This window comes from Sphingomonas crusticola (genome assembly GCF_003391115.1).
Classification (GTDB): domain Bacteria; phylum Pseudomonadota; class Alphaproteobacteria; order Sphingomonadales; family Sphingomonadaceae; genus Sphingomonas_I; species Sphingomonas_I crusticola.
This window is the reverse complement of the sequence record NZ_QTJP01000001.1, coordinates 1,304,115-1,419,457: the sequence shown is the minus strand read 5'-3', so window position 1 is coordinate 1,419,457 and position 115,343 is coordinate 1,304,115. Positions and strand designations below refer to the sequence as shown.

The 115,343-nt window shown below is 64.5% G+C and carries 89 protein-coding genes and 2 tRNA genes (1 of these 91 only partly in view); 49 read left to right on the top strand and 42 right to left on the bottom strand.

Annotation, left to right across the window (positions count from 1 at the left end):
* Positions 1-216: 216 nt before the first annotated feature.
* From ubiG to DX905_RS06550, 3 genes are all read left to right on the top strand, one after another.
* The gene (gene ubiG / locus DX905_RS06560; RefSeq protein ID WP_116090634.1) at positions 217-942 is read left to right on the top strand and encodes a bifunctional 2-polyprenyl-6-hydroxyphenol methylase/3-demethylubiquinol 3-O-methyltransferase UbiG; all 726 of its coding nucleotides are present in this window, start codon (positions 217-219) and stop codon (positions 940-942) included.
* 72 nt (positions 943-1,014) lie between these two features.
* Positions 1,015-1,218, top strand: coding sequence for a hypothetical protein (locus DX905_RS06555; protein WP_116090633.1), 204 nt, complete (start codon positions 1,015-1,017; stop codon positions 1,216-1,218).
* Between the two features lie 342 nt (positions 1,219-1,560).
* Complete coding sequence (locus DX905_RS06550) at positions 1,561-2,352, top strand: hypothetical protein (protein ID WP_116090632.1); 792 nt, start codon at positions 1,561-1,563, stop codon at positions 2,350-2,352.
* A gap of 46 nt (positions 2,353-2,398) precedes the next feature.
* On the opposite strand, the gene DX905_RS06545 is transcribed toward DX905_RS06550, so the two are convergent.
* Positions 2,399-3,652 carry an FkbM family methyltransferase gene (locus tag DX905_RS06545; protein WP_162875497.1) on the bottom strand — a complete coding sequence of 418 codons (1,254 nt, stop codon included), beginning with the start codon at positions 3,650-3,652 and terminating at the stop codon, positions 2,399-2,401.
* 194 nt (positions 3,653-3,846) lie between these two features.
* On the opposite strand from DX905_RS06545, the gene DX905_RS06540 reads away from it, so the two are divergent.
* Positions 3,847-4,995 (top strand): acyltransferase family protein, encoded by a 1,149-nt coding sequence (locus tag DX905_RS06540; protein ID WP_240320751.1) that lies wholly within the window; start codon positions 3,847-3,849, stop codon positions 4,993-4,995.
* Between the two features lie 76 nt (positions 4,996-5,071).
* Here the strand turns inward: DX905_RS06540 and DX905_RS06535 are convergent.
* Positions 5,072-5,148, bottom strand: a tRNA-Pro gene (locus DX905_RS06535).
* A gap of 145 nt (positions 5,149-5,293) precedes the next feature.
* On the opposite strand from DX905_RS06535, the gene yajC reads away from it, so the two are divergent.
* The 6 genes from yajC to recN all read left to right on the top strand — a co-directional run bounded on the left by yajC (position 5,294) and on the right by recN (position 12,075).
* On the top strand, positions 5,294-5,632 hold the full coding sequence (gene yajC / locus DX905_RS06530) for a preprotein translocase subunit YajC (protein WP_116090630.1): 339 nt from the start codon (positions 5,294-5,296) through the stop codon (positions 5,630-5,632).
* Between the two features lie 13 nt (positions 5,633-5,645).
* Complete coding sequence (secD, locus tag DX905_RS06525; protein ID WP_116090629.1) at positions 5,646-7,259, top strand: protein translocase subunit SecD; 1,614 nt, start codon at positions 5,646-5,648, stop codon at positions 7,257-7,259.
* A complete protein-coding gene (gene secF, locus DX905_RS06520) occupies positions 7,259-8,224 on the top strand; it encodes a protein translocase subunit SecF (RefSeq protein WP_116090628.1) in 966 nt (321 codons plus the stop codon). Before secD ends, secF begins: the two co-directional genes overlap by 1 nt.
* A 101-nt stretch (positions 8,225-8,325) precedes the next feature.
* Positions 8,326-9,147: an outer membrane protein assembly factor BamD gene (locus DX905_RS06515; RefSeq protein WP_116090627.1), complete on the top strand. Its 822-nt coding sequence runs from the start codon at positions 8,326-8,328 to the stop codon at positions 9,145-9,147.
* A 30-nt stretch (positions 9,148-9,177) separates the two neighbouring features.
* Positions 9,178-10,395 carry a M48 family metallopeptidase gene (locus DX905_RS06510; protein ID WP_240320750.1) on the top strand — a complete coding sequence of 406 codons (1,218 nt, stop codon included), beginning with the start codon at positions 9,178-9,180 and terminating at the stop codon, positions 10,393-10,395.
* Positions 10,396-10,413: 18 nt separating this feature from the next.
* Entirely contained in the window at positions 10,414-12,075 is a 1,662-nt protein-coding gene (gene recN / locus DX905_RS06505; protein WP_116090625.1) for a DNA repair protein RecN, read from the top strand.
* A gap of 71 nt (positions 12,076-12,146) precedes the next feature.
* Here recN and rpmG read toward each other — a convergent pair whose 3' ends face one another.
* Positions 12,147-12,314 (bottom strand): 50S ribosomal protein L33, encoded by a 168-nt coding sequence (rpmG, locus tag DX905_RS06500; RefSeq protein WP_116090624.1) that lies wholly within the window; start codon positions 12,312-12,314, stop codon positions 12,147-12,149.
* 247 nt (positions 12,315-12,561) lie between these two features.
* Here rpmG and DX905_RS06495 point away from each other — a divergent pair, with 247 nt between their 5' ends.
* The 15 genes from DX905_RS06495 (at position 12,562) to DX905_RS06425 (ending at position 31,385) form a co-directional block, all read left to right on the top strand.
* Positions 12,562-13,062, top strand: coding sequence for a Dps family protein (locus DX905_RS06495; protein WP_116090623.1), 501 nt, complete (start codon positions 12,562-12,564; stop codon positions 13,060-13,062).
* Positions 13,063-13,123: 61 nt separating this feature from the next.
* Positions 13,124-13,297 (top strand): DUF1328 domain-containing protein, encoded by a 174-nt coding sequence (locus DX905_RS06490; protein WP_116090622.1) that lies wholly within the window; start codon positions 13,124-13,126, stop codon positions 13,295-13,297.
* A 65-nt stretch (positions 13,298-13,362) separates the two neighbouring features.
* Entirely contained in the window at positions 13,363-14,973 is a 1,611-nt protein-coding gene (locus DX905_RS06485; protein WP_116092381.1) for a cisplatin damage response ATP-dependent DNA ligase, read from the top strand.
* A 160-nt stretch (positions 14,974-15,133) separates the two neighbouring features.
* Positions 15,134-16,159: a KpsF/GutQ family sugar-phosphate isomerase gene (locus tag DX905_RS06480; RefSeq protein WP_240320749.1), complete on the top strand. Its 1,026-nt coding sequence runs from the start codon at positions 15,134-15,136 to the stop codon at positions 16,157-16,159.
* A gap of 10 nt (positions 16,160-16,169) precedes the next feature.
* Positions 16,170-16,967: a 3-deoxy-manno-octulosonate cytidylyltransferase gene (locus DX905_RS06475; RefSeq protein WP_116090620.1), complete on the top strand. Its 798-nt coding sequence runs from the start codon at positions 16,170-16,172 to the stop codon at positions 16,965-16,967.
* The gene (kdsA, locus tag DX905_RS06470) at positions 16,964-17,815 is read left to right on the top strand and encodes a 3-deoxy-8-phosphooctulonate synthase (protein ID WP_116090619.1); all 852 of its coding nucleotides are present in this window, start codon (positions 16,964-16,966) and stop codon (positions 17,813-17,815) included. The genes DX905_RS06475 and kdsA overlap by 4 nt, the downstream gene beginning before the upstream one ends.
* Positions 17,812-18,933, top strand: a complete 1,122-nt coding sequence (locus tag DX905_RS06465) for an alpha/beta hydrolase (protein WP_116090618.1) — start codon at positions 17,812-17,814, stop codon at positions 18,931-18,933. The genes kdsA and DX905_RS06465 overlap by 4 nt, the downstream gene beginning before the upstream one ends.
* Positions 18,934-18,998: 65 nt before the next feature.
* Positions 18,999-21,179, top strand: coding sequence for a hypothetical protein (locus DX905_RS06460; protein WP_116090617.1), 2,181 nt, complete (start codon positions 18,999-19,001; stop codon positions 21,177-21,179).
* Between the two features lie 47 nt (positions 21,180-21,226).
* A complete protein-coding gene (locus tag DX905_RS06455) occupies positions 21,227-22,300 on the top strand; it encodes a GSCFA domain-containing protein (RefSeq protein ID WP_116092380.1) in 1,074 nt (357 codons plus the stop codon).
* The gene (locus DX905_RS06450; protein ID WP_116090616.1) at positions 22,293-23,066 is read left to right on the top strand and encodes a hypothetical protein; all 774 of its coding nucleotides are present in this window, start codon (positions 22,293-22,295) and stop codon (positions 23,064-23,066) included. The genes DX905_RS06455 and DX905_RS06450 overlap by 8 nt, the downstream gene beginning before the upstream one ends.
* 61 nt (positions 23,067-23,127) lie before the next feature.
* The gene (locus DX905_RS06445; RefSeq protein WP_116090615.1) at positions 23,128-24,108 is read left to right on the top strand and encodes a GSCFA domain-containing protein; all 981 of its coding nucleotides are present in this window, start codon (positions 23,128-23,130) and stop codon (positions 24,106-24,108) included.
* Positions 24,105-25,292, top strand: a complete 1,188-nt coding sequence (locus DX905_RS06440; RefSeq protein WP_116090614.1) for a sulfotransferase family protein — start codon at positions 24,105-24,107, stop codon at positions 25,290-25,292. Before DX905_RS06445 ends, DX905_RS06440 begins: the two co-directional genes overlap by 4 nt.
* A complete protein-coding gene (locus DX905_RS06435) occupies positions 25,292-29,194 on the top strand; it encodes a glycosyltransferase (protein WP_116090613.1) in 3,903 nt (1,300 codons plus the stop codon). The genes DX905_RS06440 and DX905_RS06435 overlap by 1 nt, the downstream gene beginning before the upstream one ends.
* A complete protein-coding gene (locus DX905_RS06430; RefSeq protein ID WP_116090612.1) occupies positions 29,191-30,162 on the top strand; it encodes a M23 family metallopeptidase in 972 nt (323 codons plus the stop codon). Before DX905_RS06435 ends, DX905_RS06430 begins: the two co-directional genes overlap by 4 nt.
* The gene (locus DX905_RS06425; protein ID WP_116090611.1) at positions 30,162-31,385 is read left to right on the top strand and encodes a glycosyltransferase; all 1,224 of its coding nucleotides are present in this window, start codon (positions 30,162-30,164) and stop codon (positions 31,383-31,385) included. Before DX905_RS06430 ends, DX905_RS06425 begins: the two co-directional genes overlap by 1 nt.
* Before the next feature lie 103 nt (positions 31,386-31,488).
* Here the strand turns inward: DX905_RS06425 and DX905_RS16380 are convergent, their stop codons facing one another.
* The 7 genes from DX905_RS16380 to DX905_RS06390 form a co-directional block, all read right to left on the bottom strand.
* Entirely contained in the window at positions 31,489-32,754 is a 1,266-nt protein-coding gene (locus DX905_RS16380; protein ID WP_116090610.1) for a calcium-binding protein, read from the bottom strand.
* A 305-nt stretch (positions 32,755-33,059) separates the two neighbouring features.
* The gene (locus DX905_RS06415; protein WP_116090609.1) at positions 33,060-33,839 is read right to left on the bottom strand and encodes a sulfotransferase family protein; all 780 of its coding nucleotides are present in this window, start codon (positions 33,837-33,839) and stop codon (positions 33,060-33,062) included.
* Positions 33,836-35,236, bottom strand: a complete 1,401-nt coding sequence (locus DX905_RS06410) for an HlyD family type I secretion periplasmic adaptor subunit (protein ID WP_240320748.1) — start codon at positions 35,234-35,236, stop codon at positions 33,836-33,838. The genes DX905_RS06415 and DX905_RS06410 overlap by 4 nt, the downstream gene beginning before the upstream one ends.
* Complete coding sequence (locus tag DX905_RS06405; protein ID WP_116090608.1) at positions 35,233-36,987, bottom strand: type I secretion system permease/ATPase; 1,755 nt, start codon at positions 36,985-36,987, stop codon at positions 35,233-35,235. Before DX905_RS06405 ends, DX905_RS06410 begins: the two co-directional genes overlap by 4 nt.
* A 72-nt stretch (positions 36,988-37,059) precedes the next feature.
* Positions 37,060-38,583 carry a TolC family outer membrane protein gene (locus tag DX905_RS06400; RefSeq protein WP_162875496.1) on the bottom strand — a complete coding sequence of 508 codons (1,524 nt, stop codon included), beginning with the start codon at positions 38,581-38,583 and terminating at the stop codon, positions 37,060-37,062.
* A 192-nt stretch (positions 38,584-38,775) separates the two neighbouring features.
* Entirely contained in the window at positions 38,776-40,092 is a 1,317-nt protein-coding gene (locus tag DX905_RS06395; RefSeq protein WP_116090606.1) for a glycosyltransferase family 4 protein, read from the bottom strand.
* Positions 40,089-41,222 (bottom strand): glycosyltransferase family 4 protein, encoded by a 1,134-nt coding sequence (locus DX905_RS06390; RefSeq protein ID WP_162875495.1) that lies wholly within the window; start codon positions 41,220-41,222, stop codon positions 40,089-40,091. The genes DX905_RS06395 and DX905_RS06390 overlap by 4 nt, the downstream gene beginning before the upstream one ends.
* A 159-nt stretch (positions 41,223-41,381) precedes the next feature.
* Here DX905_RS06390 and DX905_RS06385 point away from each other — a divergent pair, with 159 nt between their 5' ends.
* The 5 genes from DX905_RS06385 (at position 41,382) to DX905_RS06365 (ending at position 45,792) form a co-directional block, all read left to right on the top strand.
* Positions 41,382-42,044 (top strand): ABC transporter ATP-binding protein, encoded by a 663-nt coding sequence (locus DX905_RS06385; protein WP_116092378.1) that lies wholly within the window; start codon positions 41,382-41,384, stop codon positions 42,042-42,044.
* Positions 42,045-42,144: 100 nt separating this feature from the next.
* Positions 42,145-43,305, top strand: a complete 1,161-nt coding sequence (locus tag DX905_RS06380) for a polysaccharide biosynthesis/export family protein (RefSeq protein ID WP_240320747.1) — start codon at positions 42,145-42,147, stop codon at positions 43,303-43,305.
* Between the two features lie 105 nt (positions 43,306-43,410).
* Positions 43,411-44,856, top strand: coding sequence for a glycosyltransferase family 9 protein (locus tag DX905_RS06375; protein WP_116090603.1), 1,446 nt, complete (start codon positions 43,411-43,413; stop codon positions 44,854-44,856).
* Entirely contained in the window at positions 44,853-45,383 is a 531-nt protein-coding gene (locus tag DX905_RS06370) for a glycosyltransferase family 9 protein (RefSeq protein WP_116090602.1), read from the top strand. Before DX905_RS06375 ends, DX905_RS06370 begins: the two co-directional genes overlap by 4 nt.
* A complete protein-coding gene (locus DX905_RS06365; protein WP_116090601.1) occupies positions 45,373-45,792 on the top strand; it encodes a hypothetical protein in 420 nt (139 codons plus the stop codon). Before DX905_RS06370 ends, DX905_RS06365 begins: the two co-directional genes overlap by 11 nt.
* 5 nt (positions 45,793-45,797) lie before the next feature.
* Here DX905_RS06365 and DX905_RS06360 read toward each other — a convergent pair whose 3' ends face one another.
* From DX905_RS06360 to DX905_RS06340, 5 genes are all read right to left on the bottom strand, one after another.
* Positions 45,798-49,715: a rhamnan synthesis F family protein gene (locus tag DX905_RS06360; protein ID WP_162875494.1), complete on the bottom strand. Its 3,918-nt coding sequence runs from the start codon at positions 49,713-49,715 to the stop codon at positions 45,798-45,800.
* Complete coding sequence (locus DX905_RS06355) at positions 49,712-51,076, bottom strand: SirB1 family protein (RefSeq protein WP_162875493.1); 1,365 nt, start codon at positions 51,074-51,076, stop codon at positions 49,712-49,714. The genes DX905_RS06360 and DX905_RS06355 overlap by 4 nt, the downstream gene beginning before the upstream one ends.
* Before the next feature lie 28 nt (positions 51,077-51,104).
* On the bottom strand, positions 51,105-53,099 hold the full coding sequence (locus tag DX905_RS06350) for a glycosyltransferase family 9 protein (RefSeq protein WP_116090598.1): 1,995 nt from the start codon (positions 53,097-53,099) through the stop codon (positions 51,105-51,107).
* A gap of 97 nt (positions 53,100-53,196) precedes the next feature.
* A complete protein-coding gene (locus DX905_RS06345; RefSeq protein ID WP_162875491.1) occupies positions 53,197-55,182 on the bottom strand; it encodes a glycosyltransferase family 9 protein in 1,986 nt (661 codons plus the stop codon).
* Between the two features lie 66 nt (positions 55,183-55,248).
* Entirely contained in the window at positions 55,249-57,405 is a 2,157-nt protein-coding gene (locus DX905_RS06340) for a glycosyltransferase family 9 protein (RefSeq protein ID WP_116090596.1), read from the bottom strand.
* Between the two features lie 476 nt (positions 57,406-57,881).
* Here DX905_RS06340 and DX905_RS06335 point away from each other — a divergent pair, with 476 nt between their 5' ends.
* Positions 57,882-59,066, top strand: coding sequence for an FkbM family methyltransferase (locus DX905_RS06335; protein ID WP_116090595.1), 1,185 nt, complete (start codon positions 57,882-57,884; stop codon positions 59,064-59,066).
* A gap of 71 nt (positions 59,067-59,137) precedes the next feature.
* On the opposite strand, the gene rfaE1 is transcribed toward DX905_RS06335, so the two are convergent.
* The 8 genes from rfaE1 to DX905_RS06295 are packed head-to-tail and all read right to left on the bottom strand — an operon-like array spanning position 59,138 to position 74,264.
* Positions 59,138-60,595: a D-glycero-beta-D-manno-heptose-7-phosphate kinase gene (rfaE1, locus tag DX905_RS06330; RefSeq protein ID WP_116090594.1), complete on the bottom strand. Its 1,458-nt coding sequence runs from the start codon at positions 60,593-60,595 to the stop codon at positions 59,138-59,140.
* Positions 60,592-61,731 carry an AGE family epimerase/isomerase gene (locus tag DX905_RS06325; RefSeq protein WP_116090593.1) on the bottom strand — a complete coding sequence of 380 codons (1,140 nt, stop codon included), beginning with the start codon at positions 61,729-61,731 and terminating at the stop codon, positions 60,592-60,594. Before DX905_RS06325 ends, rfaE1 begins: the two co-directional genes overlap by 4 nt.
* A complete protein-coding gene (locus DX905_RS06320) occupies positions 61,731-62,315 on the bottom strand; it encodes a D-glycero-alpha-D-manno-heptose-1,7-bisphosphate 7-phosphatase (RefSeq protein ID WP_116090592.1) in 585 nt (194 codons plus the stop codon). Before DX905_RS06320 ends, DX905_RS06325 begins: the two co-directional genes overlap by 1 nt.
* Positions 62,316-62,352: 37 nt before the next feature.
* Positions 62,353-63,522 (bottom strand): KpsE/RkpR family capsule polysaccharide export protein, encoded by a 1,170-nt coding sequence (locus tag DX905_RS06315; protein WP_240320746.1) that lies wholly within the window; start codon positions 63,520-63,522, stop codon positions 62,353-62,355.
* A gap of 55 nt (positions 63,523-63,577) precedes the next feature.
* The gene (locus tag DX905_RS06310; RefSeq protein ID WP_116090591.1) at positions 63,578-64,396 is read right to left on the bottom strand and encodes an ABC transporter permease; all 819 of its coding nucleotides are present in this window, start codon (positions 64,394-64,396) and stop codon (positions 63,578-63,580) included.
* Positions 64,393-65,577 (bottom strand): glycosyltransferase family 4 protein, encoded by a 1,185-nt coding sequence (locus DX905_RS06305; protein WP_240320745.1) that lies wholly within the window; start codon positions 65,575-65,577, stop codon positions 64,393-64,395. Before DX905_RS06305 ends, DX905_RS06310 begins: the two co-directional genes overlap by 4 nt.
* A complete protein-coding gene (locus DX905_RS06300) occupies positions 65,574-66,920 on the bottom strand; it encodes an aminotransferase class I/II-fold pyridoxal phosphate-dependent enzyme (RefSeq protein ID WP_116090590.1) in 1,347 nt (448 codons plus the stop codon). Before DX905_RS06300 ends, DX905_RS06305 begins: the two co-directional genes overlap by 4 nt.
* Positions 66,921-66,953: 33 nt before the next feature.
* On the bottom strand, positions 66,954-74,264 hold the full coding sequence (locus tag DX905_RS06295) for a type I polyketide synthase (protein ID WP_162875490.1): 7,311 nt from the start codon (positions 74,262-74,264) through the stop codon (positions 66,954-66,956).
* A gap of 284 nt (positions 74,265-74,548) precedes the next feature.
* Here DX905_RS06295 and DX905_RS06290 point away from each other — a divergent pair, with 284 nt between their 5' ends.
* Genes DX905_RS06290 through DX905_RS06280 form a run of 3 tightly spaced genes read left to right on the top strand, consistent with a single transcriptional unit; the run spans position 74,549 to position 78,138 of the window.
* On the top strand, positions 74,549-75,826 hold the full coding sequence (locus tag DX905_RS06290; protein ID WP_240320744.1) for a capsule biosynthesis protein: 1,278 nt from the start codon (positions 74,549-74,551) through the stop codon (positions 75,824-75,826).
* Entirely contained in the window at positions 75,823-76,602 is a 780-nt protein-coding gene (locus DX905_RS06285; RefSeq protein ID WP_116090587.1) for an SDR family NAD(P)-dependent oxidoreductase, read from the top strand. The genes DX905_RS06290 and DX905_RS06285 overlap by 4 nt, the downstream gene beginning before the upstream one ends.
* A gap of 9 nt (positions 76,603-76,611) precedes the next feature.
* Entirely contained in the window at positions 76,612-78,138 is a 1,527-nt protein-coding gene (locus DX905_RS06280; RefSeq protein ID WP_116090586.1) for an LTA synthase family protein, read from the top strand.
* Here DX905_RS06280 and DX905_RS06275 read toward each other — a convergent pair.
* The 8 genes from DX905_RS06275 to DX905_RS06240 form a co-directional block, all read right to left on the bottom strand.
* On the bottom strand, positions 78,135-79,343 hold the full coding sequence (locus tag DX905_RS06275; RefSeq protein ID WP_116090585.1) for a capsular polysaccharide export protein, LipB/KpsS family: 1,209 nt from the start codon (positions 79,341-79,343) through the stop codon (positions 78,135-78,137). The two genes, DX905_RS06280 and DX905_RS06275, sit on opposite strands and share 4 nt — an antisense overlap.
* Complete coding sequence (locus tag DX905_RS06270; protein ID WP_116090584.1) at positions 79,340-80,386, bottom strand: phytanoyl-CoA dioxygenase family protein; 1,047 nt, start codon at positions 80,384-80,386, stop codon at positions 79,340-79,342. Before DX905_RS06270 ends, DX905_RS06275 begins: the two co-directional genes overlap by 4 nt.
* Before the next feature lie 25 nt (positions 80,387-80,411).
* Positions 80,412-80,487, bottom strand: a tRNA-Ala gene (locus tag DX905_RS06265).
* Positions 80,488-80,635: 148 nt separating this feature from the next.
* The gene (locus tag DX905_RS06260; RefSeq protein ID WP_240320743.1) at positions 80,636-81,886 is read right to left on the bottom strand and encodes a DUF445 domain-containing protein; all 1,251 of its coding nucleotides are present in this window, start codon (positions 81,884-81,886) and stop codon (positions 80,636-80,638) included.
* A gap of 56 nt (positions 81,887-81,942) precedes the next feature.
* Positions 81,943-85,089 (bottom strand): efflux RND transporter permease subunit, encoded by a 3,147-nt coding sequence (locus DX905_RS06255; RefSeq protein ID WP_116090583.1) that lies wholly within the window; start codon positions 85,087-85,089, stop codon positions 81,943-81,945.
* Positions 85,090-85,100: 11 nt separating this feature from the next.
* Entirely contained in the window at positions 85,101-86,267 is a 1,167-nt protein-coding gene (locus DX905_RS06250) for an efflux RND transporter periplasmic adaptor subunit (protein WP_116092374.1), read from the bottom strand.
* A 94-nt stretch (positions 86,268-86,361) separates the two neighbouring features.
* A complete protein-coding gene (locus tag DX905_RS06245) occupies positions 86,362-87,279 on the bottom strand; it encodes a 50S ribosomal protein L11 methyltransferase (RefSeq protein ID WP_116090582.1) in 918 nt (305 codons plus the stop codon).
* On the bottom strand, positions 87,269-87,979 hold the full coding sequence (locus DX905_RS06240; protein WP_116090581.1) for an SDR family NAD(P)-dependent oxidoreductase: 711 nt from the start codon (positions 87,977-87,979) through the stop codon (positions 87,269-87,271). The genes DX905_RS06245 and DX905_RS06240 overlap by 11 nt, the downstream gene beginning before the upstream one ends.
* 209 nt (positions 87,980-88,188) lie before the next feature.
* On the opposite strand from DX905_RS06240, the gene sdhC reads away from it, so the two are divergent.
* From sdhC to sdhA, 3 genes are read left to right on the top strand one after another with little or no spacing between them, the layout of a single operon-like run.
* Positions 88,189-88,608 (top strand): succinate dehydrogenase, cytochrome b556 subunit, encoded by a 420-nt coding sequence (gene sdhC, locus DX905_RS06235; RefSeq protein ID WP_116090580.1) that lies wholly within the window; start codon positions 88,189-88,191, stop codon positions 88,606-88,608.
* Positions 88,608-88,994 carry a succinate dehydrogenase, hydrophobic membrane anchor protein gene (gene sdhD / locus DX905_RS06230; protein ID WP_116090579.1) on the top strand — a complete coding sequence of 129 codons (387 nt, stop codon included), beginning with the start codon at positions 88,608-88,610 and terminating at the stop codon, positions 88,992-88,994. The genes sdhC and sdhD overlap by 1 nt, the downstream gene beginning before the upstream one ends.
* Positions 88,994-90,781 carry a succinate dehydrogenase flavoprotein subunit gene (gene sdhA, locus DX905_RS06225; RefSeq protein ID WP_116090578.1) on the top strand — a complete coding sequence of 596 codons (1,788 nt, stop codon included), beginning with the start codon at positions 88,994-88,996 and terminating at the stop codon, positions 90,779-90,781. Before sdhD ends, sdhA begins: the two co-directional genes overlap by 1 nt.
* On the opposite strand, the gene DX905_RS06220 is transcribed toward sdhA, so the two are convergent.
* Positions 90,756-92,141, bottom strand: coding sequence for a lipopolysaccharide biosynthesis protein (locus DX905_RS06220; RefSeq protein WP_116090577.1), 1,386 nt, complete (start codon positions 92,139-92,141; stop codon positions 90,756-90,758). The genes sdhA and DX905_RS06220 overlap by 26 nt on opposite strands.
* Before the next feature lie 77 nt (positions 92,142-92,218).
* Here DX905_RS06220 and DX905_RS06215 point away from each other — a divergent pair, with 77 nt between their 5' ends.
* Positions 92,219-92,962, top strand: a complete 744-nt coding sequence (locus tag DX905_RS06215; RefSeq protein WP_116090576.1) for a phosphocholine cytidylyltransferase family protein — start codon at positions 92,219-92,221, stop codon at positions 92,960-92,962.
* Here the strand turns inward: DX905_RS06215 and DX905_RS06210 are convergent.
* Entirely contained in the window at positions 92,948-93,388 is a 441-nt protein-coding gene (locus tag DX905_RS06210) for an HIT family protein (RefSeq protein ID WP_116090575.1), read from the bottom strand. The genes DX905_RS06215 and DX905_RS06210 overlap by 15 nt on opposite strands.
* The gene (locus tag DX905_RS06205) at positions 93,385-94,491 is read right to left on the bottom strand and encodes a CDP-alcohol phosphatidyltransferase family protein (protein WP_116090574.1); all 1,107 of its coding nucleotides are present in this window, start codon (positions 94,489-94,491) and stop codon (positions 93,385-93,387) included. Before DX905_RS06205 ends, DX905_RS06210 begins: the two co-directional genes overlap by 4 nt.
* 115 nt (positions 94,492-94,606) lie before the next feature.
* On the opposite strand from DX905_RS06205, the gene DX905_RS06200 reads away from it, so the two are divergent.
* The 8 genes from DX905_RS06200 to lpdA all read left to right on the top strand — a co-directional run bounded on the left by DX905_RS06200 (position 94,607) and on the right by lpdA (position 105,078).
* Entirely contained in the window at positions 94,607-94,990 is a 384-nt protein-coding gene (locus DX905_RS06200) for a hypothetical protein (protein WP_116090573.1), read from the top strand.
* 91 nt (positions 94,991-95,081) lie between these two features.
* Positions 95,082-95,867, top strand: a complete 786-nt coding sequence (locus DX905_RS06195; RefSeq protein WP_116090572.1) for a succinate dehydrogenase iron-sulfur subunit — start codon at positions 95,082-95,084, stop codon at positions 95,865-95,867.
* A 131-nt stretch (positions 95,868-95,998) separates the two neighbouring features.
* Positions 95,999-97,117, top strand: a complete 1,119-nt coding sequence (gene zapE, locus DX905_RS06190) for a cell division protein ZapE (RefSeq protein ID WP_116090571.1) — start codon at positions 95,999-96,001, stop codon at positions 97,115-97,117.
* Positions 97,118-97,280: 163 nt separating this feature from the next.
* Positions 97,281-98,243, top strand: a complete 963-nt coding sequence (mdh, locus tag DX905_RS06185; protein WP_116090570.1) for a malate dehydrogenase — start codon at positions 97,281-97,283, stop codon at positions 98,241-98,243.
* Between the two features lie 87 nt (positions 98,244-98,330).
* Positions 98,331-99,221 (top strand): succinate--CoA ligase subunit alpha, encoded by an 891-nt coding sequence (gene sucD, locus DX905_RS06180; protein WP_116090569.1) that lies wholly within the window; start codon positions 98,331-98,333, stop codon positions 99,219-99,221.
* 86 nt (positions 99,222-99,307) lie between these two features.
* Positions 99,308-102,232: a 2-oxoglutarate dehydrogenase E1 component gene (locus DX905_RS06175; protein WP_116090568.1), complete on the top strand. Its 2,925-nt coding sequence runs from the start codon at positions 99,308-99,310 to the stop codon at positions 102,230-102,232.
* Between the two features lie 9 nt (positions 102,233-102,241).
* On the top strand, positions 102,242-103,564 hold the full coding sequence (gene odhB / locus DX905_RS06170) for a 2-oxoglutarate dehydrogenase complex dihydrolipoyllysine-residue succinyltransferase (RefSeq protein WP_116090567.1): 1,323 nt from the start codon (positions 102,242-102,244) through the stop codon (positions 103,562-103,564).
* Positions 103,565-103,683: 119 nt separating this feature from the next.
* Positions 103,684-105,078, top strand: a complete 1,395-nt coding sequence (gene lpdA, locus DX905_RS06165) for a dihydrolipoyl dehydrogenase (RefSeq protein ID WP_116090566.1) — start codon at positions 103,684-103,686, stop codon at positions 105,076-105,078.
* A gap of 67 nt (positions 105,079-105,145) precedes the next feature.
* Here the strand turns inward: lpdA and DX905_RS06160 are convergent, their stop codons facing one another.
* Positions 105,146-105,787, bottom strand: coding sequence for a YoaK family protein (locus DX905_RS06160; RefSeq protein ID WP_116090565.1), 642 nt, complete (start codon positions 105,785-105,787; stop codon positions 105,146-105,148).
* A 99-nt stretch (positions 105,788-105,886) separates the two neighbouring features.
* Here DX905_RS06160 and DX905_RS06155 point away from each other — a divergent pair, with 99 nt between their 5' ends.
* A complete protein-coding gene (locus tag DX905_RS06155; protein WP_162875489.1) occupies positions 105,887-106,528 on the top strand; it encodes a hypothetical protein in 642 nt (213 codons plus the stop codon).
* 39 nt (positions 106,529-106,567) lie between these two features.
* On the opposite strand, the gene DX905_RS06150 is transcribed toward DX905_RS06155, so the two are convergent.
* From DX905_RS06150 to secB, 7 genes are all read right to left on the bottom strand, one after another.
* Positions 106,568-107,398, bottom strand: a complete 831-nt coding sequence (locus tag DX905_RS06150; protein ID WP_116090563.1) for a TrmH family RNA methyltransferase — start codon at positions 107,396-107,398, stop codon at positions 106,568-106,570.
* Between the two features lie 107 nt (positions 107,399-107,505).
* The gene (locus DX905_RS06145) at positions 107,506-108,225 is read right to left on the bottom strand and encodes a DUF4136 domain-containing protein (protein ID WP_116090562.1); all 720 of its coding nucleotides are present in this window, start codon (positions 108,223-108,225) and stop codon (positions 107,506-107,508) included.
* 109 nt (positions 108,226-108,334) lie between these two features.
* Entirely contained in the window at positions 108,335-109,336 is a 1,002-nt protein-coding gene (trpS, locus tag DX905_RS06140; protein ID WP_116090561.1) for a tryptophan--tRNA ligase, read from the bottom strand.
* 42 nt (positions 109,337-109,378) lie between these two features.
* Positions 109,379-111,289 carry a DUF5060 domain-containing protein gene (locus DX905_RS06135; protein WP_116090560.1) on the bottom strand — a complete coding sequence of 637 codons (1,911 nt, stop codon included), beginning with the start codon at positions 111,287-111,289 and terminating at the stop codon, positions 109,379-109,381.
* Positions 111,290-111,368: 79 nt separating this feature from the next.
* Positions 111,369-111,698, bottom strand: coding sequence for a hypothetical protein (locus DX905_RS06130; RefSeq protein WP_162875488.1), 330 nt, complete (start codon positions 111,696-111,698; stop codon positions 111,369-111,371).
* Positions 111,699-111,808: 110 nt separating this feature from the next.
* Entirely contained in the window at positions 111,809-113,371 is a 1,563-nt protein-coding gene (gene murJ / locus DX905_RS06125; RefSeq protein ID WP_116090558.1) for a murein biosynthesis integral membrane protein MurJ, read from the bottom strand.
* 22 nt (positions 113,372-113,393) lie between these two features.
* Positions 113,394-113,906 (bottom strand): protein-export chaperone SecB, encoded by a 513-nt coding sequence (gene secB / locus DX905_RS06120; RefSeq protein ID WP_116090557.1) that lies wholly within the window; start codon positions 113,904-113,906, stop codon positions 113,394-113,396.
* Between the two features lie 187 nt (positions 113,907-114,093).
* Between secB and DX905_RS06115 the strand changes: the two genes are divergently transcribed.
* Both DX905_RS06115 and mltA read left to right on the top strand, forming a co-directional pair.
* Positions 114,094-114,741, top strand: a complete 648-nt coding sequence (locus DX905_RS06115) for a Tim44/TimA family putative adaptor protein (protein ID WP_116090556.1) — start codon at positions 114,094-114,096, stop codon at positions 114,739-114,741.
* A 7-nt stretch (positions 114,742-114,748) separates the two neighbouring features.
* Positions 114,749-115,343 carry the 5' end (the start) of a murein transglycosylase A gene (gene mltA, locus DX905_RS06110; RefSeq protein WP_116090555.1) on the top strand. 680 nt of this gene lie beyond the right edge of the window, so only the first 595 of its 1,275 coding nucleotides appear in the window; its start codon is at positions 114,749-114,751; its stop codon lies beyond the right edge, outside the window.

Below are 115,343 nucleotides of genomic sequence, written 5' to 3'. Positions count from 1 at the left end.
GGAGCGACGCGCCAATTAGGCCCGGAACTGGTTTGCTTGCCTGCGGCGACTTTCGGTTCGCTTCGCTCGCGATGACGGGCGGACGGTGACCCGACGACGCCGCCCGTTATAATCCGCGTCATTTCCTGGAGGGCGGAAATTCAATCTCCGCCTGGCCCGTGCCTCCCGGGGAATTCCAGCCTTCGCGGGAATGACGTTCTTCTGTAGACACGGCCTATGACAAGCATTGCCACGATCGATCCGGCCGAGGCCGCCCATTTCGGCAAGCTCGCCGCCGAATGGTGGGACCCGAAGGGTTCGTCCGCGATGCTCCACCGCCTCAACCCGGTGCGTCTGTCCTATCTGCGGGCGCAACTGGACGAAGCGTGGCACCTCGATCCGCGCGAACGCCGCCCCCTTGCCGGCAGGCGCGCGCTCGATGTCGGCTGCGGCGCCGGCCTGCTGTCGGAGCCGCTCGCCAGGCTCGGCGCGGCGGTGACGGGGCTCGACGCCGCGCCTGAGAATATCGCCGTCGCGCGCACCCATGCCGCCGGTCAGGGGCTCGCGATCGACTATCGCAGCGGCGAGGTCGAGCAACTTGCCGGCGAGCGTTTCGACCTGGTCGCGTCGATGGAAGTGATCGAGCATGTCGACAATCCGGCCGGCTTCATTGCCGCTCTCGCCGCCGTGCTCGCGGACGGCGGCTTGCTCGTCCTCTCCACCCCCAATCGCACGCCGCTGTCGAAGCTTGCCCTGATCACAATCGGCGAGGGCTTCGGCATGGTGCCGCGCGGCACGCACGATCATGACAAGTTCCTCACGCCGAACGAATTGACGGCGTTGGTGGAGCGGGCAGGGCTGATAGTGACCGACGCCGCCGGACTGTCCTTCGATCCCCGCATCGGCTTCACCCTCTCGTCGAACCTTGCCCTCGATTATCTGCTGACCGCGCGCCGAGTGTGACATCAATCCCCATGCGGCGGGCACCCGCCGCCGCTCCGCGCGTTGGGGCGGGACTGAGATGAGGATGAAGCGATGAACGCCGAAGACAAGCAGCGCGACGATGACCGGCCCTTCACGACGCTCGGCGGCGCAAACCAGGGCAGGAGCGGCGGCGGAGAATCCGGCGGCGGCGCTTACCCTAATCCCCACACCGGCAAAAAGCCGAAGGACGGTTTCATGGGCCATGGCGGCCAGACCGAGATCGATGAGAAGCCGGACCCGGGCGAGGTGAAGTAAGTCCCTTCGGCAAGATCGCAGCCGAAGTCACAAGCTGCCGCGTTTGGTAACTGCCCCGCGCGCTTTGGGGCTGTCTAGCCCCGGTATCCGTATCGGCCCTGGATGGCGCCAATCGAACGCTCAGTTGCGCCTAGCGGCGTCGGGAAGCTGCTCTACGCGATCGTACACCGCGGACGCGGGCTCAGCCATAGAGATGGCCACCCGTTCTATTTTTGCGCATGCCCGGCCTGGATCGCTAAAAGTGACCCCGCACCAAGCGTTTCGCCCAGAGCGGCCGATGGGCTATTGCTCAGGATCGAACGAGGCAATCCTGTTGCGAGCGATCCAGCGAGAGAGTGAATCATGTACATGCTCGGGCCAAATTATCAGCAACTTAACGCGATGGAGGCGACCACCGACGCGGAGCAGGGCGAGATGATTCGGCACATTCTCCGCCTGCTGCGGCCACAGCAGGTGAAGGGCTTCGAGAAGGTGCGTGTCGGTGCCGGGCATGATGGCGCCTACGTCATGCTCAACGATTTTACCGGGATCGACGTCGCCCTGTCCTTTGGCATCAACGACAACATCGAATGGGACAAGGTGATGGCTGACAAGGGCATCCTGATCCACCAGTTCGATCATACTGTCGATGATCCGGCACCGCGCGATCCGCGGATGTTTTTCAACCGCACGATGATCGGGCCCGAAAAGGGGGCAGGGGTCGAATCGATCTCATCTTTGGTCGCGCAGCATGACCGGGGCGATGCCAGGCCGAACATGATCCTCAAGATGGACATCGAATGCTGGGAATGGCCGACGCTCGAGGCGACCCTGCCCGAGACGCTTGGCCGGTTCAGCCAGATCGTTTGTGAACTGCATGGCTTCACTTTGATGTACGAACTGGGTTGGCGGCAGCAGATTTTCCGCGGCTTGCGGAAACTGGCCAAGACGCACGCGCCCATTCACATCCATGCCAATAATTATGGCGGCGGCGGTTTCGTCAGCGGGGTCGCCATGCCCAGCGTGGTTGAGGTCTGCTACGTCAATCGTGCGCTTTACGAGGTCGCGGAAAGCACCGAATTGTTTCCGACGGAGCTCGACCTGCCATGCAACCCAGACCAGGCGGATATCTGGCTCGGCCGCTTCGAATATTGAGGCATCGCCGCGGCGTCGTCAGGTGGCCGGGATCAAACCGGTCGGATTATCCGTCCTTTTCTATTCCATGAACTTCCATCGGGTCGAAAATTATCGGCAGGGTGTAACCGGGTTCGTTCAGCGGTTCGCCCGGCTTAACCTTCTTCCAGACCACGTCCCAATTGGTCCCGCTATGGCCCGGGCCCATGCCGAAATCCCGTCTTCCGATTTGCGCGAAGCCGGCTGCGCGCAGCAGCTCGTCCAGCTGGCGGAGCGATGGATTACCGGAGCGTGCCTGAAAGTCCGAAGCCTCGCATTTCACATAGTCGAAATGCTCCAGGACCCCCGAGGCGCCCTTGAGCACCATCAGCTCCGCCCCCTCCGTATCGATCGTCAACGCCTGATATTGGGAAATATCGATCGCGCCGCTGCGGACGAGCCCGGCAAGCGTGGTGCTGACCAGCTTTCGGCTCTCGACATATTCTATCCCGGGAAACAGCTCGGCATGGCCTTCGAGCGGCAGGATTGAAGACGACGCCCCGCCATTATTCGCGATCCGGAACTCTATTTCTTGGCCCTCTTGGTCGGTGAGAAGCGCGTTCAGCGCTCGCTGACGCGGGTAGCGCGCAATGTTGTCGACCAATTCTTGATAGATTTCGCTTATGGGTTCGATCCACAGGACCTCGAGGCCGAGGAGCCAGTAATAGCGGCGCTCCTGGCCGTAATTGGCTCCGATGTGGACCACTCCGGAAACGTTGCGAAGGTAGCCGTCGAGAAACTCGCGCTCATACTCCCATGCACGGTGCTGGCTCCCCTTCGGGGAAACGGTGGTGCGGGCCTCCGGCAGCGCTGTGACCTCGACGTCCTGCGCCACGAGCAACGGCACTTGTCCGTTAGCCTGGACACGATATTCCAGCCGCCGGGCTTCAGTCAGGCCGAACTTCAGTACGAACGGCGCGTTTCCCTGCGTCAGCTCCGAAAACAGAATTCGCCGCTCGGTAATCAGGTGCCGCCCGTCGTTGGTCATCACCTCGATATGAACGCAGATTGGATCCTCTAGCGGCGCGGTCGCATCGGCAAGCCCAATCCCAAACTCGACCTGATATGCGCCGGCATCGCGCTCCTCGTAGGGGCCGTACATCACGACCCCCCGATCGCTGGCGTCGGTCTGGACGCAAGTCCGTCCTTCGACCGAAACGTCCACGCCAAAGCTGCCGCGAATCAAGCGCGTTGTCGTCATAGAAACCTCATCTCTTCCTGGCTCCCATAGCCGGGCATCTAGCGGTGTCGCTATAAGCCCTTCGCGAAAGATCGCGCGCAAGGGAAGATGGTCGGCTCAGATTCGAGGCCGAAAGCCATCAAGCACAAGCCGGGACCTGGTCTAGTAGAAGCAATCCCCGTATGGTCGGCGATGGCCGCTATCCGCCAACCATGCGGGCTGTCCCTCAATAGCTGACCTGGGTTGAGAGAATAGCCGGTGCGTTGTACTTGCTGCGCTGCAGCAAGGGGCGCGCGATGGCGAGAATCGAATGCCTGGACGGCTTGCGGGGCATCGCCGCGCTATGGGTGTTGGTCGGCCATTGCATGATTTTGACCGGATTTTTCCTGCCGATCCTCGGTCAGCCGGATTTGGGCGTCGATCTATTCATCTATCTGTCGGGCTTCCTGATGGTGTTCCAATACGACCTGCGGAAAAGCAGGGAGGATTGGCGTAAGCCTGATGTGTGGATGGGCTTCTGGGTCAGGCGTTTCTTTCGCCTTTCGCCGGTCTATTTCTTGCTGCTGACCGTCGCATTGCTCGCTGGCAGGGCGATGTACGCGGATCGGGTGCTAATCGATACCTTCGTCGGGGCCCCTTTGCAGATGCCAGAGCGCTACATTGACGCCAGCGCGGCAAACTTCCTCATGCACCTTACTTATGCTTTTGGGCTGGTGCCCGGCTATTCCTATAGGACGCCGCTGCCGGACTGGAGCCTGGGGCTCGAGATGCAATTCTATGCGGCGTTCCCGTTCGTCGTGCTGTTCGCACGCAGGATCGGATGGCTCGCCGCCGCTTCTTGCGTAGCAATGCTCGCGGTCGGCGCCGTGGTTGCGCTGAAGGCAATGCAAATAGCGTTTCCGATGCCATCCTTTCTTGCGCTCAAGATGCACATGTTCCTCGCCGGCATGCTGATCGCCGCGGCTGGGAAGCAGAAGGTCCCTTACCTCCTCTTGGCCATGGGCCTGGCTGCTATTCCCATCGGGGGGCAACGGGACGTTCTCCACCTCGTGGTGCGCGAACTGCTGCTGATCATCGTGTTCGGATTGATCCACTGGCGCAGCACCAGCCTGTTCGATCGTGCGTCGGCTGTGCTCGGTTCGCCGCCATTTCATTGGCTGGGCGAGCTCTCCTATGGGGTCTATCTGATACACTTGCTGATCCTCCATGCGGTCGCAGCATGGGCGATTGCGCGATGGGGCCACGGAATTTCCAGTGCCGTTCGTTTTTTGCCTTGCTTTCGGGATCGCGGCGCCTGCCGCTTATGTCGCTGCGTTCGTAACGTATTCGCTGCTCGAACGGCCGGGCCAGAAGCTCGGAAAGAGGCTGCTCGCCATGTTTTCCCAGCGCCGGCTTGCGGGGCAAACGCCGGCGGAGGAGATCGCTGCCCCCTGATCTCGCGCTAACGTTGATAGAACTGCATCGCCTGCCGGCGCGACGAGTGCTCGCTGCGAAGCCAGGGGCGCCTCTCAAGCTAAATACTGGTCGGGGCGACAGGATTCGAACCTGCGACCCTCAGACCCCCAGTCTGATGCGCTACCAGGCTGCGCCACGCCCCGACCTAAGCGCCGGCCAACTAGAGAGAAGGGCCGCGCTTGGCAAGCACGGCATTGCTCGCCGCAACGCGCCGTGATAGGCGCGCCGCTTCCTGCAGCCGACACGCGATTTCCGCGCGGCGCACCAGCATTTTCGGGGCCGTCACACATGTTCGCATCGCCCGCTTACGCCCAGGCAGCCGGCGCAGCGCCGCCCAGCACGTTGCAGGCGCTCATGGCCTCACCGCTGCCCATCATGGTGGTCATCCTCGCCATCTGGTGGGTGCTGTTCATCAATCCGCAGCGCAAGGCACAGAAGGCGCAGCGCGCGAAGATCGAGGCCGCCAAGAAGGGCGACACGGTCATCACCGCGGGCGGCCTGATCGGCAAGGTTATCAAGGTCGACGGCGACGAGGTTGAGCTGGAGCTCGGCCCCAATGTCCGCGTGCGTGCGCTGCGCTCGACGCTCAGCGAGATCCGCCCGCTCGGCGCCCCCGCGAACGACTGACGCGGGAAAGACGATGCTCGATTTTCCGCGCTGGAAGGTGATTTGGATCTGGCTGCTCTTGCTGGCCGGAGTCGCCCTCGCAGTCCCCAGCCTGATGCCCGAAAGCGTCGCCGGCCGGCTCGGCCTGGCGGGCATGCCGCGCATCAATCTCGGCCTCGATCTGTCGGGCGGCAGCCACTTGCTGCTCGAGGCGGACACCGCCGATCTCGCCAAGCAGAACCTGCAGCGGATGGAAGACACGATCCGCACTGAGATGCGCCGCGGCGATACCCGTATCGATATCGGTGACATTTCGACTGCAGGCGGCCGGCTGTCTTTCTTCGTACGCGACATCGGCCAGCTCGACGCAGCGGTCGAGCGCGCTCGCACCCAAACCCAGGCGGTTGGCGTGACCGGTCAGCGCGATTGGAACGTCAACGTCGTCGATTCGACCCGGATCGTCATGACGCCGACCCAGGCCGGCACCGCCGATAGCGCCGACAAGGCGATGAAGACCGCGACCGAGGTCGTGCGCAAACGCATCGACGCGCTCGGTACCCGCGAGCCAACCATCGTCCGCGAAGGCGCGACCCGCATATTGGTGCAGGTCCCCGGCCTGCAGGATCCCGCCGGCCTCAAGGCCTTGATCGGCAAGACCGCCAAGCTTGAATTCAAGATGGTCGACATGAATGCCGATCCTGCACAGGTCCAGGCGGGCCACGCGCCGCCCGGCAGCGAGATACTGCAATTCGCCAAGGATCCGGGCGAGCCTGCCAACGCGCCGCCGCGCTATCTCGCCGTGCAGCGCCGTGCGATCCTGTCCGGCGACGATCTGATCAATGCCGATCTCAGCCGCGACGACAATCAGCAGCCGGCCGTCAGCCTCAAGTTCAACCCGTCGGGCGGGCGCAAGTTCGCCCGCGCGACGCAGGAGAATTCGGGCAAGCTGTTCGCGATGATCCTCGACAATCAGGTCTTGTCGGCGCCGCGCATCGACGAGCCGATCCTCGGTGGCAATGCCATCATCCACGGCAGCTTCACCGTCGACAGCGCCAACCAGCTCGCCATCGCGCTGCGTTCGGGCAAGCTGCCGGTCGCCTTGAAGGTGATCGAGGAGCGCACCGTCGGGCCGCAGCTCGGCGCCGATTCGATCCACGCCGGCGTGATCGCATCGATCATCGCCAGCGTCGCCGTGATCGTGTTCATGCTCGTCACCTATGGCCGGTTCGGCGTCTACGCCAACCTGGCGGTGATCTTTAACATCTTCGTCATCCTCGCCGTCATGGCGTTGCTCAACGCGACGCTGACGCTGCCCGGCATCGCCGGCTTCGTCCTGACGATCGGTACCGCCGTCGACGCCAACGTGCTCATCAACGAGCGCATCCGCGAAGAGCGGCATCGCGGCCGCGGCGTCGTCCAGTCGGTCGAGCTCGGCTACAAGGAAGCCAGCCGCACGATCTTCGAAGCGAACACCGTCCACTTCATCTCGGGCATCATCATGCTGTTGCTCGGCTCGGGCCCGGTCAAGGGCTTCGCGGTGGTGCTCCTGATAGGTATCTTCATCTCCTATTTCACCGCGGTCGTCTTCACCCGCATGCTCACTGCCGGTTGGATCAGGCGTAATCGCCCGACGGAGATCCACATCTGATGCGCCTCCTCAAGCTTGTCCCCGATCACACCAATATCGGGTTCGTCCGCCTGCGTTACTGGGCCTTCGCGCTGACCGCAGCGCTGACGCTGGCCGCTGCGGCATTGGTCGGCGTGCGCGGGCTCAATCTCGGCGTTGATTTTGTCGGCGGCGTGCTGATCGAGGCGCGCTTCCCGACCTCGCCCAGCGCGGATCAGGTGCGGACGGATATCGATCGGCTCCATGTTGGTGAAGCCGCGCTGTCCACCTTCGGCGCGCCCAACGTCTTTTCGATCCGCCTGCCCCTGCCGGCCGCCAGGGACGAAGGCGCGACCAATCGCCTGATCAACGGCGTCGAATCAGCGCTCAAGGCGAAATATGCCGGCGTCACCTTCAACCGTGCCGAGACGGTCTCCGGCAAGGTGTCGAACGAGCTGATCCGCAACGGCCTGCTCGCGGTGTTTCTGGCGGTGCTGGCGATCGCGATCTTTTCCTGGCTGCGCTACGAATGGCAGTTCGGCGTCTCGACCTTCGTCGCGATCATGCACGACGTGCTGGTGACCCTGGGCTTCTTTGCGCTCACTCGGCTGGAGTTCGATCTCAACATCGTCGCCGCCGTGCTCACGATCATCGGCTATTCGATCAACGACAAGATCGTGATCGACGATCGCATCCGCGAGAATATGCGCAAATACCGCCAGATGGACATGCGCGCTCTGGTCGATCTGTCGGTCAACGAGACGTTGCCGCGAACGGTAATGACCTCGCTGACCGTATTGCTCGCGCTGGGTTCGCTGCTGATCTTCGGTGGACCGGTGCTGCGCGGCTTTACCGCGGCGATGATGCTGGGCGTGATCGTCGGCACCTACAGCTCGATCTACGTGTCGAGCTCGCTGCTGATCTCCCTCGGACTAACCCCGCAAATCTCCTCATCGGGCAAGAAGAGCCCCAGCGGCCCCTCGTCCGGCGCGGAGCGGGTCCGCTGAGAAAGCGCGTTCCGCTTCATGTGACGGCAATCTCGACGCCCCTATCGTCGCGCCTCATAACACTTCCCGCGCTTCGGGTGCTGGTCTAAAGGGTCGCCTCTATGCGTCTTTCCCGTCTTCGCTCCGCGCTCGCCGCGAGCCTCGTCTCCGCCCTTCTCCTGACCGGCAGCGCCGGTCACGCCGCCGACAAGAAGGCGAGCAAGGAGAATAACCGCTACGTCGCTCGCGACGTTGAGACGCTGTACAATGCTGCCAAGAACCAGCTCGACCGCAAGCGCTACAAGATCGCAGCCGTCCTGTTCGACGAGGTCGAGCGCCAGCATCCTTATTCGGTATGGGCGCGTCGGGCCGAGCTGATGAGCGCGTTCAGCCATTATCTTGCGCAAGATTATCCGCAGTCGATCGAGAGCGCGCAGCGCTTCCTGTCGATCCATCCGGGCAACAAGGACGCGCCCTACGCGATGTATCTGATCGCGGTCGCTTATTACGAGCAGATCGGCGATGTGAACCGCGATCAGAAGATCAGCGCGCAGGCGCTCGACGCCATGGGCGACCTCATTCGCCGCTATCCGGATTCGCCCTATGCGTCCGACGCGCGGCTCAAGGTCGATCTGATCAACGACCATCTGGCCGGGCGCGAGATGGATATCGGCCGCTTCTACCAGCGCCGCCACGAATGGCTCGCCTCGGTCTACCGTTTCCGCAAGGTGGTCGATACCTACCAGACCACCAGCCATGTGCCGGAGGCGCTGCTGCGCCTGACCGAAAGCTACCTGGAATTGGGCGTGCCGGAGCAGGCGCATCGTACGGCCGCGGTGCTCGGCGCCAATTTCCCTGGCAGCGACTGGTATCAACGCGCCTACACACTTATCCAGAAGAACGAAGGCACGCCGTCGAAGGGTAAGGATAAGGCTAAGGCCTGATCGGGCCTGCCCGACGCGAGGGGAGGCATGATGAGCGCATTCGATCCGGCCGCGGCGACCGCCGCTTACATGGCCACCCTCTCTCCGGCAGCGCACGCCAAGGCGACTGCCTATACCCATGGCGGCGAATGGCTTTTGTTATGGTCGTGCCTCGTGACGATCGCTGCAGCCTGGCTGATCCTGAAGAGCGGCATCCTGCTGCGGCTGCGCGAGCGTCTCAACCCGAATGGCGACCGGCCGAAGCGCACGATACTTGCCGTCGCCGCGACGTTCGTGCTGCTCGATTTCCTGATCCAGCTGCCCTGGACGATCTATACCTCCTGGTGGCGCGAGCGCAGCTATCAGCTCAGCTCCCAGTCGCTGGCCAGCTGGTTCGGCGACACCGCCAAGGCGCTTCCGATCTCGCTGATCATCACCACTCTGTTCCTGCTCGCGCTCTACACTTTGGTCCGCCGGGCACCGCGCAGCTGGTGGCTGTGGGCTTCGGGCGTGGCGGTCGCCGGCGTGATCCTGATGGTGGTGATCGCCCCGATCTTCATCGAGCCCTTGTTCAACCGATATACGCCCGCTCCCGATGGCCCGGTACGCACCGAGGTGGTCAAGCTCGCCGAGGCAACCGGCGTGCCGCACGACAAAATCCTGATCTACAACGGCTCCAAGCAGTCAGATCGCTACACCGCCAACGTCTCCGGCCTGTTCGGCACGGCGCGCGTCGCGATGAGCGACACGATGTTCAAGCAGCATGCCGACATGTCCGAGGTGATCGGCGTCGTCGGCCACGAGATGGGCCATTACGTCCACAAGCACATCCTTTGGTTTGCCGGCTTCATGTGCGTGATGGCGGTCGCCGCCTTCTGGTTGATTGATCGCCTTTATCCCGCCGTGCGCGCGCGGATCGCCGGCACAAGCGGGATTGGCGGCCTGGCCGATCCAGCCGGGCTACCGGTGTTGATGATCATCGCGGCTATACTCGGCCTGCTTTCCACGCCGCTCAGCACGAGCATGACGCGGTTCGCGGAAAGCGATGCCGACCGCTTTTCGCTCGCCAACGCCCATCAGCCGGATGGTCTGGCCAAGGCTTTGGTCAAGACGATCGCCTATCGCGCATCCTCGCCGGGCTGGCTGGAGGAGATGCTGTTCTATGACCATCCCTCGGTGGAGCGCCGCGTGCGACGAGCAATGGAGTGGAAGGCGGCACATCCGAATCATGTCGGCGCGCCATACGGGCCGCTACCGCCCGGCGCCTAGCAACGCTATCTAGGCGCGATGCTGACCGCTCTCGCCATTCGCGACGTCGTCCTGATCGAGGCGCTTGCGCTTGAATTCGGTCCCGGCCTTGGCGTGCTGACTGGCGAGACCGGTGCCGGCAAATCGATCCTGCTCGATGCGCTTGGCCTCGCGCTCGGCGTCCGTGCCGACACCGGGTTGGTACGGCAGGGTGCGGACCAGGCGAGTGTGACCGCGACCTTCGAATTACCCGCAGGCCATCCCGCGCTGCTGCTGCTGGCCGAGGGGGATCTGTCGATCGAGCCGGGCGAGCCACTGGTTATCCGTCGTTCCGTACGCGCGGACGGCGGCAGCCGCGCCTTCGTCAACGATCAGCCCGCGTCCGCCGGGCTGCTTCGCGCACTGGGGAGCAGCCTGGTCGAGATCCATGGCCAGCATGACGATCGCGGCCTGCTCAATGCGCGCGGCCACCGCGCGCTGCTCGACAGCTTCGGGCGGATCGACGGCGCCGCCGCCGCTTCCGCGCACGCGCGCTGGCGCGCCGCCGAGGACGCCCTCGCCACCGCCGCCGCCGATCTCGAAAATGCTGCTCGCGATCGGGAATGGCTGGAACACGCCGTCGCCGAACTCGCCGCCGCCGGGCCTGAACCGGGCGAGGAGGCGATGCTGGCTGAGGCGCGGGCGACCATGCAGAAGGGCGCTCGCCTCGCCGACGAGCTGGAAACGGCGGCGGCATTGCTCGAAGGTTCCGATGGCGGACTGGCGCAGCTTCGCCAGGCGGCGCGGCGTCTCGACCGACTCGCGTCCGAGCATGAGACGCTTGCGCAGGCGCTTGCCGCGGTCGATCGAGCGGTGATCGAGGCGGCGGAAGCCGAGGATCGCCTTGGCGACGCCCGGGCCGCTTTCTCGTTCGATCCCGCGCGGCTGGAAGCGATGGAAACACGCCTGTTCGATCTGCGCGCGCTGGCCCGCAAGCATCGCGTCGAGCCCGACGATCTGGCAGCGCTCGCCGAGGAGCTGGGCGGGCGGCTGGCCCGGATCGAGGCCGGCGGCGAGGGGCTGGCAGCATTGGAGCGCGAACTGGCGTCCGCCCGTGATGCATATCTTGCGGAGGCGACGGCGCTCTCGTCGTCGCGCCAAGCCGCGGCTGTTCGCCTTGATACGGCGGTCGCCGCCGAACTCGGCCCGCTCAAGCTGGATGCGGCACGCTTCCACACCACGATCGAGGCGCTGCCCGAAACCGGCTGGGGTGCAGCCGGTCAGGATCGGGTCGAGTTCGCAATCTCGACCAATCCCGGCGCCCCCTTCGCGCCACTGGTGAAGATCGCGAGCGGCGGCGAATTGTCGCGCTTCATCCTGGCGCTCAAGGTCGCGCTGGCGGAAGAGGGCGGGGCGGGCACGATGATCTTCGACGAGGTCGATCGTGGCGTCGGCGGCGCGGTCGCGGCGGCGATCGGCGAACGCCTCGCGCGGCTTGCCGATCAGGCCCAGATACTGGTGGTGACGCACAGCCCGCAGGTCGCGGCACGCGCCGACCGGCACTGGTTGATCCGCAAGCGCTCCGATGGTCTGGTCGCGCGGACCGGTATCCACCGTCTGGACGAGGGGGAAAGGCGCGAGGAAATCGCGCGGATGCTGTCGGGCGCCGAAGTTACTGACGAGGCACGCGCGCAGGCGGAGCGGTTGCTCGCCGCAGCCTGAACGCGAAAAGGGCGGCGCAGGCTGAACCTGGCCGCCCGGAAAAGCAGACGCGGCGGACGCCGCGCCCAGCCTTACTTGATCTTGGCTTCCTTGAACTCGACGTGCTTGCGCGCGACGGGATCATATTTGCGGAAGGACATCTTCTCGGTCTGATTGCGCGGATTCTTCTTCGTGACGTAGAAGAAGCCGGTATCGGCCGAGCTGACGAGCTTGATCTTGACGGTGGTCGGCTTTGCCATGACCCAAATTCCTGCGCTATCTGAAGGCCGCCGTCGCAGGCGGTCCAAAAAATAAAGCGGCGTTGCCGCCGCTCGATCGGTCCGCCCTCTGCCGTCTCAGCATGCCAAAGTCAAGCACGCGACGACCGATCGCAACTCGTTTCGCTGCCCCAACGGTCTCGCCGATCATACTTATCGGGATTATTGGAGGAGCAAAGAACCGATTCGCGGTTTAGTCCAGCAAACCTGCTTCCTGTGGAGAATCATCATGGCGGACACCCCCGCTCCCAAGCTTGCCACGCCGACCGATCTCAAGTCGAACGAGCTTTCCAGCGTCGCAGACGCGCTGAATGCCTCGCTGGCGGATTGCTTCGCGCTTTATCTCAAGACGAAGAATTTTCACTGGCACGTCTCGGGGCCGCACTTTCGCGATTACCATTTGCTGATGGATGACCAGGCGACGCAGATCTACGAGATCACCGACGCCATTGCGGAGCGCGTGCGCAAGACCGGCAATACCACGCTTCGCTCGATTGGCGACGTGGCACGCCACCAGACGATCAAGGACAATGACGCGCAGTTCGTCGATGCCGCCAGCATGCTGAACGAGTTGCGTGACGACAATCTCAAGCTGGTGGAAGGCTTCCGCAAGGTGAAGGAGCTCGCCGAGGAGGCCAAGGATAACGCCACCAGCGGCATCGTCGACGAATGGACCGATCAGGCCGAGGAGCGCGCCTGGTTCCTGTTCGAAGCCAGCCGCAAGGCCTGAGTCGGAAGCGCCCGGAACAGCGTGACCCGGAAGTCGTTAAGCAGGCGAAAGGAGTTCTTTCATGCTCAAGCTTGCACTCATCTTCCTGGTCATCGGCCTGGTGCTCGGTGTGCTGGGGTTCGGCGGTATCGGTGGCGCCTTCGTCGAAATCGCCAAGATCCTGTTCTTCATCGCCCTGGTCCTGTTTGTTATCTTCCTGATCCTGGCGCTGCTCGCCGGGCGGGCAGTTACCTGACCCTGGTGCCCAATTGATGAAGCAAAGGGCGGCACGATGTGCCGCCCTTTGTGTTTGAGAAGACGATGCGCGCATTTTCACAGCTTCTCGATGGACTGGTCTACACCCGGTCACGCAATGCCAAGCTGAAGCTGATCGCCGATTATATCCGCGAAACTCCCGATCCCGATCGCGGCTGGGCGATGGCGGCGTTGACCGGTTCGCTGGATCTTCCAGGCGTGAAGGCCTCGGCGATCAAGGCGCTGGTGGACGAACGCGTGGATCCGGTGCTGTTTGCAATGAGCCGCGATTTCGTCGGCGATCTCGCTGAAACCGCCGCGCTTCTGTGGCCCAAGCCACCCGGCATGCCGCCTGAAATCGATACCGGCGCGCTGGGCCTGGCCGCCGTGATCGATCGCCTGATGACGCTCGGCCGCGTCGAAGCGCCGCGTGCACTGGCGGGAATGCTCGATCAGCTCGACGCCTCCGGCCGCTACGCCCTGCTGAAGCTTGCCACCGGAGAATTGCGCGTGGGCGTTTCCGCACGGCTCGCCAAAACCGCGCTGGCGCAGGCGTTCGGGCTCGACGTCGATCAGGTCGAAGAGGTGTGGCATGGCTTGCGGCCGCCCTATCTGCCGCTCTTCGCCTGGGGGGAGGGTACTGGCGCGCAGCCGACGCCGGCGGACGTGCCGGTGTTCCGGCCGTTCATGCTGGCGCATCCGCTCGAGGATTTGCACGTCGACCTCGCCGATTATGCCGCCGAGTGGAAATGGGACGGTATTCGCGTCCAGATCGTCGGTGTCGGCGGCGAAACCCGGCTCTACAGCCGAGCCGGCGACGACATTACGGGTAGCTTCCCCGACGTGGCCGCAGCCTTTCGCACCACCGGCGTGCTCGACGGCGAACTGCTGGTCAAAGGCGAGATTCAGGGGGGCGGCATCGAGCATGAGGGCGCGGCTAGCTTCAATGCTCTCCAACAGCGGCTGGGCCGCAAGAATGTCTCGGCCAAGATGCAGGCCGATTACCCAGCCTTCGTGCGCCTCTACGACATCTTGTTCGACGGCGCTGAGGACCTACGCGGGCTTGGCTGGAGTGAGCGGCGAGAGCGACTGGAGGCATTCGTTGCCAATCTCGATAGGCATCGTTTCGACCTGTCGGCGGTGATCGAGGCCGACAGCTTCGATGCGCTCGAGGAAATCCGTGGCAATGCCCGCGATGCCTCAATCGAAGGAATGATGCTTAAGCGGCGCGATTCCCCCTACATCGCCGGGCGCCGCACCGGCCTGTGGTATAAATGGAAACGCGATCCGCTGACCGCGGATTGCGTGATGATGTATGCCCAGCGCGGCCACGGCAAACGCTCGAGCTATTATTCGGACTATACTTTTGGCTGTTGGACGGCGCCGCCGGACGAAGGCGGCGAACTGCTACCGGTCGGAAAGGCCTATTCGGGCTTCACCGACGAGGAGCTGAAGTGGCTCGATCATTTTGTGCGAACGCGCACGGTGGAGCGCTTCGGGCCGGTTCGCGAAGTCGAGAAGAGCCTGGTGCTGGAGGTGGCATTCGATTCCATCCACGCCTCCAAGCGCCACAAGTCCGGGCTGGCCATGCGATTTCCCCGGATCGCCCGAATTCGGCGCGACAAACCGGCGGCGGAAGCCGACATGATCGAAACATTGCAGCGGATGACGAGCTAGAGCCGTATGCCTGTGGCTTGGCGGCCACAGTCGCTAGGCATCGAATAATAAAACCTTTTCCGCCTGAAACCTTGCAAGGGGAAGGGCGTTTACCGTCGATCGTTTCGCATTCGTAAACTTCTGTCTCGCCACGGAACAAGGGCCCCGTTAGAAGGCCGGCATGCAGAAAATCAAAGGGAAGCCCATGGGCGTTGCCGAATTTTCGCGCCAGCTCTCCCGCACCGATCGTGCCGATCTTGTCGCCTATGGGCGGGAAGTCATCGAGACCGAGGCTGAGGCCCTGAACTCACTAGCAGGTGCGCTGGACGAGAATTTCGCACGAGCGGTCACTACGATCCTCAACGTCACCGGCCGGCTCGTTACAACGGGCATCGGCAAATCCGGTTATATCGCGCGCAAGTTCGCAGCAACGCTGGCCTCGACCGGCACGCCGTCGCTGTACGTCCACCCGGTCGAAGCAGCGCACGGCGATCTCGGCATGCTGATGGCTGGCGACGGACTGCTCGCCTTCTCCAACTCGGGGAGCACGGCCGAACTTCAGCCGATCCTCGATTATGCGGCCAAGCTTGGCCTCAATGTCATCGGCATCGCCTCCAAGGCGGATTCGCTGTTGATGCGGCAGGCGGATGTCAAATTGCTGCTGCCCCGGGTCGATGAGGCTTGCCCGGCCAATCTGGCACCGACGACGTCGACCGCGATGATGATGGCGCTGGGCGATGCTTTGGCAATGACGACAATGCGCGCGCGTGGCGTCTCCGCCGCAGGTTTTGCCGCGCTCCATCCCGGCGGCACGATCGGCAAGCGCCTGATGCGCGTCGCGGCGATCATGCATCGCGAGGGCGCCATGCCGTTCGTCGCACCCGAAACTTCAATGCGCGACGTCATCGTGACGATCACGTCGATGAGCTTCGGCATCGCCGGTGTGATTGATGAGAGCGGAGCGCTGGTCGGGGTTATCACCGACGGCGATTTGCGGCGTCACTTGGATGGCCTGCTCGAAGCGACTGCTGCCGATGTGATGACGCCCGATCCGGTCTGGGTGTCGCCCGGTACATTCGTCGAGGATGCGCTCACCGCGATGAACAAGCACAAGATCACGGCGATGTTCGCGATCGAGGATGCCGAAACGCGGCGCCCTGTCGGCCTGGTGCACGTGCACGATTTCCTCCGCCTAGGTATCGCTTGAAGAGATCCTCATGACGGCGGCCATCGTCGTCCCCGCGCGCTACGCCTCGACCCGCTACCCCGGAAAGCCATTGGTGGAATTGAAGGGCGCGGGAGGTGTCGCGAAGCCACTAATCCGTCGAAGTTGGGACGCCGCCATGTCGGTGCCCCACGTGTCGCGCGTCGTGATCGCGACAGACGATGATCGCATAGCCGGCGCCGCGCAGGGTTTCGGAGGCGACGTTGTGATGACGCCGGAGAGCGCACGTAACGGCACTGAGCGCTGCGCGGCGGCACTCGAAGCGCTGGGCGACGAAAATATCGTCGTCAATCTCCAGGGCGATGCTCCACTGACTCCGCCAGCCTTTGTTACGGCGCTGCTGGACGCCATGACCGCCGATCCCGCCATCCAGGTGGCGACCCCGGCGGTGCGTGCCACTCCGGAAATCCATCGACGCCTGCTTGCCGACCAACAGGCGGGTCGTGTTGGCGGTACGACCGTTGCCGTCGGTGCCAACGGCGATGGTCTTTATTTTTCCAAGGCAGTCATTCCCCACGTCGCGCCCTCGCAGGTCGGCGATCCGTCGCTGCCTATATTCCTGCACATCGGCGTCTACGCCTATCGCCGTTCCGCACTGGAAGCCTACGCGACGCTCGCACCCACACCGCTCGAGTTGCTCGAAGGGCTCGAACAATTGCGTTTTGTCGAACATGGCATGGCCGTGCGGGTGGTCGAAGTGGCGGCGCCGGGCTATGACATCTGGGAATTGAACAATCCGCATGACGTCGCGCCGATCGAGGCAGCGTTGGCGGCGAGAGGCCTGGAATGAGCGAACCGAACTGGGATTTGTGCGGCCGCCGCATCGGCCTCGGCGAGCCCCTGTTCCTGATCGCCGGCCCGTGCGTGATCGAAAGCGAGACGATGGCGCTGGCCGTGGCGGAAACGCTGCGAGGGATTGCTGACCGGCTGGGTATTCTGCTGATCTACAAGAGCTCGTTCGACAAGGCGAACCGCAGCGCGGGCAGCTCCTTTCGCGGCCCCGGTCTTGAGGAGGGTTTGCGCATCCTCGAGAAGGTGCGCGCAGAGACCGGGTTGCCGGTGCTGACCGATGTGCACGAAGTGCATCAGGTCCGCCCCGTGGCCCAGGTGGCCGACGTCTTGCAAACGCCCGCCTTCCTCGCCCGTCAGACCGACCTGATCGAGGCAGTCGCCATCTCGGGCAAGCCGGCCAACATCAAGAAGGGCCAGTTCATGGCCCCGGGCGATATGGTCAACGTCATTGCAAAGGCACGTGCGGCGGCCGCCGATGCGGGCCTCGCCCCATCGACGTTGATGGTTGCCGAGCGTGGTGCCTCCTTCGGCTATCATAATCTCGTCGTCGATATGCGCGGGCTCGCCATCATGCGCGATACCGCTTGTCCGGTGGTGTTCGACGCCACCCATTCGGTGCAGCTGCCGGGTGGCAACGGCACCAGCTCAGGCGGGCAGCGCGAATTCGTTCCCGTGCTTTCGCGGGCGGCCGTTGCGGTTGGTATCAGCGGTTTGTTCATGGAAACCCATCCCGATCCGGCGCAGGCCAAATCCGACGGGCCGAATGCATGGCCGCTCGACCAACTTGAGATCTTGCTGCGCTCGCTGCTGGCGATCGACGGGGCCGCCAAAGGCTCAATGCAATGAATATCCAGCCAGGGGCCCTGGTCTCGGCAGAGGAGTTATTCCGTTCGGACGAATTGCTGGTCCGCCGCGTCGGCGGTTTCGGCGGCTCAACCTGCTATGTGACGTTCGACTCCTATACCGACAATCGGACGCTTGATCGTCCGGGTTTTGGCGAAGCCTATTTCCGTGGCCGCGGCGTGGATGCGATCCACGTGCTGAGCCGTGACAATCACTGGTATCAATATCCGGAACTGCCTGGCGCGATCACCGCGATTGCCGCGGCGACGGCCGGATATGATCAGGTAATATCCTATGGCTCCAGCATGGGCGGCTTCGCGGCGCTGCGTTACGGCTCCGCCTGCGGTGCGACCATCGGGCTGGCGCTCTCGCCGCAATATAGCGTCGACCCTGCGGTCGTGCCCTTCGACCGGCGCTGGGCAGACGATGTCGCGCGCATCGTCTTTCGCGGGGACGACGTGCCGCCGCTCGCGACCCAATATATCGTCTACGATCCGCGCGATCCGCACGATCGCCGCCATTTCGATTTGTTTGCCGCCCGCTCGCCCACGCGCGGCATTCCCATTCCGCACGGCGGCCACCCGGTTGGCGGCTATCTCGCCGAAACCGATATGCTGCGCCGCCTGCTGGGGCATGTCGAAGCTGGCGGCTTCGATCATAGGGCGTTCGCGCGCGAGCTGCGCCGGCGGCGGCGCCAATCCGGTCATTACTTTTTCGTACTCGCCCAGCGTGTCCTGCCGCACCGCGCCCGCCAGAAGGTGGCGCTGGCGGCGCTGGCGGTCGAGACCCAGGGGGATAACCCTGCCTATCACAGCCAGCTGGCTGCGGCGCTGGATGCCGCCGGCGATTATCGCGCCGCCTATGAAGTCCATCAACGCGCGCTCGCGATGACGGACGAAGGCCTTTATGCCTCCCACAATCTACTGCTGCATCATGAGGCACGCGGCGCGCTCGACCAGGCGCTGGCGATCGCCGAACGCCTGCTGACCGAACATCCGGCCGTATTGTGGCTGCCCAAGACACGCGAACGGCTGCGGCGGAAGTTGCGGCACAGGACGCGGTGGGGACGGCTGGCTTCGATCCTGTATCTCGATCCGTTGCTGGACAGGCTGTTTAGGTAGACGTTCGCTCGTCGTGCTTCGGCGCGGCGCTCGCCTCCTTGCCGATCACGTCCTAAGGTCGGCACATGGCGCTGTTCGCGATCTGGCACGAAACGGCTGCGCCGGGCGCGGCGGAGCGACTCCATTGCGCGCTGCTGGCCGAAGCTCCGATCGTACCGGAGCGCGTGACCCGGGTCGCGATCGATACCGCGCAGGGGCGTTGGCAGCTGAGCGTCTTTGCGTGTGCCAATCATTTCTACGGTGCCGATGCGCAGCTTTGGAGCGATCCAGGCGGCGGGACCTGCATCATTCACGGGCTGATATGGCGGATCGGCTCCGACAAGGCGGCCCTGCTCGATGCCCAGGCAGTCGCAGCATTGCTGGCGCGGCCGGGCCAGACATTGCCGGCCGACATCGCCGGCGAATATGCGATCCTGCGGCTTCATCCCTGCGGAACGGCCGAGGCCTTCGGCGATCCGGCGGGGCTTCACCAGATCTTCCATCATAGCGAAGGCGCACCCATCCTCTCTAACCGGGCCGCCTTTGTCGCCACTGTGGCAGGCGACCGGCGGCCGGACAGTCGCGCCGGGCTATGGCTCGGTGCGATCGGTTATCGCGTCGGCGCGGCCAGCGCATGGGCGGCGGCGCGTCAGCTGCCGCAAGGCGGCCGCATGACGGCACTCGCCACGGGCAGTGTTAGCCATGTCACGGCCCTGCAGCTTCCTGCAGCGCGGGGTTATGTTCATGGCGGAGAAGAATTGCTGGCCGCCGGGCTGGAGCAGGCCAAGGCGGCTGTCCGGCTGGCGGCCAATGGCGCGACGCTCGATCTGCCGATTACCGGCGGCAAGGACAGCCGGGTGGTACTCGCGATCGCGCTGGCGGCTGGGCTGCGCGATCGGCTGACCTTGTTCACGCGGGGCTATGCCGGCCACCCCGATGTCGTGGTCGGCGCGCAGCTTGCGCGAGAGATCGGCATACCCCATCGTCGCGAGGCACCGCTTGGTTCGGACCTTCCCGCGGATCTGCCGCCCCGCGCTTTCCTGCGTCTGCTGGCAATTATCGCCTGGCAGACGGATGGCGCCATGGGCGGCTGGGACAATGTCAGCGGCCGCACTATCGGCAAGGCAACGCTGGTCAGTGGCCATCTTGGTGAGGTCCTCAAAGGCTATGCCAAGCGCGTGCCGGAGGGGCCCCGCGATGGCGTGGAGATGGTCCGGCTGCAGGCGCCGTTCGATCCGATGGAGCTGCTGCGGGGGCCGGCCCGTGCACACTTGGCCGAGCAGCTCGAGGAACAGATGGCGGCGGCGCGTGCCGCCGGCGCCGACGAGCCTGACCTGCCAGACTTATTCTACTGGCAAAATCGGGTGCCCAACTGGCTAGGGGGAATCCGCAGCATCAAATCCTTCGAGCGTCAGCCGATTCTGCCCCTCGGCGTGCCGGCGCTGATGCGCCTCGCTTTCCAGATGACCGCCGCCGAGCGGAAGGCCGAGCTCGCCCACTTCAAGCTGATCGAGGCTGCAGCGCCGGAACTGCTCGATCTGCCGTTCGCGCACCAGAGCTGGGACCGAGCCCTCGGAATCGCATCCGCTCCGCCGGTGCTTGCCGCGCCCGGCTCGGCTTTTTTCGGCAGCTGGCAATGGTCGATCAACCGCGTGCCGGAAGTCCGTGCGGCGCTCGCGGGTTTGTTTGCCGAAGTTGAAATTCCGCTATGGGCGGATGTCGACCGCGCTCGTTTCATCGACGCGCTCCGTCAGCGACGATTCGACTATTTTGACGCGATCAGCCTGCTCGGTTTCGCGACTGCTGCGATTCACCAGGCGGGCCTCGGTATTGCGCTGAAGCTCGACGGGAAGGAGCCGGCCGAAGCCCGCATCGACCGATTTGCCGATGCCACCCCCGCTAGAGTGACCGGGCATCTCGATGCCGTGCGCGGTGCTGCCACCCGGAATGAAGATGCGCTCATCCTGGATGGTTCCGGCGATATCTGGTTCGACGGATGGCTGCACGCGCCGGATTGGCCGGGTGCCACGCCGGTAATCGAGGCAAGGGTCGACGGCCGCATCGTGGCGTCGGCAGCGGCGGATATGTATCGCGCCGATCTCGCACAGGCCCGCATCGGGGACGGACATCATGGATTTAGTCTTATGGTCGATGGCGAGGCGCTCCGCGGCGCCGATGAGGTGATTCTCGCTGTCCCGGGGAGGGAAGACGGTCCTGCGGGCGGGCGGCTGGCGGTAAAAAGCGCAGCTGCGAAGCAAGGCGGCTGATAGTCAAGGCGGTTGCTCCGCGCGATACTACGTGGGAGATGCGCGCCATGGCCGATCATCCCTATCGCCACCTGCCGAACGGCGCCTATTGGCGACGCGCGGTGGCGGCGGCCGGCGCCGAGGTCGATCCTATCATGGGCGACTTCCTGCGCATCACGCCGGAGGACAAGGTTGCGACTGCCGGAAGCTGCTTCGCGCAGCATGTCGCCCGGCACCTGGCAGCGTCGGGCTTCAACTATCTCGTCTGCGAGGCAGCGCATCCGATCGTGCCGGACGATGCGGCCCGGGCAGCCGGCTATGGCCTCTACACCGCACGCTACGGCAACATCTACACGACGCTGCAGCTCGTCCAGCTGTTCGACCGCGCTTACGGCCGGTTTGCGCCTGCCGAGGACGTCTGGACCGCGCCGGATGGCGGAGGCGTGGTCGATCCGTTCCGCCCCACCATTCAGCCTGGCGGCTTCGCATCGGAGGCGGAGATGCGCGCGGACCGGACGCAACATCTCGCGCGGGTACGCGAAGCGTTCGAGACGCTCGACATATTGGTGTTCACGCTCGGGCTGACCGAGGCCTGGATATCGAAGGAGGACGGTGCCGCCTTCCCGCTCTGCCCGGGTGTGGCAGGAGGAGCCTTCGACCCAAACCGCCATGAATTCCGCAATCTGCGGGCCGGCGAGGTGCGTGCCCAAATCGGCGCATTCGTCAAGCGGCTGCGGTCGGTGAACCCGGCTGCGCGGGTGGTGCTGACCGTGTCACCCGTTCCGCTTGCGGCGACTGCGTCAGGCAATCATGTCCTGCCGGCGACGATCTATTCCAAGTCGGTCCTGCGCGTGGCCGCACAGGAGGCGGCCGAAGAGCTCGAGGGGGTGTTCTATTTCCCCTCCTACGAGATTGTCACCGGCCCGCAGGCGCGCGGGCGCTTCTTCGCCGACGATCTGCGCGAGGTGACGGAAGAAGGGGTAGAGCACGTGATGCGGGTCTTCCTGCGCCATGCAGCCGGGATCGAGGGTACTTCCGCGCCAGGGGAGCAGAGGGCTCCGCAGGATCGGTTCACGGCCGACATCACGCGCTGGGTGGAGACGATGTGCGACGAGGCGATGCTCGACGGCGAAGATGCCTGATCGCCGTCCGCAGCGCATCAATCTGCTCGCCATCGGGCAAAGTCACGTCGCTGCCATCCGTGCAGCCGCCAAGACGCATCGCGAAACCTATCCGGACGAGCCGCGCACGCGCGTGATCCACACGCTGGAGGCGGTGCATGCCCCCGAGTTCGAAGGCGTGACTAATGACAATTACGGCGGCGCCCGGCTCGGCCCTAGGCTGGCGGCCGCGATCGAAGACCAGATCGTGCGCCACCGGCCGCGCGTCGCTTCGGTGATCGGCGGCAATGCGCACAATATGCTGACGCTGATGCGCCATCCGCGCCCGTTCGATTTCCATCTCTCCGGCTACGACCAAAGGCCGCCGCTCGATCCGGATGCGGAAATCGTGCCGGAGGCGCTGGTGCGGGCTGCGCTGGCGGCAAAGATGCAGCCGGACTTTGCGCGCCTGCGCCTGCTGGGTGAGCTCGCCGGCAGCTTCATCCACATCGAAAGTCCGCCGCCGCTCCGCGACGAGGAATTCATCGCAGCACGCGCGGAAGCATGGTTTCGGGACCAAAGCCCCGGCACGATCACGGTGGCGCCACCGGGCCTCCGCTGGCGGGCATGGCGGCTTGCCTCCCGGCTGATGCGCACCGCTGTGGAGGCGGCTGGTGCGCGCTTCATGCCGGTGCCGCTGCAGGTTCAGGATCAAGACGGTTTTCTGAAACCCGAATATGCCGCCGATCCGACACACGGCAATGAAGCTTATGGCGCGGCGCTGATCCGGGCATTGGAGGATTTCTAGCGCCGCTGCCGGTACGGCGGAAACTAGACCTCTTCCCGCGGTCTCGCTACCGATCCCGCCGATGGCCGACGGATTTGCCAGAGTGGCGGCGGAAGACGCCTATCGTGCGACGATGCGCCAGCGTGCCGCCAAATGGCCGGTTCGCGGCTCGGCGCGGATCGAGCCAACGGCCAAGCCGGCGATCGTGCCGAGCTTCACGCTGGCACGCGGCGCGTCTGTCTTCACGATCGGTTCCTGCTTCGCCCGCAACATCGAGATCGCGCTGCGCGATCACGGCTTGCGCATTCCGACGCTCGACCTGCAAATCCCCCAGAACGAGCTCATGCAGGGGTCCATGCTGCGGACCGGCATCCTCAATAAATACACCCCCTTCTCGATGCTCAACGAGATCGACCAGCTCGACGCGGAGGATGATGGTGGCCGTTTCCTGATCGAACTCGGGGACGATGCCTGGTGGGACGGCCAGCTGCATAGCCACGAGCCGGTGACGCGCGAGCGGGCCCTGAAGCGGCGCCAACGCATTCGCCGCCTCTACGCGGAAGCGATCGCCGAAAGCGCGCTGGTGATCGTGACGCTGGGCCTGGTAGAGGCGTGGTGGGATGAGGCCGAGCAGCTTTATCTGAACGATGCTGTCCCGCGTGCCGTGATCGACCGGCATCCCGGCCGCTTCTTTTTCGAGGTGCTTTCGCCTGAAAAGGTGATTGATGCAGTCATGCGGCTGGTAGCGGCGTTGCACGCGCGCAATCCTGCGCAGCGCATGCTGTTGACCGTCTCGCCTGTGCCACTGCATCGCTCTTTTACCGGTGGCGACGTGCTGACGGCCAATAATTACAGCAAGTCCGCGCTTCGTGCGGCCGCCGAGGTCGCCGTACGCAGCTTCGATCATGTCGATTATTTCCCTTCGTTCGAGACGGTAACCATGTCGGATCGCGCAATCGCGTGGGAAGACGATCTGGCGCACGTCACCCCGGCGATGATCGAGCTCAACGTCAGCCGGATGATTGCGGATTATATGCCCGCCGCCGACGAAACCGCCGCATGAGCCGCGTCGCGATCCTTGTGCTGGGCATGCACCGCTCGGGGACGTCGGCGCTGACGTGGCTGCTCGGACGGCTCGGCGCAGCGTTGCCCAAAGATGCGATCGAGGCGAGCGGCGACAATGCGCGGGGATATTGGGAATCGCAGGCGCTGGTAAAAGCCGACGATCAGTTGCTGCGGGTGGCGCGGTCGAGCTGGTTTGATCCGCGTCCGCTCGATCTGTCGCGCCTCAGCGAGGATGGACTGCGCTCGCGCAAGGCACGCATGCGTGAAGCGATCGAGGCCGCATGGGGCGTGGCTCCCTTGCTGGCGATCAAGGATCCGCGTCAGTGCCGCTTCGTGCCCGTTGTCGCGGACGTGCTACAGGAAATGGGGATCGAACCGCGCGCGTCGTTGATGCTGCGCAACCCGGGCGAGATTGCCCGATCGCTGGAGACCCGCGACGGGACGACGCCGGCTTATGCGCATCTGTTGTGGCTGCGGCACATGATCGATGCGGAGCGTGCGACACGTGGCATGACGCGCGCGATCGTCGACTATGACGGCATGCTGGCCGACTGGCGCGATACGCTCATGCGCCTCACATTGCTTGTGGGACGGGACGGGTGGCAGCCTGACGACCGGACTTCCGCCGAGATCGACGCCTTCCTCGACCCCGGGTTACGCCATCATCGCATGGGATCAGCTACACTGGAGGAGCCGCTGGCAGGCATTGTTGCGGCGGTCGATGCGGGACTGCGTGCGCTGATGGCACGCGACGACGATACGGCGCGCGACCGGCTCGACCGCGCCTATGCCATGCTCGACGCGGCGCCATGGCTGGAGGGCGATATCGTGCACGATGCACTGCGCCACAGCCGCGCCGGTACGGCGCAGCCCGAGGGCAAGGCCGAGCCCGAGGCCCAGCCCGAGCCCGACCAAGCGAAACTGGCAGAGGTGATACCCGCGCAAGCGACGGCCGCCCCGGATCCATCGGGCGATGCGGCATTGATCCGCGGTAGCGGCCTGTTCGATGCTGATTATTATCTCGGCCGCTATCCGGATGTGGCAGACAGCGGGCTCGATCCCATCGACCATTATCTGAAGGTCGGCGCGGCCAAAGGCTATGACCCAAGCCCGTTATTCGACACCGGCTATTATGCCCGGCAGATGGCGCGGCGAATGAACGCGCCGAGCAGCGGACGCTGATGCGCGCAGCAATCCACCTTCATCTCTTCTATCCGGATGTCGCGCTTGAACTGATCGACCGCGTGGCGCGGTTGGGTCGTCCGGACATCGATGTGCTGGCGACATTTCCCGACGTGCTCGATGCCGACGTCGATCGGGCGCTCGACAGGATTCCGGGTCGCGTTCTGCGGATCGAGACGCCAAATCGAGGATGGGACATCGGCCCGCTTCTCCACCTTTTGCCGACAATTCGGGAGGAGGGATATGGGGCGGTCTGTCACCTCCACACCAAGAAAGGCGATTCGGGCTATGCCGCGGAATGGCGCGCGATCGCCTATGACGGACTGATCCGGGATGACGCGCTCGTCACGCGCATCCTGAGTGCGTTTGAGGATCACCCCGAGCTGACGCTGGCCGGGCCGGCGGCACTCTATAAATCCGCGGCCAGCCATCAGTTCGGCAACGCCGACATATTGTCCGTGCTCGCGCCCAGGCTGATGGCGCCGCTTTATCCGCTGGCGGACTGGGGCTTTTTCGCGGGCACATTATTCTGGGTGCGGCCTGCTTTGCTTGAACGCATCGCTGCCTTGGCCGAATTCGAAGGCCATGATGCGACGCGCGACGGAACGCTCGCGCACGCTTTGGAACGGCTGATCGGGCTGGCACCAGTCGCGCTGGGCGGCAAGATCGGACTGGTAGATGACGAGGGTCAGCTGACCCTGGGGTGCGCGCCGGGATCGCCCGATCAGGCGCCGGTCATCCGCACTTTGGTCGAGCGCGCCGAGCGGTTCGTGGCGCCGCTTGACGCGGAATTGTCCGCTCTGATCGCTGCTCGCAATCCGCTGGTAGATTACATTCGGCACGGGCGCGATGCCGACGCCCTCGACCCCAACCCTTATTTCTCAACCCAATTTTATCTGCGCGTCCATCCCGATCTGGCGGCGGCAGGAGTCCATCCGTTCGAACATTATACCAATCATGGCGCCGTCGAGGGGCGATCGACCGGCCCCCTGTTCGACGGGGCATATTATCGGGCAGCTTATGACGACGTGACCGGAGATCCGCTGCGCCATTTCGTGGAGGTTGGCGCACGCGAGGGGCGAGTGGCCATCCCGATCAGCCGGCCGGAATATCAAGCCGCCGACGACCGGCCGCGCCGTTTCTATCGGCATTTCGACGTGGCCGGCGAGGCGGCTTTCTTACGCCGCATTGCGGGTCTGCCCCCGAAAGTCGTGGCTGCGGCGGCAGCGACGCGCGTGTCGGTGGTCATGCCAGCCTGGAATCGCGAAGCGACGATCGCGGCAGCCATCCGTTCGGTGCTGTCGCAGACGCACGAGAATCTCGAACTGATCGTCGCCGACGACGGATCGACCGACGAGACACGAGCGGCGGTTGCCCCCTTCCTCGGCGATCCGCGCGTGCGATGGCTGGATGGGCCGCATGGCGGCGTCTCGGCAGCGCGCAATCGCGGGCTGGCGGCCGCCACTGGCGATATCGTTGCCTATCTCGACAGCGACAATCGCTGGATGGGCTGGTTCCTGGAGGTGATGACCCGCTTCATGACGGCGGAGCGCGTCGACGCCGCCTATAGCGCCATCGCTCTACGCGATGATCTCGGCCACCTTACCGGCTATCGCGGCGACGATTTCGACTGGGAGGCGTGCCTTAGCCAGAATTATGTCGACCTCAATGCCTTCTGCCACCGCCGCGCGCTGATAGAGACGGTCGGCGCGTTCGATCCACGGCTGCGGCGCATGGTCGACTGGGATCTGATCCTGCGCGTCGGCAAAAATCGCAATGTCGGCTACGCGCCGTTCGTCGGTTGCGACTATCATGATGGCAAAGCGGACCCCGGCCGCATCACCACCGCCGAACCTGCAGCGTTCCAGAAGCTGGTCTGGACCAAGAACCGCTTCGAACTGGAGGTCGGGAGCCCGGCTTTTCTCGAGCGCCTGAAGTTAAGCTTCGCGATCAAGATCGCCGCGCCCGAGCATGAAAAGGATGCCTGGGGCGACTGGCATTTCGCAGACTCGCTCGCAGAGGCGATTCGGCGGCTGGGCCATGATGTCCATGTCGATTTTCGCGGCAGGTGGGGCGGGCGCGCTTTGGCGGACGAGGATGTGGCCATCAGCCTGCGTGGGCTCATCGCCTATGAGCCGCGCCCCGGCCAACTCGCTTATCTATGGAATATCAGCCACCCCGATCAGGTTTCGTACGAGGAATATGACCGTTATTCGCGCGTCTATGTCGCCTCGGAAAGCTATGCCGGCCTGCTGGATCATATCGTCCGCCCGCCGGTAAGCGCGCTGCTGCAGGCGACCGATCCGGACCGCTTTCATCCGCTGGACAATCCGCCCGCTGGCCCGGACCTGCTGTTCGTCGGCAATTCGCGCGGGATCGAGCGCGAGATCGTGCGCTGGGCGATCGAGGCGGAGCGGCCGCCGGCGATTTACGGCGGGGGCTGGGAAGGGCTGGTGTCCCAGGATCTGGTCAAGGCTGACAATGTCGACAATCGCGTGCTGGGCGCGATGTATGCTGGCGCGGGCGCAGTGCTTAACGATCATTGGCCGTCGATGGCGGCGTTCGGTCTGCTGTCAAACCGGCTGTTCGACATCGTCGCGGCCGGCGGCAAGGCGCTGTCGGATCGGGTGCCTTCAATTGCGCGGACGTTCGGATCGGCTGTCGCCGAAGTGTCGGGACCGGCCGAACTGCAGCGCGTGGCGGACCGGCTGGTTCACGCACCGCGCGTGCCGGGCGCGGCGGAGGCTGTCATGGCGGATCATAGCTTCGACGCTCGTGCGCGTCGGCTGGTGGGCGATACGCTCACCGCGCTCGGGCTAGCACCTCCCTTCGCGGTGCCACCGCAAGCACCTCCACCGCTTCCCACGGCTAGCCCGCTGCCGAAGTCGATCCGCATCCACTTGATTGTGGCGCATGGTCCGCACGGCCCGCAAAGCTCGGCAACAATACGCCTCATCGCGCCACTCACCCACGAGACGGTCACAGGCCGCGCGCGGATCAGCGTCGGCGGCGCCGACACGGAGGTGCCGCAATGCGACATCTGCATTGTCCAGCGCGCCGCGCTTCCGTCCGAAGCGGCGGTCGATATGCTGGTCGCACGCCTGGCCGAGCTCGGCGCTGCGCTGGTGGTGGATGTCGACGACGCGTTCGTGGCGATGGAGGATCACCCCGAGGCCGCGCTTTACCGGCCACTTAATGCGGCGATCGAGCGCGCGATCGCCGCTTCCGCCGAGACGTGGTTTTCCACATCTGAGCTTGCCCGTCTCTACACACACGTGGCGCATCGTCACGCGATCATGCCCAATGCGCTCGATCCGAGGATCTGGCGGGATTGGCGCCAGCACCGGCCCGAGCCATTCCGAGAAGACGTGGTGCGCATGCTCTATATGGGGACCGGCACGCACGGGTCAGACTTCGCGCTGATCCGCCCTGCACTGGAACAACTCGCGGAGGAGCGGCCCGGCCGGTTCGAGCTGACCCTCATCGGTATCGCAGCCGATATCGAGCCGGCCTCCTGGCTCCGCCGCCAATCGCCACCCGCCGAGGTCATTCCCTACGCCCGCTTCGTCCGCTGGTTGCGCGCGCAGGGGCCGTACGATGCCGGTTTGGCGCCGCTGGCGGACACGCGCTTCAATCGCGCCAAGTCGGATATCAAACTGCTCGATTATGCCGCGCTGGGGATGTTGCCGGTCGTCCAGGACTGCGATGCCTATCGCGTCGATAGAAAGGCGAGAGATGTCGCACTCTATGCGTCAGACTGGCTCGAGACGCTGCGTCAGGTGGTAGACGACCGCGATACCGCACGCGCCCGCGCGGCTGGCGCGCAATCCTATGTTTGGCAGCACCGTTCCATCGCCGGGCGTGCCGCGCCGATGATTGCGCGATTGGAGGCGTTGCTATGAAGGGCCTTGCTGTCGCCTTGCCCTTGCTGCTGCTAGGCGCGGCCGCGCCAGTGTCGCCACCGCCTCGTCTTGCCTTTCCTGTCGCCTGTTCGCTTGGAACAACCTGCGCCATCCAGAGCTATCGCGACGACGATCCCGGCCCTGCGGTGCGAGATTATGCCTGTCACGGCCGGACCTATCAGGCGCATGATGGCACCGACATTCGGTTGCCCAGCATGATGGCGCAGCGCCGGGGCGTGAACGTGCTGGCGGCCGCGCCGGGCACGGTCCTGCGAAGCCGCGACGGCCTGGCCGATCGTTCGATCCGGGACGCTTCGGCTGGAGCTGTGGCCGGGCAGGAATGCGGCAATGGTCTTGTGGTCGATCACGGCGGCGGCTGGGAAACGCAATATTGCCACATGGCGCGCGGCAGTATCGTTGTGCGTCCGGGGGATGCGGTGAGGGCGGGTACGGTGCTGGGGAAAGTGGGCCTGTCGGGCGACACCGAGTTCCCGCATCTGCATCTGTCCGTGCGTCACGACAGCAAATCGATCGATCCGTTCGCCTGGGGCGCACCGGCGAATGCCTGTCAGGGCGGCCGCAGCCTGTGGGCTGCCACCCCGCCCTACCGTGAGGGAGAGATATTGGTCTCGGGCTTTGCCGGCGCGCCGGTAACGATGGGTCAGGTGCAGGATGCCGGCAGCGAGCTGGCGCCAAGGCCGACCCGCAAATCGCCGCTGGTGGCCTTTGTGCAATCGATCGGCTTGCAGGCAGGCGATGTTCAACGCCTGATCCTGCAAGGGCCGGACGGGGCGGTCCTTGCCGACAATCGCGCCCCCGCGTTGGAACGCGACAAGGCGCAGGTGCTGCTCTTCGCCGGCCGCAAGGCGCAGGCTGGTGGCTGGAAGGCGGGGATCTATCGTGCCGCATACAGCGTGACGCGCCGGGGCAAGATCGTGATCGCCCGCACTTGGGAAATTACGCTCTGATGGCGAACATCCTGGTCGTCCATCAGAACTTTCCCGGCCAATTCCCCCACATCACCGATGCCTTGCTGGCGCGCGGCGACAAGGTGGCGGCATTGGGGGGAAAGACCGCTGCGGGGCGGCCGGGTGTCGATTTACGCCGGTGGAGCAATGATCGCGGCTCCACGAAAGGCGTTTTCGAGATTGCCACGCGGGCGGAAGCGGATTTCATTCGCGGCGCTGCCGCTGCGGCGGCCGCCGGCCGGCTCAAGCAGGATGGCTTCACGCCGGACGTGATCATCGCCCACCCGGGATGGGGCGAGCCGCTGTTCCTGAAAGAAATCTGGCCGGACGCGAGGATGATCATCTTCGGCGAATTGCTCTACCGCAGCCATGGCGGTGACATCAATTTCGATCCCGAGTTCGGCGCCGAAAGCCTGGCGGCCAATGTCCGCGTGCACGCCAAGAATGCGACACAGGTGCTGGCGGCGGCCTATGCCGATCGCATTGTCTGCCCCACGCGCTTCCAGGCGGACAGCTATCCCCCGGCGCTGCAGGAGCTGATTCGCGTCATCCATGAAGGCGTGGATATGGACCATGCCCAACGTCGCGAGCATGCTGCCGTGCAAATTCCTGATGGCCGAAGCCTCGATCGATCGACGCCGGTCGTCACGTTCGTGAGCCGCACGCTGGAGCCCCTGCGCGGCTTCCATATCTTCATGCGCGCGCTGCCCGAATTCCTGGCGGCGTGCCCCAGCGCGGAGGTATTGATTATCGGCAGCGCCGCGCTGAACGGCTATGGCGTGGCCAGCCCCAATGGGCGCGACTGGCAGTCCTATTTGCTCGACGAGCTGGGCGATCGGCTGGACAGGAAACGCGTCCATTTCCTGGGCAAGGTGCCGCATGCAACGCTCATCGATGCCTTCTCCATCTCATGGGCACATGTTTACTACACGTATCCGTTCGTGCTTTCCTGGTCGCTGGTCGAGGCCATGGCGGCCGAGTGCCTGGTGATCGGATCCGACACTGCCCCGGTGCGCGAGGCGATTACGGATGGCGTTGAGGGGATTTTGCGGCCCTTCTTCGATGTGCCTGCGCTGAGCCAGGCGATGCGGGAGGCCGTTGCGGAGCCCAACTCTTTTACTGCAATGCGCGTGGCGGCACGGCGGCGTGCCCTAGAGGATTATGATCGCGCGCGGGGCACTGCAGCGTGGCTGGCATTGATCGACGAACTGCTGGTAGCCTGACGCCCAAATTGCTTCGCCACCATCTTCATCCCGACCGGCGCGGCACATAAAAAAAGAGCCGGTCCCGACGGACCGGCTCTCCTTTTTGACAGGTTCTACGAGATTAGGAGAACCAATCCGTGTGAACAGCCGACGCGGTCGTGTTGAGAACGCGAAGAACTTCGTCGACCTGGGTCGTGCTGCCGGCATCGCTCCAGAACAGGTACGTATCCGCACCAACCTGGATCGCGACGACGTCGCTGGCATTGGCTGCGCCTGCGAACAAACCGTTGGCAATCGCCAGCGCGCCGTCCACATTCGTAACCGTCGTGCCGGTCGTGTCCGTCAGAACGGCGTTGACCGTTGCAACGGTGATGTCGAGCGTGTCGCCCTGAGCCTTGCTGAAGTCGTAAACCGCATCAGTGAAGTTGTGGCCGGTCGACGAGGTCACGTCCGCAGTGCTAGCATCGCCAACCGCGAACTGGAACTTGTCAGCACCCAGGCCGCCGGTCAGTAGGTCATAGCCCGCGCCGCCGACGACAAGGTCATCGCCCAGATCGCCGGAGAGCAGATCGTTGTCCGCACCGCCGCCAAGGGTATCGTTATCGGCACCGCCGTGCAGCTCATCCGTGCCGGCTTCGCCGTTCAGAAGGTCTGCGCCCTTGTTGCCCTGCAGGTAATCGTTGCCGATCCCGCCGGTGATGTTGTCATTGCCTGCGCCGCCATACAGACGGTCATTGTCGGCACCACCGTCGATGCGGTCGTTGCCGGCATTGCCCTGGATGTAGTCGTTGCCGCCAGCGCCGTTGAGCGTGTCGTCACCGTCGGTGGTGCCGGAAGCGCCCGCCGAAACATTGCCATAGATATGCTCGTTGCCAACGCTCCCGTTGATGATGTCGTTGCCGACGCCACCCTGAAGAACGTCACCCTTGCTCGAGAGGCTCGTCGCCGAACCGTCGTTAAAGGCGTTGACGGTGTCGTTGCCGGCACCACCATCGATCGTGTCATCGGTGTTGCCGCCGGTCAGCGTGTCGTTACCGCCGAAGCCGTAAACGCGCGAACCGCTGCCAGCCTGGGTGTCATAGCCACCCGTGGCGAGGTTGATCGTGTCAACGGCGTCGCTGCCGACCGCCAGCACGTCCGAGCCCGAAACGAAGATCAGGTCGTGCGCAGCCGACGCACCAGCAAGCTCATCGGCCTGGAAGGTAAGCGTCTTGTTGCCCGAGCTCAGGGTCGTGCTCTCTTCAGTGGAAGTGAGGCCGCCCGAGGTTGCCGCGGCGTGCGTAACCGTGACGCCACCGGCAGTGCCGGTCAGGAAGAACAGGGTGTCAGCTGCCGTGAACGCCGCCGCCTGCGACTGCGTCATGCTTTCAAAAATATAATTCGCCATTTAAGCCTCCAAATGAACCTTACAGTCCGGGCGTAGTTCGAAGCCCCCCCTCCCTAAAGGTAGCTGGAGGCGCCCTCCGCCCATGCCTAGCCACACCGGGGTGCAGTTAGCGCAAGCGAGCGCAGTCGGACACTTAGCTAAGCTTCGGCACCCGCGCAACCTCTAATGAACTCGGCCCGTCACCGTTGAAAAGACCGGATGCCACGGGAATCATGGCATATCCGGTGGAATGACCAGACTCGTTATCGCCCCTAATTGTTCCCTTCTGATGACAGTCACTTAAGGCGAACCGGCGCATTGTCGGCTCAATCCAGCGCGATGCTGTGATTTGTGAGCGAGTGAAAGCGCTGCAGTTCGTCGTCGAACAAGCGTTGCAGAAATATCACGTCGTCCTCGGACAATGTGGCTGGATAGTCGATTTCGGCTGCCGGCCGGGAGATTCGGGGGGTGATCGGGCCGGTTGGCATTGCGATTCCCAAGAAGGCGCAAATCCGGTCTATCGTGGCACCTGGGTCGCGCCGAAGCATGCCCGATCCCAGCAACAACATTTGCTCGCGCGGGAACAAATCAAGCGCGTGGGCCAATTGGCGCCCGTAAAACCCGCGTTCGACATAGGAAAAGACGCGGTGGAAACCGGGATAGGGGGCCGTGCCGGCCATCCTGGCGCGGCCCTCGCGGATAGACCAGGCGAACGGCGCGGTCTCCTTGCCGCGGGCAAATTCCATCTTCCAATGCGACCAGGCGCGTTCGACCGGGTCCCGAAATATAAAGATCAGCTTCATCGCGGGATTGTAGGCGCGAATCCGTTCGAGCGCGTTGGGCCAATAGAGGTAGATCGGCGTGGCCTCGCCCCACAACCGTGCCGGGTCGCCAAACAGGGCATGATAGCGTGCATAATCGGGCGCCGCCCAATCCACCTTGTCCTCGTCGTCGAAAAAATGGGCTTCCTTGACGGCGGGGAGCTCGAGGTCCGGCAATTCGGAGAGATAATCGAACAGGGCGGTCGTACCGCTCTTTTGGACACCTCCGACCAGAAAGCCGACCCGCTGCGACGGCGGACCCGGCCTTACCGCACCCGCGGTCACCGCTCCCGCAACGCGGTGCGCATCGCTTCGGTCATCGGACCAAGCAGGTAATCCATGATCGTGCGCGATCCGGTGACGATGTTCACCTGGGCCTGCATTCCGGGAGTCATGTGCACGCCATTGCCGATCTTCGCGAGCTGGCCGGGATCGACCTTGATCTGGACGGCGTAATATTGCTCCCTGGTCGCTCCCTGCTCATCCACGGTCGCATCGGCCGCAACCAACGTCACGCGGCCATCGAGTTGCGGCGTGGTGCGCGGGTTGAATGCGGTCAGCGTGATCCGGGCCGGCATGCCAACGCGTACCTCGGCGATATCGTTCGGGCGGACGCGCGCGTTCAGCACCAGCGGGGTTCCCCTTGGCACAATATCGAGCAACCGCTCGCTCGGCTGGGCGACGCCGCCTTCGGTGAATTGGGTAAGATTGAAGACATAGCCGTCGACCGGCGCCCGGACGACCGTCTCGTAAAGCGATTCGGATGTGGCGCGCAATTTCGGGGCGGCCTCGGTCAGCTTGTCCTGATCGACACGGATGCCGCTCGCCGCCTCGGCCTGGCGCTTTTCCTCAAGCTGAGCGATCTGAATGCGTATCCCGCCAATACCCTGCTGCGCACGGGCCATGTCCGACAGGATCGAGCCCTTCTGGCCCTTCAGTTGCGCCGCGCCACGCTCAAGGCCTGACACTCGTGTCTTCGGGGCATAGCCCAATCGGTTAAGCTCGCGGACGCCACTGAGTTCGTCTGAGATCGAGCCGGATTGCATGTCGACCGAAGCCATTTGGGCTCGCATTCCCTGGATCTGCGTCTGTACTTGCAACGCCTGGCTCTGCAACACGCTCGCCTGGCTGCGGTAGAGCATCATCGTCGAATTGTGCAGGGCGCGCTGACCGACGAGCAAGGCCGCTACCTGGGGGTTGGACTGGCGAGCCAGCAATTCGGGCGGGAAGCGGATTTCCATCGATCCCGCCTGTTGCGCCTGGAGGCGTGCGATATCGGCCAATGCGCTGTCATATTGCGCCTGCCATACCTCGACCGTCGACTGCGCCTGGATCGGATCGAGTTGCATCAGCATCTGACCGCGGCGCACGAACTGGCCTTCGCGAACATAGATGTGGCGGATAATCCCGCCGTCGCGATGCTTGATGACCTTGCTGTTACCCTCGACCCGCACCTGGGCTGCGGCAACCACCGCGCCGGTGATTGTCGAGAAGAATGCCCACAGCAGCAGGCCGAATACGAGCACGAGCACGACGATCGAGCCGGCCACGATCGGCCGCCGCAAGCGCAGCCGAATGATCTCGCTTTCACCCCGATCGAGTTCGGCGAAGCCGTGATCGGGGGTGGCGGGGATGGCCGGCTCACCGCGGACCTGCCGGACTATATCTTCAAACTTGCTCACGAGCCGACCTCCGTCAGCTTGGGGCGCGGGCCGGGCTGGGGCTCGGTCGGCCGCTTCGGCATGAAGCGCGCCAAGACCTGATCGCGCGGGCCATATTCGGCGACCTGGCCATTGACGAGCAGGATGATTTTGTCGGCGTGCGTGAAGATGGGCAGCTTGTGCGAGATCAGCACGATCGTCGCGCCGCGCTGCTTGGCCTTGCCGAGTGCCGAAACGAGAGCATTCTCACCCTCGGAATCGAGATTGGCGTTCGGCTCGTCGAGAATGATCACGCGGGGCTCGCCGAACAATGTGCGCGCCAGCCCCACCCGCTGGCGTTGGCCAGCGGAAAGGACCATGCCACCTTCACCCAATTCGGTATCATAACCCTTGGGCAGGCGCAGGATAAGCTCGTGCGCACCCGCCAGCTGGGCTGCGGCAACGACTTGCTCATCGCTGGCATCCGGCAGAAAGCGGGCAATATTGTCGCGCACCGTCCCGGCAAATAATTCGGTATCCTGCGGCTGGTAGGCGACGTTGCGGCCGAAATCCTCGCGATCCCAGGAGTAGACGTCGGCGCCGTCGAGCCGCACAGTGCCGCTATTGGGCTTCCAGATGCCAACCATCAGGCGGGCGAGGGTCGACTTGCCCGCGCCCGAGGGGCCGATGACGCCGACAAAGTCGCCAGGCGCGATCTTAAAATTTAGCCCGCTCAGGACGAGCGCCGGTGCGCCGGCGGGCGCAAAGCTGACCTGCTCGACGGTCACCAGGCCATCCGGCCGCGGCAACTGCGTAACAGGCTCGGGCGGCTCATATTCAAGCAGCATGCTATCCAGCCGCTTATAGGATTCGAGGGCATCGATCAGGGTTTTCCACGATCCGACCACGCGCTCCAGGGGGGCGAGCGCGCGCGAGGCGAGGATCATGTTGGCGAACAGCAGCCCGGACGGAATCTTGCGCTCGACCACGAGCCACGCCCCGACCGCGATGATCAGGATCTGGATCAGCATCCGCACGAACCGAATGGCGCCCGAGTAGAAGCCGCCACTCTGCGCTGCCTGCGATCCCGCCGCGACCGAGATGTAACGGTTCCGGGCCCATTGCCGCCCGAGAACGGGCAGCATGCCGAGCGCGCGGACGACTTCGCCGTTACGCAATGCGGCATCGGTGAAACCATAGCTGGCGATCGCCGCCTCACTGGCCTGCTTGATCGCCCCGTGTGTGGCGCGGTCCTGCAGGAAGGCCAGCAGGATAAGCACCAATCCGCCGCCCAAGGTGACGACACCGATCGTGGGATCGATGAAGAACAGTATCAGCAGGAAGATCGGCAGCCATGGCAGGTCGAACAGGATGCTGATCGCCGGCCCGCCAATCGCGCTGCGGACGTTATCGAGATCGCGTAGCGCCTGGGCGCGCGTGCCGCGCCGCCGCACCACTGCGTCGAACAAAGCGGCAAAGGTGCGGCTGGCAAGCTGCTGGTCGAATACGACGCCGAAACCGCTGAGAACCTGGGCACGGTAATGATCGATGATCGACGAGACGAGGAAGACAAAGGCGCAGCCTAGTGACAGCACGAACAGGGTCGCGCCCGACTGGCTGGTCAGCACCCGGCTGTAGATCTGGTTCGTATAGATGGGCAGCGCCAGATAGAGCATGTTCGATATCAGGCTGAACAGGGCGGCAAATCCGATCGGCGCCAGGCCGAGGCGCAGCGCGCGTGCCAGCGGGCTGGGGAGTGGGTGAGGGCCGCCGGCTGTGTGTCTGGTCGCCATGTCAAATCTGTCCTTGGGCGGAAGACACGCCGAACGAAAGCGTCATCTTCTCACAAATGGAATACCGGTGCGTCATCGGCGAGGGCGTGGGCCCAAAAGCGGGCAGCGGGCGCTGTCGCCGTTCGGCAAGCGCAATTGGCTCTGCGTCATCGGCGTAAGCGGACGGTTCATCAGCTCGCGACCGGGTGCCGCCGCCAACGGAACGGTTTCGGGAGTAGGAACATTTTCGCCCGCCAAATCCGGTGAATAGGGGCCGCGCGGGCCGGCTGATCCAATCCGGTCGAGACCCATCCCGACGAGGTCGAGAGGTGTCACGCCGCGATAGCGGACGCGCTGGAAATTCGCCTCCGGATCATAGACCTTGATGTTGTCGGCAATGGCTTGGGCGCTGAGCCCGCCGACGGCCGCAAGCAATTGCGCGTGCGAAACGTAAACCTGGTATCGGTTCTCGACGAGCTGGATCTGCGCGCTCTGCAATTCCTGTTCGGCGTTGAGCGTCTCGATGGTCGCGCGCAGCCCGTTCAATTCCTCGCAGCTCATGCCGGCAAAGGCCTGCTGTGCCGAATCGACCTGGCGCTGGCCGGTGACGACCGCCGTGCGCGCCGCGGACAATTGCACCCATGCGCTGGTCACCGCCTGCAAGGCGGAGCGACGCGCGACGTCGATCCCGGCCTGGTCGGCGCGATTCCGGGCATCAGCCTCGCGGATACGCGAACGGATCGCGCCGCCGGAGAAAATCGGCTGGGTCAGGGTGAAGCCGGTAATGAAGTCTTTCGTACCGGGGTCTCTGCCGAAATTGAGCAGTCGGTTGGAGTAGCGGCCTTCGGCACTGACCGAGAGCGTCGGGCCCTGCTGCCCGCGGGTCGAAGCCGCGCTCGCGCTCGACTGCTGCTCGACATATTGGGCGATGAGGAACGATGGATTATTCTGCTCCGCAAGATCGAACGCCATGTCGATCGTCCGCGGCAATGCGCCCAATTGCGGCAGCGGCTCGAGCACGCCGGGATTGTGGCCTACGATCTCCAGATACTGACCGCGCGATATGGCAAGATCGGCTTCGAGCGTGGCGAGTTGCAGCTCGGCGGCAGCCAGACGCGCGTCGGACTGGGCCACGTCGGTCAGCGTAACGTCGCCGATCTCCTGCCTTTTTCTATTCTGACGGAGCTGTCCTTCCAGCACCGTGACATTCTCACGCCCAATCTCGACCCGTGCCTGGTCGCGCAGCACGCCCGCATAGACCAGGACCACGTCCTGCACGATCTGCTGCTCCGCGAGCCGCACCTGTTCCTGCCCGCCGAGCACACCGGCGCGCGCCGCAGCGACCTGGCCGCGAATCTGTCCGGAGGTGTAGAGCGGCTGGCTGATCGACAGGCTCGTCTGCTGGTTGTCAGCGTCTCCGGAGCGGCCGCTCAGCGATTGATAATGATAGCCACCACTCGTGGTGACGGTGACCGAGGGACCATATTGGCTGCGCGCCTGGACGTAATTCTCGTCGCGCGCTTTCTGCAGATAGCGCTGCTGCACCAACTGCGGGTTACGGTCGTATGCCGCGGCAACCGCATCGGCGAGCGTCTCGGCCCAGGCGGCCGCGGGCACGCAGAGAGCCAGTGCGGCACATGCAATGTGTCCGAAGATTCTGTCCGGCAGGGATGCGCGATTACGTATTGAAATCACTTTGATTTTCCGCAGCCCGCGCCAGCCCCAAGGGCGGTCCAACGGGCGGCGCTTCATAGACGCGCATCCACCAGAGTCAATTGCAGGCGCGACGAGCCGATCGAGCGGCCCTCCTCAATCGCCGAGTAGGCCATCGTACATCCTGTCCAGCCGCGCACGATAGGCCTCGATCGAAAAGCGGCCGGCGGCCGTGAGCCCGGCCGCTCCGAGCCGCATGCGTAAGGCGGCATCGTTGTCGAGAGCGCGGATGCCTGCTGCGATGGCACCTACATCATAGGGATCCACCAGCAGGGCGGCATCGCAGGCAATTTCGGCGAGCGCGCCGCGGTTGGACGTCAGTACCGGCGTGCCGAGCTGCATCGCCTCCAGAACCGGCAGGCCGAAGCCTTCGTGGATCGAGGGGAACAGGACCGCGCGGGCGCCGCGGATGAGGCGGGTGAGAAGCGGCCGTGGCAGATGTTCGAGCCGCCGGACGCGTTCGGCCATGCGCTTGCCGTGCAGCGTATCTGCTTCCTCATCCGGCACAAGCAGGCGTAGTTCCTCCTCGCTGTGCCAGCCACGGCTGCCCGTCATCACCAACGGTGCCGCGCTCCCGATCGAAAGATAGGCCTCGAGCAGGCGGCCAATATTCTTCTTTGGCTCGATCGCGCCGAAATGCAGAAAATAACCCTGGCATTTCAGACCGAAGATATTCTCGATGATTTCCGCATCGCCGGCTGCATCCCCGTCCAGCGCCTTGAGGGGGGAGGCCTGGTAGGTATTCGTGACGAATGCCGGATCGATCGAAAACTCGGCGATGATGTCGCTGCGGCTGGCTTCCGACACGGTGCAGATATGCTGGCCGTGGGCGATGCAGCCCGCCAGCAGCTTGCGATATGCCTGCTTGGCATCGAGCGTGGTATAAGGCAGCCGCAACGGGACGAGATCGTGGAAGGTGTAGATATTGACCGCCCCCTCCAGCGTGATTGGTAAGGGATATGTCCAGTGCATCACCTGTGGCGGCGCCTCGACCCGCAGGCGCAGGAAGCGGCCGTAGAGCCGAAAATGACGGTGCGCGACCTCGAAAAGGTCGGGAGACGTCACCAGCCGGTCGAATAGGGGTAGCCGTTCGGCGAGGTTGAAAGTTTCGACCCGGTCGGTCCGCGGCACCTCCTCCGCGTGGGCGGCATGGAAGGGGCGAAGCGCGGCGCGCAGGATGCGGCGGCTGCGTTTGCGACGAAGGTGCGGGGTCGGCGGAACCTGGCCGAGCCGGTCGTAGAACATGACCTCGCGCATCGCGGCATCGCGGCCGGCATCGACCCCGAATATGCCCGTCAGCATGTGACCGGAACCGCGCAGGGTGTCCGCGAGCATGAACCCGTAGGTCGCGACGCCGGTGCCGTTCGGCAAAGCGAGGTTATAGCCGTCAATGCCGATGGAGCGCCTGGTCATGGTCCGTCCGCCATCACGGCGCCATAGGCGCGCGTCAATCTCTCCGCGAAACGATCGGGCGTGAACCGCTTGGCGTTCTCAAGCCCGGCCCTGGCCAGCATCGCGCCGAACGCATCGTCGCCCGATAGGCGGCGCAGTGCCGCTGCAAGGCCGGATATGTCACCCGGATCGACCAGCAAGGCCGCGCCGCCCGCCGTTTCTGCGAGCGCTCCCTTGTCTGACGTAGCCACCGGCACACCAAGCGCCATCGCCTCCGCCACCGGCAGCCCAAAGCCCTCCGCTAGCGAGGGCATCAGCAGCGCGCGCGCGTGACCGATCAGTGCGCGCATGACTGCGCGGTCGAGGTAGGGCAGGCGAATTACGCCCGGCGTTGCCGTGATTTCGGCGGCGACATCCTCGACGCCCCAGCCATCCGGCCCGGCGATGACAAGTGGGATCGTCACCCCGCTCAAGCGGTATGCGGCGAGCGCCGTCGCGACGTTCTTGCGCCTCTCGACGGTGCCACAAACCAGCAGGAAACCGCCCGGCATCAACCCTGCCGGCAGATCGCCCGCAGCGGCGGGAGTGGCATCGACCGCAAGCCCACAATCGATCACGAAAGGCGGTGGGCAGCCAAGCACCCGGATAATTTCATCGCGGGCGGTTCCCGACACGGCGATGAAGCGCGTCGCGCTCTTTCCCAATCGGTCGAGCAGTCGGCGATAGCGGCGCCCGTCGATATCGGTGAGCTCGGGGTGGAGCAGGGGGATGACGTCATGGACGGTGTAAAGGTTGCGCCAGCCGACCACGGTCATTGGTACCGGATAGGTCCAGTGCATGATTCCCGGCCGCCCGGGGAGGCGGACCGGCAGTGGGCAGCGGTGGATATCGAAATAGACCTGCGCGAGGCGAAAGATATCGGGCGCGAACAGCAGTCGATCGTCCCCTGCCGGTTCGGGCTGCCGCGCCTGGCGAGCGCCAGGTATCAAAGCGCGCAGCCATCGCCCGGCGCGGCCGAACGGCGCGGGCGCAGGCTGGCCAAGGTCGGCTCTGTCGGCAAGCAGCGCATTGTCGCCGCCGATCGCGAGGTGCGCGCGCTCCAGCTGGCGCGCATAACTGCTCACGCCGGTGCCAGTAGCGGTCACGAGCATCCGCGCATCCATGCACAAACGCAGATCGGACAAGCCTGCCGGCGGGGCACTTTGTAGTTGGAGCGGCATCGGCTACAACGCTCGCTTCTTCCGGTGTTCAGCCGCCGTCAATGGATCGGCCGCCATCGGCGTGCCGATGTCCCAGGGATCCCGCTTCGCATGATCGAGTTCCAGAATGTCAGCAAAACCTACCATATCCGTAAGTTCGAGAAGCAGGTCTTTACCGATCTGAACTTCAAGATCGAGCCCGGCGAAAGCATCGGTATCTGCGGCGCGAACGGTGCCGGCAAGTCGACATTGATGCGGCTTATCGCCGGCGTCGAGCTGCCCAGCGCCGGCCGCGTGCTCCGCAGTATGACGACCTCGTGGCCGATCGGCTATGCGAGTTGCTTCCAGTCGAGTCTGACCGGGGCCGACAATGCGCGGTTCATCGCCCGCATCTATAATATGTCCGAGGACGATTTGCTCGCCTTCGTGGAGGATTTCGCCCAGCTTGGGCCCTATTTTTACCAGCCGGTCCACACCTATTCCGCAGGCATGACGGCGCGCCTTGCCTTCGGTATCAGCCTCGCCATCGACTTTGACTGCTATCTGGTGGACGAAGTCACGGGTGCTGGCGACGAGCGTTTTCGGGCACGGTGCGAAGAGGCCCTGCTGCACCGGCGTGATAATGCGGCGCTCGTCATGATCAGCCATGATCCGGGCACGCTGCGCCAATATTGCAAGCGCGGCGCGGTGGTTTACGGCGGCACGCTGGTTTTCTTTGATACGATCGATGAGGCGAGCGAGGTTCATCACAGGCTGCAGATGCGCGCTGCCTGATCGGTACGATTGCAGTCACGCGCCTAGTTGATTAGGCTCGGTTTTTCGCGTTCCGTTCCGCTCGGCGGCCCTTTGTTGTTCATTCAAAAAGAGATTCCAGTTGAGCATTTCAGCGCTTCCCGTCTTGCCGCTACCGTACCGCGCCCGCGCGTTTGCCGCGATGTCTGCCTTGTCGCTGCTGGCCGGCTGCGCGTCGCTGCCTTCGAGCGGGCCGACTGCCGCCGAAATCCAGCGGGGCACGCGCGATCAGAACGAAATTGGCTTCCGGATCGTCGATATCGACGGACCTCTGGTTGCTGCTATCGGTGCGCGTGACGCCGCCGCGGATTCCGCCCAGCCGACCTTGTCGAGTCTGGCGCGAGCGGGCCGTAACGATGTGGTCGGTCCGGGTGACACGCTGGCGATCGGCATCTACGAAGTCGGTGTGTCGCTGTTCGGGTCATCCGGCGGTGCCGGCGGCGTGATGGATCCGTCGGCGCGAGCCCAGACCTTTCCCGAGGTGGTGGTTGATCGCGATGGCGCGATCAAGCTGCCTTATGTCGGTCGCCTCGAGGTCGCCGGCCGCACCACAACCGAAATACAGGCGATGATCGAGCGCGGCCTCAGAGGCAAATCGCAGAGTCCGCAGGCGCTTGTCAGCATCAAAAGCAACATCGCCAGCACCGTTTACGTGGCAGGCGACGTGCGTCAGCCGGGCCGCTTCAACCTGTCGCTGCAGCGCGAACGGTTGCTCGACGCCATTGCCTTGGCGGGCGGCGCAAGCAATTCGGCCGAGGATACGATCGTACGCTTCAATCGTGCCGATCGGTGGCTGGAGGAACGGCTGGGACGTATTCGCGCCGGTGCGGCAGACGACCTGGTGCTGACGCCGGGCGATCGTATCGAGCTGATCAGGCGGCCGCGCAGCTTCATTGCGCTTGGTGCTACAGGCAAGGTTTCGCAAATCGCGTTCGAGACCGGCGACGTGTCGCTTGCTGAAGCGGTCGCGCGGTCCGGCGGGCCGGCTGATTCCGTTGCGGATCCCTCGGCTGTATTCCTGTTCCGCTACAATCCGGCTAAGCCCGGCGACCCGGAAGTGCCCATCATCTATCGGCTCAATATGTTGCAGCCGGCGAGCTATTTCCTGTCGCAGCGTTTTGCGGTGCGCGACAAGGATGTGATCTACATCGCCAATGCCGGTGCCAATCGTCCCGCAAAGATGGTGTCCATCATCAATCAGCTATTCTCGCCCTTCGTCGCTGCTCGCGCCATCACGCGGTGAGGCCTGCTTCTCGATTTCCGGCGCGCGCTGGGCTAAGCCGCCCCGGCGCGCGATCGGGTCGCGCTTAGGGGTCGGGACGCTTTGCCGCCTAGCAAGATTGCCCGCATGCGACAGCCGGTTTGCGGTGATGCCTATCGGGACGGCCCCCTGGCAGAGTTTCTTGCCGCCTCGTTGCTCGATCTCTCCCAGACGGATGTCCTGCCGGCGCCAGCCTCGCAGGAGGTCGTGTTCGCGCCTTACCTTCTGCAGGATATGGCGGATTATCGCGGTGCACTGCAGCGCTGGTTCGATGGTGTCAGGATCGGTGGGTTCCTGGTCATCACCGTGCCCCACGCTTTCCTTTACGAGCGCCAGGATAGCGCACCGTCCCGCCGCCGCGCGACCCAGCGCCGGCTTTACACTCCGCGCGCGTTGATCGAGGAGATCGAGGAAGCGCTCGTCCCCAACAGCTATCGCGTTCGCTGGCTCGGCGATCTCGATCAAGGCTATGATTATTCCGCCACGGAGCCGGTCGGCCGGCACGACGTTGCGGTCGTGCTCGAACGGATCGCAGTGCCTGCCTGGGATCTTGTCCAGTCCACTCCGAGCGAACCGGCGCCGCACGACCTGTTCGAGGCCGACCACACCCGCATCGAGCGCGTGGCACGCGCGCCGGCGCATAAGATCCTGGCGCTGAAGCTCGATCATCTCGGTGACTTCGTTATGGGCATCGCCGCACTCGAGCGGTTGCGCGCCGTATTTCCCGCCGCCGACATCACTTTGGTGGTGGGATCCTGGAACGAGAGCTTGGCGCACACGCTTGGGGTTGCCGACCGCGTGGTCGTGTTCGACGCCTATCCCCGCAATTCGTCGGAGGAAAAGCCGGATATCGGTGGCAAGACCGCCATGTTCGATGCGTTAATTACCGAACGTTACGATCTCGCGATCGACCTGCGGACCAATATGGACTCGCGCTTCCTCCTGCGGAACGTGCACGCCTCGATCAAAGCGGGGCTTGGGCTCGCGGCGGACTTTCCGTTCCTGGATATCTTCTTGCCGGTCGAGGCGCATATTGGCCATTACGACATGGCCTGGAGTGAGGAGTTCGGTCCGGACAGTTTCCGCGCGCAGGATTATTGCACCCGCTCCTCCTTTTCGATCGCATGTCCTGGAGATCGGGTTCGTCCCGGCTATGAGGCGATTGTCTTCGGACCTTATCGCTCGCTGCCCCCGGGTCATTATGTGTTCGAGCCGTTCGTCGAAATCGAGCAAGGCGGAGCGGGCTTGCTCGCCGGGGATGTCGCACTGAACACCCATCGTGTAGGCTACGAGGTGCTGCCGGATACGCAGACCCGGCTGTCCTTCGAGAATCAGGAAAACGGCGCGCAGTTCGAATTCCGGCTGTTTCCCGTTGCCGATGAACCCGCGCCCAACTTCCGATTTTATGGCGGGCGGCTGAGCAAGCGCGGGACGGCAAGCGCACTTCACCAGTCGGAATATTTGATCCTGCTGGTCGAACTGATTGCTTTACGCGTGAAGGAAACCGGCTTGTTCGGCGAGGACGCGCCATGAGCGCGATCGTCGTCTCGCCTTTCTCCAACAGCGATATTCGGGATTGGCAGCCTGGCCATTTCTCGGCTCTGATCGGCCTGTTGCTGGATCGCTGGGATGGACTGATCCGCGTCATCGGCACCCGCAGTCAGGCGACCCGCGCGGCGGCGATCGTTCGGCCTTACGATGCGACCCGGGTCATCAGCCTCTGCGGCCATCTCGCCTGGGACGACGTCGTCGCCGAGGTGCGCGAAGCGGCCTGCGTGATCGGCAATAACTCCGGCGTGACCCATCTGGCGGGCTGGCTGGACGTGCCGACGGTCTGCGTGTTCGGCGGTTCACATCAGCGGATCGAGTGGCGCCCGGTGGGTTTTTCCGCGCGGACGGTCAGCCGGGCGATCGGGTGCGCCCCCTGCCATCTCCATTATGCGAGCGATTGCCCCTATGGCAAAGCCTGCCTCGGCCAGATCGAGCCGGAAGAGGTGGCGGAAGCGGTATTCTCGGCGATGGACCAACGGACCGGACAGGAGGCACGGCATGGCGCTTAAAGCTCGCACGCGCGGCTGGCTCGATGTTGTCTCACAGGATGCGCTCGACGCATTGCGCGGGGATGTCGACCGGCTAGCCGGGGAGGTGCGCGCCCTGCGCTCACGCTGTGAGGAGGCCGAGACGCGTCAAGCAGATGATGTCCAATCTGTGCGCGATGAGCTGCACGCGCTCGCGGGCCGCTTCGATGCGCAGGCCGACCGAGTCTATGTGACCGCTAACGATCTAATGGAGCTGGTGCGCAGGATCGATGAGGGTAACAGCAGGATCGATGGGAGCGAGAGCGCTGTCGAGCATCTCCGCACCAAGCTGACCGGCTTGGCGGAACAGCTTCGTTGGGAGAGCGACGATCTTCGCCACGCGCTGACCGCCATCGTCGAGCGCGTCGAGCGCGAGCGAAAGCCGGCCTGACGCCGCTACAGATACCAGGCGCCGCCTTCAGGTTGTGGTGTCATATCCAGCCTATCACGGCGCAGGTTGGGGTGCCAGGCCGGGTCATTGTCAAGCCAGGGTTTCCAGCGCGACAGGAACAGGGCGACATCATCGCCCGGCGGCAGGCGCTCGCCGCGTGACGCTTTCTCGATATGCACCATCTCTGCGAGCGGCGTGTAGACGATGCGGTAGCCTAATGCCCGCAGGCGCAGGCAAAGGTCCGTGTCGTTGAATTCGAGGCTGAAGCGCTCGTCGAAACCGCCGACCTGCTCAAGCAAGGACCGACGCGTGGCAAATACGGCGCCCGTCACCATCGACCATTCGCGCTGTGTCTGCGCCCAGCCCTGATAGCTGCCCTCGTGCCTGCGCCGGAAGATCCAGACGTGAGCCGCCCCGTCCCCATGGGGGGCCAGGCCGGCATGTTGCAGCGTTCCGTCGTCGAACAGCAGCCGCGCGCCGACCCCGCCGATGCCTTCATCGACCGCGAAGCTTTGCAATGCGTGCAGCCATCCTGGCTCCAGCAGCCGGATATCGTCGTTCATGAAGACGATCTGCTCGGTTGTCGCCGCGCGCCACAGCGCGTTCATCTTGGCCGCATAGTTGAAGGGCTCGTCCTCGGCTCGCGGGGTTTCAATCCGCTGCAAGGCGAACGGCCAAGATTGCGACGCCCAGGACGGTCCGCCCGCTATGTCGTCCCCGATCATCACCGTCAGCCGATCCATCGGCCAATCGGTTGCGGCAAGCCCGTGCAATAATTGCTCGACATAAGTGCCCGACCCGTCGGGCAAGGCGCTGCGGCGGGTGGGTACGATCAGCGTTACTGGCGGCCGATCCCGGAAACGGCGCAAGGTGGACAAAGTATTTGGCGCGCGGCCAGGAATCAGGTCGAATTCCTCAAAGGCAGGCTGACTGCCGACCATCATACGATAATCCGTGTCGTCCGCGCGAATGCGCCACCCGGAATGGGTGAGCAGAACGTGCGGAATCCGCGCGATCGACATGCCGGCCGCGTGCGCCCGGAACAGCAGGTCTGCGATGACGGCTGTACCCGTTTCGGGCCGTAGCCCCCCGAGTGACACCAGCGCCGAGGCCCGCACGATCACCGGCGCGCCGACATAATCCTGCGCCGCGAGCAGCGTGATATCGAATTCTGGCTTGAGCCGCAGGCGATCGATCGGCTCGTCGCTTTCGGCCGCGACATCGTCGCCATAAAAGATCGCCACGTCCGGACGATGGCGGGCGTGTACCGCCACATGATGCGCGAAATCGGGCGCCGCTACGCTGCCGCGCGGTGCAAAGGCGATCCAGCGATCGCGGTCGGTCGGCAGATCGTCCGGCAAAGTCCCGGCCGCGCCCGCCTCATCCAGTGCGACAGCCACGATGTCCGGTCCGAGGTCCGCCCGTTCGAACGGTGTGCCGCGATCCGGTCGGGGCGAAAGCTGCTCGATCCGGGGCGACGGGCCACGCCCTGTCATCGTGCTAAGCAAGCTGGCTTCGATGAGCGTGCCGACGCGATCGTAGGACAGTTGCTCGGCAATCCGCGCCTGTGCCGCTTCGCCGATCCGGCCATCGCTTGCGCCAATATCCTTCGCCGCCCGGATCAGCGCAGCGGTGAGCGCCGGCTCGTCGATGCGCGCCCATGTGCCGCCCTTGGTATAATGACCGAAATCCTCGCCTAACGTCCATGGTCGCGCCTTGACCGGATAGCCGTTGGTGGCATCGAGATAGTCGGTGCTGCCGCTGAAATCCGTCGCAACCACCGGCTTGCCCGCCGCCATGGCCTCCGCGATCGTCAGGCCGAAACCTTCCGAGCAATGAGGGGAGGCATAGATGTCGGCCAGCGCCCATAATGCCTGCAACTCGTCGGCCGGAAGCGTGCGGTCGATCAGGATGACGCCATCGGTACCTGCGGCAAGCGCAGCAAGCTGCACGCCCTCTTCCGGGCGGTCCATCAAATGCTTGGTTTTCAGCACGAGCGCCCAGCCCTTTTTGGCCAGGCCGGAAGCGGCAAAGGCGCGGATCAAGGCGGCCGGATTCTTGCGGATCAGGTAGCTCGATCCGTCGAACAGGAACAGTATGATGCGGGCCTCGGCGTGAAGGCCTAGCCTGCCCAGCGCTGCCGTTCGGTCCACCGCCACGGGCGGGAGCACCGGCACCGGATGCGGGATAACGTCAACCGCCGCCTCATCCTGTGCCTCGAACAGGTCCGCGCAGTAGCGGCTGGGTGCCCAGATGCGGTCGACCGAGGAAAAATCGTGGCGCCATGCCGGCGGAATATGGCCCATCTCCCATACCCAATAACCGATGCGCTTGCGCGCCTGGCCGACGGCGTGCCGCTGCTCGTCGGTCAACAGGAACCAGCTGTCCGGGTTGAGGTGGACGATCGCGATATCCGCCGGGCCGCCGAACTCCGTAATGTCGACCGCAGGCGCGAGCGGCTTGTGGATGTGGAACGGCTTCTTGATCGGATGGAGGTTGAGCCGGATGTCACAGCGTCGGAGCGCGCCTATGATCGCCCGCGATGCGGAGCCAAGGCCGTTATCGTAATTCCACGGCCCATAGAAAGCGACCTTGAGCGTGCGCCCCTCGCCCGTGTCGGCCGGGATCGGATGCGCGAACAAGTGATGATCGCCATCGCTCGGCAGGCGTTCTTCCGACGCCCGCACCGCTGCGTCGATGAGTGCGACGTCAAAGCCGGCCTGGTCCAGCGTGTGGCGCCAGCCCTCTGTGTCCACCTCCGAAAAGGCGCCGCGCAGCGGCAGCAGCTTCATGAATGGGAAGCCGTCCGCAATCAGTTCGCGCCATGCGTACAACGTGGGGTTGAGCGCCATCGGGCTTGGAAACAGCAAGTCCAGCCAATGCCCGCTACGCTCCATGTCCTCCGCGAAGCGCAGTTCGTAGGATTGGATCACCCGATCCTTGTCATCGAGGATGCGCACGTCGTCGAAGAAGCGGTGCAGGCGGTAGGAGGACAGCAGGCGCGGCTTCAACGCGAGGAAATAGGATTGGAAATGCCAGCGATATTCGTGGCTCTCGGTCAGTCCGATCAGGTCGGCCTCGCTGCCACGGATGCGCGCGATCAGATCGGGGAAGCCGGCGCCGGCTGCGGGCCCCGCGACGCTGTCATTGAGAAGATAGAGCGTCGATGCGCCGTAGATTTCAGGATGAAGATAAAGCGCGTGCGCCCAGGCGGCGAAATCGTAGCCCGCATTCTCGCGCACGATCACGCCCGCTACCGCATCGATCACTTCCTGGCGGATGTTCAATTGGCGGTCCGTCACCGCCAGGAGCAATACGGCGATATCCTGCTCGTTCAGGGCGCGCAGATAGGTCAGGATGTGCGGCTTCAGTGCGCCGGTGGCGGAATGGGTGACGAACAGGGCGATCTCGCCGCCGGGCGGCACGTTGAACGGCTTGACCGTTTCGAACCGTGCCTCCCAGGCGCGACGTGGCGGCGGCGAATGATGATGGGCGGGCTCTTGTTCCGCGGGAGGCGGGGGCGGGGCATCCTCGCGCGCGGCCTCTACCGACAAGGACAATGCGTCCAGTTCGTTGCGGGCATGTGCATTGTCGTCGATGCCCAGGCTCTCGGCATAGAGCTCCCGCGCGCGGTCTATATCGCCGGCGAGCTTGCGCGAGTGACCCCAGCAGAGCAGCAGATCCGCGCTGCGGCCGTCTATCTCCGCTGCTCGCCGGTAACTGCGATCGGCCTCTTCATAATCGCCTGACTGGGTCAGCATATGGCCGAGCTGGACCCAGATCGAAAAGTCGTCCGGTTGTTCAGCAAGATGGCGGCGATAATGTTCGGCCGCCTCCGCCCACCGGCGGGCGTCGCGCGCCCGGTTGCCGCGCGCGCGTTCGGTAAGGCGTTTAAAGCCCAGTAATTCGGGAAGCGAAGTCACGCTGCGGCCGCTTCCGCGGGCTGTCCCCTGCGCAGGCGCGTGCGGTAGCGCGGCGTACACAGGCCACCCGGGATCGCGAACTCCTCATAGATGCCGACCTTTATCTCCTCCAGCCGCGCAACTACGGCCTGATCCTGCGGTGCCAATCTATGATATTCCTGCAGCAGCGCCTCAGCGCGTGCCAGGTCACCCGCGCTGGCGACGATATCGGCCAATACCCGCAACTCACCCGGATCATGCTGCGCGACCTGCACGATCATATCTTGCGCATTGATGGCCAGAGCCCAGTCGAGCCGATCGAGTGCGGCATCGCGGAGCCGTTGCAGCAGGCCGTAATCGTGCCAGATGCTGGCACGCCGGGCGCGCGCTTCCAAAATCCCCCACAGGCTGGTCATGATGCCGACATCCGCAAGCTCGTCGATCAGGTCCAACAAATGTCCACCATCGAGATGGACCGAGAGCAGCACCGTCCATAACTCGAGGGCCTTGGACCCGCCCGTATCGCCGGTGGCGAGCGAGATCAGCGCAAAGATGTCGCGGCTGGTCCTGATGATGTTGCGTACATTGGTGAAATAGGGGCCGATACCCCCCCGGCTCAGGCGCGCCGATGCGTGAAGCAGACGGGGCGAGCCGGTGGGGGCATAAGCGGTCGTGTAATTGCTGCGCAGGAACGTCTGCAGGTCGTGATATGCCGCAACCGCCGCGAGCTGCTCGAGCGGTGCACTGACATGCTCCTTCGGATCCAGCATCGGCCCATTCAAGATCCGCGTCTCGAGTTCGCTAAGTAAGGCGGCAAGGCCTTCGCCGGACTGATCGAATGGTTGCCGCAACGCCATTGCAAGCGCAGCGCAAATTCCCGGCAATTCGCTTTCGATCGCTGACGGCAATGTCGGCAGGATGTTCATCCCACGGCTTCGTCGCGCGGCGGTGAAGGTAGCGCCGATCGTGTCCGGCAGGTGCAGGTGGCCCGTCCGCCGCACCAGGTGCGCCAGTTCGGCGACCGCGCGATCGACCGAGAAATCGGGAAACGCGGTCGCGGCCTCCGTCGGCGGCACCTCGTCTGTCCACAGCCCGCTCTGGTGCACGATTGCACGCTGTGCTTCGACGGCATCGGGCGCGAACCCCATGTGTAGAAACACGAGATTGTACAGCATCCGCGCGACGTCCGGCGCGCCCGCCGCGATGGCAAGTTCGGCGCAGTCGGTTCGGTCCTGGACCGTGGCGTCGTTCCGGGCGCTCCGCAACAGCGCACTCCGCAGCAGCATCTCCGCCGTGCGTGCTGCGAAATTGGGTGCACCAGGCGCCGCATCCGCCCCTGTTCCTGGGTCGCTCATCGGATGCGAGTGAAAGCTGGAAGACATGAAGTCAACGATCCTGGATTGCGGCACATCATAGGTATCCCTGCACGACCTCAAACACCTCTTCCGGCGCGATATGGCGGATGCAGGCAAATTCCTTGCCGCAATCTTCGCCGTCCAGGCCGATCCCGCAGCCGGCGCACGGAACGCGGCGGCTGATGATCGAGCCGGTCATCTCCTGGCCCCATTCGCTCCAGTTCAGACGCGCCATGTGCAAGCTGACCACGGGCGCGCCGCGCAGCGCGGCGAGATGCTTCGGTCCCGAATCGTTGCCCACGAATATCGCGCAGTGTGCGAGCAGGGCGTCGAATTGTTCGAACTCGATCTTGCCGGTGATCACGTGCAGCCTTGCAGAATGCGCACCCTCGGTGATCGCGCGCTCGGCCGTTCCCAGGTCATCGCTGAAGAGGATGATCCTGAGATCGGTCTGATCGAGCAACATGGCCATCAACTCGGCGAAAAACGGCCAGCGGCTATATGCCAGCCGGGCGCCGGCATGGATCACGGCATAGCGATCGCCGGCTTGGATCCCGAATGCGGCCAGACCCGCGCGCTCGGAAAGGGGGAATGGCTCGGCATGGCCGCGCGCCATCAGGCCCAAGCCCTCCACCAGCAGCAGTATCTTGCGGGACGGCGGGATGATCTCGATCCCGTTGACCGGATCGTGGGCATTGAAATCGAGGCCGGCGTCAAGCCAGGGCGATTGGCGATCCTTGAAACCGTAAAGGAAGCGGGCGCCGCTCAGCAGCAGCAAAGGGCGCGATTCATCGCCCTCGCCGAGATCGATCGCGATATCGAACGCGTAAGGCATCAGCGCGCGCCGCAGCTGATCCTGGGCCTCTATCGGCAGCACCCGCCGGCGCTCGGCTTCGCTTTCCGTAAAGTCGACCGTGACCGTACCATCGAACAGTTGCAGATGTTGGGCCAGCGCGACGTTGGCGGCCGTCATCAAACCGATGAGCCGGGCATCGGGAAAAAGCGCTCGCAGCCGGCGAATGGCGGGAACCGAGCAGACCAGATCGCCAAGCTGATCTACGCGTTGGACCAGGATATTGCGCACGGGGTTCGGCAGTAGCGCCCGCTCGGTCGACCGGACCACGCTTGGCGCCGCATTGATCGCATCTTCGATCGCGGCTCCGATGGGAGGAAGAGCTACCAGCGCATCCGATGCGGAATTGGCATCGACATCGACTGCGGGCGCCACCAGCGCGGTTTCGCGGTGGCGATAGGCTCGGCGTCCGCTGGCATCCAGAAAGGCCAGTTCGATCGCATGGCGACCGGGAGACACAGTCGAAAAGTCGTACCAGATGTTAAATACATATTTGGTCTGCGATGGCCCGCTCCCCTCGACCGGATAGGCCAGCAGCGCCTGGCTGTGGACCACGTCGCCATCTACCAGAAGCTGGATCTCGCCGAGTTGACCCGGTGCCAGCCGATAGCCGCGGATCGCCTCGATCCCGCGCAGAACCTTGAGATCGCCCCACCGGCTATGGGTACGCCGTCCACCGAGCCGGAACAGACGCAGGATGTTGCGATCGGCCGCGCCATCGGCACCGCCGCCACGCGGCAACAATTCCGGAATGACCCAGTCCTGTCGATCCGGCGAAACGGAGGCGATGGCGGCACTCGTGCCGCTGCCGACGGCGGCCAGCTCACGCTCGGCTTCCCGCCAGCCCGGGCTCAGCGCCAGCGCGCGGGCATAAGACGCCTCGGCCAGTTCGGGCCGACCGGCGATCTTGTAAAAGTGGCCGATTTGCAGCGCCAAGTCGGCATCGTCGGGCAGATCATCGGCGGCCCGCAGATATTCGCCCTCCGCTCCGGCGAGATCGCCCATATCCTTGAGCATATGCCCACATTGGATGCGAATGCGCGCATTGGCCGGATTGAAGCGCAGCGCCTCCTGATACAGCGCGGCCGCGACGGCATATTGGCGGGCGTCGCGAGCGGCATTCGCCCGCTTAATCAGCCGGCGTGCCGTTCCCGCGCCCGACGTCAGCGGCAATTCCCGCAGCAGCGATCGGATCACGTTCCGCAACGGCAATAGCTCCCCTCGCGGACCTCATCGACCCGTGGGTCCGGGCTAGTCGATTGTACCATGGCCGACAATTGCCTGGTCGCTCGCCCTAGAGCAGCTTCAGAACCGCGCCCATCACTTCCTCGGGCGTGATGCCCCTGATGCAGACGAAGTCCTTCCCGCATTCTTCGGGGTCATGATGGATCAGGCAGCCGGCGCAGGGTACCTTCCGGCTGATGATATAGCCGTCATTTTCCTGGCCCCACTCGTTCCAATTGTTCCGTGCCATGTGGACGCTGACGACCTTCGCTCCACGCAGCGACGCGAGATGCTTTGGGCCGGAATCGTTGCCGACCAGGACCGCGCAGCTCGCCAGCAACGTATCGAACGCATCGAATGAAGGGCGCTTATCCACCAATGTGAAGCGTGGCGATCCGAGCAGGTCGGCGGACAGCGTCTCGCGGGTGTCCGCCTCGTCGGTCACCCACACGACGCGCAGGTCGGTTTTCTCAAGCAGGCGCTGTGCCAAATCTCGATAATAGGGCCAGCGGCTGAATTTCAGCCGCGCGCCATCGTGCAGCACGACGAAACGGTCGCGGGGCGACAATCCGAAGTCGGACAACAAATTATGGTCCGGGTCGGAGAGGGGCAGCAAATTCGTTTCGCTGCGCAACATCGAAGCCAGCCATTCCACCAGTCCAAGCAACTTATTGGTGTGTGGGACCACCTCATGATTGTCGAAGCGATCATGCGTAAAGCCTTCGATCTCGACATCCAGCGGAACATTGCCGCTCCTAAAACCCACTAAAAAGGGCGCATCAGACAGCAGCAGGAGAGGGCGCGACCATACATTTTCCGACAGATCGATCGCCACATCGAAGGAAAATGGTGCGAGACGCTCGCGCAGAGCGGCCTGTTCGCTGAGCGGCATTGTTCGTCTGCGCTCGGCGGCGTCCTCGGCGAAATCGACCGTCAGCAGATCGTCGAACAGGTCGAACTTGGCGGCAAGACCGACATTGGCGGGCGACACGAGACCGACAAGACGCGCCTCAGGGAATATTTCTCGCAGACGGCGTATCGCGGGCAGGGCGACGACCAGATCGCCGAGCTGGTCCGTCCGCTGGATCAGCACGGCCTTCGGCTGGCTCGGCAGCAGCCGCCGTCTGCCATGACGCACCATGCTCGGCCGGCTATTTACCTGCTCCTCTGGCGAACGAGCGTCGCCATCCGCCAACGCTATCAATCCGTCGCTCGCCGGAAAGTCGCCTTCAGCAAGCGGCGCTGCGACCACGACATGTTCGCGCCGTGTCGCGGTCCGACGCTTCGCATCCTGTACTTCGACGGTGAATTCATATTTTCCCGGGAGGATTTTCGAGAAATCCATCCAGACGTTGAACACATATTTCAGATGCGCATCGTCACCGAATTCCGGGGCGAGCGGATAACCGCCACGCGGCTGCCCTCTATATATCAGCTCACCGTTTACCAAGAACTTGATCTCAACGATGGGGGTAGCCGCGATATAGTAACCGCGTATTGCCTCGAGGCCCCGAAGCGTTCGCATTCTGCCCCAATGGGTACGCTCGTCCCGCCCGAGCCGTCGAAGCTCGATGAAGTCTATCGGTGGACGTTGCAGCCCGGAAATCCCGCGGGGAGCGAGCTCCGCCACCAATGCTGAGGCACCCGATATCGGGTCCCCGCCTTCTCCCGCTAAGTGCCGCGGGCGCGCGGCCTCCTTGCTGTCCGACTTGGGTAACCCGGCCGCAGTAAGGCTGGCGAGTTCGCGCACCGGCTCGGCCCAGCCGCGACTGAGTGCGAGCGCGCGCGAATATTGTTCCTGTGCCTGGCTCAGGCGTCCGGCGCTCTTGAAGAAGTGCCCCATCTGCAGCGCGAGATCGGCGTCGCCCGGGCGCAGCTCAGCCGCCCGCCGATAATGAACTTCGGCTTCTGCATGCTGGCCACTTTCCTTCAGCATGTGCCCGCATTGAATATGAACGCCGGAATTATCCGGGAGTAGGCGCAAAGCCTCGGCATAGAGAAAGGCTGCACGTCTCGCGTCGCCGCGGTCGCGTTCCACATCGGCCCGACGGATCATGTCCTGCGCGATGCGCTTGCTGCTCTCGCCGCGGCTCAGCAACGGATCGACCTACGTCGACGGAAGTCACACATAGTCCATTACCGTCTTAAATACCTCTTGCGGCCGAATGTCGCGAATGCAGGAAAAACCCTTTCCGCATTCTTCGGGATCGTGGAAGATTGCGCAGCCCTGGCAGGGCACCCGGCGGCTGATTATTTTGCCGATCTCTTCCTGGCCCCACTCGGTCCAGTTGATGCGCGCCGTGAAAAGCGTGACCACATTCGTGCCGCGCAATGCCGCGAGATGTTTCGGTCCGGAATCATTGCCGACGACCACGGTCGCGAATGACATAAACGCGTCGAACTGATCGAAGCTCAGCCGTTGATCCAAAAGTTGAAACCGGGCCGATCCCGAGAGCGCATCGGGAAGCGTCTCTCGCAACCCGGGATTGTCCGACATCATCACGATATGGAGATCCGATGCTTCGAGCAGCATCAGCGCGAGTTCCGTGAAATGTGGCCAGTGGCTGAATTTGAGCCGCGCACCCGTGTGCAGCACAATGAAGCGGTCACCAGGAGCGAGGCCGAAAGGACGCAGCAAATCGACCGAAAGATCGTCCCGCCGAACGATCGGCGCATGGGCCTTGAGGATGGTGCCGAGCGATTCAACTAGCGCCAACACCTTGGTCGAGTGCGGTGTGGTATCCATCGCACTGTGCCGATCACGCGTGTCGAATTCGAAGGCGCCGGTTAGCCACGGCCAGTTGCCGCCGCCATGACCGTAGAGGAATTTGGCTCCGGAAAGAGGGAGGAGGTCACGGGAAACGTTTGAGTGGGCGAGATCGATCGCGATATCGAACTGATAGGCGGCAAGCTGCCGTCCGAGCGCTTCCTGGGCGCCCAAAGTCATCACGCGGCGGCGCTGGACCGGATCGTCAGGGAAATCAGCGATCAAGACTTCGTCGAACAACCCGAGCGTCCTGGCCAAATCCGCATTGGCGGTGGTCAGCAGGCCGACGACGCGGGCATCGGGACACAGCTCCCGCAGCCGGCGCAATGCGGGAATTGAGGCGACAAGATCGCCCAGCTGATCCGTTCGCATGGCCAAAATATTACGTACGCCAGCGGGAAAGGTGACGCGCCGGGCGTCCCGGATCATACTGGGGCGTTCGCGGATTTGCTGATCCACCGAGCGCGGATCGGCCGGATCTATCTCCACAATCCCGTCTGAGCGCGGGTAATCCTCCTCCTTGAGTGGAGCTGCGATCACCACGTGGTCGTGAAAGGATCGGGTGTCCGCGGCGGCGTCGATCAGCCGCACTTCGCAAGCATGGAGGCCATGTGAAAATGGGGTGAAGTCTATCCAGAAGTTGAACGGATATTTTTTCACCCGATCGCGGTCCCGTTCGAACTGCAGATCATAGGCTCCCTCGGGCGGGCCGCGGTGAATGCGAGTTCCGTTCAGCAGGATCTCGATCTCGACGATCGGCACCTTTGCGATGCCGAAGCCGCGGACCGCCTGCACGCCCCGAAGTGTCCTGCGGATCCCCCAAAAGCCGCTTTCCATCCGCCCGAGCCGGCGAACATCAATTGTCTCGGCATGTTCATGAAGCAGATCATTAGGTCTGGCTGGGATGAGTTTGGGTACCAGCCGGTCGAGCGCGGCGGCGCGCGACAACGTTTCCGCATCATCGGCGAATTGCGCGAGCTCTTCCTTGAGGGTGGGATGAATATATTCGAGGCCACGCGGAGCTTCGCTCGCCGCCACAGTCTGCCGACCGCGCCATCCTGATCTTTTCAAGCCTAGCAATTCGTTAAGCGGCGAGTCCCAGCCAGGTCTGAGCGACAGGGCGCGACGATAATGGGTTTCGGCCAGCGCAAGATCGCCCGCTGTCTTGTAGAAATGGCCCAGTTGCAGCGCGAGCTCGGCATTTTTAGGCCGGGCCTGCAATGCCAGCAGATAATGTTGCTCTGCTGCCTCCAGATCGCCGGCTTCCTTACGCATATGGCCGGCTTGTACGCGCCACCCGCTGTGGCGCGGGCGCAGTTTCAGCGCCTCTTCGAATAACAGTGCTGCCTCTTCGAAACGACCATCATCGCGCACGCGGTTGGCGCGTGCGACCATTTGCGCCGCGACCTGTCTATCCGCGCGGGGCCGTCCGACGAGACGCCATGCCCGCTCGATCCTGCCAAACAAGAACTCAATCCCCCTGTCGGAGCACATGGCCGGTCGCTCGATCACGCCATCCGACCCCGGCTCGTCGCAATATCGGTAGCAGGATGTCAAGCGAACATAGCCTGATTTCGATCAGGTCAGCCCGTCACTTTGCAAAACGCCGGACTGGCAGCTGGCCCTTTGAGACACGGACCGCAAGCATGGAAGGGCGGATCGGTGCGCCTCGACGAGTTCACCGTTTTTGTATGATCGGCCCTTCCTTGCAAGGCAGCCCCGCGGGCGCGCCATAGCGTTCATCCAATATCGAAGCTCGTCGTTTAAAAATCGATCTGGCGGCACAGAGGCGACGTTAACCGATCTCGCCCGGCTGTTAGCGCAGTGATTTGGCGCCTTCACAGAGCACCGCGTAAAGAGTCGCGTCATGCTTTCCTGAGCGCCGCGAGCCAAAGCCCTTCCATCGGCACCGCCTAGCATTTAGATCGCCGATCTGGCTCAGTTTTTCGGGCTTCCGCCTCCCACTTCATGTTGACCAAGGGAATTTCGTGCTCAATCTTCTGATCGGATCCCGCGTGCAGGTCGACGGCGGCGACTACATCTTGACCCAGGAGGGAGTAGCTGGTTGCGCCTTGTACGGTCCGTATGAGCGCCTGGCGCCTGGCAATTATACCGTTGAGTTCTCGATTGCTGCGAGCGGGGGCTTCGTTCCCCATCGCGACTTGGTGTGCGCGATAGTCGATGTGGTTGCCGAGCAAGGCAAGATCGAGGCGGCTTTCGATTTCGTATTTGCCTCTCAGCTTGCTGCCGGGGAGGCGAAGATCGTGTTGCCGTTCACGGTACACGAGGCGAGCGACTCTTTCGAATATCGCGTTCACGTGAACGGCTCGGTACCTCTATTGGTCGCGAGCAACCCGACTATAGCGCGTGTTAATGGGGTGCTACCTCCCGTTAATGTCAGGGAAGAGTCAGAATTACTCACGCTCCACCGCCCAATGTTGAAGTACCTATACGATCACAACGTCGATATAGAGATATTGTCGGGCAGTCTGGTGCTGAGCGTTAACGGAGTCTTCTTCAACGCACGCTGCTATGATGATGTTAATTTTGTCGACGAATTATTTTTCAAAAGTGCTTATAATGTTATCAGCGCCGAAAATACTTGCATCATCGATGTAGGGATGAACATTGGCCTCGCCTCGTTGATCTTCGCGGCTAAGCCCCAAGTGCGCGAGGTCCACGCCTTTGAGCCTTTTCCTTCGACATATGCACGAGGACTTGCCAATCTATCTTTAAATCCAGCCCTGGCCTCAAAGATTAAAACCAATAATTTCGGGTTGTCTGATAAAAACGAGGATACGACGTTTCTTGTCCATGAGACTAGTGACTCGGGCGCCAGATCGACGCGCGATCAAGAGGGAGGGACGCCGACCAACCTTTCAGTCCGAGACGCGGCGACGGTGCTGGGCCCGATCATCGCCTCGGCGCGCTCGCGGGGGTTGCAGGTCATCGCGAAGATTGACTGTGAAGGCTCGGAATTCCCCGTCTTTCAGTCGCTGGCCAAAGCTGGACTGTTCAGCGAAATAACCGCCCTCATGGTAGAGTGGCACCGCGTATTCGAGGGTCGAACCCAAAGGGAATTGATCCAGCCTCTGACGGACGCAGGCTTTATTAGTTTCGACCTCACGCCCCCGCACGGAAATGGTTTCTTCTATGCGGTTAAGGCGGTGTAGCGCGGCGCGCGCTCTACCTGGGATATTGTCTCTCATTATATCGGCGGACCAGTACGCTCGGACGGCGTGGCTCAGCCGCCAGTGGCACTGGCGGCAACCAATCGTGACGTCGATTGACCTTCACTGATCTCCGCCAATACGACACGCCCGCCCCGCTTATGCACGATATCAGCACCGACCACGCGGTCGATCGTATAATCCGCGCCCTTGATCAGCACGTCGGGTTGGAGCGCCTCGATCAGTTCGAGCGGGGTTTCTTCATCGAACAAGGTCACCGCCGCCACGCCCTTGATCGCACCCATCACGGCAGCGCGCGCAGTCTCGTCCTGGATCGGACGTGATGGGCCTTTAAGCCTTTTGACCGAAGCGTCGGTATTGAGCGCCATGATCAGGCGGTCGCAGCTCGCCGCCGCCTGTCCGATCAGCGAAATATGGCCCGGGTGGATGAGGTCGAAGCAGCCATTGGCAATGCCGACGGTCAGCTTCTCGCGCGCCCACGCCCAGCGCAAGGCTACCAGTGCCTCGCGATCGAGCAGGCGGCCGTCATTGATGTCCGACGTGGTGCTTTCAGCGAGGAGGGATGCGGCCAATTCCTCGCGCGTCACGCTCGCGGTTCCCAGCTTGGAGACCACGATACCGGCCGCGTGATTGGCCATGCGCATGCCGTCCTGGAACGGCATGCCGGCGGCCACCGAAGCGGCCAGCACCGCAACCACCGTATCGCCCGCACCCGAAACATCGAACACGTCCTGCGCAACAGTCGCCAGATGGAGGGGTGTCCCCCCGATCGGGAAAAAGGACATACCCTTCTCCGAACGGGTCAGCAGGATGTTGGCGCCGCACATCTCTTGCGCCCGCGCCACTGCAATGGCGGCCTCCTCGTCTGTTTCACAGGGCAGACCGGTGGCATCGGTCAATTCCTTGCGGTTCGGCGTGAGGACGAAGGCGCCGCGATAGGCGGTGAAATCCGTCCGTTTAGGGTCGACCAGCACCTTTTTGCCGGCGGTAGCGGCCCGCTCGATCACCGTGCGAATGGCACGATCCGAGCACACACCTTTGCCGTAATCCGAAAGAATGACGACGTCTGCCGCGTCGATCGCGCCTCCGACCTCCTCGAGGAAGCCGGTCTCGATTTCGGCCGAGCATGGGATCGCATCTTCATGGTCGACACGTACAATCTGCTGATGCGCGCCGATTACGCGCAATTTGCGGGTGGTGCGCCGGCCGGCGACTGCGGCGATTCCACGGCAGTCGATATCGCCCATGCGCCCGAGCAAGGCGATCAGCTCCTCGCGCGCGCCATCCTGTCCCGCCAGGCCGACCAGATTAACGCCCAGCCCCAAACTGGCGAGATTGGCGGCGACGTTGGCGGCGCCGCCTGGCACCGCGCGCTCCTCGGTCACGCGCATCACCGGCACGGGTGCCTCGGGGGAGATGCGGCTGACCGTGCCGGACATATAGCAATCCAGCATGACGTCACCGATCACGGCAACGCGATAGTCGGACAGATGGTCGAGATAGGTCGTCATCGTTCTGCCTTGGCAAGCGTAGGCGCCGCTGCAAAGCCTTTTGCCGCGACGCTGCCCGCCAACACGAGGTGATAGAGCGAACTCGCCGGCACATAATCGACCAACGGCAGGCCGACCGCGGTCACGTGATCGGTCCATCCGCCGGCGAACGGCCGGTCAAGAAAGGTGCCGATCAACCCTGCCGCCATCGCGTCCGCAAAGCGATGCGCATCCGCATCGCCGGCGGCATGGCGCGTCGCCGCCGCCTTGATGGCTTCCGTATGCGGCCAGACGCGGTGAGAGTTTTTCAGAATCGCATCGTCACCGGCCGAAATCTCGTCGACAATAAGCCCGCCGGCGAGGCCCTGGCCAATTGCCGAGGCGTAGAGTGCATCGGCCCATCGGGTAGTGTCCTCGCCGGAAAGCGCGGCATATTCGCCCAGCAGCCAGACCCATTCGAAATGGTGGCCCGGCTCCCAAACCGCACGCGCAGAAACGCTCCAATCCTCGGCGAAATATTCGAGCAGGCGTTCGTTGGCGACGAAATGTTGCCTGAACAGCGCCACCAATCCGGCAGCGCGCTCGACATAGCCTCGCCCCGGTGCGGCGCGCTCAAGGAAAAGATAGGCTTCGAGCAGGTGCATATGGGGATTTTGTCGCTTCTCCCCGGGCGCCGGCAGGGCATCGAACAGCCCGCCATAGAGCGGATCGGTCAGTCGCCGCTCAACGAAGCGAACCGTCCGATCGGCCAGTTCGAGCAACCGGTCATTGCCGTTGAGGCGGTAGAGCGCGGCGATGGAGAATAGCACGAAGGCGTGCGCGTAAGCATCGCGCACCGGCGACACGATCGCGCGAGTGGCAGGATCGATCGAGAAAGCAAACGACGTCTCGTCACCGTCATGTTCGGCGAAATCGCGCTCCAACGAAGCCATCGCCCGCTCGGCCAGCTGCGTACCCTCGGTTGACCAGCCACACTCGGCAGCGTGCGCGAACACGAAGATCTGGCGTGCCTGCACCATCGCCCGATGGGGTACGGCGATCGGCGCTCCAACATGATCGAGCCGCTCACGGAAGCGGCCGGCGTCGGCGTCGAATCCCCGGTCGGCCCAAGTGGGCAAGGCCAAATCTCTGATCCAGGCGACATAGTCGTTGAGCATCAGGTCCCTGACTCTGGCGTGGCGGAGGATTGGGTGCGACCATCACCTGGGTTGGGAAGGAAGGCGCGCACGGCCGCAGCAAGATCCCCCTCGTTCGGCGCGATCAACAGCGAAGCTATACCGGCGCCCGCCGCAGCTTCAGCGTCGCTCGCTTTGTCCCCGATCAGGAAGCTGCCGTCGCGAGCGATGTTCCATTCACGCATCGCGCGCAGGATCATCCCTGAGCCGGGCTTTCTATCGCGATGTTCGAACGCGAAATCGGCGACGATGCCGTCCGGATGGTAGGGGCAATAATAGAAGGCATCGATGCGCGCGCCCTGCCCGGCGAGCTCCTCGTTGATGCGGCGGTGGAACAGTTCAACATCGGCTGTTCCATACAGGCCGCGCGCGACGCCCGATTGGTTGGTGACGACCAACACCGGATAGCCTGCCTCGTTGAGCAGCCGGATGCCCTCGGCCGCCGTCGGCGTGAGTTCGAGGTCCTCGGGCCGAAAGGTATAGCCGTGATCGACGTTGATCACGCCATCCCGGTCGAGGAATGCGGCGGGTCGCGTGGGGCTGTCCGGATGCTTGAGTGACGACATAGCGGTCAGGCGCGCCCGCGAGGGGCGCGCCCTTGGGTCAAGCCGCGTGTTCGCGGACGCCCGCGGCGATCAGCCAGCCGATGGAATAGACCAGCAGCAAGGAGATCACGACCGTGAGCAGGATCCGCCACCGCTCCGGAAAGAGCGCCTTTACGGGCATGTTGGCGTCTACCACGCGGACGAGGTAAAGCTGCTGTTCCTGGGCCTGTTGCAAAGCCCTCTCCAGGCCCGCGGCGGCCGCTTCGTAGCGTTTCGCTAGGAAACCGCGCCGCATTTCCAGCGCCTGAAAGCCGCTAATGTCGTTGGCGATCGCCCTGCTGCCGCCGGCGAGGCGGCCATTTTGCGCGCCTAATTGCGCCTGCAACGCCGCCACATGCGCGGCCAGCGCCTGATATTGCGGGCTCGAATGACTGATCATGCCGCCCATCGCGTTCAACTGGGCGCGCGCTTGCGCAACCTGACTGGTCAGATTGGAAACGATACCGAGCTGCGCCTGGCCCGATGCCTGCGGATCGATGTCACCGCGGTTGCGGCGAAATGCAGTCATCTGGGAATTCGAAATGGCCAGCGCCGCCTCGGCGTCGGCAAGCTGGCGCCGCGCATTGTCGATCGCGTCGGTATAGCTGCGCGTGTTGAGCATGTTGACACGCTCTTCACCGATCTGGATCAGCTTGCGTGCAATGTCATAGCTGTCCTGAGGATTGAAGCTGCGCACTTCGACCACCGTGATGCCGGTATCGCTATGATATTTTACCGCCACCTGCTTCCGAAAATAGCGCAGCAGCCGCTCGGGCGTGGGATTGGCCGGCGTCAGCCGGCTGAGCAAATCGACGCCCGGCCTGCGGAACCGGTCTACCAGTCGATCCTCATGCCGCAGCCGCTCGACCGCGTCATGGGACGTCAGATAATCGGCCACGCTCGTCGCCTCGTTTGAGGCTCCGCTCGAACCGGTCACCATTCCAATGACGGCGCTTACGCCGGCGGCCGGTGCCACCGAGCCTGCTGAGCTGCGCACCAGGAAATGCGCCTCGGATTCGTACTGATCCGACGCGTAGGCGAACAGGTAGAGCGCCACCAACAAGGTTGGCAGAACCACGACGCCGAGGAGCCATCGCCGTTCGACGATCCAGGCCCAGGCGCGGCCGGCCATTCCGATCTCCTGCTCGTCCGCCTGGCCGGCGGGAGTCATGAAGCCATGCATGTTCATTTGCTGATCCTAACTGATCCGCTGACCGGGCACATCCCGCCGCCGATGGCGCCAGTCACGAGAGATGAATCTTTTCGCGCATCATGCGCAGGAGCACCATCCCCATCCAAGTCTGAAGAAGGCAGAAGGCTGAGACATAGCCGTAGAAGGCGTAATCGTCGTTGGCCGATTCGAACCAGCCATATCGTACCGTCTCGAAGATGGTGGTGGTCGGCAGCCACTCCGCCCATTCGCGAATGCCCGACGGCAGCCAGCCTACCATGTAGAAGGCACCCGACAGGCCAGTCATGAAGTAGGTATAGGGATGAACAAGCCGTCCGAGCGTGCGCCGCTCATAGGTGATGGCGGTGATGACCAGGGCTTGGCCGACGCAGAACCACCACATCAGCGCCCAGCCGAGGAAAAGATAGAGTGGCCGGGCAGGCGGATCGGCCAGGCCGCTGAATACCATCAGGGTCATCAGGACCGCAAAAACTGAGAACACCGACGCAAACTCGAGCAGGGCACGCGAGAAGACGATGTCGAGCACCGTCACCGAACGGTGGTAAAGCAGCGGGGCGTTGGCTTCGAGCGCACCTTCGGCACGGCTGACGATACCACGGAACAGGATGAAGGTGGTGTAGCCGATTACGCCGAACGGCAATGGCTTGATATCCGCCCCATAAACGGCGTGACCGGTCTCGTAATGCATCAGGCCGATGACCGTGGCGAGCATCATTGGCTCGAGGAACATCCACAGATAGCCGACATTCTCGCGGCCGTAGCGGGTATGGAGTTCGCGCAGGATCAGCGCGCCAAGCACACGCATTTGCGCGCGGAGCGCTGTCAGGAAAGAGCCGCGCGGCGCGGGCGCGTCTGCTGAAACGACGTTCATCGTTCGAGCTTATGCAACAAGTCCAGCACGATGGCGATATGCTGCGGCCATGTCGGTGCATGCCAATTGCCGAGTCTGTCGATCTGCGCGCGGCGCTCGGCCGAGTCTGTGGCGGTGAGATCGTCGATCGCCCGTTGCCAGCCCGGGCCATCGAGCGGATCGAGAAACAAGGGCACGTCGCCACCCGCCTCCCGCAGCGCGGGCAAATCGCTGCACACTACGGGCACGCCAAGCGCGAGCGCCTCCGCAACCGGCATGCCATAGCCTTCCGCGAAGGACGGGAGCAGCAACCCGCGCGCCGCCGCAATCCGGCCCTGAACTTCCCGGTCCGGCAGACCGGCATGCTCCTCAACGCAATCGGCTAACACCGGGCAGCGCTCGAGCATGTCGACGACCTGCTCATTTTCCCAACCACGCCGCCCGACCAGTACCAGCTTCGGCACCGCATGCGCCCCGCGCCGTTCGGCCATGGCACGCCAGAGGTGGAGGAGCAGCAGGTGATTCTTGCGCGGTTCGATCGTCCCAACGCAGATGAAATAGGGACGGTCGGAGGCCGGTTCGAAGGTAGGTTGCGCGAATTCGGCGCCGAGATAAGCCACCGCCGTGCGCGGGTTGCGCCCCGCGCGGTCGAGCGTCGGCTGAAGCGCGTCGAGGGTCGCCTGGGAATTGGCGATCACACCGTCGGACAAAGCTGCGACGGTCGCCATGCGCCGCTCGTGCAACGCCGCGCCTCCGGGACGGGCATATTCAGGGAACTGGATCGGAATGAGATCGTGCACCAGGCAGACTAGCCGCGCATTCTCGCGCTTGAGAATGGCGCGCATCAGCGCGGGCCTGATCAGATTGTTGGGCGATGGCTGCAGGTAAATGCTCTTCGCGCTGGCCTTGGCGAGGCGCGGGCGCAGCGACAGCAAGGCCTTTGCCGCGAATAGCCGCAACGATGCCTGGCCGAGGCCTTCGTCCCGCCACCGTTGCTCGGTGACGTCCAGGAAGCGCCTCACGGCCTTGGTCGGCAGCCTTCCGTACATTCCGCTGGGATGAACCGCGGCAAAGCGCAGCCGATCGGGAACCTCGGCCAGCAATCCTCGCGCATAGGCCATCTCGACCCGATCGACCCCCGTGGGCGTGGGGTGCAGCACGCGCGACAGCAGGCGCGTGATATCGAGTATGATCTCGCTCACTCGGCCGCTAGTCTGTTCGCCAATGCACCGAGGTCGATCCGCTCGGCCCGGACCTCGGCCAGCACGCGCGCGACCGCGGCGGCAACGCGCTCAAGCTGCTCGACCTCATGAAGCGACGACAGGAAGAAGCGCAGGCGGGCTGCCTGTTCGGGCACGGCCGGATAGATGATCGGCTGAACGTTGATGCCGAGGTCGAACAGCCGATCGGCCGCGCGCGCCGCCACAATCGAGCTGCCTGTCATGATCGGCACAATCGCCGCGCCGATGGATGGGCCGGTATCGAGGCCGCGACTGCGAGCGGCATCAAGGAAATGCTTGGCATTGGCCTGAAGCTTGGTCACTCGCCCCGGCTCGGCCCGCATGATCTCCAGGCTGGCAAGCGCGGCGGCGGCAACCGGCGGCGGCAAACCGACCGAATAAACGAAACCGGGGGCGCTGTTCTTGAGATAATCGATCAGCTCGGCCGATGCGGCGATGTAGCCGCCGCAGCCGGACAGGGTCTTGCTGAGCGTGCCCATCCAGATGTCGACGTCGCCGGGATCGACGCCTGCGCGCTCGGCAATACCGTGGCCGCGTTGTCCGAGCACCCCAAGCGAATGCGCCTCATCCACCATCAGGTGCGCGCCATAGGCTTTGGCGATGGCCACCAGCCTGGGGAGATCGGGCACGTCCCCGTCCATGCTGTAATGACCCTCGACCACAATCAAGGCGCGTGCCGCCTTGTCGCGCGACGCGCCGAGCAAACGCTCCAGCTCATTCATGTCGTTATGTGGAAAGGCGATGCGTTGCGCGCCGCTCGCCAATGCGCCCTGGACGATACTGTTGTGGCTCAACGAATCATGCAGGATCAGGTCGTCGCGTCCGACGAGATGGCCGATCACCGTGACGTTGGTCGCATGCCCCGACACCAGGACGATCGCGTCCTCGGTCTCGTAGACCTCCGCCAGCGCCTGCTCGAATGCACGGTGGATGGGCCGTTCGCCCGACACGATCCGGCTGGCTGATACCGAGGTACCGTAAAGATCGATCGCGTCCTTTGCCGCCTGGTTGACGCGGGGATCGCCGTTTAGGCCAAGATAATTGTAAGAGACGAAATTGTCGTAACTCTTGCCGTCGATGACGGTGTGCGCGCCGGCAACGCCCTCGTGCGGTCGGAAATAGGGGTTGCGGATGGCCAGGGCCTCCCCCGCACGCTTGACCATGTTGAGGTCTGCGACGACCTCGGGCCGTCCCAAGGATGGCTTGACGCGGGCGCGCTCTTCCTGCTGCGCCGGGGCACGGTTCGAAAGACGCGCGAGCAGCTTCGCCTTGGCATCGCCGCTGAGACCAAATTTATCACTCATCGGAACGAGCGGTGGCACGGCCCTAAGGCAGGATCAAGGCGAGGTAGCGGCAGCGGCGGCAAAAGTGGGCTCGCTTGGGCTCTGTGCGCCGTCGGCTGGTCCTTCGATCATGGCCCCCTCGTGCCGTGCGAGGCGCTCCGCCATCTGCGCACGTTCGTCCTCCGGCGCCTCGGTGCTGCCCAGCCCGCGCGCGATGCGGCCGGCCATCGCCGTCAGCGTGGCGCCTTCCGACAGAGCCAGCAGCGGGATTGAAATGCCAAAGCGCTGCTCGACAGCGAGTCGCAGCTCGACCGCCATCAAACTATCCATGCCAAGCTCGGCCAATGCACGCTGCGGTTCGACGCGATCCGCCGCCAATTTCATGATTCGCGCGACTTCATCGACGAGCAGGACGGTGATGCGCTCGCGTGCTTCCTCGGGCGAACATTCGGCCAACAAAGCCTTGAGATCGACCTCGGCTGCTTCATCGGCCGTGCCGCCAGTCATCTCGGCAAAGAGCGGGGTGGCCATGAGCGGTAATTGCCGGCGGAGCGAGCCCCACCTGATCGTTGCCATGCCGATCACCGGCGCCCCGGTTGCCAGCATTGCCGGCAAAGTGTCGAGCGCCTCGGCGGCAGTCAGGTGCGCGCTTCCCAATTGTCGCGACAGCATCTCGCTCACCTGCGTCTCGCGTGCCAGATAGCCGGCATCGCCGATCGGGCCCCATTGTACCGCCAACGCCGGCAAGCCTTCAGCGTGACGTCGTTCGGCTACCGCCTCGATCGCGGCATTGGCCGCGACGTAATTGCCCTGCCCGGGGTTGCCGAAGGCCGTTGTCACGGACGAGAAGAGCAGGAACAGATCGAGTTGATCGCCGCGCGTGAGCCGATCGAGCGCCTCTGCGCCGGCGAGCTTGGGGCGTAAGGCGCGGGCGAAACGGTCTGCGTCAAGCGCACCGAGCAGCGCATCATCCATCGCAACCGCCGCATGGACGATGCCACCCAGGGGAGCCTGGTCGCCGCGAATCTCCGCCAGAACGTCCCCCAGCACCGCCTCGTCCGCGATGTCGGCGGCATAGGCGCGGGCGTCGACGCCTGCCGCAGCAAATTCGGCAAGCACCGCGTCGCCACCCGGCGTCGCCGGCCCGCGCCGGCTGACCAGCGCGAGATGTTTTGCTCCGTTGCGTACCAGCCAGCGCGCGGCTTCCAGCCCGAAGCCGTCAAGGCCGCCGCTGACAAGATAAGTATGGTCGTCGCGCGCGTGGAACGGCTTCGGCGCCGGCACGACGCGGGGTAGCGTCGTGCCCGGCGTAAGCACGATCTTGCCGATATGCCCGGAGCTCTGCATCAGCCGGAACGCATCCTCCGCATCGGCAAAATCGAACGTCCGGTGCGGCAGAGGCCGCAATGCGCCTTCGGCGAATAGGCTCGTGATTTCTTGGAACAGAGCTGCGGCAAGTTTTGGCCGGCGCAGGGGCAGCTGGTCGGCATCGATCCCATAATAAGTGACATTGTGGCGGAACGGACGCAGGCCGACGCTGCTATTTTCGTAGAAATCGCGCTTGCCAAGTTCAAGGAAGCGCCCGAACGGTTTCACCAACGCCAGGCTGCGGCGCATGGCCTCGCCTGCGAGTGAGTTGAGCACGACATCGACCCCTGCGCCGTCGGTCAATCGCATCACGTCATCGGCGAAGGAAAGCGAGCGGCTGTCGAGCACCGCCTCGACGCCAAGGCTTCTCAGCAATGCCCGCTTGGCCGGCGAGCCCGCGGTGGCGAAGATGCGGGCGCCGCGATGGCGGGCATATTGGATCGCCGCCAGGCCGACACCCCCGGCGCCGCCATGGATTAAGATCGTCTCACCCGGCTCAAGCTGCGCGAGCTGGCCGAGTGCATAGACGGTAGTGAGGAAGGCAACCGGCACCGTTGCCGCCGCCGCAAAGCTCATTCCTGCCGGCATCGGCATGACGGCGTGGGCCGCCGTCACCGTTTCGGTGGATAGCGAGGCAGGCGCGAACGCCATGACCCGGTCGCCCGGCGCAAAATTGTCGACACCTGCACCGACGGCGGTAATCGTGCCGGCACATTCGAGCCCCATTGTCGGGCCGGCAAAACCATCGAGCAGTGCCTCGTCGGGCAGCAGTCCCATGGCCCACATGACGTCACGGAAGTTCAGGCCAGCGGCTTCGATCCGCAGCGCGATTTCGCCCTCGCGCGGCGCGACGGGCGCGGCCTCGGCCCAGCCGAGCGAATCGAGCAATCCGGGTCGGTCGATCGCAAGCCGCAGCGCCGTTGGGGAGGATTCCTTGCCCGGCGGCAGACCGCGACGGACACGCGGAACCTGGCGGCCCTGTGTGGTCCAGACAATCTCCTGCTCGCCATCGGGCCGCAGTATCTCGATCGCCGCATGCTCGGCCGCCCGTTCCAGCGACAAGCCTGGTTCGAGCTGGACCAGCCGGGCGCCGACGTGCGGTGCTTCATTGGCGAGTACGCGGCGCAACGCCGCCAGCGCCGCCGCGCCGATTCCGTGGTCGCGCGTGATCAGCGTGATCTCGTGTTGCAGGTCGGCCGGCAAGGTCGAAAGTTGCGCGACCTGGGCCAGCGCTGCCGGTAGCGCGTCATCGGCGTCGATGATGATCGCGACGCGGCCGATACGTTCATCGCCCCGGTCAGTCAGCGCGCCATGCCCGGTCAACGCCCTGTCGATCGCCGTAGCTAGCTCGCTGTGCGGGCCTGCGATCCGGATTTCGGTCTCGACGGCAACAGGCTGGCCAGCCGAGCGTCCCCGCGCCGAAACCAACTCGACCGGCCACAAAGCGCTCGCCAGCGGCTGCGAGGCTGGTTCGGCAAAGCCGGCGGCTTCGAGCAGCGTTCGCCAGCGCGCGGTGTCCGCCAGCGGCGCCGCATCGGGGCGGAGCAACTGCCATAAGCGGCTCGGCGCGGGCTCTGCCAGCAGCAAAGCGCCGCCCGGAGCAAGCGCTGCCTGAAGAGCATCGAGTTCGCGTCCTCCCCAGCCCCCCAGCGCAAAGCTGTGTAGGCCGACGATGACATCGAACGGCGGCTCATCGAGCGTCTCGCCAGGCGTCCAGGCGATTGCCCGCACAGCAGGCAGGCCCTGCAGCGCCTGGCTCAGCGCAGGCAGATCTTCGCCATCGCCCGCAGCCACCAAAGATGCATTATGACCCAACCGGCGCAGCAGCATTCGCGTGGATCCGCCACGCCGAGCGCCGACCTGGAGAATACGAACGGGCTTGTCATTGGCCCCCGTCACCGTCGCCAGCGCTTCTGCCAATCCCTGCGCCGCGGCTTCGCCGGCCGGCGAAGCTTCTAATATCTGCTCCCACAAAGCTGCGGGTATAACTGGTGCTCGGCCCGGCCCTTCGGTCAGCACGGCCGGGAGCGTCTCGGCCGCCAATGCGAGCATGGCGATTTCGGCGACGGCACGCGGCTGGTCGAACAGAAGGGTCCGAAGGATCGCATCGGACGAGGGCAGATCCTCGTCGGTGAAACTCCACGAGCCATCGTCGGCTTGAGTCGCCACCCCGTCGGCAGCCAGCCAACGCAGCAGGCGGTCAAGAATGGGGCGGCTGGCGGTTGCAATGGCGCCGTCGCGAAGGAGGGCCTGGGGGACCAATCGATCCCCCGCGGCCAGCGCACGGAGCGCTTCGACCGTCGCCGACGTCGCGAACGCATCGGCCAGCAGGCGGCTTTCCGCCGCTGCCGTATCGGCCCCGCTTTTAAAAAGGTTTAGCGACGGGAGCCCCGCCACGGCCGAGGCGCTGCCGGCCGGATCGGCACTCGCCACATGAGCGAGATGGAAGAATTGCTCGTCGGCCGTTGCCTTGCGGCCAAGCGTTACGCGCACGAACCAGCAATCGAGCAGGTCTGCGACGGCATCCCCGGCTGCATCGATCAATACGATGTCTGCGCGAACCGAGCGCGGGCCAACGCGGGTCACCTTGAGCAAGGCCGCTGCCGGCGACGCGCCGTTGGCCTTGCGCAGCCTGACCCGTCCGAACCGCCACGGCAGCACGCCCGTCTCGCTGCCGAGCCGATCGGCGGCGAGCGCCAGCAGTGCCTGCAGCGCCCCGTCCACGACGTTGGGCGGCAGCAGGAAACCGCTGCCGATGTCGGCCGCGGCATCCAGCCGGGCAATCGCCTGCTCGCCGGCGAACACGTCGATTGCGGAGACGACCTGGAAGGTAGGCCCGTATTCAAGCCCCATTTTCGAAGCGAGACTATAGAGGGCGGGTGCACCCACCTGAGCGATCGGCTTGCCCTGGGGGGGCGTTGCCGCCGCATCGTCCGCATCGGCAGCCGCGATGCGGCCAGACATGTGGACGGTCCACGGCTCCTCCGAAAGGCGCGGCCGCGACGCGATGGTGAAATCGCCCGCTGCCGATCCGACGCGGAAGCGCACTTCGCGCATGACTTCGGGCTCGATCACCAAGGCCCGTCCGATCTCGACATCCAGCAGGTCGAGCGCAGGCGCGCCTCCATGACGCGCGCGCGCCGCACCGAGCGCCATCTCGATCAGCGCCGCCGCCGGGAGGACCGCCGCGCCGCCGACCGCGTGGTCCGCCAGCCAAGGCTGGGTTTCGAGGCTGAGATGCCGGCTCCATTCGACCGGCTCATCCCCCGTGCGAACCCCCAGCAGAGGATGCTCGAACGGAAGGGTGACGCGGTCGGTTGCTTCCTCGGTACGCGTTACCCAGAACCGCTCCCGCTGGAAGGGATAGGTCGGAAGCCCGCGGACAATAGCGGGTCCGGAAAAGGCGATGCTGTCGCGTATATCGCCACCTGCGGCGTGGATCCGTGCGGCCAGCCCCGCTATAGGATCGCCCTTGCTGGTCCGGCGTGACAGGCTGGGCAGCACGCGGCCTTCCTTGTCGGCGCTGCGCAACGCGTCGTTCAGGTAAGCCTGTACCACCGCATGCGGCCCGATCTCGACGAAGATACGAACGCCGTCCGCAACCATCGCTCGCGCCGCGTCCGCGAACAGCACGGGCTCACGCACATTGTGCCACCAGTAGCCGGCGTCGAGCGCCGCGCCGTCCAGCGGACCGCCGGTCACGGTCGAATAAAAAGCGGTGCTGGTCTGCGTCGGCGCAAGCCCGGAGAGGTCGGACGCCAGGCGGGGGGCGATCGGATCCATTGCCGCCGAGTGAAAGGCATAATCCAGATCGAGGCGCGTGAAACGCCAGCCCTTTTCCTGGGCCTGGCTTTCGAGAGCGGCAATACCGTCGATCGTGCCGGCGACCGTAGTTGCCTGGCTGCTGTTGCGGGCCGCAACCTCGACCGACGAGCCGGCGAGGGTGGCGGCCACCGCGTCGCCGTCCATGCCCAGAACCGCCATCGCGCCGACGCCATGCTGCGCCTGCTGGCTGCGGCTGCGCACCGCGATCACGCGCGACGCCTGATCCAGGCCGAGCGCACCGCTTGCCCACGCCGCCGCGACTTCGCCGACGCTATGACCCATGCAGGCATCCGGCTCCACGCCCTGCTCGCGCAAGGCGAGAACCAGCGCGACCTGGACCGCGAACAGCAGCGGCTGCGCGATATCTGTATTGCGCAGAGCATCCGCGTCCGGCGTCTCCAGGTGCTGGGCGACTGACCAGCCGAGATGGGGCGTCAGTGCCTTGTCGACCTTGGCCAATCCCTCGCGGAACGACGCGCTACCCGCGACTGCATCCGCGGCCATTCCGGCCCACTGGCTGCCATTGCCGGAGAAGACGAAGGCGATCTTGCCAGCCACCGCCGTGTTGGTCGCTGCCGACGCGGTCGGCTTGCCTTCGATGAATGAATCGAGCGCCTGAAGCAGCGCGGCCTGAGAATCCGCCGGAATGGCCAACCGGTTTTTGTGCTGCGTGCGCTTGAGCGCGAGGCCACGGATCAGGCTCGGCAGAATTTCGGCTGAGGCTCCGGCGATGCGCGCGCGCCAGGATCCTGCAAGGGCGCGCAACGCACCGTCCGAACGTGCCGACAGCAGCAACGGCGGCAACGCCTCAACCGGCTCCGTGTGCAAAGATGGCTGCGGGTCCGGCGCCTCGAGCACAGCATGCGCGTTGGTGCCCCCGAAGCCGAATGAATTGACGCCGACCAGGTAGGGCCTCGGCCCCTTTTTCACCGGCACAGCCTCCGGCGCGAGCGAAAGGTTGAGTTCCCCGAAAGGAATATTGGGATTGGGCGTTTGGCAATGGAGCGAGGGGGGGATGGTGCCGCGCTCGGCGACGAGCATGGCCTTCAACAGGCCCGCCATGCCGCTGCCGGCTTCAAGATGGCCGATGTTCGTCTTGATCGATCCGATCGTCAGCGGCGTTGGCCGGCGACTGCCCAATATCTCTCCGAGCGCGCCGGCCTCAATCGGATCGCCCGCCGGCGTGCCGGTGCCGTGCGCCTCGACATAGGCAAGATCGACAGGATCTAATCCGAAACGGTTATAAACCTGATCGAGCAGGGCGGCCTGGGCCTCACGATTTGGGAGGGACAGGCCGGTAGTACGCCCGTCTGAATTGACGCCGGTGCCGCGGATGACGGCGCGGATAGGATCGCCCGCCGCCAATGCCTGGCCGAGCGGCTTGAGGATGACGATGCCGCCGCCCTCGGCACGCACATAGCCGTCGGCGCGGGCGTCGAAGGCATGGCAGCGGCCCTTTGGACTCAGCATCGAGGCGGCGCAAAAGCCAACGTAAGACTGGGGCGCGAGCAGCAGGCTGACGCCGCCGACCATCGCCATGCCGATCTGGCCTCCCCGGATGGCCTCACACGCCTGGTGCAGTGCAACCAAGGAAGAGGAACAGGCGGTGTCGACGGTGAAGCTCGGGCCGCGCAAGTCGAACGCATAAGAAATGCGGTTCGAAAGCGAGCATAAGGTGACGCCGATCATCGAATAAGCGTCAGTGGTCGAGGGATCTCCAACGTTGAGGTTCAGATAGTCCCATGACGATCCGCCAATGAAAACGCCGACCGGTTCGCCTGCAAGCCGCGCCGCGTCCAGGCCGGCATCCTCGATTGCCTCATAAGCGAGTTCCAGCAGCAGTCGCTGCTGCGGATCCATCTGCGTCGCTTCTCGTGGTGAGATGCCGAAGAAGGCCGGATCGAACTGGCTGACATCGCCAAGCACGCCGGCAGCAAAGGTATAAGCCTTACCGCGCTGACCCTTGTCGGGATGGTATAGTTGCGCCTTGTTCCAACGGTCGTCGGGAATCTCACCCACCGCGTCCGTCCCCGCGAGCAACATCGTCCACAGGGATTCGACGTCGCTCGCACCAGGCAAACGGCACGACGCGCCAACGATTGCGATCGGCTCGGCCGCGGCGCCAGTTGCGCCTGCGCCGGACATGTCGAACTCGTAACGCGATCTGTTCAAACGAAACTCCGGCGCGCCCGAAGCCTGTCAGGGCGCGCTTAAGGGCTATAGCGGAGCGACGCGGAGGGACAAGGCAAAGCGCCGCCAATCCTGCCGCCATGCGTTTGCAATGCAACATTTACTGGCGCATGGGCATATTCCTATCACGGTTCGGGAACGGTTGAACCGTGCGCGCCGTTCGGTAGTTGAGCGATCGACCAGTTGTATCGAACGCAACAGGGGTGCAAAGGAGCGGGGCCGCTTGGGCGCGCCGCGCCACAGGGTCGGATGGTCAGGTGAGGCGCGTGGCGAACAAAGAATTCCTTTTTCTTCAGGGTTTGGCAGGACCATTCTTCTCACGATTGGGTGAGGCGCTCGCGGCAGCGGGCAATGGCGTCCACCGCGTCAACTTCAACGGCGGCGACAAATTATATTGGCAGCTTCCTGGTGCGATCGACTATCGCGGGACGCTCGACAAATGGCCGCGCTTTCTTGCCAAGATACTCGCGCGCCGCAACATTACCGACATTCTGCTCTTTGGCGATTGCCGGCCGCTACACAGTGTCGCGATTGCGGTGGCGGGTAAGGTGGGCGTCAAGGTTCACGTATTTGAGGAAGGTTATGTCCGTCCCGATTTCGTGACGCTGGAGGCAGGCGGCGTCAACGGCCATTCGCGCCTTTCCCGCTCGCCCGAATATTATCTGGAAGCCGCTCGCGCTTTGCCGCCCGTGCCCGATTTTCCGCCGGTGCCGTCTTCGTTCAACCGCCGCGCGAAGGAAGACCTTGCATACAATATCGCTTCGCTCGTGATGGCCCCCTTATTCCCGGGTTATCGCACGCACCGGCCCTGGCACATCCTCACCGAATATACAGGTTGGGCGCTGCGATTGCTGCGTCGCCCGGCCGAGCGTCGCCGTTCTGCTGCGACGCTGGATCGGCTCCGTGCCGACGGCCGGCCTTATTTCGTTTTCCCGCTGCAGCTGGATTGCGACTATCAAATTCGGGTCCATTCCAACTTCGTGGGAGTGCAGGACGCGATCGAAACCGTGCTCGGCTCCTTCGCCAAGAATGCGCCAGCCAACAGCTTGCTGGTGGTAAAGGGTCATCCCCTCGATAACGGTCTGGTCGATTGGGAAAAGCGAACGCTTGCGGTAGCTGCCAAGCTGGGCCTGTCAGACCGCCTGCTATTCCTTGAATCGGTCGATATCGACTCGCTGGTCTGCAAGGCAATCGGTTTGGTGACGGTCAACAGCACGACCGGCACTCTCTCACTGCGCTGCGGCGTGCCGACGATCGTGCTGGGCGATGCGGTTTATGACATGCCACGCATTACGCACCAGAATGGTCTCGATTCTTTCTGGGTGAAGCCGGTCCCGCCGGAATTGCCAGTCTACGAGGCGTTTCGCCGCGTCCTGATCGATCGCTGCTTGATCCATGGCGGATACTTCAGCGACGAGGGATTATCCATGCTGGTTAAAGGTGCGCTCAAGCGCCTTGAGTCGGTAGAACCTAAAACGTCGGTGGTGCGGATGCCCGCGCCTGTCCGCGTGCCGGCGGTGGCGCCCCTCGCCGCGCGGGGGTGAAGCGCATCTCTGCAATATTGATCACCGGCGCGTCGAGCGGTCTCGGTGCCGGGCTCGCTAAAAATTATGCTGCCCCGGGTGTCTATCTGGTGCTTACCGCGCGTGACGCTGTGCGACTTGAAGCCACAGCCATGGCCTGTCGCGCCTTGGGCGCCACGGTCGTCACCGGCTTGTTTGATGTACGCGAAGCTGAACCCTTTGGCACGTGGCTGATCGAACGCGACCTCGAAAGGCCTCTTGATCTCGTTATCGCCGCGGCAGGCGTCTCGGCCGGTACGGGCGAGGGTGACCGCCCGGAGGGCATCGAGCTTGCTGCAATGCAGGTCCAGGCCAACCTGCTCGGTACAATCCACACGGTCGAACCGCTGCTGCCGCGAATGATCGCGCGCAAGGCTGGCCATGTGGCGGTGATCGCCTCGACCGCGGCGCTACGCGGGCTGCCCTACAGCCCTGCCTACAGCGCCAGCAAGGCGGGCATACGCGCTTATGGTGAGGGCCTGCGCGCGCTATTGGGTCCACAAGGGGTGATGGTAACGGTTGTCGTCCCTGGATTTTTCGATACGCCAATGACGGATCGATGGAAGGGGCCGACTCCGTTCATGCTCAGTCTCGACAAGATGGTGGCTGCGGTCCGCAAAGGGCTCGATGCGCGAAGGGCGCGCATCATTGTCCCGCGCCTGCTTGCGCTTGGATCTCAGGCTGCTGATCTGATGCCGGCGGCCATCGGCGACCGTATCATGCGCGGCTTTCGTTTTCGCATCGAACCGGGGCGTTAGACCGGCTCCATGCTTCATCTTCTCGTGGGAATTGGGATTAGCCTGGCGGCATGGCTCGGGCTGCGACGGCTAGTTGGCGCGCCCTTGCTGGGCCGTCCCGAGCCCGGCCGCGTGGCGGTCCTTCTGATCGATGCTTTCCCGTTTGTCGCCGGATTCGCATTATTCCTGCTGCCGACGGGGCGTCCTGTCCTTGCAGGGCTGGCTGTGCTTTGCCTCGGCGCCGGCATGGGGGTCGCCGACCGGGTGAAACGCGCGGTCCTTGATGAGCCGGTGGTCTTCGCGGACCGCGCCGAGCTGATCGAAGTGGTGCGCCACCCGCGCCTGTACCTGGCATTCGTCGGCACGGCACGCATGGTGATGGCGGTGCTGGTCATCCTGCTCGCGATCGTCTGGATCATCGATCTCGAGCCGCCGCTCTGGCACATCGGTCTCCTCGAAGCGGGTCTGCTGGCGCTGGTGGCGATCGCGATCGGCCGCGCCCTTTTCGTGGTTCCGACAATGCCGGCGATTCTGAGGCCCATGCGGCGCTTCTACGACCGGCTCGTGATCAGCCGCGACCCGTCGATCGACGCCGCCCGGCTTGGTTTGCTCGCGGCCTGTATCGTACAGGCGACCCTTGCCCGCGCCGAACGGCCCGAACGGCAGCGCGCCGCGCAGGCAAGAAGCTGGCCGGCGCTGCCCGCCAACGGTCCGATCCTCATCGTCCAGGGCGAATCGTTCGTCGATGCGCGTCGCTTGGATTTGGCGCTGGCGGGGCATCTGCCGAATTTTGCCCAGCTTCAGCGCGAGGCCGTTAGCCACGGCAAGCTCGCCGTGCCCTGCTGGGGCGCAAATACGATCCGCTCGGAGCTCGCGGTGCTGACCGGCCTGAGTGCCGAGGAAGTTGGGCTAGACCGCTACAATCCTTATGAGCATTTCGCGCGCGTGCCATTGCCGTCGCTGGCGCATCAGGCACGCGCCGCCGGTTATCGCACGATCTGCGTCCATCCCTACGACGCCGGCTTCTATTATCGCGACAAGGTCATGCCCCTGCTCGGTTTCGACCAATTCATCGGCATCGAAGGTTTTGCCGGTGCCGCCCGCAACGGCCCTTATGTCAGCGATGTGGCGGTCGCGGAATGCGTCGCCCGGCACGTCCGCGAACATGGCCCGCGCGTACTGGTATTTGCCATTACCATGGAAAATCACGGTCCGTGGGACGAGGAGCACGACGCGCTGCCGCCGGCGGCATTGCCCGAAGCCTGGCGCGACCTGCCCGACGCTGCTGCGATCGGCCGTTGGCTGAAGCATCTCCAATCCACCGATGCGATGATCCCGATCCTGCGTGAGGCGATCACCGCTACCGGGGCGCCCGGCTGGCTGGTCTTCTACGGCGATCATCAGCCGAGCCTCGCCGGCGCATTCCAGGCGCCCGGCGCATCCGACCGCCGGTCGGACTATGCTATCTGGGGGTCCGATGCGGAACCGGGGGTGCGGAGCGATCTTGCAGCCGAGGACATGGCCGCGACCCTGATGAAGGCGATGGGGGTCCGCTAGCGCGAAATGGTGCCGAATGCCTTGGCGAGCCGCCCCTGCCATCGACGCAGGCGGATCAGCCAGGTCGTTCTGGGACGCCAGCCATCGGCGAAGCGCTGCAGCAGGACTTCCGGCGGGCAGGGCAATTCGGTGACCGGATCAAGGTAGCGCGGATAGAGGATCAACGTTCCCGCGACCAGTTGCTGCAGCGTCAACCGCCGTCCACGCCGAGGCACGGGTGGGGCAAGGTCACGCGTCAGCCCCCAGCCGGCGAAGAAAGGCTGGCCGTGCACGATCACCTCCAGCCCGCGCAGCAGTGCCTCGAAGCCGGTAAGCGAGGTCAGCACATGAACCGCATCGACCCGCGCCAGCAGCGACGGCATCGCCTCGCCCCGCACGATCTCGTCGGCATGTTCCAGCAATGCCGCGTCGGGGACGCGCCCCTGGCGATGACCTGCATCGACGTCCGGGTGGGGCTTGAACAGCAGGCAGGCGGCGGGTTCGGCGGCACGCGCACGCCGTAACAATTCGAGGTTGCTGGCGATGCCGGCGCCGCCGAGCCGCACCGACATATCATCCTCGACCTGGCCTGGCACCAAGACGGTGCGCCGCGTGCGCAGGGCGCTCTCGCGAGGCGCTTCGCTCGCATATTTGCTGATGCCGCGGGTTACGATCGTGTCGATCAGCGCCGCCGCGCGCGTGCACAATGCGTCGGTGAAGTCGGCTGTGGCGAATAGGGTCTCGAGATCGCTCGGCCGGGTGGGATCGTAATAGATACCGGTGCGGTCGACCACGATCGACAATGGGGGGTGGAGATCCGCACCAAGCCCGATCGATCGGATAAAGCCATCCTCTACCTGAACCAAACGGTCACCAGCTTGTTCGCCTAGCCCTGGGGGCATGCGCGACGGCCATACCGCGATCGCCTTGCCGTCGGGTGCTGCCGCCAATGCTGCCGCAGTGTCTTCCTCGAACCTCAGCGGCGGCCGATCGTCTGCCCAGAGAAATTGCGCGATCCGCGCCCGCTTCCACCAGGCCATGCCGCAGGCGACAACAATATCGCGGTTGGCATCGACGGTCCGCCGCCAGTGGGACACGACCGCCGCCGCCTCGTCCAACCCGGTCGGCGCACCTGTGAAGGGATCGCGAAAGCCGCCGTCGCGCGCCACCATATTGGCCATTGCCCACGGGAAGTGGGGCACGCTCAAGGAAAGCGGCGGGCTCATTCGTCCGTTGGGCGCTTACGGCCGACAGCGGCCCAGGGCTGACCAAGCCACTTGCTCAGCCGGTCGTGCAGCCGCCAGTTGAACGGCACGCGGCGTTCGGCCAGGCCGGGCAGCCCGGTCACGTCCAGCCCAGTCCATGGGAGGAACGGGTTGCGGCGGCCATAGGCCCACATCTCGACGCGCAGCGACGGCCGGGACGCTGGTCCGCGCGCGTGGAAGCCGCTGGTGTCGGCGACCACCAGTGTATTGGCCTTGACCGCGAATATCGTCGGCTTGGGCAGCCCAAGCGCGGCCAATTCCTCTTCGTCGATCCGCAGCGAGCCGCGGCCGGACAGGAAGTCGGGTCCGTCGCGTGCTTCCATGCTGCGCCGGCGCTCCCACTCCAGGCGGGCGGTGTCGCGACGGTGCGAGCCCGCGACATAGACGAGCGGACCCTCATCCTCGGCAACGTCGGTCAGGAACAGCCATGCCTTGACCGTCGGGTGGAAGGTGTCGGCGTGGAGCTTGGTCTGCGGGTCGGGCGGGGCGTCGTGGCGGTGGGTGAGGATCGACTGGATATAGACCAGCGGCTCGGTGTCGTAGCTACCGACATAGCGGATAAGCCCCTGCCAGCGCGGATTGCGCAGCAAGGCGCGGGCGGCGGGCAACGCGGCCAGGGCCGGGGGATCGAGCGCGATCCGGCGGGTGATGGTATCGCCCTGCACCATTTCACGTGCCGCGCCCTGATGGCCCAACACCTGCGCTTGCAGAGCCGCGAAAGCCGGCTCCGGAAGGAAACCGGATATCGATACGAAGCCGTCGCGGTGGAACGCTTCCCGCTCCGCCGGTTCGATAAGCTGCGCCATCCGTCGCCTGCGCAAGTTGGCCATGCGATAGGCAAGCGCGACCCGTTTGGCGTGGAGGCCGAGCGCGTTCAGACGGCGCGAGCCGATCAGCGGATTGTCGCGGAAGCTCTTTGCGCCGGTGGCGAGCTCGACGACCCACCATGGGGCAAGGAGATAACGCAGCGGGTTCACCGCAGTCCTATTCGGCAAGTGCGGCATATGCGCAAGGATGGGAAGAAAGTGCTGGTGGAGCTGAGGGGAATCGAACCCCTGACCTCTGCAGTGCGATTGCAGCGCTCTCCCATCTGAGCTACAGCCCCGGCACCAGCGGAGCGCGGCTTAGCGGCGCTTTTCGCGCGATGCAACGGCGGTCTCTTGCGGCATCCAAAGCTGGCAGGGCTGCCTACACGTTCCGACTTTCGAGGCTCATCCGGTGTATGCGGCCATGTCGCCGCCGGCCCGCGTTCATCATGCGAACGTCTCGACGATATGGATCGCGATGCCGACCAGCCCGCCGACCACGGTTCCATTGATGCGGATATATTGCAGATCGCGGCCGACCGCGTTTTCGAGCCGGTCGGTGACGGTGTGCGCATCCCAACTGCGAACCGTTTCGGACACGAGGGTTACGATCCCGTCGCCGTAAGAAGCGACCAAGGCGGCGGTCGCGCGGCGGGCGAAGCGGTTGACGGCGATGCGGACGCGCACATCCTCCTGCAGCGTTGTTCCCATCTGGCGCATCGCCTCGCCGAAGCGGCCGGCCGCGACCGACTCGGGATCGCGTGCCGCCCGCAGCATTGCCGCGCGCGCGCTTTGCCACATGCCATCGAGCCAGGCTCCGACGGCGGGATTGGCGAGGGCCGAATCGCGGAAGGCGGCGACCTTCGCCTGCAATTCGGGGTCATTTTGCAGCCGATCGGCGAGGTTCCCCAGCGCCTCTTCCGCTTTGAGCCTGAGCGGGTGGTCGCGATTCTCGGCCATATCCCCCAGCAGACGGAACAGTCCGTCGAGGATCTTGGTCGACAGCGTTTCGTCTAGCCCCGTCCAGCGCAGGATCGATCCCGCACGTTCGTGGATCATCTGGCGGAAGAGGTGCTCGTTGCTGTCGAGCGTGCGGCCGGCCCACAGGATCGCCGCGTTGATCATGGGGCGATGGCGATCCTCTGCCATCGCTGCTGCCATGAGCTGTCCCGCGAGCGGGGCGATCTCCAGCGCCTTGAGCCGTTGCGTCGCGGCACTTTTGAACAACTGCCCAAGCCGTTCGTCACCCAGGCTTTCGAGCAGGGTTTCGGCGAGCTTTCCCGCGCCGGCGCGCATGGCGCCCTCACGCGGTGGGGCAGCCAGCACGCGGCCGATTGCGCGCGCCACATCGAGCCGCGCCATGCGCCGCGCCACCACGCGCGGCACCAGAAAGTTGGAACGCAGGAAGGCGGCGAGACTGTCGCCGATGCGATCCTTGTTGCGCGGGATGATCGCGGTGTGGGGGATGGGCAGGCCGAGCGGGTGGCGGAAGAGCGCGGTCACCGCGAACCAGTCGGCGAGGCCGCCGACCATCGCCGCCTCCGCAAAGGCGCGGACATAACCCCAGAAAGGATGGAGATGGACCAGCGCACCGGCGGTAAAAAACAAGGCGGCCATCGCCACCAGCAATCCGGTTGCGACGATACGCATTCCACGCACGCCGCCCTGCGCCGGATGAAAGCGTTCGCGTAAGGTCATTGAGGATTCCGGGGTGGCGTCATGTCGCTTAGACAATCGCCGTCACCCCGGAAGGTTCACTCTGCGGGATGCGGAAGGCCCGGTGGCAGCGCACTTTCGCCGCCATTGGTGAGGGCGCCGCCGAGCTTGCGGCCGAGCCACTTCTCGACCCCGTCCGCCAGGCTGAAGCCCGCCGGTACGATCAGCAGGGTCAGCATGGTCGACATGATCAGCCCGCCAATCACGGTCACCGCCATCGGCTGGTTGAACGATCCGTCACCCCCGAGCGACAATGCGGTGGGCATCATGCCCGCGACCATCGCGACCGTCGTCATCACGATCGGCTGAGCACGCTTATGGCCGGCATCGAGGATCGACTCGAACGTCGGGCGGCCATGGCGCATCTCCTCGATCGCGAAATCGATCAGCAGGATCGAGTTCTTGGCGACGATCCCGAACAGCATCAGGATGCCGATCAGCACGGGCAGCGATGTCGGCATGCCGGCCAGGTGGAGTGCGATCGCACCACCGAGCGGCGCCAGCAGCAGCGAACCCATGTTGACGAGAGGCGGGATCGCCCGGCGATAGAGCAGGACGAGCACGGCAAACACCAGCAGCACGCCGGCGATGAGCGCGATCATGAAATTCGTGATCATCTCGGCCTGCCATTTGGCTTGGCCCGCCGCCGTGAAATGCACCGTCGGTGGCAGATTCTTCATCGCCGGCAGTTCCATGACCTTGGCGCGCTGCTCACCCGAGATCGCGCCCGGCGCAAGATCGGCGCTGATGACGACGCGACGCTCCTGGTTGAAGCGCTGGATTTCGGATGGGCCCGCGCCGAAGCCGATGTCGGCCACGACCTTGAGCGGGACCGTCGTGCCCATCCGCGTCTGCACCGGCAGATTCTGGATGGTCGAAAGGTCGCGGCGGCTGCCTTCGTTGAGCATCACGCGGATCGGGATCTGGCGATCGGACAGAGAGAATTTGGCGGCATTCTGGTCGATCTCGCCGAGCGTGGCGATGCGGATCGTCTGGCTGAGCGCGGACGTGGTGACGCCAAGGTCGGCCGCCAGGTCGAGGTGCGGCGTGATCGTGATTTCCGGCCGTGGCAGATCGCCCTCGACGCGTGGCGCCCGAAGGCCGGGAAGGGTCTTCATCTGCGCCGCCACGATGTTCGCCGAGCTGTTCAGTGCCGCGGGGTCGTCGCCGGCCAGCATGATCGAGATGTCACGATTGCTGCCGCCGCCGCCGCCCTGCGACTGGAAATTGATGCGGGCATCGGGAATGTTGGCCAGCATCGGCTGGAGCCTGCGTTCGAACTCGGTGCTCGTCACCTTGCGGTCGCGGTTGAGTGTCATCACGACTTCGGCCGAGCCGACGTCGATATATTCGACGGCGGTTGCCACTTCCGGCTGGGCGCGCAGGATCTTGGTCGCACGATCGGCGACCGCTTCGGTCTGCTCCAGCGTCGTCCCCGGCGCCATCGCGATTTCCAGGTGGGACGTATCGGCGTTGGCGGGCGGGATGAAGGTGAAGGACAGCGTCGCATAGCCGATGATCGTCATGATGAAGGCGATCAGGCCGATGCCCATCGTCCACCAACGGTGATCCAGCGTCCACGCAAAGTAACGCTTCAAGCCATGGGTATGCGCGGCCTGCGCCGAGCGCCCGGTGTCGAGCGTCCAGTGCAGCACCTGCATATAGCGGTCCATCAGCCAGCCTTCGCCATGCTTGGCCTCGCCATGCGCCTTGAGAAAATAGGCCGCGACCATCGGCGTGATGAGACGTGCGACGGCGAGACTCATCAGAACCGCGACGACAACGGTGAAGCCGAAATTCTTGAAATATTGGCCGGCAATGCCGGGCATAAGGCCGACAGGCAGGAATACCGCCACGATCGAGAAAGTGGTGCCGACCACCGCGAGTCCAATCTCGTCAGCCGCGTCGATCGAGGCCTGATAGGCGGTCTTACCCATGCGCATGTGGCGCACGATATTCTCGATCTCCACGATCGCGTCGTCGACCAGCACGCCCGAGACGAGGCTCAGCGCGAGCAGAGTCATGAAGTTGAAGGTGAATCCCATCAGGCTGAGGATCCAGAATGTCGGGATCGCCGATAAGGGAATGGCCAGCGCCGAGATGAGCGTCGCCCGCCGGTCGCGCAGGAAGATGAAGACGACGGCGACGGCCAATAGCGCGCCTTCGATCATCGCTTCCATCGCCGAATGATAGTTGCGGAGCGTGTAGACGACCGAGTTCGAGCGCTGGATGAAATGGACCTTGGGAAATTCCTTTTCGATCTTGGCCAGTTCCTTGACGGTCGCCTCGAACACTGAAACGTCGGAGGCGCCGCGCGATCGGATGACGCCGAAGCTGACGGTGGGCTTACCCTCCATCTTGGCGATGCTGCGGCGCTCGCCATAGCCGTCGCGCACGTCGGCGATATCGGACAGGTGGACCGAGCGACCGTTTCCGAGCTGGATCTGGGTCTGGCCCAGCGTGAAGGCATCCACGGCATTGCCGAGTACGCGCACCGACTGCTCCGCACCGGCGATCTCGGCGCGTCCGCCCGACGCATTCATGTTCATCGCGTAGAGCTGCTGATTGACCTGACTCGCGGTGACGCCCTGTCCCTGCATCTTGGCGGGATCGAGGATAACGCGAATCTCGCGATCTACCGCGCCATGCGTCTGCACCTGCTGCATGCCCGGGATCGCCAGCAGGCGCCGTGATACCGTATCCTGGACGAACCAGGAAAGCTCCTCCATCGTCATGTCGGTGGCTTGCACCGAGAAATTGGCGAGGCTGCCGCCATTGATGTTCACGCGCTGGACCTGCGGCTCGATAATGCCTTCGGGCAGGTTGCCGCGAATCTGGGAGATGGCGTCGCGAACGTCGGTCGTGGCGCGATCGACGGGCGTCTGGATGCTGAACTGAACGAAGGTGCCGGAGCTGCCTTCCGACACGGTCGAGTTGATCTCCTCGACGCCCTCGAGGTTCCGGACCGCCGCTTCGACCTTCTGCGTTACCTGCGTTTCGAGCTCCGTCGGCGCGGCGCCGGGCTGCGATATCTGCACGTAGACGCCCGGGAAAGTGATCTCCGGATCCTGGTTCAGCGGCATGCGCATGAATGACACCAGGCCCGCCAGCGTGAGCGCCGCGAACAAGACGATCGAGGGAACCGGGTTGCGGATCGACCAGGCGGAGATGTTGCGGAAGTTCATGGCTTGCTTCCTCAGCGAGGGCTCGGCTGCAGGCTAGGCTTTACCTTGTCGCCCTCGTTGAGGAAGGCGCCAGCCGATGCGACGACACGCTCCGATCCGGTAAGCCCGCTCAGGACGGAGACGCCGCGATCGTCGACGTCGCCGATCTTGACGTCGCGCCGCCGCACTTTGTTGTCCGGCCCCACCAGGTAGACGAAATTGCCCTTGGAATCGCTCAGCACGGCGCTTTCGGGCAGCAGCGGCACATCGCCCCGGCCGCCGCCAATCTCGGCGGCGGCGAAACCGCCCGGCCGCAGCGCAGGATTATAAGGAAGTTCGATCCGCACCGTTCCCTGGCGGCTGGCGGGATCGATTACTGGCGAAACCTGCCAGATCGTGCCGACAATCTTCAGCGTGGTGCCGACAGGCGTCACGGTTGCGGGCGCGCCGACACGGACCCGTGCCAGATCGCCTTCAGCAAGGCGCGCCTGCAATTCCATCTTGCCGTCCGCGGCAATGCGGAAAAGCGCGCCCGATCCACCGCCCACGATCTGCCCCGCCTCGATCGCGCGCGTGAGCACCAGTCCGCGCGTTGGCGACCGGATGTCGAGGCGGCCAATCAGCGCCTGCTGTTGTTTATATTGCGCCTGCGCGACCGCGACCCGGGCATTGGCGCCATCGAGCGCCGCCTGCTTCGTATCGACGTCCGCCTTGGACACGAACCCGCGTGAAACCAGCGCCTTGGCCCGATCCAGATTGGACTTGGCGAGCAAGGCGTCGGCGCGCGCCTGATTTATGGATGCCGCGAGCGAAGCCGCCTGCTGCACCTGAACGGAACGATCGACGGTCGCCAATACCTGGCCGGCGGCGACCCATGTGCCCGGCTCGACGAGCACGGCGCGGACGACGCCGCCCTCGCCAGCGACACCAACCGGCATATCGCGCCGAGCGCCGATATTGCCGACCGCAGGGATTTCCGCGGTGACCGAATGCCGACCCGGAACAATCACCGTTACGCTGGGCGAGGTGTCGGTGGCAGCGGCTGGCGGTGCCTTGTGCACCACTTTCCACGCAACGAAGGCGGCGACAACGGCGACCAGTACGGCGACGATGATCAATATCCGCTTCCGGCGGCTACGCGCCTCGTCCAGCGCGACATACTCGGCCGGATCGCCGCCAAAACTCGTTTCCATATTCATCTCGCCGTCCCATCCCTGACGCGGCAGCGCGCAATCCCCTTCGCGCCGGCGTCCGACTGTATTACCAATATACATCACCTCGCTCAAGCACTCTTTACGATGCCTGAACGAGCGTCAGGATTGACCAGTCCCCGCTGTCTATCCGCGCGGACGGCACCATTCCTCTTGATGTGTAGGCCGCTAGCACATCCTCCGACTGGCTTGCCAGCAGCCCCGCCAGGATGATCGTCCCATTTTGGTCCAGTGTGGCAATTAGGTCCGATGCGAGCGCAATAAGCGGACCGGCAAGAATGTTGGCGATGATCAAGTCGAACGGCGCGCGCGCCTGCAATGCCGGATCGTCGAGGCCGTCGGCGGCGATCAGCGCGATCGCGTCCACCGGAATGGCATTGATCGCCATATTTTCCGCGGTGACGTCGATCGAAACCGGATCGATGTCCGATGCGGTGATCTGCGCCTGCGGCCACAAGGCGCGCGCGGCGAAGGCAAGCAGACCGGATCCGGTCCCGACGTCGACGATCCGCCCGAAATTGCGGCCCGCCTTTGCCAATTCATCGAGCGCCTGCAGACAGCCGGCGGTGGTTTCATGATGGCCGGTGCCGAAGGCGCGGCCTGCTTCGATCCGAAACGCGACCGCACCGGCCGGAATCCGATCCGCATGGGCCGCGGTATGGACGTAAAAGCGGCCGGCCTGGATCGGCTCGAGAAAACCCTGGCTGATCGTGACCCAGTCGGCATCGTCGATTCGCTCGACGATCGGCGCAACCGCGGCGGCGCTTGGCACCAGCTGCCGAAGCGACTCGAGCAGATCCGCATCAGGCTCGGCGCCGAGATAGACGTCGAGCTGCCAATGTTCGGGCCGCGCCGGATCGGGCTCGCTCGTCATCAGCACCGGCGGCGGTTCGATGCCGAAATCGGGCTCGCTCGCGGTCAGCTTTTCGCTCTCGGCGCGGGTGCAGGGCAACGTGACCTTCCAGCTTTCCGCCGTCTGCGTCTGCCATTCAGCGGACATAGGAAGCTCCGTTGATGTCGATCACCGCCCCGGTCATCGATGGCGGCGCCTCGAGCGCGAGAAACCGCACCGTCGCAGCCACTTCCTCCGGCTGCGCGACCCGCCCGAGCGGGATATCGGCGAGCAGCGCCTCGCCGCCGCGGCTGGCGAGATACTCCTCGGCCATGCCGGTCATGGTGAAGCCGGGGCAGACCGCGAAGGCGAGAACATCGTCGCGGGCATAGCCGCGGGCAATGGTCTTGGTCATCGCGACCATGCCGGCCTTCGATGCGGCATAATGCCAGTGTGCCGGGCTGTCGCCGCGATAGGCGGCGCGACTGGCGACGTTCACGATCCGCCCGCCGCTCCCGCGCTGCTGGAAATGAAGAATGGCAAGCCGGCTTAGTTCGGCGGACGCGGTGAGGTTAATCCGCATGGTCCGCTCCCAGGCCGCAAGCCATTGGTCGTCGGCAAGCGCGAGCGGCGCGGCTTCGAAGATGCCGGCATTGTTGATCAGCACGTCGATCCGGTCGCCGAGCTGTTCGAGTGCCTCGGTCCACAGGAGAGAGGCCCCTCCGGCGCCATCGAGATCTGCGGCGATGCGCCCTGCACCGCCACCGGTCGAATGCCCGACGATCCGGACGTCATCTGGGTCGAACGCCGCCGCGATCGCTGCGCCGATGCCCCGGCTGGTGCCGGTCGCGAGAATGTTGATGGTCATGGCGCGCGCCTAAAGTGTGCGCGACCGAGATGGAAGCCGGCTTTGGGCGCGGGCAGCGTCATGCGCCGCGGGCTGGGGGCAATCGCTTCGCGCGACGCAACCGCAAGCCCCGGGATAAAACCCCCGAACGCCTATGCCGAGCGACGTTGCAACGCGGCATGTTTGGGCTAAAGGGCTGGGATCATTCTCTCCTGGGGAACTTAGCCCGAATGGCGCGCAATCCCGGGCGGCCGCTGTCGCCGCACCTTAGCATCTGGAAATGGGGCCCGCACATGCTGGTCTCGATCCTCCACCGCGCGACCGGCGTGGCCAATGCCATCGGAGGGGGCATTTTGCTGGTCTGGTGGCTGACCGCGCTGGCCGGCGGCCAGGCGAGCTATGCCAAGTTCGTCGATCTGATGACATCGGACCGCAGCGGCCTGCTCAATTTCATTCCTGCCTTTGTCCTTATCGGCCTGACCTGGACGTTCCTGCAGCATCTGTGTTCGGGCGTCCGCCACCTGCTGCTCGACGCCGGCGCGGGCTATGAGCTCAAGGTCAACAAGACCGGTGCCCTGGCAACGATGCTCGTCTCGTTCCTGCTCACCCTGCTCGTCTGGGGCAGCGTCTTTTATCTGGGAGCACGTTGATGGGTACGGGCACCAGCATCGGCCGCGTCCGCGGCCTGGGCGCCGCCAAGCATGGCTCGCACCATTGGTGGCACCAGCGGCTGACCGCCGGCAGCAATCTGCTGCTCGTCACGTGGCTAGTCGTGTCGCTGTTCCGCCTGCCTTTGTGGGACTATCGCGCCCTGACCTTGTGGCTGTCATCGCCGTGGGCGAGCGTGCCGCTGGTCCTGGCGGTTATCTCCGTCTTCTATCATCTTCGACTCGGCCTGCAGGTCGTGATCGAGGATTATCAGCATGATTTCAGCCGCGTCGTCGCGCTGGTGCTGCTCAATTTTTATGCGATTGGCGGCGCTACGCTTGCGATCTTCGCGATCCTGAAGGTCGCCTTCCAGGGAGCCGTTGCCTGATGCCTGCCGCCTATCAGATTATCGACCATGTCTATGACGCGGTCGTCGTCGGCGCCGGCGGTTCGGGCCTGCGTGCCACGATGGGCATCGCCGAAAAGGGCTTGAAGACCGCCTGCATCACGAAGGTCTTCCCGACCCGCAGCCATACGGTCGCCGCCCAGGGCGGCATCGCCGCGTCGCTCGGCAATATGGGGCCGGATCACTGGACCTGGCACATGTACGATACGGTCAAGGGCTCCGACTGGCTCGGCGATCAGGACGCGATCGAATATATGGTCCGCGAGGCGCCCGCCGCAGTTTACGAGCTGGAACATGCCGGCGTGCCGTTCAGCCGGACCGAAGCGGGCAAGATCTATCAGCGCCCCTTTGGCGGCATGATGCAGAATATGGGCGCGGGGCCGCCCGCGCAGCGCACCTGCGCCGCCGCCGACCGTACCGGTCATGCCATGCTCCACGCGCTCTATCAGCAGAGCCTGAAGTATGACGCCGATTTCTACATCGAATATTTCGCGCTCGACCTCATCATGGAAGGCGGCGAGTGCAAGGGCGTGATCGCCATGTGCATGGAAGACGGCACGATCCATCGCTTCCGCAGCCATGCGACGGTGCTTGCAACCGGCGGCTATGGCCGCTGCTATTTCTCGGCGACCTCGGCCCACACCTGCACCGGCGACGGCGGCGGCATGGTGTTGCGCGCCGGCCTGCCGATGCAGGATATGGAATTCGTCCAGTTCCACCCGACCGGTATCTACGGCGCGGGCGTGCTGATCACCGAAGGCGCGCGCGGCGAGGGCGGTTATCTCACCAATAGCGAGGGCGAGCGCTTCATGGAGCGTTACGCGCCGTCGGCGAAGGACCTCGCCTCGCGCGACGTCGTGTCACGCTCGATGGCGATGGAGATCCGCGAGGGCCGCGGTGTCGGCGCCAACAAGGACCATATCTACCTCCACCTCGATCATATTGATCCCAAGGTACTGGCGGAGCGGCTCCCGGGCATCACCGAAACCGGCAAGATCTTCGCCGGGGTCGATCTCACGCGCCAGCCGCTGCCGGTCACGCCGACGGTGCATTACAATATGGGCGGTATCCCCTGTAATTATCACGGCGAGGTCGTAACCTTGAAGGACGGCAATCCGGATACGGTCGTGCCCGGCCTGTTCGCGGTCGGGGAGGCGGCCTGCGTTTCGGTTCATGGCGCCAATCGGCTGGGCTCGAACAGCCTGATCGATCTGGTCGTGTTCGGGCGTGCGACCGGCCATCGCATTCCCGAGCTGGTCCAGCCCAATGCCAAGCATGGCAAAATCTCGGCCGAAGCCGATGACAAGGCGCTGGCCCGGCTCGACCATTATCGCAACGCCGCCGGCGGCTCACCCACTGCCGAGATCCGGCTGGAGATGCAGCGCACGATGCAGTCCGACTGCGCCGTCTTTCGCACGACCGAGACCTTGCGCGAGGGCATGGGCAGGATCGACGCGGTCAATGCCCGCATGCAGGACGTCGGCATCACGGATCGCTCGCTGATCTGGAATACCGACCTGATCGAGACGCTCGAACTCGACAATATGCTGCCGCAGGCGGTGGTGACGATGCATTCGGCCGCCAACCGCCATGAAAGCCGCGGCGCGCACATGCACGAGGATTATCCCGAGCGGCACGACGATGAGTGGATGAAGCACACGATCACGTGGTTCGATAAGGGCGCGGTCACGATCGATTACCGCCCGGTCCACGATTACACGCTGACCGACGAGATCGACTATATCAAGCCGAAGGCACGGGTGTACTGACGTCGTCCTTGCGGCGGTAGATTGCGCGCCAGGCGACGGCGCCGAACAGGACCAGGCTGAGCGAAGACGCCGCAAGCGTCGCGGCGGCGGCCCCGGTCACGCCGTAGGTCGGCAGGAAGGCCACCAGCAGCACAATCTGCAGGATTGTCGCGGCCAGCCGTAGGCGCAATGCGAGGCTGGCGCGACCGGTGGCCATCAAAGAGGGCTCGAAGCTGGTCCCGCCCAGGTCGAGCGCGGCGGCAGTGCCGAGCATCAGCAACAGCGGATAAGCGGCGACATAATGTTTGCCTGCCACCAGGCCGAGCGCGGGTTTGCCGATAAGCAGCAGCAGGATGATGATGACGGCCCCGCCAATCAGCGAGAAGCGTGTCGACTTCAGAAACAGTTTGCGCAGCTCCTGCGCCGTGCGCACGACATGGACGCGCGCGATTTCGGCGAACATCGATCGCGCCAGCATATCCGACAGCTTGGCGAGCGCACGGCCTAGTTGAAAGGCGAGGCGGTAGCCGCCGGCAGCGGCCGGTCCTGCCACCAGTCCGACCAGCAGCACGGAAATCTGGCCGCTGAACGCCCGCAAGGTCGCGCCGATATTGGTGACCAAGGCGAAGCGCCACAAGCCGGGATTGTCGCGGCCGACCTGGGTCATTCCGCGCCAAGGGGCCGGTTGGAGGCCGGCACGGGTGGCATTGAAGGCGGCGATCCAATGCGCGGTTGCGGTCAGCATCTCCGCTGCCGCCCACGCGATCAGGAAGCCGGTGACCGAGGCGTGGATCATGACCACCACCAGCGCGCCGAGCAGGCGTGTCACCGGCGTCACCGCATCGGCTGCCGCCGCGATCCCGAACCGGTCGTGCAGACGCAAAATGCCGACGGCGGTCGAGCGGAAGGACAGCAATACGGCAAAGCAGAACAATAGGGCATCGCGCGACAGACGCGCGTCCCAGCCGAGGCGGGGGCCGAGCAGCACGACCCCGATCGTCGCCAGGATGCAGCCCACTACCGCCGCGCCGGCGTCCAGTGCCAGGCAGAAGGTAAGCAGCCGTCCCAAGGCACCGCGGTCGCCCGCCTGGAGGTGGGCCATGCCGTACCGCACCACCACCTGCCAGGTGGAGAAGGTGACGATCGCACTGACCGCCTGGCCGGCGCCGAGAATCAGCACGAATTGCCCGAATGCGTCGGGGCCGAGCGTCCGTGTCGCCATGCCGAGGTAGATCAGGCTGAGGATCGCGCCGACCGCCTTGCCGCTCAGCAGCCATACCGCATTCTCCACCACGCGCCCGAGCGTGCCGCTACGCGCGGCCCCGCGGGCGCGGAGCCGCTCGAGCCAGGGGCGGTAGGTATTGCGGAACATCTTTCGCATGATCTGCGGCGCCCCTAGGCCTGCGCGGCGGCGGCGTCCATGTGGCCAGCGCGGTTCGCAACCGTTAAAGCGCCGCCATGATCATCAAGCGCGCCATCATTCTCGCCGCCGGCCAGGGCTCCCGCCTCGGCCCGATTACCGCCGATCAGCCCAAATGCCTGATCCCGTTCGCGGGCAAGACCCTGCTCGATTGGCAGATCGACGCGCTCGCCGCGGCCGGCGTCGCCGAGATCGTGGTGGCGACCGGCTTTCGCACCGAGAAGGTCGAAGCCCAGCTCGCGCTGCGCAGCGACGTGCGGGCACGCGCGGTGTTCAACCCCTTCTACCATGTCGCGGACAATCTCGGCACGTGCTGGATGATGCGCGGTGAGATGAATGAGGATTTCATCATCATCAACGGCGACACGATCGTGTCGGCCGAGATCGTGAAGCGTCTGCTTGCCGGAGCTACCGCGCCGATCACGGTGACGATCGACGAGAAGGACGATTACGACTCGGACGACATGAAGGTCCGACGCGAGGGCGGACGGCTGGCCGCGATCGGTAAGACGCTGACGGCTGAGGAGACCGACGCCGAATCGATCGGCATGCTCGCCTTCCAGGGCGAGGGGCCGAGATTGTTCAGCGACCAGATCGACGCCATGATGCGCACGGCGGCCGGCACCAAGAACTGGTATCTCAAGGCGATCGACGCGCTCGCGCCGACCGGCAAGGTTGGCACCGTCTCGATCAAGGGGCTGGAATGGCAGGAGGTCGATTTCCCGCCCGATCTCGAGGCCGCGGCCGCAATGACCGAACGGTGGGCCTCAACGTCCCCCTGACGGCCACCAGCCGCGCAGCCAGCCGATCAGTTTCGTCGCCTCGTCCGGGCTGAGCGAACGCGCCTCGCCCAGCGCCGGCACGCCGGGCCAACCCGCATCGGCCACCTCGATCCCACTGAAGCCACGCCCGCCTTCATAGCGCGGGATGACGTGAAAATGGACATGGGGATCGACCATCATCAGCATCAGATAATTGATCTTGGCCGGCGCCACGGCCTGCTTCAGTACGCCCTCCAGATGAGCGGTGACGGTCGCCAGCTCGGCGAAGGCTGGCGCCTTTAGATTCGGGAAAGCGGTCGCGTCCGACTTGGCGGCGAGGATCAGCGAGCCGAGCGTCGGCTGCGAGGGGCGCAGCAGCACCACCCAGTGCATGTATTCCGCGACCAGGCTCGCCGGATAGCCGAATTTCTGGATGGTCGCGTTCATGCCGGTTCATCCAGCCAGCTCGTGATCGGACGGCCGTGACGGTATGCCCATTCCGCCTGCGCCAGCCGCACGAAGTGGATCGCGCAGCTGATCACCGTCCACCACGCGACCGCGTTCAGGCCGACGTCCGGCCTGCCGAACAGGAGCGAGACAAACAGGATCACCATATTCGGATTGCGCCGGGCGGTGATCAGCCGGAATTGCGAATCGAACCGCTCCCAGATGTGGATGTGCATCTTGAAGCGGCGGATGAAGATGCCTTCGATCACGCGCTGGATGACGTAGCCGGCGACCATCACGCCCATCACGAACACGAAATCGTCGTGGCTCAGCGCCAATCCCCAGGCCGACAATCCCTCGCCCCACGCCCACCACCAGAATAAGGGATGGACCAGGTCGATGCCGTGATCGAAGATATTGCCCCAATAGCTCGACGTGATCGTGCAGCGGGCGAGCTTCCCGTCGACCGTGTCGAGCACCATGAAGACGAAGCCGACGGCCATGCCCAGCCAATAGTGGCCGAACCAGAAGGCGACTGCCGCCAGCACGCAGCCAAGCGCGCCGACCGTCGTCACCATGTTGGGGCTGATCCCGATCCGCGCGCACAGCCGGGTCAGCACCAGCGCGATTTCGGGCCACAGATATTTGGTGAGGATGTCGGTGACGCCCTTATAGGCGCCGTAATAGCTCTGCCGTTCGATGCCGGGCACCGCTGCCGGGGTCAGCCGCTCGAGGAACGGCTTCTCGCGCTTGCGCAGTGCCTGATTGTAGAAATCCGCATGGTCCTCCGACCGGATGACCGTGAGCGCCGGCAACTTGCCGCCAGCCATCGCGTCCGCAGCCTTTGCATCCGCAGTGAGCGCCATGGCCGGCACGCCGTCGACCGTCAGCACCGTCTCGGGATGTCCCAGCATGAAGCCGATCCACTGCGGGTCGAAAGCGAAGTCGCTGTTGATCAGCAAGGAAGGGCCATCGCCCTCGGGCGCGGCTAGCGCGAGACCCGCCTTGCCGGCGATCCGGGTGATTCGCTGATGCGGGGTCAGCCCCCACAGCCGCACGCGATTGTCGCCGATGATGCGGATGTGCGGAGTGGGTGCCGTCATGGGCGACGCAGCTATCCTGCCCGATCCCGCCGGGCAACCGCGTTGAGCGCGGTAATCGTTTCGGCTATGATAAGTATCGGGTGGTTGGGCCGCCCCGCGATCTGGAGGGGGTTCGATGCCGCGCATTTCCTATGCTTTCTTCACTTTGGCCGCTGTGTGCGGCCTCACCGGTATGGTGTGGGGCATTCTCCTGGGTGCGGCCCAAGACTTCACCACCCATCCGGCGCACGCGCATCTCAATCTGGTCGGCTGGCTCAGCCTCGCGGTAATGGGCGGCTTCTATGCGCTGGATCGCGGCGCCCCGCGGCGGCTCGCCTGGATCAACTTCATCTTTTCGGGCCTCGGCGCCACGATCCTGCCGCTGGGTATCGCGCTCCTCCTGACCGGCCATGACAAGCCGGGCGAGCTGCTCGCGATGATCGGGGGGATCGTCGCGCTGCTCGGCATGGCGACCTTCCTGATCGTCGTGCTTGGCGGATGGCGCCGGGCCAACGGCTAAGCCATTCCCGGCGCACAAATATCGCGCATGCCGGTTAAGGGCTTTCGCACCTGCACACATGGCTTTATCAGCGCCGGCCAAGAGGTAAGACATGGCCGAGTTCGCACTCCCGAAAAATTCCAAGATCACGGGCAAGCCGCGCAAGCATAAGGCGCCGGCGGACGCCAAGCGCGTCCGCAGCTTCAAGGTCTATCGCTACGATCCGGAGGCGGGCGAAAATCCGCGCTACGACACGTTCGAGCTCGATCTCGACCAGACCGGGCCGATGGTGCTCGACGCTCTGCTCAAGATCAAGAACGAGGTCGACGCCTCGCTCACCTTCCGCCGCTCCTGCCGCGAAGGCATTTGCGGGTCCTGCTCGATGAATATCGACGGGCGCAACGGCCTCGCTTGCACCACCGCGATCGAGGATGTGAAGGGCGAGGTGCGGATCACGCCGCTGCCTCATATGGACGTCATCAAGGACCTCGTCCCCGATTTCACCCATTTCTACGCGCAATATGCGTCGATCAAGCCGTGGCTGCAGACGGTCACGCCCGAGCCTTCGGGCAAGGAGCGGCTGCAATCGCCGGAGGATCGTTCGAAGCTCGACGGCCTCTACGAGTGCATCCTCTGCGCCTGCTGCTCGACCGCCTGCCCGAGCTATTGGTGGAACAGCGACAAGTTCCTGGGCCCGGCGATCCTGCTCCAGGCCTATCGCTGGTTGGCCGACAGCCGCGACGAAATGACCGGCGAGCGGCTCGACGAGCTGGAAGATCCCTTCCGCCTCTATCGCTGCCATACGATCATGAACTGCGCCAACGTCTGCCCCAAGGGACTCAACCCCGCGCGCGCCATCGCTGAGATCAAGAAGATGGAAATGGAGCGGCAGCTCTGATCGTCTCCGGCGCGGTCGTGGTTCAGCTTTCTACTGTCCGTTCGCCCTGAGCTTGTCGAAGGGCTGTTCTTTCTTCAGATCAAAGAGAAGTGCAGTGCTTCGACAAGCTCAGCACGAACGGTGGTAGGAGCATGACCACCGTCCTCGCCCGCTACGAGCGGCTTATCGCCGCCGGCGAGCTCAAGCCCGATCCCGACCAGCGCAAGGTCGCGGCGCGCCTCGATCGTTTGGCCCAGGAACTGGAAGCGCAACCCACTAAGGGCAGCGTCCTGTGGCGCATGCTCGGCCGCCAGCCGGAGCCGGTGCGCGGCGTCTATCTGTGGGGCGGGGTCGGCCGCGGCAAATCCATGCTGATGGATCTGCTCTACGAATGCGCGCACGTCCGCCCCAAACGCCGCGTCCATTTCCACGAATTCATGCTCGACGTGCATGATCGGCTGCGCACCGAGCGAGCCAGGGAAGAGGGCGACCCGATCCCGCCCGTCGCCGCCGCCATCGCCACCGAGGCCAAGTTGCTCGCCTTCGACGAGATGGTGATCAACAACACCGCCGACGCCGCCATCATGAGCCGGCTGTTCACCGCAATCCTCGACGCGGGCACCACAATCGTCACCACGTCCAACCGCCCGCCTTCGGATCTCTACAAGGAAGGGCTCAACCGCGACCTGTTCCTTCCATTCATTGCCTTGATCGAGCAGAAGCTTGACGTGATGCCGCTCAACGGGCCGAGCGACTACCGGCTCGATCGGCTCGCCGGTTTCCCCACCTGGTACACGCCGCTCGGCGACTCGGCGACCGAGGCGGTATCCGCCGCCTTCTTCCGGCTGACCGATTATCCGCCTGGTGACCGCATCCACGTCCCGTCGTGCGAACTCAAGGTACCCGGCGCGCGGGTGCTACACGTGCCCAAGGCGCTCAAGGGCGTCGCGGTCTTCTCCTTCAAGCGCCTGTGCGGCGAGCCGCGCGGCGCGCCTGATTATCTGGCGATCGCGCGTGCCTTCCATACCGTCATCATCGTCGGCATTCCCGTGGTGGGCCCCGACCGGCGCGATCAGGCAGCGCGCTTCAAGGTCCTGATCGACGCGCTCTACGAGCATAAGGTCAAGTTGCTCGCGACTGCCGCCGCCGAGCCCCGGGACCTGTACCCCACCGGCGATGGCGCCTTCGAATTCGAACGCACCGTGTCGCGCCTGATCGAGATGCAATCGGCGGATTATCTCGCCGAAGGTCACGGTCTCGCCGCGGATTGACCTCTCCGGGCCAAAATTAATCGCCTGATGCCCGAATCCGGGCGATCTTGAGCCTCTGGACGGTTGAACGCCTTAGGCGATGGGTCTAAGCGGCCCCCGCAGCTCCGCGGTTGCCTCCTTGCGACCGCTCTCACGCGCACTGGATCAGCCTGGAAGGGGTCGCATGGCTCGGAAGAAGATCGCGCTTATTGGCGCGGGCAATATCGGCGGTACCTTGGCGCATCTCGCCGCCAAGAAGGAACTGGGCGACATCGTCCTGTTCGACGTGGTCGAAGGCGTGCCGCAGGGCAAGGCGCTCGACCTCTCGCAATGCGGCCCGGTCGAGGGCTTCGATGCCAAGATTACTGGCTCGAACGATTATGCCGACATTGCCGGCGCGGACGTCATCATCGTCACTGCGGGCGTGGCGCGTAAGCCCGGCATGAGCCGCGACGACCTGCTTGGCATCAACCTCAAGGTGATGAAGGCAGTGGGCGAGGGCATCAAAGCCAACGCGCCGAATGCTTTCGTGATCTGCATCACCAATCCGCTCGACGCGATGGTGTGGGCGCTGCGCGAATTTTCCGGCCTGCCGCATCACATGGTGGTCGGCATGGCGGGCGTGCTCGACTCGGCCCGTTTCAGCCATTTCCTTGCCGAGGAATTCGGCGTGTCGGTCAAGGACGTGAACACCTTCGTGCTCGGCGGCCATGGCGACACGATGGTGCCGGTGGTGGAATATTCGACCGTCAACGGCATCCCGGTTCCCGACCTGATCAAGCTCGGCAAGTCGACGCAGGAGCGGATCGACGCGATCGTCAAGCGCACGCGCGGCGGCGGTGGCGAGATCGTCGCATTGCTCAAGACCGGCTCGGCTTATTATGCCCCGGCGACGAGCGGCATTGCGATGGCCGAAGCCTATCTCAACGATCAGAAGCGCATCCTGCCCTGCGCGGCCTATGTCGATGGCAAATATGGCGTCGACGGCCTGTATGTCGGCGTGCCCGTCATGATCGGCGCCGGCGGCGTGGAAGAGATCGTCGAGATCGCGCTGAACGATGAGGCCAAGGGCAACCTTCAGGTTTCGGTCGACGCGGTAAAGGAATTGCTTGAGGCCTGTAAGGGGATCGACAGCAGCCTCGGTTAACTGTTCTCCGGCGAAAGCCGGGGCCCAGTTCCAACAGTCAGTCTGAGCCCCGGCTTTCGCCGGGGAACCGAAGGAACGAATTTTCGCATGAGCATTCTCGTTAACGCCAACACCAAGGTCATCACCCAGGGGATGACCGGTAAGACCGGTACCTTCCATACGAAGGCCGCGCTGGAATATGGCTCGCAGATGGTCGGCGGCGTTACCCCCGGCAAGGGCGGGACGATCCATGAGGAACTCGGCCTGCCAAACTTCGACACCGTGCTCGAAGCGGTCGAGCAGACCGGTGCCACCGCTTCGGTCGTCTACGTGCCGCCGCCGTTCGCGGCCGATTCGATCCTCGAGGCGATCGATGCCGAAGTTCCGTTGATCGTCTGCATCACCGAGGGCATTCCGGTGCTCGACATGGTGCGCGTCAAGCGTGCGCTGACCGGCTCCAAGTCGCGGCTGATCGGCCCGAACTGCCCGGGGGTGCTGACGCCTAACGAATGCAAGATCGGCATCATGCCGGGCAGCATCTTTTCCAAGGGTTCGGTCGGCGTCGTCTCGCGCTCCGGCACGCTCACCTATGAGGCGGTGTTCCAGACGACCAATGCCGGGCTCGGCCAGTCGACCGCGGTCGGCATCGGCGGCGATCCGGTCAACGGCACCAATTTCATCGACGTGCTGGAACTGTTCCTGGCCGACGACGCGACCCAGTCGATTATCATGATCGGCGAGATCGGCGGATCGGCCGAAGAGGAAGCCGCGCAGTTCCTCAAGGACGAGGCGAAACGCGGCCGCAAGAAGCCGATGGTCGGCTTCATCGCCGGCCGCACCGCGCCTCCGGGTCGCCGCATGGGCCATGCCGGTGCGATCGTGTCGGGCGGCCAGGGCGGCGCCGACAGCAAGATCGCGGCGATGGAAGAAGCGGGCATCCGCGTCGCGGCGTCGCCGTCCGAACTCGGAACGACGCTTTCCGAACTGCTCAAGGGTTGATTAACCGGTTGGTAGCGCTCACCTGATAGGGAGCCCGCCGCGACGGAGCGTTTTATTCCGACGGCGAAGCGAAACAAGGACGTGCGATGGGTATCGAGGGTATCGGCTTTGACGAACTGGAGGGCGTAAGTCCTTCCTTCGCGGAGGCGCTGTACCGGCGATATCGCGCCGATCCGCAGTCGGTCGAACCCGATTGGCGCGATTATTTCAAGGCGCTGGAAGCGACCGTCTCCGGCCCTAGCTGGGCGCGTTCCAATTGGCCGCCCAGTGACACCGATGCGCTGACCGCGGGGCTCGATCCGACCCAGATGGAGGTCGAGGCCAAGGGACCGAAGCGTGGCGCCGGTAAGCCAGATGCCGGCGGTGCGGCTCCCGCTACGGCTGCTCCAGGTCCGGCCGCGCAGCCTGCCGACATTGTGGCCGCCGCGCTCGATTCGATCCGCGCCTCGACGCTCATCCGGACCTATCGCGTACGCGGCCATCTGCTCGCCGATCTCGATCCGCTGGGACTTGTGGCCGAGCAGACCCCCGAAGACCTGAAGCCGGAATATCATGGCTTTACGGAAGCCGACATGGATCGCCCCATCGTGCTCGACGGCACGCTCGGGTTCGAGCGCGCGACCGTGCGCGAGATTATCGCCGTGCTGCGCCGCAATTACTGCGGCAAGGTTGGCCTTGAATATATGCACATCCAGGACGTGGAGGAGCGCACTTTCCTTCAGGACCGGATGGAGGGCAAGGACAAGGAAATCAGCTTCACGCCGGAAGGCAAGAAGGCGATTCTGACCAAGGTCATCGAGGGCGAGCAATGGGAGAAATTCCTGGCCCGCAAATATGTCGGCACCAAGCGCTTCGGCCTCGACGGCGGCGAGAGCATGATCCCCGCGCTGGAGGCGGTGCTGAAATATAGCGGCCAGGCCGGTGTGCAGGAGGTCGTGATCGGCATGGCGCATCGTGGGCGCCTCAACGTGCTGACCAACGTACTCAAGAAGCCGTATCGTGTGCTGTTCCACGAATTTGCCGGCGGCTCGGCCAATCCGGAGGATGTCGGCGGCTCGGGCGACGTCAAATATCATCTCGGCACGTCCGCCGATCGCGAGTTTGACGGTCACCAGATCCATCTCAGCCTCACGCCCAATCCGTCCCACCTCGAGGCGGCCGATCCGGTCGTGCTCGGCAAGTCGCGCGCCAAGCAGACCCAGCTTGAGGATAATGAGCGCGCCAAGGTGCTGCCGATCCTGATCCACGGCGATGCCGCCTTTGCCGGCCAGGGCATCGTCATGGAATGCTTCGGCTTCTCCGGCCTGCGCGGCTACAATACCGGCGGCACCGTCCATTTCGTGATCAACAACCAGGTCGGTTTCACCACCAGCCCGCAATTCGCGCGTTCGTCGCCTTATTGTTCGGACATCGCCAAGATGGTCCAGGCGCCGATCCTGCACGTCAATGGCGACGATCCCGAAGCGGTGACCTTCGCGTGCAAGGTCGCCACCGAATTCCGCGCGCGCTTCAAGCGCGACGTCGTGATCGACATGTGGTGCTATCGCCGCTTCGGCCACAATGAAGGCGACGAGCCCGGCTTCACCCAGCCGTTGATGTACGAAGAGATTCGCAAGCATCCGCCGGTGTCAAAGCTTTATGCCGAGCGCCTCATCGCCCAGGGCCAGATCGACCAGGCCTGGCTCGATAAGGCGGAGGGCGATTTCGTCGCCTATCTCGAAGAAGAATTCGAGGCGGGCAAGACCTACAAGGCCAATAAGGCCGACTGGTTCGAAGGCGAATGGGCCGGTCTGGCCGCGCCCCGCGAAGCTGTGACCGAACGCCGCGCCGCGGCCAGCGGTGTCACCCGCGACGCGTTCGACACGGTCGCCACGAAGCTGACCACCGTCCCCGACGGCCTCGTCGTCCACAAGACGCTTGCGCGCATTCTCGAAGCCAAGCGCGGCATGTTCGACAGCGGCCAGGGCTTCGATTGGGCCACCGCCGAGGCGCTCGCCTTCGGGACGTTGCTGCTCGACGGCTATCCGGTCCGCCTGTCCGGGCAGGATGTCGGCCGCGGCACCTTCAGCCAGCGCCACGCGGTGTGGGTCGACCAGACTGACGGCCACAAATATATTCCGCTGTCGGCACTCGATCGCCGCTTCCAGGTGCTCGACAGCCCGTTGAGCGAGTTCGGCGTGCTCGGCTTCGAATATGGCTATGCCGGCCAGTCGCCCAACACTCTCGTGCTGTGGGAAGCCCAGTTCGGCGACTTCGCCAACGGCGCGCAGGTGATGATCGATCAGTTCATCGCCGCCGGCGAATCCAAGTGGCTGCGCGCCAACGGGCTCGTGATGCTGCTGCCGCATGGCTATGAAGGACAGGGTCCCGAGCATTCGTCGGCACGTCTGGAACGCTATCTGCAGTTGTGCGCCGAGGATAATATCCAGGTCGCCAATTGCACGACGCCCGCCAATTATTTCCACATCCTGCGCCGCCAAATGCTGCGCAAGTTCCGCAAGCCGCTCGTCATCATGACGCCCAAGTCGCTGCTGCGGCACAAGGCGGCGGTTTCCAGCGTGGACGAATTCCTGGGCGACAGCCACTTCCGGCGTATCCTCGGCGACCCCAACGGGCCGGCCGACGAGGCGGTGAAGCGGCTGGTCCTCTGCTCGGGCAAGGTATTCTACGATCTCGCCGAGGCGCGCGACGCGGCTGGGGATACGGCGACGACGATCGTGCGCATCGAACAGCTTTATCCTTTCCCGTCGGACGCGTTGACCGCACGCATCGCGCGGATGCCGCACCTCGAGACGATCGTCTGGGCTCAGGAGGAGCCGAAGAATAACGGCGCCTGGTTCTTCGTCGAATGCCTGATCGAGGAAGCGGCGCGGCTCGCTGGCAAGAGCATCCGGCCGGTCTATGCCGGGCGCAAGGCTTCGGCCTCGACCGCGACCGGGTTCATGAAGAAGCATGCCAGCCAGCAGGTGGCGCTTGTCGCCGAAGCGCTTGGCCACACATCGAAAATATAAGGAAGACTGATGGCGACCGACGTAATCGTCCCGACCCTGGGCGAATCGATCACCGAAGCGACCTTGGGCCAGTGGCTCAAGCAGCCGGGCGAGGCGGTGAAGGCCGACGAGCCGATCGCGAGCCTGGAGACCGACAAGGTCGCGGTCGAGGTCAACGCGCCCGCCGCCGGCGTGCTTGCCGAACTGGTCGCCAGCGAAGGCGATACGGTTGCGGTGGGCGCGGTGATCGCGCGCATCCAGGCGGGCGCCACCGCCGAGACCAGCGCGACGCCTGCGGTCGAGAACCGCACCGCAGTCGGCCAGGCCGAAGCCGCCCAGCCGCCGGAACCGGCGGCAGCGCCCGCTGGCGAGGCAACGCCGGTGGGATACGGCAATCATGACGAGGCGGAAGAAGGCGGTACGGGCGGTCAGACGCTGTCGCCGTCGGTTCGCCGCGCGGTGCTGGAGCACGGGCTCGACCCCTCCAGGATCAAGGGCACGGGCAAGGACGGCCGCCTGACCAAGGACGATGTGCTGCTCGCGGCCCAGAGCACGCCGCCGGCCGCCAGGGCACCGGCACCGGCAGCACCCGCGGCTGCCGCGAGCGCCCCTGCCGCGAGCGTCTCCGCACCGGCACCGTCCACCGCGGGTGGCCGCAAGGAAGAGCGCGTGCGTATGTCGCGCCTGCGCCAGACCGTCGCCAAGCGGCTCAAGGAGGCGCAGAATACCGCCGCGATGCTGACGACGTTCAACGACGTCGACATGACCGAGGTCATCGCCGCGCGCACCAAATATAAGGATCTGTTCGAAAAGAAGCATGGCGTGCGCCTTGGCTTCATGGGATTCTTCGTGAAGGCCGCCTGCCAGGCGCTGCGCGATATCCCGTCGGTCAATGCCTCGATCGAAGGTGAGGAGATCGTCTATCACGATTATGCCGACATCTCGGTCGCGGTATCCGCGCCCAACGGCCTGGTCGTGCCGGTGATCCGCGACGCGCAGGACATGTCGGTCGCAACGATTGAGAAGACGATCGGCGATTTCGGCAAGCGCGCCAAGGACGGCACGCTCAAGATGGACGAGATGAAGGGCGGCACCTTCACCATCTCGAACGGCGGCGTGTTCGGTTCGCTGATGTCGACCCCGATCATCAACCCGCCGCAGTCGGCCGTGCTCGGCTTGCACCGCATTGAGGAGCGCCCCGTGGTGCGTGACGGTCAGGTCGTCGTCCGCCCGATGATGTATCTCGCGCTCAGCTACGACCATCGCCTGATCGACGGCCGCGAGGCGGTGACCTTCCTGGTCGCGCTGAAGAACGCGATCGAGGATCCGACCCGCCTGCTGATCGACCTGTAAGTTTCGACGCGGATACCTACATTCCGTTCGGGCTGAGCTTGTCGACGCCGCGTACTTCTTCCTTGAACGGAACCAAGAAAGTCAGCCCTTCGACAAGCTCGGGGCGAACGGAGTTTTGAATGGCGGACTATGATTTCGACGTCCTGGTGATCGGCTCCGGTCCCGGCGGATACGTCGCGGCAATCCGCGCCGCACAGCTCGGGCTGAAGACCGCCTGCGCCGAAAGCCGCGCGACGCTGGGCGGCACCTGCCTCAATGTCGGCTGTATTCCGTCAAAGGCGCTGCTGCACGCCTCGGAACTCTATGACGAAGCCGCTTCGGGCAAGCTCGCCAAGCTCGGCCTCAAGATCGACGGCATGAGCCTCGATCTCGACGCGATGCACGCCCAGCGCATCGACGCGGTCAAGCAGCTGACCGGCGGCGTCGAATTCCTATTCAAGAAGAACAAGGTCGAATGGCTCAAGGGCCATGCCGCCTTCGAAAGCGCGGACACGGTCAGGATCGGCGATCGTACCGTCCGCGCCAAGAATATCGTCATCGCCACCGGCTCGTCAGTGACCCCGCTGCCAGGTGTCGAGATCGATCAGCAGGTCGTCGTCGATTCGACCGGCGCGCTGGAGCTACCGAAGGTGCCGGGGCATATGGTCGTGATCGGCGGCGGCGTGATCGGGCTGGAGCTCGGCTCGGTCTGGCGCCGCGTCGGTGCGAAGGTCACGGTGGTCGAATTCCTCGATCAGATCCTGCCGGGCATGGATGCCGAGGTCCGCAAGGAATCCAACAAGATCTTCAAGAAGCAAGGTATGGAGCTTCGCCTGTCGACCAAGGTCACCAAGGTCGAGCGCTCCGGCGAGGGCGCGGTCCTGACGGTCGAGCCGTCGGCCGGCGGCACCGCGGAGACGATCGAGGCGGACGTGGTGCTGGTCGCGATCGGCCGCCGCGCCAACACGGATGGGCTTGCGCTCGACAAGGCGGGTCTCGCCGTCAACCAGCGCGGCCAGATCGAGATCGATCACGATTTCGGAACGGCCGTGCCCGGCATCTGGGCGATCGGCGACGTCGTCCCCGGCCCGATGCTTGCGCACAAGGCCGAGGATGAAGGCATCGCCGTCGCCGAGAATATCGCCGGCCTGACCGGCATCGTGAACCACGACGTCATTCCCAGCGTGGTCTACACCACGCCGGAGATTGCGGGCGTCGGCCTGACCGAAGAGCAGGCCAAGGAGCGCGGGCCGGTCAAGGTCGGCAAATTCCCGATGTTGGCCAACAGCCGCGCCAAGACCAATCACGAGCCCGACGGCTTCGTGAAGATCATCGCCGACGCCGAAAGCGATCGCGTGCTCGGCGTATGGATCATTGCCACGCTCGCCGGCACGATGATCGCCCAGGCCGCGCAAGCGATGGAGTTCGGCGCCACCAGCGAGGACATTGCCTATACCTGCCACGCCCATCCGACCCATTCGGAAGCGATCAAGGAAGCGGCGATGGCGGTCACTGGCAAGCCGATCCACATTTAGGCAGCGGCAAAGCGTCCCAGCTCGATGCAGCGTGATCGGCAGCGGCCGGTTACAGCATGGCGCCGCTTCAGCGAATCCTGACCAGCCGCGCGACCGTTGCCGTCATGACCGCGCAAATGCCGGCTGCGATCCACAGCGCGTTCAGACCCGTCAGCAGGAAGATGCCTGTGCCCACTAGCGCGCCCGCGATGAAGCCGAGCCATAGCAGCAGATAAGACGGCCATCCCCGGCCATCGCCCCCGACCAGCGCCAACGCCGCGCGCTGGGCAAAGCGGACCAGCGTGCCGGTCATGTAGGTGACGCCGATGGTGACCTCGCCGTCCCGCTGGAAAACGCCATTCTCTGCCCCCATGGCTACGGCGGTCAGCAGCAGCGCTGCCTGATCGAATTGCAGCATGTGGCACAGGGCGGCGGCAGTCAGCAGCAATGTCACCGCCGCCAGCACCGCGGGCTTGCGCTGAAACGGCACGGCGTGGGCGACGAGTGTGCCCGCCATCACGCCGGCGATGAAGGCGATTATCAGCGTTGCGGCGCGCCAGGCCGGCGCAGGGTCAACCGATCCGATCGCCACCGCCAAATGCGTTGTGTTGCCGCTCATGAAGGAGACAAAGAAGCCGCCCATGCTGAGGAAACCGAGCGCATCCACAAAGCCCGCCAGCGCGGCGAGGCAGAGAGCGACGGCGATGAGCGGTCGATCGTAACGATGCATCGCTGCAACCTACCGCTCTGCGGCGCGGGGGGAAGGGCTTTGGCAACCGAACCGGCTTCCGGGCGTATATTGCGGCAGCGAAACGAGTTCGAGGTGGGCATGCGCAAGGTGATGGCGACGACGGCGATGGCGGCAATGCTGCTGGTCGGCTGCGGTAAGAAGACGGCGGAGCTGCCGGCGGATCCGGTCGAGCTGGCGGCTACTTGCGGCGTGATCGCAGCGGCCAGCGAACGCGAGACCGCCGGCTTCAAGGGCGACCTGCCGGCCGACGCGCAGGGACGCATCCTCCATTATGCGATGCTCTACGCATCCGAAGGCAAGTCGTTCGACAAGGACAAGGTCAATGCCGTCTCCAAGCGGATGCCGGCTTTGTTCGACACGACCATCAAGGGCAAATGGCAGACGTTGCGCCCCGGTTGCGCGACTGCCTTCCCGGCGACGCAGGTGGCGCAGCCGGTGCTGCCGCCCAAGCCGGTCGACGCCATGCTCGAATGCTATGCGATGGCCGATTTCCTGCGCAAGGCGCTCGCCGATCAAGGGTCGAGCTATGCGGAGGCGGCCAACCGCTATGGGGTGCTCACCGGCAAGCTCGACGTTTCGATGACCCCAGCTTTGCGCGCGGCCGGCATCGGCAATGGCGACGAGCTTAATGCCAAGCGCGCCGAGGCATTGGCTACCGCCACCAAGCTGGGTCAGCCGCCCGCTTTCGTTGCGGCATGCGAGAAGAAATACGGCGCCTGACGTACGGCAATTCGCCTGTTAGGAGCGGGGCAAGGCCGGTCATCGCGCGGAAATGCCCTGTCCTCCGGTAAGCGGCTTGCGCTGGGCGAGCACCTGATAGGCCATGACCGCGCAGGAAATGGCGGCGTTGAGGCTGTCGGCTTTGCCCAGCATCGGAATCTTGACGCGGACATCGCACGCTGCGGCATAATCGGCAGGCAGGCCCTGCGCTTCGTTGCCGACCAGCAGGAAAGTAGGCGGGGCATATTTTGGTCTGCGATAATCCTCGCTCGCCTCAAGGCTCAGCCCAACCAACTGCCCCTCGCCGCCGCGCAACCAGGGGAGAAATTCCTCCCATGATGCCTGTGCGATCGTCTGCGTGAACATCGCTCCCATGCTCGCGCGCACCGCCTCCACCGAAAACGGGTCGACCGTGTCGTCGATCAGGATCAGCCCGCCGGCGCCGACCGCGTCGCCGGTGCGCAGCATCGTCCCGAGATTTCCGGGGTCTCGTATCGCCTGCGCCACCAGCCAGATGCCTGACGTGGTGCGATCGATGCGCGCGAGGCTGGTGTCGAACTGGCGATACACGCCCAGCACCACCTGCGGATTGTCCTTGCCGGACAGTTTGTGGAGGATGTCGCGGCTGGTTTCGATCGCCTCGCCACCCTGCGCCTCGACCTTGCCGATCAGCCGTTGCACGATCGGATGGCGGGCACTGTCGACGGCATAGAAGAAGAGTTCAGGAAGCGTGCCCGCTTCCTCGGCTTCGGCGAGGATGCGCAGCCCCTCGGCGAGGAACAGCCCTTCTTCGCGGCGGTGACGCTTGTCGCGCAGGCCGCGCACCCGCTTGATCAGCGGGTTGGAAAAAGCAGTGATCTCGCGCGGCATCGGGCGGGTCTAGAGCCTGATCGTCGGCGGTGGAAGCGCCCTACGCTTCCACCGCCGACGTGGATCAGGCTCCGTGCAAGGCGCGCTGCCGATGCCGGAGAGACGGCTTAGCGGTTGCGCGTCGGGCGGATCGTTGCCGGCGCGGGCGCTTCTCCGCCCTTGGGTGGCGGCGGGATGGTGATCATCACGTCCTCGCCCGAGCGGCCCGGGAAACCGGCGAACATCGCCTCGACCAGGTTCGGAACCAGACGGGGCAGCGCCTGATCGGTCGAACGAGCGCGCGCGCGACCTTCAAACAGGGCCTGGCCATCGGCAGTGCGACGAATCTTCAGCTCGAGCTGGCTGACATAATAGGTGTAGCTGTTGACCTGAGGATAGCCGAACGGATCGTACCAGAACGGATCCTGCCAGCCATAATAGAAGCCGCGGCCGTACAGACCGCCGCGGAAGCCGCGGCGATAGCCGACGCCCCACGAGCCGTACGGACCCCAGCCCCACGACGGGCCGATGCCGGGCGTGGTGACGATCTTCTCATGGCCATTGTCGACGCCATAATCCATCGACACGACGAAGGTCGGCTTGGCATCGCCTTCCGCCTGGCGATAGCCCAGCGCCGTCAGGCGCGAGCTGACGAGCTGGGCGTAATTCTGAAACTCGATACCGTTCTGCTTGCGCGGATCGGCCGCCTGCACGACGAAGCTCTGCCCTTGGGGCGCGGGCATCATCTGAAAGCGTGAAACGTCGGCCCGGAACGACGTGGCGCACGCGCTGGTGAGCAGCAATGCGAAAGGGGCGGCAACGGTGAGGATCGTGCGGCGGAAAGACATTGTCTGTTGTCCCGAAAAAGCTTCGAAACGCGAAGCTAAGCTCTTGTTAGTGAACCGCGATTGAACGTTGCGAAAGTGCGATCAGTTGCTCCGCCGGTCGCATTCCCGCTTATAGTCCCATTGCCGCATATGCGCCCGCAAGGGTGGGTGCGGCAACTGCCGCCGCTTTTTCCGCGCCGACCTTGAGCAAAAGGTCGAGTTCGGGCGCGTCGCGTTGCAATTCGGCGAAGCGCTGACCGATCGGACGCAGCTTCTCCACTGTCAGTTCCGCCAGTGCCGGCTTGAAGGCGCCAAATCCCTGCCCGGCAAAGCGCGCCAGCACGTCCGCCACCGTTTCGTCAGCGAGCGCCGCATAGATCGTGACAAGGTTTTTCGCCTCCGGCCGTGCATCCAGCACAGTGGGATCGTCCGGCAACGGTTCGGGGTCGGTCTTCGCCTTGCGGATCTTCTGCGCGATCAGGTCGGGATCGTCCGCCAGGTTAACCCGGCTCATATCCGACGGATCGGATTTCGACATCTTCGCCGCGCCGTCGCGCAATGACATGATCCGCGCAGCGGCCGGCGGGATGATCGGCTCGGGTAGGGTGAACAGCTCGACGCCGTAATCGGTGTTGAACTTGGTCGCGATGTCGCGCGCCAGTTCCAGATGCTGCTTCTGGTCGTCGCCGACCGGCACATGTGTCGCCTGGTAGAGCAGCACGTCTGCCGCCTGCAGCACCGGATAGGTATAGAGCGCCACCGACGCGCCCTCGCGATTCTTGCCGGACTTGTCCTTGAACTGGGTCATGCGGTTGAGCCAGCCGACCCGCGCCGTCCCGTTAAGCAGCCAGGCAAGCTCGCTGTGCGCCGGCACGTCGCGCTGGCGGAACAAGGTCGCGCGGGTCGGATCGACACCGCAGGCGATCAATGCCGCCGCCATCTCGCGGATGCCGCGGCGGAGTTCGGCCGGATCCTGATATTGGCTGATCGCATGCAGGTCGGCGAGGAAGAAGAAGCACTCCCCGCCATCTTTGGCCATCGCATCCTGCATGCGGACCCAGTTGCGGATCGCCCCCAGATAATTGCCGAGATGGAGGTTGCCGGTAGGCTGGATGCCGGAAAGGGTGCGCATGATGCGGCGCCTTCGGGCAGCGGCGCGGTCAGGTCAAGCAGGTCACGGTGCGGCGAGGATCTTGGCCGCCACGTCCTGGCCTGTCGATCCGCCGGCCGGAAAGGCGGGGGCCGAGAGTTGGCCGGCAGCGTCGGCGCGCACGGTCACCGGCTTCGACCATTCGCCATTGCGCGTATCGTACCATAGCCAAGTGTAGCGCGCCTTCGCCGTGAAACCCGCCAATTGCGGCCGCAGCGCCTGGTGCTCGAAATAGAGCAGCGCGAAATCCTTCGCCGGCGTGCGCATCATGAACGACCAACCGTCGAGGCCATCGCCGTGGGCTTGCGTCGTGCTGCGCGGGCGAATGTCCTGGCTGGCCAGCTCGAGCGCCTGATAGCGCGCCCCTTCCGACAGGACGAAGCGCTTCAGATACTGCATCTGGGCGCCGGACGTGTAGCGCAGCGCCGTCCAGATATAGGGACGCCAGCCTTCCGCTTCGCCGGTGCTGGTCACGTCGTAAGCGGCGGTGCCATGGACATGGCCGGCAAGCGCACCCGACAGAACCGAGCCATACATCATCGCCCGTGCGAAATAATTGTCGCGGTCGCTATTCTCCTCCGGCGTCTCACCGCCCGGGCGGTTAATGGCGTGGTTCCAGCCGGTGTAATAAGGCTCGAGATTGGCGGCGGGATAGGGCGGCTGGAGTCGGAACAGCTCCTCGATCGATCCGTAGATCGCATGATTGCGGGGATTGTTGCCGACCGTATGCATTGTCAGCCACGGCGCATGGTCGCCATGGCCAAACGCCTTGAAGGTCGAGCGATCGATCAGGGTGGTCACGGGCTGGCCGAACGGCGGCGGACCATATTTGCGCAGATGATAGGTCAGCGCCGCGTTGAAATCGTCGGCGGTCAGGCTGAGGTCCTTCGGAATCCAGTCGAGATGGATGCCGCTGAAGATCGCGTTGTATGCGCCGTAACGCGCGATCAGATATTGGACGTAGCGCGCGTAGGATTGGTTAAAATCGAAATAGGCCTTCCACGCCGGCGCGGCATCGCGCCGGATCGGCTCCAGGAAGGGTACGAACCCCTGGCCTGCTAGATAGTGCATCTTGCGATCGAGGCTCTGGAAATAGGCCGGATTGATCCGGTCGAAATCGGCCATGCCGTCATGGTCCGGCGCGATCGCGAAGGCGACATTGCCCGCCTCATCTTCCATATTCTTGGCGGTGGTCAGCGCGCCGTCGGCGGTCGAGATCTGGGCGTTCGGCGCCCAGGTGCCGAACTTCTCCCACGCATTGCGCAGGAACACGCCCTTCTTGTCGGCGAAGGTGGCGCCGTGATTGTCGGCCGCCCAATTGGGAAAGGCGGAAATGAAGGATATCGAATTGAAGCCCTGCCGCTTCCGCCAGGCGACCGCCTCCTCGAAGCTGATTCCTTCGGCGGGAATATAGTCCGGCGCGGGCGTTGCGCCGCGGAAAGGAAGCCGCCAGGTCGAGGCGGCGAGCCAGGTGTCGCCCGTCAGGAAGAAGGGCGTGCCGTCGGCATATCGCAGAGCATGACCTTTGCCGTCGGCACGAACGAAGCCATGCCGGTTGGCATTCTCGCCGAGTTCGGCCGCCGTCCAGGCCACCGCGTTAAGCTTGCCGGCGCCGCCATTGAGCCCGCTATCATCGCGTCGGTTGGAGCCGGACACCCAATGCCATGCGCCGGGTTCGGTCGCGACGAAACGCACCTTGAAGCTGCGCCCGCCATCCCAGAAGCCATAAACGCGCTTTTTGAAGTGCGGCCCTTCCAGCTCGATCCAGCAATCGACGTCCGCATAAGGATTGGCATAAAGGCGGGCCGCCTCAAAGCGTATCTCCTGCATTTCCCACACGTGGACCTCGCCCGATTGCAGGCGGGCGGCGACGGCCTGCGGCAGCAGGGACGCGAGCAGAAAGGACAGGATTGGCAGGGCCAGGCGCAGCGGCATCGCCCGGGCTTAGCCCAAGACGCATTAGCGAAAAAGCAGTGTGATCCGCGAGCCCGCAGGCCCGCGGATCAGCCGAAGCCTACCAGGGCTTGGTCTTGGTCTTCGTCTTCGTCTTGGTGGTGCCGGTGACCGGGTCGGTGGTGGTCTTCTGACTGGTCGTGGTCGTGTTGGTCATCGGATCACCGGTGGTGGTCGTCGTCGTGGCGGACGTCGCCGGCAGCGCCGGATCGGCCGTGGTGGTGGTCGTCGATGAGGTTGACGGCAGCGCCGGGTCGCCACTCGTGGTGGTCGTCGTCGAGCTGGTCGCCGGCGGCGTCGCCGGCGTGGTGGTCGACGTGGTGGTGGTGCTTTGGGCGAGCAACGCGGCCGGGGCCATCGCGATCGCCGCGCCAATCATAAGATTACGCATGGGTATTCCCTCCATGTTCTAGCGCACCTAATAACGCATCCGGGCCTGGCAGGTGCCTTTGAAGGCGACAAAGCGGGCAAGGAATATGATGGTTCGCGTGCCGTAACGGCTTAGCGACGGCGGGCGAGCAGCTTCAGATCCTCGCGCCGGAACGCGCCGGTGAGGAAACAGGCGACGACGTAAACCAGCCCGCCGCCGCCGCACAGGACCGCCAGCGCGGTAACCCGCACGGCCAGTGATCGCGTCAGATAGGGATCGGCGCTTGGCCCCAGCCAATAGAGCACGCCGCCCATCAGCAGCGCCGCCAGCGCCAGGCGCGGGATGCGGCGGCGAAGCTGGGCATCGGGGGCAAAATGGCCGCGGTGCCGCAACGTCCAATACAGCATCGCCACGTTCACGCTCGAGGATATGGCGGTCGCCAGCGGCGGTCCGGCCGTGCCGATCGTGGGAATCAATATGAAGTTGAGGACGATATTCACGCCGACAGAAATGATCGCGTAGCGCACCGGCGTGCGCATGTCCGCACGCGCATAGAAGCCCGGCGTCAGCACCTTGACGAGGACGTAGGAGGGCAGGCCGGTTGAGAAGGCGCTCAGCGCCCAGGCGACCCGGATCGTGTCGCCCGCGTGGAAGGCGCCGTGCTGGAATATGCCGCGTACCAGCGGTTCGGACGCAAAGATGAAGGCGGCGGTCGCCGGCAGCGTCAGGAACAGGGCAATCTCAATGCCGCGATTCTGCGTCTCCATCGCCTCGGCTTCCCGCCCGCTCGTGAGCAGGCGGGATATGGTCGGCAGCAATACCGTGCCGAGACCGATGCCGATCATGCCGAGCGGAAGCTGGTTCAACCGGTCCGCATAATTGATCACCGAGATCGAGCCTGCCGCGAGCAGGCCGCCGGCGAGCGAGGTCGAGATGGCAAGGTTGATCTGCGATGCACCCGCGCCGGCGGCGGCCGGCAGGATCAGCTTGATCAGCCGGCGCACATCGTCATCCAGTCGCGGCCGTCGCAGCCGCATGCTGACGCCCGCTTGTTGGCAGGCAAATACCAGCCAGGCGAGCTGAAGCGCGCCGCCGATGGGAATGGAGATCGCCTGCGCGCGGGCGGTCGCATAGGAATTGTCGCCGTGGAAGAACAGCAAGGCGCCCACCATCGCCACGTTGAGCAGCACGGGCGCGGCGGCGTTGATCCAGAATTTGCCGAGCGAATTGAGGATCCCGCCCAGTAGCGACGCGAGGCTGATGAGCATCAGATAGGGTATCGTGATGCGCGACAGCGTGACCGCGAAGGCGAACTGGTCGTGGGTCGGATGCTGGCGATCGAAACCGCCGGCAAGCGCCCAGGTCAGCGGCCAGGCGGCCGCGATCATCAGCACGGTCATGATCAGCAGGATCGGAAACAGCACCGCCAGCGCCTGCTCGGCGAAGCGGATGCCGACGGCGATCTCGCCATTGGGGCCGACCTTGCGGTTGAACATCGGCACGAACGCCCCCGCGAACGCCCCTTCCGCGAACAAGGTGCGGAACATATTGGGGAGCCTGAACGCGACGTAGAAGGCGTCCGACGCAAACCCTGCACCGACATAGGTCGCCTGCAGCGTGTCGCGCACCAGCGCCAGCACGCGGCTGACCAGGGTCAGACCGCCGACCGAGCCCAGCGAGCGGGCGAGCCCCATCGGCTTTCCCCCCGGCTCTCGCTTACGCCTCGCCGGCGGGCTCGCCCTCGGCCAGCTGGGTCGCGGCCTGCGCCTGCTGCAGATACATCGCGCCGAAGTCGATCGGATCGAGCAGCAAGGGCGGGAAATTGCCGTCGCGCACGACTTCGGCGACGATTCGGCGCGCGAACGGGAACAGCAGGCGCGGTGCTTCCGCGTAGAGGAACGGCGCAAGCGCCTCGGGATCGACGTTACGCGCGCCGAACAGGCCGGCATAAACCAGCTCGACCGCGAACATCGTCGCATTGGCCTCGCCGATCGCGCGGATCTCGATCTTCATGGTCACTTCGTGCACGTCGTCCGCCACCGGCCCGACGCCGATATGGAATTGCACGTCGATCTGCGGCTGGACCTGCGCCTGATAGACGGCGGGCGCGTTCGGATTCTCGAACGACAGATCCTTCACATATTGCGCGATCAGGCCGATCTGCGCCGCATTATCCGCTCCGTTGGGCAGCGCGCCTTCGGGGGCTGCGTTGAAATCGTCCTCGGCCATAAGGTGTTTCAGTCCTGAATGTCTGGAGCGGACCGCTTGCATGGGGTCCGCGGGCGGCCAGCCGCTAGCAGCACCACCCGGAGAGGGCAATGCGGAACCCGGGACGCGGCGCCGCGTCTTACAGCCGCGCCGTTTGCAGATTGGCGGGCGGCACCCTATGTTGGGTGCGCTTAATCCTGGAGGTCGGGTGACCACGCTGATCGTTCTTGCCCTGGTATTCGTCTTCGTCGCGCTCCGGCTGTGGAGCGTGCTCGGAAAGCGCACGGGTCACGAACAGACGTTGGCGAAGCCGGAGAGCGTGCCGACCGTGCGTAACGTCGTCGTCAAGGCGCCCGATGCTGATCGCGCGCCTGCAGTGGGTCAGGAGCCGGCCGCTTCCGCCAGCGCGGCTGCCGGATTGCGCGCGATTGCCGCCGCCGATCCCCAATTCGACGTTGCCCGCTTCGTCGAAGGCGCCAAATCGGCCTACGGCATGGTGCTCGAAGCCTATTGGCGCGGCGATCAGGCCACGCTCGACAAGCTGGTCGACGCCGATGTTGCCGGCGCCTTCGCCCACGCCATCCAGGCGCGCGAGGCGGAAGGCGAGACGCTGGACAACCGCCTGATCTCGATCGAGCAGGCGCAGATCGAAGACGCGAATGTCGAAAATGGCGTTGCCCATATCCGCATCCGCTTCGAAGCGGATGTCGCGGCCGTGACGCGCGACCGCGACGGCAATGTCGTCGCCGGTTCGCTGACCGATGCGGTGCCGACCCATGACGTGTGGACCTTCAGCCGCACGATCAAGTCGACCAATCCTAATTGGATGCTCACCGAGACCGACGAGGCGGCCTGACCTTCCGATGAGGGGAGGTTCGTTCAGCCGCGCTGGATTCGCGCTCGTTGCGGCCCTGTTGGTCGCCGCCTGCTCGACCACGCCCCACCGTCAGCCGCTGAGCGTGGCTGCCCCGCCCAGCGCCCAGCAGCCGGCTAGGCCAGCCCCTCCGCCCGAACCCCCCAAGCCCAAAACCGCGGCCGAGGCCGGCGTTTCGGCTGGACCGCCCGTTTCTTCGCTGGATCTCACTGCCGATCAGGCCGGTGCTGCCTTGGCCGCGTTCAAATCCTCCTGCCGCTCCCTGATGAAGCGCAAGGATGTGAGCGGGTTGACCGAGCCTGGGGCGTGGGCGCCGGCCTGCGCCGCGGCCGGCGTTCCCGACGCCGATCCGGTCGCCTTCTTTCAAAGCCAGTTCGAAACATTGCTGGTCGGATCCGGCGCGCTGTTCGCCACCGGCTATTACGAGCCCGAGATTGCCGGCTCGCGCACCCATGATCCCGGCTATGATGTCCCCGTCTACAAGCGTCCGCCCGATCTGGTCGAGATGGACAGCGGCCTCGCCAATGGCGGCATCGCTACCGGCAAGAAGGCACGCGGCCGGATGCAGGACGGGCAGTTGGTGC

What these genes read in the sequence shown, in the direction of transcription:
- ubiG (WP_116090634.1), top strand. Translation starts at nt 217, where the DNA reads ATGACAAGCATTGCCACGATCGATCCGGCCGAGGCCGCCCATTTCGGC.
- DX905_RS06555 (WP_116090633.1), top strand. Translation starts at nt 1,015, where the DNA reads ATGAACGCCGAAGACAAGCAGCGCGACGATGACCGGCCCTTCACGACG.
- DX905_RS06550 (WP_116090632.1), top strand. Translation starts at nt 1,561, where the DNA reads ATGTACATGCTCGGGCCAAATTATCAGCAACTTAACGCGATGGAGGCG.
- DX905_RS06540 (WP_240320751.1), top strand. Translation starts at nt 3,847, where the DNA reads ATGGCGAGAATCGAATGCCTGGACGGCTTGCGGGGCATCGCCGCGCTA.
- yajC (WP_116090630.1), top strand. Translation starts at nt 5,294, where the DNA reads ATGTTCGCATCGCCCGCTTACGCCCAGGCAGCCGGCGCAGCGCCGCCC.
- secD (WP_116090629.1), top strand. Translation starts at nt 5,646, where the DNA reads ATGCTCGATTTTCCGCGCTGGAAGGTGATTTGGATCTGGCTGCTCTTG.
- secF (WP_116090628.1), top strand. Translation starts at nt 7,259, where the DNA reads ATGCGCCTCCTCAAGCTTGTCCCCGATCACACCAATATCGGGTTCGTC.
- DX905_RS06515 (WP_116090627.1), top strand. Translation starts at nt 8,326, where the DNA reads ATGCGTCTTTCCCGTCTTCGCTCCGCGCTCGCCGCGAGCCTCGTCTCC.
- DX905_RS06510 (WP_240320750.1), top strand. Translation starts at nt 9,178, where the DNA reads ATGAGCGCATTCGATCCGGCCGCGGCGACCGCCGCTTACATGGCCACC.
- recN (WP_116090625.1), top strand. Translation starts at nt 10,414, where the DNA reads ATGCTGACCGCTCTCGCCATTCGCGACGTCGTCCTGATCGAGGCGCTT.
- rpmG (WP_116090624.1), bottom strand. Translation starts at nt 12,314, where the DNA reads ATGGCAAAGCCGACCACCGTCAAGATCAAGCTCGTCAGCTCGGCCGAT.
- DX905_RS06495 (WP_116090623.1), top strand. Translation starts at nt 12,562, where the DNA reads ATGGCGGACACCCCCGCTCCCAAGCTTGCCACGCCGACCGATCTCAAG.
- DX905_RS06490 (WP_116090622.1), top strand. Translation starts at nt 13,124, where the DNA reads ATGCTCAAGCTTGCACTCATCTTCCTGGTCATCGGCCTGGTGCTCGGT.
- DX905_RS06485 (WP_116092381.1), top strand. Translation starts at nt 13,363, where the DNA reads ATGCGCGCATTTTCACAGCTTCTCGATGGACTGGTCTACACCCGGTCA.
- DX905_RS06480 (WP_240320749.1), top strand. Translation starts at nt 15,134, where the DNA reads ATGCAGAAAATCAAAGGGAAGCCCATGGGCGTTGCCGAATTTTCGCGC.
- DX905_RS06475 (WP_116090620.1), top strand. Translation starts at nt 16,170, where the DNA reads ATGACGGCGGCCATCGTCGTCCCCGCGCGCTACGCCTCGACCCGCTAC.
- kdsA (WP_116090619.1), top strand. Translation starts at nt 16,964, where the DNA reads ATGAGCGAACCGAACTGGGATTTGTGCGGCCGCCGCATCGGCCTCGGC.
- DX905_RS06465 (WP_116090618.1), top strand. Translation starts at nt 17,812, where the DNA reads ATGAATATCCAGCCAGGGGCCCTGGTCTCGGCAGAGGAGTTATTCCGT.
- DX905_RS06460 (WP_116090617.1), top strand. Translation starts at nt 18,999, where the DNA reads ATGGCGCTGTTCGCGATCTGGCACGAAACGGCTGCGCCGGGCGCGGCG.
- DX905_RS06455 (WP_116092380.1), top strand. Translation starts at nt 21,227, where the DNA reads ATGGCCGATCATCCCTATCGCCACCTGCCGAACGGCGCCTATTGGCGA.
- DX905_RS06450 (WP_116090616.1), top strand. Translation starts at nt 22,293, where the DNA reads ATGCCTGATCGCCGTCCGCAGCGCATCAATCTGCTCGCCATCGGGCAA.
- DX905_RS06445 (WP_116090615.1), top strand. Translation starts at nt 23,128, where the DNA reads ATGGCCGACGGATTTGCCAGAGTGGCGGCGGAAGACGCCTATCGTGCG.
- DX905_RS06440 (WP_116090614.1), top strand. Translation starts at nt 24,105, where the DNA reads ATGAGCCGCGTCGCGATCCTTGTGCTGGGCATGCACCGCTCGGGGACG.
- DX905_RS06435 (WP_116090613.1), top strand. Translation starts at nt 25,292, where the DNA reads ATGCGCGCAGCAATCCACCTTCATCTCTTCTATCCGGATGTCGCGCTT.
- DX905_RS06430 (WP_116090612.1), top strand. Translation starts at nt 29,191, where the DNA reads ATGAAGGGCCTTGCTGTCGCCTTGCCCTTGCTGCTGCTAGGCGCGGCC.
- DX905_RS06425 (WP_116090611.1), top strand. Translation starts at nt 30,162, where the DNA reads ATGGCGAACATCCTGGTCGTCCATCAGAACTTTCCCGGCCAATTCCCC.
- DX905_RS16380 (WP_116090610.1), bottom strand. Translation starts at nt 32,754, where the DNA reads ATGGCGAATTATATTTTTGAAAGCATGACGCAGTCGCAGGCGGCGGCG.
- DX905_RS06405 (WP_116090608.1), bottom strand. Translation starts at nt 36,987, where the DNA reads ATGGCGACCAGACACACAGCCGGCGGCCCTCACCCACTCCCCAGCCCG.
- DX905_RS06395 (WP_116090606.1), bottom strand. Translation starts at nt 40,092, where the DNA reads ATGACCAGGCGCTCCATCGGCATTGACGGCTATAACCTCGCTTTGCCG.
- DX905_RS06390 (WP_162875495.1), bottom strand. Translation starts at nt 41,222, where the DNA reads ATGCTCGTGACCGCTACTGGCACCGGCGTGAGCAGTTATGCGCGCCAG.
- DX905_RS06385 (WP_116092378.1), top strand. Translation starts at nt 41,382, where the DNA reads ATGATCGAGTTCCAGAATGTCAGCAAAACCTACCATATCCGTAAGTTC.
- DX905_RS06375 (WP_116090603.1), top strand. Translation starts at nt 43,411, where the DNA reads ATGCGACAGCCGGTTTGCGGTGATGCCTATCGGGACGGCCCCCTGGCA.
- DX905_RS06370 (WP_116090602.1), top strand. Translation starts at nt 44,853, where the DNA reads ATGAGCGCGATCGTCGTCTCGCCTTTCTCCAACAGCGATATTCGGGAT.
- DX905_RS06365 (WP_116090601.1), top strand. Translation starts at nt 45,373, where the DNA reads ATGGCGCTTAAAGCTCGCACGCGCGGCTGGCTCGATGTTGTCTCACAG.
- DX905_RS06355 (WP_162875493.1), bottom strand. Translation starts at nt 51,076, where the DNA reads ATGTCTTCCAGCTTTCACTCGCATCCGATGAGCGACCCAGGAACAGGG.
- DX905_RS06345 (WP_162875491.1), bottom strand. Translation starts at nt 55,182, where the DNA reads ATGATCCGTCGGGCCGATGTGGAACGCGACCGCGGCGACGCGAGACGT.
- rfaE1 (WP_116090594.1), bottom strand. Translation starts at nt 60,595, where the DNA reads ATGACGACCTATCTCGACCATCTGTCCGACTATCGCGTTGCCGTGATC.
- DX905_RS06325 (WP_116090593.1), bottom strand. Translation starts at nt 61,731, where the DNA reads ATGCTCAACGACTATGTCGCCTGGATCAGAGATTTGGCCTTGCCCACT.
- DX905_RS06320 (WP_116090592.1), bottom strand. Translation starts at nt 62,315, where the DNA reads ATGTCGTCACTCAAGCATCCGGACAGCCCCACGCGACCCGCCGCATTC.
- DX905_RS06315 (WP_240320746.1), bottom strand. Translation starts at nt 63,522, where the DNA reads ATGAACATGCATGGCTTCATGACTCCCGCCGGCCAGGCGGACGAGCAG.
- DX905_RS06310 (WP_116090591.1), bottom strand. Translation starts at nt 64,396, where the DNA reads ATGAACGTCGTTTCAGCAGACGCGCCCGCGCCGCGCGGCTCTTTCCTG.
- DX905_RS06300 (WP_116090590.1), bottom strand. Translation starts at nt 66,920, where the DNA reads ATGAGTGATAAATTTGGTCTCAGCGGCGATGCCAAGGCGAAGCTGCTC.
- DX905_RS06280 (WP_116090586.1), top strand. Translation starts at nt 76,612, where the DNA reads ATGCTTCATCTTCTCGTGGGAATTGGGATTAGCCTGGCGGCATGGCTC.
- DX905_RS06275 (WP_116090585.1), bottom strand. Translation starts at nt 79,343, where the DNA reads ATGAGCCCGCCGCTTTCCTTGAGCGTGCCCCACTTCCCGTGGGCAATG.
- DX905_RS06270 (WP_116090584.1), bottom strand. Translation starts at nt 80,386, where the DNA reads ATGCCGCACTTGCCGAATAGGACTGCGGTGAACCCGCTGCGTTATCTC.
- DX905_RS06260 (WP_240320743.1), bottom strand. Translation starts at nt 81,886, where the DNA reads ATGACCTTACGCGAACGCTTTCATCCGGCGCAGGGCGGCGTGCGTGGA.
- DX905_RS06255 (WP_116090583.1), bottom strand. Translation starts at nt 85,089, where the DNA reads ATGAACTTCCGCAACATCTCCGCCTGGTCGATCCGCAACCCGGTTCCC.
- DX905_RS06250 (WP_116092374.1), bottom strand. Translation starts at nt 86,267, where the DNA reads ATGAATATGGAAACGAGTTTTGGCGGCGATCCGGCCGAGTATGTCGCG.
- DX905_RS06245 (WP_116090582.1), bottom strand. Translation starts at nt 87,279, where the DNA reads ATGTCCGCTGAATGGCAGACGCAGACGGCGGAAAGCTGGAAGGTCACG.
- DX905_RS06240 (WP_116090581.1), bottom strand. Translation starts at nt 87,979, where the DNA reads ATGACCATCAACATTCTCGCGACCGGCACCAGCCGGGGCATCGGCGCA.
- sdhC (WP_116090580.1), top strand. Translation starts at nt 88,189, where the DNA reads ATGGCGCGCAATCCCGGGCGGCCGCTGTCGCCGCACCTTAGCATCTGG.
- sdhD (WP_116090579.1), top strand. Translation starts at nt 88,608, where the DNA reads ATGGGTACGGGCACCAGCATCGGCCGCGTCCGCGGCCTGGGCGCCGCC.
- sdhA (WP_116090578.1), top strand. Translation starts at nt 88,994, where the DNA reads ATGCCTGCCGCCTATCAGATTATCGACCATGTCTATGACGCGGTCGTC.
- DX905_RS06220 (WP_116090577.1), bottom strand. Translation starts at nt 92,141, where the DNA reads ATGCGAAAGATGTTCCGCAATACCTACCGCCCCTGGCTCGAGCGGCTC.
- DX905_RS06215 (WP_116090576.1), top strand. Translation starts at nt 92,219, where the DNA reads ATGATCATCAAGCGCGCCATCATTCTCGCCGCCGGCCAGGGCTCCCGC.
- DX905_RS06210 (WP_116090575.1), bottom strand. Translation starts at nt 93,388, where the DNA reads ATGAACGCGACCATCCAGAAATTCGGCTATCCGGCGAGCCTGGTCGCG.
- DX905_RS06205 (WP_116090574.1), bottom strand. Translation starts at nt 94,491, where the DNA reads ATGACGGCACCCACTCCGCACATCCGCATCATCGGCGACAATCGCGTG.
- DX905_RS06200 (WP_116090573.1), top strand. Translation starts at nt 94,607, where the DNA reads ATGCCGCGCATTTCCTATGCTTTCTTCACTTTGGCCGCTGTGTGCGGC.
- DX905_RS06195 (WP_116090572.1), top strand. Translation starts at nt 95,082, where the DNA reads ATGGCCGAGTTCGCACTCCCGAAAAATTCCAAGATCACGGGCAAGCCG.
- zapE (WP_116090571.1), top strand. Translation starts at nt 95,999, where the DNA reads ATGACCACCGTCCTCGCCCGCTACGAGCGGCTTATCGCCGCCGGCGAG.
- mdh (WP_116090570.1), top strand. Translation starts at nt 97,281, where the DNA reads ATGGCTCGGAAGAAGATCGCGCTTATTGGCGCGGGCAATATCGGCGGT.
- sucD (WP_116090569.1), top strand. Translation starts at nt 98,331, where the DNA reads ATGAGCATTCTCGTTAACGCCAACACCAAGGTCATCACCCAGGGGATG.
- DX905_RS06175 (WP_116090568.1), top strand. Translation starts at nt 99,308, where the DNA reads ATGGGTATCGAGGGTATCGGCTTTGACGAACTGGAGGGCGTAAGTCCT.
- odhB (WP_116090567.1), top strand. Translation starts at nt 102,242, where the DNA reads ATGGCGACCGACGTAATCGTCCCGACCCTGGGCGAATCGATCACCGAA.
- lpdA (WP_116090566.1), top strand. Translation starts at nt 103,684, where the DNA reads ATGGCGGACTATGATTTCGACGTCCTGGTGATCGGCTCCGGTCCCGGC.
- DX905_RS06160 (WP_116090565.1), bottom strand. Translation starts at nt 105,787, where the DNA reads ATGCATCGTTACGATCGACCGCTCATCGCCGTCGCTCTCTGCCTCGCC.
- DX905_RS06155 (WP_162875489.1), top strand. Translation starts at nt 105,887, where the DNA reads ATGCGCAAGGTGATGGCGACGACGGCGATGGCGGCAATGCTGCTGGTC.
- DX905_RS06150 (WP_116090563.1), bottom strand. Translation starts at nt 107,398, where the DNA reads ATGCCGCGCGAGATCACTGCTTTTTCCAACCCGCTGATCAAGCGGGTG.
- DX905_RS06145 (WP_116090562.1), bottom strand. Translation starts at nt 108,225, where the DNA reads ATGTCTTTCCGCCGCACGATCCTCACCGTTGCCGCCCCTTTCGCATTG.
- trpS (WP_116090561.1), bottom strand. Translation starts at nt 109,336, where the DNA reads ATGCGCACCCTTTCCGGCATCCAGCCTACCGGCAACCTCCATCTCGGC.
- DX905_RS06135 (WP_116090560.1), bottom strand. Translation starts at nt 111,289, where the DNA reads ATGCCGCTGCGCCTGGCCCTGCCAATCCTGTCCTTTCTGCTCGCGTCC.
- DX905_RS06130 (WP_162875488.1), bottom strand. Translation starts at nt 111,698, where the DNA reads ATGCGTAATCTTATGATTGGCGCGGCGATCGCGATGGCCCCGGCCGCG.
- murJ (WP_116090558.1), bottom strand. Translation starts at nt 113,371, where the DNA reads ATGGGGCTCGCCCGCTCGCTGGGCTCGGTCGGCGGTCTGACCCTGGTC.
- secB (WP_116090557.1), bottom strand. Translation starts at nt 113,906, where the DNA reads ATGGCCGAGGACGATTTCAACGCAGCCCCCGAAGGCGCGCTGCCCAAC.